The sequence below is a fragment of the Frigoribacterium sp. Leaf415 genome (assembly GCF_001424645.1).
In the GTDB taxonomy this organism is placed as follows: domain Bacteria; phylum Actinomycetota; class Actinomycetes; order Actinomycetales; family Microbacteriaceae; genus Frigoribacterium.
Map to the genome: position 1 here is coordinate 1 of NZ_LMQR01000002.1, position 113575 is coordinate 113575.

A 113575-nucleotide genomic window follows, 5' to 3' on the forward strand; every position below is an offset into this window, starting at 1 on the left:
GGTTCCGTCGGTGAAGGTCGCGGTGCCCACGACGCCGGGGGTCAGGCCGAGGCTGGTGAGGGCTTCGACGAAGGACGCGTCGACGGCGACCTGGGTGTCGACGCCGTTGCTGAGGTCGGCGATCGACGCGGCGGGCGTCGACGCGGCCGACGGCTCGGACGASGACGACGACGTCGASGAGGTGTCCGTCGCGGTGCCCGAGTTGGACGAGCAGGCGGCGAGGGAGAAGATCAGGGCGCCGGAGGCGGCGATGCCGAAGGCGGCTTTCGTGATGCGCTTGCGAGTGAAGGCGTTCATGGTGAAGCTCCTTGTCTGTTGGTCCCGGTGGGGATGTACAGGGTTCGCCACCGTCGCCGAAAAGGATTGGAACGCATCGACTTCGTTACCCCGCCGTGACCTCGACCGTCTCGCCGGGCCCGTCGGCGGGGCTCGTCATGCCTCGTGCCCGCGCCACCGCGAGCCCTCGTTGCGAGGTCCAGAAGCCGCGGATCGTCTCGCGGATTTCGGTCGCCCCGACGTCCGCACCGAAGGCCAGCGATCCCGGCTCGAGCGCGATGCCGTCGGCCAGGGTGGGCAGGGCGACGGGATCGAAACCGATGGCGTCCACGAGACCCGCGACGACGTCGAGCGCCTCGAGGTCGTCGGACGCCAGGGCGATCGCGCTGCGCCCGGGGTCTCCTGCCGGCAGCGCTCCCTCGTCGAGGTCGTGGTAGCCCATGTGGTTGAAGCCCTTCACGACGCGTGACTCCGGGAGGTGCTGCTGCACGAGCTCGCTCGTCGAGGTGCGGACGTCCGAGAGGTCGTCGCGCAGGCCGTCGGTCTCCCACCAGTAGTTCATGGCGTCGACGACGACCTTGCCGGCGAGGGCGTCCACCGGCACCGAGCCGAGCTTGCCGAGGGGCAGGGCCAGGACGACGATGTCGGCCTCCCTCGCCGCCTCGGCCGACCAGACCGCTCGGGCCCCGGGGGCGATCACGTCGACGATCAGGCGGATGCGTGCGGGGTCTCCGGAACCGGCGAGCAGGACGGGGTGGCCGGCGGCGTGGACGAGGCGGGCGAGGACGGTCCCGACCTTGCCTGCGCCGAGGATGCCGATGGTGGGTGCGGACGTCATGTGTCGTGCAACCCGCGAGGGCGCCCGTCGATTCCGGACGCGGCGATGCACCGCAGGCCCCTGAACCAGGTCTGCGGTGCACCGTCGGTGTGGAGTCGCTCAGAAGCGAGCGACGGGGGTGACCGTCAGGCGCGAGCCGTCCGGCGGCGGGCCGCGACGAGCAGGCCGAGCCCGGTCAGCAGGGCCAGCAGGCCACCCGCGAGCGGGGCCGTCGCGTCGCCGCCGGTGAAGGCGAGCGACGAGTCGGCGGCGAGGGCCGAGGAGGCGCTGGTCCCCGAGGCGAGGACGCTGCGGTCGGTCGAAGCGGCGGTCACGAGCACGGAGCCGGTGGTGCCGTCGATGCCGTCGATGCCCTCGGTGTCCGGCGTGGTGGTTCCGTCATCACCCGGGGTGGTGGGCGTCGTCGGGTCGACCGGATCGGTCGGGTCGAACGGCTCGGCCGGGTCGACGGGGATCGTCGGGTCGGTCGGGTCGGTCGGCGTGGTGGGGTCGGTCGGCGTGGTGGGGTCGGTCGGCGTGGTGCCGGTCGTCCCGTCCGTGACGTCGCTGTCGCCGATCACCGAGACGGCGTTGCCCGACAGGTCGATCGGCAGCGTGATCGAGGGGACGATCTGGGTGCCGCCGAGGATGCCGTCGTCACCGCTGGTGGTGCCACCGGTCGAGCCGGTTCCGGTGCCGGTGGTGCCGGTGCCGGTCGAGGTTCCCGTGCTGGCCGAGTCGCCGACCACCGAGATCGCGTTGCCACCCACGGTCACGGGCAGCCCCACCGACGGCACGACCTGGGTACCGCCGAGGATGCCGTCGTCACCGCTGGTGGTGCCACCGGTCGAGCCGGTTCCGGTGGTGCCGGTGCCGGTGCCGGTCGTGGTTCCCGTGCCGGCCGAGTCGCCGACCACCGAGATCGCGTTGCCGCCCACGGTCACGGGCAGCCCCACCGACGGCACGACCTGCGTACCGCCGAGGATGCCCTCGTCACCGCTGGTGGCGGCACCATCCGCGGTCGAACCGGTGCCGGAACCGACAGCCGGAGCCGTGGTCGAACCGGTGCTGCTGCTGTCGCCGATGACGGAGACGGCGTTACCGCCGACCGTGACGGGCAGCCCCACCGACGGCACGACCTGCGTGCCACCGAGGATGCCGTCGTCACCACTGGTGGCGGCACCATCCGTGGTCGAACCGGTGCCGGAACCGACGGCCGGAGCCGTGGTCGAACCGGTGGTGCTGCTGTCGCCGACCACCGAGATCGCGTTGCCACCGACCGTTACGGGCAGCCCCACCGACGGCACGACCTGCGTGCCGCCGAGGACGCCGTCGTCACCACTGGTGGTGCCGGTGGCCGAGCCGGCGGGAACGGCGTCAGTCGCGCCTCCTGCGGGGGCCTCGGTCGTGGTCCCCGTGCTGGCCGAGTCGCCCAGCACCGAGATCGCGTTGCCGCCGACCGTGACCGGCAGGGTCACGTCGACCAGGCCCTGGGTGCCCGAGCCGATCGAGTCGTCGCCCGACGTGGTGGCCGGTGCGGGCGCCGCGGGGGCGACCGGTGCTGCCGGGGCCGGGGCGGGAGCCGCCGCGGCCGAGTCGCCGAGCACCGAGATCGCGTTGCCACCGACGGTGACGGGCACGTCGACCGAGACGATGCCCTGGGTGCCCGAGAGCACTCCCGAGTCACCGCTCGTCGTCGTGACCGGCGCGGCAGGCGCGGCAGGTGCCGCAGGTGCCGCAGGTGCCGCAGGTGCCGCAGCCGGGGCGGCGGGAGCAGCAGCAGGGGCAGCAGGTGCCGCGGCCGTGCTGCTCGAGTCGCCGAGGACGCTGACGGCGGTGCCGAGGGCCGAGACCGGGGCCTCGACGACGGCGCCGACCTGGGTGCCCGAGAGCAGCCCGTCGTCACCGGTGGTGGTCGCCGCGTTCGCGGCGGTCGTTCCGAGGGCCCAGATGCCCCCGACGAAGAGCGCTCCCATGAGCCCTCTCGAGACGTACTTGTTCATGGTCTTCTCCAAGAGATGAGGTGTGTGGTGCCGCGTGGTCGCGGCGAGGTCGCTGATGTCGCCGGCAGCGGGAGCGCTGCAGGGGCGACGCGACCGGCCTCAGTCGGGGGAAGAGTCGGTGTCGTACGCAGGCGTCGACGGGAGGTCGTCGTCGCCGTCCGCGGACCCTGCCGAGACGGCGAGTCCGGGAAGCTGGGAGGCGCGGGTCGCGTCGAGCGCGACGGCACCGCCGGCCGCTCCACCGCCCGAGGCCTGACCGTTCGCGCTGCCGCCGGTGCTCGAGGGCAGGGCGGGCGTGCCGTGGTCGTCGCCGGCGGGACGCGGCGTGGGGCCCGGGGTGGGCGCCAGGGGCACGGTGGTCGCGTCCGAGGCCGAGGCCGGACCGGCGGCGATCTGCGCCCGCAGGGTGGTGACCGCGTCGGTCGCGTCCGTCGCCGCGGTCGCCGCGTCGGCGTCCGAGGCAGCCGTGACGACGTCGGCACCGAGGGCGTCGATCCCGACGGCGTCTGCGGCCGCACCGGTGAGGGCGTCGCTCGCGGGAGGCGTGACGCCGGGCCGGGGCGTGACGCCCTCGGGCACGACGGGCGGGACGATCGGCTCAGCGGGGGCCGCCGCCGAGTCGCCGACGGCGGCGAGGCCTCCGTCGACGACGCCGGTCAGCGGGTCGGTCACGGTCGAGACGGGTGCCGGGCCGGTGACGGCGGACACCACGGGAACGGCCGCGACGACCTGGTCCACGGTCTGCGCGACGGGAGCCACGACGGACGAGACGGGCGCGACGGCCGTGACGTGCTGGACGGCCTGCGGCACCACGGGGGCGGCGGCCTGGACGACGTGCTGCACCGGCGGGGCGACGGCCGTGGCCTGGACGGCGACGTCCGTGACCTGCGACACCGCGCCTCCTGCGGTCTGACCCACGGCGGCCACGGGGGCGTCGAGCGATCCGGCGACCTGGCCGACGGCCGAGGTGACACCGCCGAGGAGCGACGAGGGGGCCTCGTCGGCCGAGGCCGACGTCGACGAGAAGGCGAGTCCGAGACCGACCATGCCGATCGCGGCGAGACCGGAGAAGCCGAGGAGGCGCGCGAAACGGAGCGGGGCGGGTCGCCTCGTCGTCGTCTCGGCCGTCTGATCCACGGCGCACCTTCTTCGGTCGCAGTTCACGCCGGGCTGGTGGGTTCCGGCGTCGGGGTCGTGCCCCTCATCACGCTGGTGAGTCGCGATGTGCCGTCTTTTCTACGCCGCCGATCGCGGAATGTCCATGAGCCTGTCTCAGATGTACCCCGATCGCCCCGGTCCTCCCCGGTCGAGGGGCGGGTCAGACCAGTTCGAGGTCCCAGGCCGGTGGCACGTAGGCGGAGCCCCATCCGGCGCGCAGACGGGTGACGGCGCGGTCGAACGACTCGAGCACGTCCATCTCGCGGCGGACCATCGACTGGAGCTGCAGCCCCTCGTACAGGGCGACCAGTTGCTCGGCACCCCGGGCAGGCTGCATGGTCTCGGGCTCGCGCCCGAGCTCCACGTCCTGGGCGAGGGAGGTGCGGATCAGCCGGTAGAACTGCAACCACTGTTCGTACAGGGGCCTGGCGAGCGGATGGCCGGGGGTGGCCGCGACGTTGACCGTGGCACTCAGCAGGCGCATGAGCGCGGGCTCGGCGGCGTTGGCCTTGACGATGGCCCGCAACAGGGCGATCGTGCCGTGGGTCCGGGCGAGGGGCAGCAGGGGGCGGGTGCGGCGACCGACCCAGAGGTCGACCGTCGCGAGCACGAGCCCGTTCCAGTGGGTGAACTCGTCGGTCACGACCTTCACGGGCACGTCGGCCGCCTCGGCGACGAGCGCGAACGACGCCTCGTGGAAGGCGTGCTCGGTGAAGACGCGCATGGCCGCCTCGACGATCGCGATGCGTCGCTCGACGGCGGCGGAGGGGGCCCCGAACGGGATGGTCGGGGCGGTGGTGACTGCCGGGGCGTCCGCCGGCTCGGGATGGGTCTCGTGGATCACGGATCGACGTTACGGACCGTGACGGGCCCGGTCGACGCCCAGTCCGGGGCACAAGGCACCACTGCGCCGGCCGCGTCACCGAGGCGACGCGACCGACGGGGCCGGAGGGGGCGCGTACCCGAACGCCGCCGCCCTCCTCGCCGCACGACACCCGATGGGTCGTGGCCGGTCCTCACCCGAAGAGGACCGGTGTGGCGTGTCCAAGTAGTACGCCAGGCGTGCCCCGATCCCCACAACCCCGGGCAGATTGTCAGGAACTGCTTTAAACATTGTGTTATTAGGTTGTTCCGCGTATACCTCAAGTAACGGGGAACACCCGCACGTACCGACACGTGTGCACTGGTGGCTCCTCTTCTCAGTCAGGTGGCGCCATGCCCCGTTCGACGTCCACCTCCCTCCTCGCCCGTTCGGGGCTCGTCCTCGGCGTCGCCGCTGCCCTCACGGTGGCCTCGGCCCTGCCCGCGAGCGCCGCGACCGTGATCGACGGCCCCGTCGACCTCGGCTCGGCCTCGACCTACGCCGTGCTCGCCGGGTCGACGGTCACGAACACCGGGACCACCGTCGTGAACGGCGACGTGGGCCTCAGCCCGGGCACCTCGGTCGTCGGGTTCGACGCCGGCGGACCCGGCGTGATCGTCGGGGGCGTGCAGCACGTGAACGACGAACCGGCGCAGCTCGCCAAGCAGGATCTCACCACCGCCTACGGCGTCGCGGCGAGCCTCACCCCGCAGGAGAGCAACGTCATCGACCTGGCCGGCCGGTCACTGACCCCGGGCGTCTACTCAGGAGGCGCGGTGCAGGTCACCGACAACGGCTCCCTGGCCTTCGCCGGTAGCGCCGAGTCGGTCTGGGTCATCCAGGCCGCCAGCACCCTGACCATCGGCTCGAACACCACCATGACCTTCTCCGGCGGCGCCAGCGCCTGCAACGTCTTCTGGCAGGTCGGCAGCTCGGCCACCCTCGGCAGCGCGGCGCAGTTCCGCGGGACGGTCCTCGCCCAGGAGTCGATCACGGCGACCACGGGCGCCACCGTCATCGGTCGCCTCCTGGCCCGCACCGGCGCCGTGACCCTCGACACGAACACCATCACCGTCCCCGAAGCCTGCCCCACGGTCGGCACCCCGTCCGAGACCGTCGCACCGACCATCACGTCGGGCAGCCCGACGACCGCGACCGAGGGCACCCCCTACTCGTTCACCGTCACGGCGACCGGCACCCCGGCCCCGACCTTCACCGTCACCACCGGCACCCTGCCCGCCGGCCTCACGCTGAACGGCACCACGGGCGAGATCTCGGGCACACCGACCACGCCGGGTGACACCACCGTCACCATCACGGCCGACAACGGCACCACGCCGCCCGACACCGCGGACTACACGATCACGGTCACGCCGGCCGACGTCGTCACGCCGACCCCGGGCGAGGGCGGCACCCCTCCCGGCACCGTGACTCCCCCCGGCACGACCACGCCGCCCGGCGCGACCACCCCGCCGACCCCGGTGGTCCCCGTGTCCGACCGGAACGGCAACGGCCCCCGCGGCGACCTGGCCTACACGGGTTCGGACAGCACATTGCCCGCGATCGGTGCCGGCCTGGCCCTGCTGCTCGGCGCCGCACTCGTCGCCGTCACGGCGATCCGTCGCCGTCGACTCACCGCACGCTCCGGACGATGACCGTCCTCGGGCCCCGGCCGGCACCGGCCGTCGGCCCGAGGCGGGCACCGGCCGGTCCGGTGCCCCGGCCCGTCCGGACCCGGCCCGCCCGATCGCCCTTCACCTTGACCTACCTCGACGCACCGACCGTGGTGGAGACCCCGGGCGTCCCGGCCGGGACGTGCCTCGTCCTGCGGAACACGGGAGGCCGCGCCCTGCGCTGGGCGAGCGTCACCCCGGTCGACGGGACCGTCGGTGCTCGGGTCGGACGCCCCCTCCCCCGTCACGGCGACCTGGGTCTCTGCCGACGCGGGGACGTCGCCCGCTTCGCCGCCGTCTCGGACCTCTTCGTCGACTGGGTGGACCAGGCCGGGACCGACCGCTCCACCTGGATGCGCGTGCCTCCCGTGCCCGCCCGCTTCCGCTGACCTCGCGGGGCCTCGACCCGGGCGTTCGGATGTGCTTCGATGGGTTTCTGCGGATGTTCTCTGTCACCGGACGGATGCTCGCGGACCACATGAGAGGTCCTGATGAGCCAGCCCCCGCCGATCCCCGTCGACTACGTCCACGATCCCGACTCCAACTCGGGTCGCGTCGTCGATGCGATCTACGCCCTGCAAGACGCCGAGGCCCTGTTCCGGGCCCGCCTGCGGTCCAAGTTGGGCATCGGGGCCAGTGAGCTGACGACCGTGCAGTTCCTCGCCCGGCTCGAGACCCGCCACATGTCGGCCCGGCCGATGGATGTCGCGGCTCATCTCGGCATGACCAGCGGGGCCGCGTCGATCATCGTCGCGCGCCTCGTGACCCGCGGCTTCGTCGTCCGGCGGACGAACCCCCGCGACGGACGGGGGCAGCACCTGCAGCTGACCGAGGCCGTGCACAGCGCCGTCGCCCGAGCCGCGGGCGGGGGCCGACTCGGGGCCCTCGAGGGTGTCCTCGGCCTGTCCGACCGCGAGTCGCGACGCGTCGTCTCCCTGCTCTCGGGCGTGACCACCGGCTTCACGGACGGCGCCTCGGCCGACCGACCCGCGCCTCCTGCCTGAGACGGCCCGACCCGGCCGGGGGTCTCACCGACCGGCTGCGTACCTCGCGCTCACCTCGGCCGCCGTCGAGGCCACGTCCAGGACCGTCGTGTCGTCGAGGTCGCCGCGGTAGTACTTGCTCGTCGGGGACGACGGCCACGAGATGCTCACCGCGTCGTAGCCGATCCGCCAGTAGCCCCGGGCGTTCTCGGCGGCCGCCTGGGTCGACGAACCGACCCGCGTGCCGTCGACGTAGAGGGCCATGCCCGACGGACTCAGGGTCGCCGTCGCCAGGTGCCATGCACCGTCCGTGTAGGCCGCCGGGCTCTCCACGCTGAAGTAACCGCCGCTGTAGACGCCGAAGATCAGCGTGCCCCTGTCGGTCAGGTAGAGGTGGCGGTCGTACTGGCCCGACGATCCCGCCTGGCTGTTCCCGAAGCCGATCAGCTTGCCCCCCGTCGTCGTGGTCGTGCGGAACCAGGTCTCGACGGTGAAGACCTGTGGGCCGTCGATCATCTGCCCCGTCGTGACCTGGCCGCTCACGCCGTCGAGCCGCAGGTGGGGGCCGTCGCCGGCGCACGTGCCGCTGGCGATCGTGGCCCCGCGGGTGAGGGTCCCCGATCGTCCGTTGCCACTGCTGTCGCGCGCGGTCGTGCCGACGCCGTCGTTGAACTGGTAGGCGAACCGTGCCTGCGCCGCCACCGGACGATCGAGACAGGTGAACCGGGCCGTTGCGAGGGCGCTCGACGCCGACGTGGTGGCCGAGAACGCGGCGTGACTCGAGCCGACGACGAGGAACAGCACGGCCACCCCGGCGACCACGGCCAGCACGAGACCCGAGACCCGGACGGCGCGGGACCGCCCCGTCGGGTGCGTGGGTGCGCGGTGGCGGGAGAGGGCGAGCGGGTCGGCGACGTCCTCGCTCGCCGGCTCGAGCCGCGTCGCCGCGAGCAGGAGCAGCACCACGAGGGACACGACGAGCACGCCCAGGACGCGGTCGCCGCCGTGCCAGAGCATCGACGATCCGATCGACGGGACGAGCAGGACCCCGACGCCGTGCACGGTCTCGGCCGACACGAGGCTGGAGTCGACCTGGGCATTGGCGTCGCCCTTCAGTCGCAGCGAGCCGTCGTCGGTCGTGTCGACCAGTCGGTGCAACCGCAGTTCTCCGGCGCGGTCCGGGTCGTCGACCAGCAACACCTGCCCCGCAGCGAGGTCGGCGGTGTCCACGGGCATCGCCACCACGACGTCCCCGGCGGCGATCGCGGGCGCCATCGACCCCGAGACCACGGTCGTGGGCGACCAGCCCCAAAGGGCCGGGACGGCCGCCCAGAGCAGGAGGCACACGACCGTCGTCAGGACGACCCGCGCGACCGTCGCCAGGCACAGCGCAGCCCAGAACGACAGGTCGGAGCGGACCTGCGGGGTGGTGGCGACGGTGGAGGTCGCGACGGTCGTCATGAGGGCGTGTTCCGGCTCGGGCGTCGACTCCCGCGTCAGCGGGTCTGGGCCTCCCAGGTGAAGGCGATCGCCGCGCGCGAGTCCTGACCGGTGTTCGGGGTGGACTGGCTGAGCGTGTACGAGAACTTGAACGAGCGGGACTCGCTGGTCGTCCCGGTCGGCGACCAGGTCGGGGCGCCGTTCGCGTAGCCGGTCCGCTGACTCGCGAAGTCGGCCAGCGTGCCCGAGAAGACCTGGGCGCCCTGGCTCGCCGGGGTGAAGCCGTCACACGAGGCGCTCGAGGCTCCCGACCCCTGCTGGATCGTCAGGTCGAGGTACGACGACAGCGAGTTGGTCGTGGTCGCGGCCGTGCCGTAGAGGCGGACGGCCGCGGGCAGGCTGCCCGTCGAGGTGACCGTGATGCACTTCGTCCCGGCGTCACCGGGCATCAGGTTCGAGGCCGAGAACAGGGCGACGTCGGAATCGTCGTCCGTGAGCTGCACGGTGCCGGTCGACCAGTTGCTCGTCGGGTTGGAGGTGGTGGCCGAGAAGGCCGAGTACGACGCCGTCGAGATGATGGCGCCGGAGGCGATGACGGCGACGGGCACGGCGGCCCAGCGGGCACGGCGCGTCCAGCGGGCGCGACTGATCGATCGGGACATGTCGGGGAGTCCTTCGGGTGGGGGCGCCGAGGCCCCCGTGATGCCTGTCGGGAGGGGGCTCGGACGTCTCGGCACGGTGCCGATGGGGCGAAGGTACCGACGGATCGTCATCTCGGTGAGGGTCGTCGTGTCCCCAGTGAGGGGGATCACCTCGTACCCCGCCGGATCGACCCGACCCTGCCTCAGCGGCCGCGACCCGCGAAGAGCGCGTGCAGCAGCGGGACGGCCGAGGTGACCATCAACACCGTGCCGACCACGTCGTCCCCGCTGCGCAGGACCGCTCCGGCGATGAGCAGGGCCGCGAAGAGCACGGCCGAGACCACGCGCCGGGCGGTCCGTTCGATGCGCGTCAACTGGCGCTCGATCCGGGGGCTGCCCACCTCGAGAGTGCCGTCCTCGAGGCGCGTGACGAGGTGGTCGAGTCGGCCGGGCAGGCGCACGGCCACCGTGGCGGCGTCGAGGGTGCGGCGCGTGACGTCCTGCACCGCGTTGCCCCGTTCGTCGCGGATCAGCTGGGCCGCGTACGGCTCGACCGAGTCCCACAGGTTGAAGGCGGGGTCGAGCGCGCTGGCGACCCCCGAGGTCAGCGTCATCGCCCGCAGGACGAGCAGGAAGTCCTCGGGCAGCTGGAACGGCAACGACCGGATGAGGTCGCCGAACTGCCCGGCGAACTCGCGGTACTCGCGCGGGTCGACCTGACGGAGCTCGGCGAACCCCATGCCGCCGAACCGGGCGAAGGTGGCGGTCACGGCCCGCTCGAGCCCGAGCGTGTCGGCGCTCGGCAGCAGCACGCCGAGGTCGCGCATGGCGTTGACCATGCCCGAGCCGTCGCGGGAGGCCGCCGCGATCAGCAGCTTGCGCAGGCCCGTCCGGGTGCCGGCCGGCACCTCGCCCATCATGCCGAAGTCGATGAAGGTGAGCTTCCACGGTCGCTGTCCGTCGACCGCGTCGGGCACGGGCGTGACGAAGATGTTGCCGGGATGCGGGTCGGCGTGGAAGAACCCGTGGGTGAAGAGCTGGTCGAACATCACCTCGGCGAAGACGGGCGCGACCTCGGCGGGGTCGATGCCGGCCGCGGCGAGCGCGTCGACGTCGGTGATCTTGATCGCCGAGACGTCGTCCAGCACGAGGACGCGACGCGTGGTGCGCTCCCACACGACGTCGGGCACGCTGACGCGGTCGTCGTCGGCGAAGTCGGCGGCGAACCGGGCCGAGTTGGCGGCTTCGTTGAGGTAGTCGATCTCCTCGAGGCTGGTGCGCGCGAACTCCTCGACCAGGGCGGGGGCGTCGACCCGGTCCGACACCAGTCGGACGTGGCTGAGCCAGCCGCCGACGCGACGGAGTGCCGCCAGGTCGACGTCGACCACGGCGTCGATGCCGGGCCGCTGCACCTTGAGCACGACGTCGGTGAGGCCCGTGTCGGCGGCGTCGGCGGGCCCGAGCGTCGCGCGGTGCGCCTGGCCGAGCGACGCGGCGGCGATGGGAGTCTCGGCGACCGTCGCGAAGACCTGCCCCAGGGGTCGGCGCAGTTCGGCCTCGGCCAGGGCGCGGATGCCCGCGAAGGGGACGGGCGTGACCTCGTCCTGCAGCCCCTCGAGTTCTTTCGTGATCTCGGGCGGCAGCACGTCGAGGCGTGACGACAGGTACTGGCCGACCTTGATCATCAGGCCGCCGAGGTCGAGTGCGAGCGCGTGGAATCCCCGGGCGAATCGCCGCATGCGCCGGGCCCGGGTCCGCTCGGCCAGACCCCGCAGGCCGAAGCGGGGCAGGACGAGTTCGAACCACCAGGTGACGGCGAGGTGCCGAGAGGCGAACCGCAGGATGCGACGGTAGCGCGCGCGACCGGCCCGGTCACGCACCGGTGGACTGGACGCGGAGGGGTCGGTCGACGCCACCCTCGTCAGTCTCGGGCGAGGATCGAGTAGATGCGACGACGGGCCTCGTCGAGCACCGCCACCGCCTCGTCGACCTGCTCGGGCGAGCCCGTCCGGCCGACCTGCGCCGTGGCGCGGGCCAGCTCGACGCCGGCCTTCGGCAGGGCGCGGAACCGGTCGCCGGTGGCGGAGCGCTCGGGCTCCCACGGTGCCGACGGGTCGACCCCGGCGGCGGCGCGGCCGGCCTCGGTGAGCGAGTAGACCTTGCGACCGTCGGTCTCCTCCGCGGCGACGAGCCCCTCGTCGGAGAGCAGCTGCAGCGTCGGGTACACGGACCCGGCGCTGGGCTTCCAGTCGCCGCCGCTGCGCTCGTCGATCTCGCGGATGATCTGGTAGCCGTGCATCGGACGTTCGGCCAGCAGCGCGAGGATCGCGGCACGCACCTCGCCCCGGGGGGCGCGGGTGCCCTCGCGGCGGTCGAAGGTCGTGCGGAGCTGCTCCATGGCCTGCCACATGCCGTCGAGGCCGGTGCCGAATCCGAAGGTGCCGGGTGCTGACGTGCTGCTCATGGTGTTCTCCTTCTCGAGGGTGGAACGGGGTCGAACGATACCCGGACGATATACCCCGTCCCCCGGCCCGTCAGGGCTGACGCCCAGGCAGGAGGCGCGACGACGGAGATCCCGAACGGTCCTGTTCTGGGGGTGCCCGACCACTCGTACGGGGGGTCCGAGCCGACGGACGGGGGTGATTGAGTTCCATTCGTGGGTATGAACCCCCACCGACGGCTCGCTGCCGTCACCTCTCCGGCGTTCCCCGACGTCCGCCGGCGAACCCTGCCGCCTCGGCGTTCCCCGACGTCCGCCGAGGCGGCAGCACCTCCGTCGTTCCCCGACGTCCGACGGAGCAGCACATCCTCGGTGACGACTCGCGCCTCCGAGATCCCCGGAGTCCGTCATGCCCTCGTTCCCGATCCGCCGCCTCGCGGCGACCGCCGCCAGCGCCGCCCTGCTTCTCACCGTCCTGGCCACCGCGCCGGCGCAGGCGACGAGCCCCGCGCCCGACCCGGCGAGCGCCGCGCCGGTCACGACCGCCTCGGCCTCGACGGGTGCGACGGCCGACCTATCGGACGACATGATGCAGGTGCCCGCCGCTCCCCTCCTGAAGGCGCAGACGGACGACGAGGTGTCGCCCGCCGTCGGCGTGACGACGCATCCGGTCTACGTCAGCCTCGCCACGGTGACGGCCGCGACCGGGGACGACTCGGCCACGCCGCCCGACGACGCCTCGATCCGCGCCGCGATCGCCCAGCTGCACGACTACTGGTGGGAGGAGTCCGGGCACACGGTCGACGTGACGCTCGCGGGCATCGAGACGACCTCGCTCGACCAGACCTCGTGCGTCCCCGCGACGGTGCTCAACACGGTCCACACCTCGGCCTTCGGGGGCCGGTTCGCCAAGTACGCGTGGGCCGGGACCAACGAGCACCTGATCGTCATCAGCCGCGAGACCTGCGGCACGACGGCGACGGCGTTCGGCACGGTCGGCGGCGACGGCGGCGAGGTCTTCAGCTCGTACGGCGCGGGCACCGCCCTCGGCGTCCCGGTCCTGCTGCACGAGTTCGGCCACAACCTCGGCTTCGGCCACGCCGGCGCCGGCATGTGCCGCAGCACGACCTCGTTCGACGGGGCCGCGAGCGACTACCGCTACGCCACGTCGGCCGACTCCCCCGCCGCCTGCCCCGTGCTCGAGTACGGCGACTTCCTCGACATCATGGGTTACTCGGTCTCGTCCTCCCGCCCCCACCTGTCGTCCGTCCAGAAGGTCCGCGCCGGTTACCTGACCGACGTCACCACCCTCACCGGGGCAGGCACCACCCGCCAGGTCACCGTCTCCTCGCTCGACGGTGCCGCGAAGGGCCGCGCCCTCAAGGTCGTCGACCCGGTCAGCGGGCAGGACTACTACGTCGAGTACCGCACCGCCACCGGCACGGACGCGACCAGCCCGGAGTTCGGCGGACGTTCTCCGTCCTGCGCCCTCGTCGGATCGGGCTTCACGCGGTGCGCACTCACCAGCGACAAGACGACCGGCAGCGTCCGGGTGCTCCGACCGCTCACCCTCGCGGGCAGCACGGTGTCGACCGTCGCCCTGGCCGTCGGCCTCGACGCGAAGCGCGATCCCAGCCGTCGCGACACGCACCTCGACGCGGGCGAGTCGTTCACGAGTGCGAACGGCGGCTTCACCGTGACGGTCCGCTCCATGACCCCGTCGGGCGGGGCGGTCCTCGACGTCAGCCTCGCGGGCAGGGCCGCCAAGGCGCCCGTCTCCGCTCCGGCCCCGACCCTGTCGGCTCCCGCGGCCGCGACGACGACCACTCGACTGAGCGTCGACCGCACCCGTCAGACGTATGGTTCGAGCACGCCGATCACGACGACCACCCAGATCGTCGCGTCGGACGGTTCGGCCCCGAGCGGGACGGTGACGCTCCGGGACGGCACCGCCGTCGTCGGCAGCACGAAGGTCGGGTCCGACGGGCGCGCCACGGTGACCCTGCCGGGGACGACCGCGGCGGGCACCCACCAGCTGCGCGCCTCCTTCGTCCCTGCCACGTCCGCGCAGACGGCGTCGGACTCGTCGGTCGTCGGAGTGACCGTCGACAAGGCCTCCTCGTCCAGCGCGTTGACCCGCGGGACGACGGCGATCACCAAGAACAAGGCGGCGACGGTCACGGTCACGGTGTCGGCCCCCGGCGTCCCCCGCCCCACCGGCACGGTGACCGTGACCTCGGGCGGCAGGACCGTCGGCACCGCCACCGTCTCGGCCGACGGAGCAGGACGCGTCACCGTGCCGGTGGGGACCTTCACCCGCGGGGGCACGTACGTCCTGTCCGCGTCGTACGCCGGGTCGGGCAACGTGTCCGCCAGCGTCTCGAAGCGGATGATCGTCGTCCTGCGCTGACGAGCGCGGCGCCGAGTCCGCGACGCCGAGTCCGCGGTGCCGAGTCCGCGGCCCCGGGGGCCGGAACGGCAGGAGGCGCGGGTCGCGACCACAGAGGGGCGGTGCGTCACGGCACGGGACCGTGACGCACCGCCCGGCCCGACAGGAAGAGCTGTCGGGCGGCCGGGCCTTCTCAGGAGCCCGGCGGCCTACCGGCGGCTACCGCGGAGTCACCGTGATCGAGTCGAGCTCGGCGAATCCGGTGCCCCCGGCGAAGTTCGGAGAACCCTTCGCCAGACGGATCACGTTGACCCCGGCCTTGAGCGTGACGGGTGTGGCCGCCGAGGTGGCGAACCGCCCCCAGCCACCCGTCGGTGCGTACGACACCGTCGAGAACGCACCACCGTTGAAGGCGAGGCCCTGCGTCGACGTCGCTGCACCTCCGTTCGCGTAGCGGGTCGTCAACGAGTAGCTGCCGGCCGTCGGGACCTCGACCACGAAATCGACGAACGAGTTCGACCGGCCGTCACCCAGACCGTCGATGCGACCCACGTAGCCGGAGTTGGACGCCGAGGACGACGACAGGATCGACGCGTTGACCACCGTCGCGTTCTCGGCCTCGTAGGTCTGCTGGTAGCTCGTGGCCGGGCCCGACGCGGGCGTGACGACCACCTGGTAGGCGCCGAGGTAGTCCTGGTTCGGGATGGGGACGGTGACGGCCCCGTTCACGACGCCGACGGTGGTACTCGACAGCTGGGTCGGGGCAGCGACGTTCGCCATGCGTCCCGAGCGCGGCGTGTAGTTCACCGCCACCCTCACCTGCGACCCGAGACCGGCCAGTCCCTTGACCTGTACGGCGTTGTCACCGAACGTCCCGCCGAACGCGACGTTGACGATCCCGCGGGTCGAGTCGTACGAGGCGAACCCGTCGAGATCGCCCGAGGGCGTCACGTCGACCATGGAGCCCGCCATCTCGCCGTACCACTTGTAGAGCCAGTACGACCCGGTCGGAGCGTTGTTCCAGACGAGTCCCCCGACCGTCCCGGATTCGTACCAGTACGCGCGTTCGGCGTCCTTGATGCCGGTGCGCTCGAACTGCGCGATGAAGTGGGCCGCGACGCTGGGGGTGTCGACCTGGTTCGGCGAACCGTATTCGTTGATCGAGATCGGACGCGGGCTGATGCCGAGGTCACGCTCGATCGATCGGTAGTCGGCCACGTGCTCGTCGACGTCGGCCCACCCGCCGTCGTCCAGTTCGTGCCAGACGACGACGTCCGGCAGGGTGCCGTCGGCCTTCGCCCTGGCCATGAACTCGCGCATGCGGTCGGGGTAGTAGCGGCTGTAGCTCGGACCCACGATCGGCGTCACCGTGTCCTGCAGCTTCACCTGGCGGTAGGTCCGGGTCCACCCGTCGAGGAACGGGCCCGCCTTCGCGGTGTCCCAGGTGCCGTCGGGCTCGTTCCACAGCTCCCAGCCGTTGATGTTCGTCGTGCCCGCCGCGGCGACCCGGGCCCCGACCATCGTGTCGATCTTCTGCGTCCAGTCCTGCCAGCTGATCCAGCGGTACGGGAAGTCCGGGTAGACGTCGGGCATGCGGGCGTACGACTGTGCACCGTCGCGGGTGAACGCGTTCGCCGTCTTCAGCACGTCGCCGGTCGGCACGGTGGCACCGTTGCCGAGCTGCTGCACGCCGGGAGCGGGCTGCGTGTGCTGCTTCAGCCGCAACGGCGTCAGCAGACCAGGGGCCGGCGTCGTGTCGGACGCCACGGCGTACAGCCCCCCGGCTCCGACGTGGGTGACGGGCCTGATGCTCGTCGAGGCGTCGACGACGAGCGTGTTGCCCGCCGCTTCTGCGGGTGCCGCCGGTGCGACGAGCGCCGCGAGGACCGCCGTCGCCGCCAGCAGTCCCGTCGTGATCTTCGTTCGGTTCACAGAGAAGCTCCTTTGCTTTCTTCGAGGGATGGAACCGGGTCGCACCGCCCTCACGGGCGGGACGTCAGGAGGCGCGGGTCAGCCCTCGACCCGGGCAACGGGCAGCCAGACCCTCATGGTCGACGGCCCGCGGTTCGCCCAGGTGGCGTAGGGCACGAGGGCGACCGCGCCGAGCGGGCCGGTCGCGTCGCCGGGCTCGCCGTACGGCCAGTCGGCGGTGGCCGCGGCCAGACGTGACACCTCGACCGTGGCACCCCGCTCGGTGGTCACCGGTTCGACCGTGGTGTCGACGACCACGTCGTTGACGTCGCCGTCGGGCAGGTCGGTCGACTCGAGCGCCAGCACGAGCGGGCCGCGCTGAACGGCGACCTGGCCGCGCACCGCGTCGATCCGGGGGTCGGGCAGGCTCCACCGGGCCTGCATCGGCAGGTCGACCGTGACGACGTCGCCCGCCGCGAACCGGCCCCGGACGGTCGTCGAGCGTCCGTCCCGCACGGACGGTGCCTGGCCGGGCGCCTCGATGCGTGCCGAGCCCGCCCACGAGGGAATGCGCAGGTCGAGGTCGACCTCGCGTCGCGTGTCGTCGCGCCAGGTGATGCGGACCGCGCCGTCGTAGGGGTAGCCGCTGCGCACCGACAGGGCGATCGGCGTGCCGTCGGAAAGGGTGGTGTCGACGTCGAACTCGCCGTACTGGTGCACCTGCAGCCCGGCCGGCGTCTTGGTCGCGAAGGTCGACTCGACGCTCGCGAGCGTGCGGGCGACGTTCGTCGGGCAGCACGAGACCTCGAACCAGGGCGCCCGGAGGCTCGACAGGGCGCGGGCGTTCAGCTCGTCCTCGTCGGGGGCGACGCCGTCGGTGCGCTGGTGCAACGTGTTCGTGTAGAAGAAGGCACGCCCGTCCTCGCGGGGCGAGGCCATCACGTTGTTGAACAGCGTGCGTTCGATCAGGTCCGCGTAGCGCGGGTCGCCGTCCTGCAGCAGCAGGCGCCACGACAGCATGTTCGAGGCGATGCCGGCGCAGGTCTCCGAGTAGGCGCGATCCGGCGGAAGCTCGAAGTCGGCGCCGTACGCCTCGTCCTGGTGGTGCGAGCCCATCCCGCCGGTGACGTACGTGCGGCGCGCGACGGTCGCCTCCCACTGCCGCCGGACGGCGTCGGCGAGTTCGTCGTCGCCGGTCTCGACGGCCACGTCGAGGGCCCCGGCCGCCAGGTACAACGCCCGCACCGCGTGCCCGCGCAGCACCTCGGCCTCCCGCACCGGCACGTCGTCCTGGAAGTACTCCTGGCCGTACTCGATCGGCGCCAGCAGGCCGCGGCCGCGGCGCTCGACGAAGAGGCGCGCGAGCTCGACGTAGCGGGGCTCGTCGAGGGCGCGGCCGAACTCGACGAGCGCGACCTCGATCTCGGGGTGCCCGCAGACCGCCACCCGCCCGTCGGGCCCGAACTCGACCCAGAGGTGGTCGGCCAGGCGGCGGGCGACGTCGACCAGGGCGCTCTCGATGCCGGTCCTCTCGGCCGCGACGGCCGCCTGGACGAGGTGGCCGAAGCTGTAGAGCTCGTGGCCCCATTCGAGGTTCGAGTAGCGGGCGGGCTGCCAGGGACGACCGAAGCTGGTGTGCAGGTAGCCGTCGTCGTCCTGCGCCGAGGCGACCCGGTACACCAGCTGGTCGTAGCGCGACGAGAGGTCGGCGTCGTGCGATCGGCCGAGCTCCCACGCCATGCCCTCGAGCAGCTTGTAGACCTCGCTGTCGACGAACTCGATGCCGGCGTGCACCCAGCCGGCCTGATGGGACGCGGCCCGGTCGAAGTTGCCCGTCCAGCCGATGCGCTCCATCCAGTCCTCGCAGTGGCGCAGCACGACGTCGGCGTTCAGGCGTTGCTTCTCGGCCCAGTACCCGCCGGTCAGGCGGATCTCGGACGAGTCGAGCGGGGTCAGGGTCGACCGGCCGGGCCGGACCGGGCCCGAGAACGGTGCGGTCGAGGTGTGGATGGTGGTCACGGGCGTGCTCCTCGCGGGATGTGTGGTGGTCATGTCGGTTCGGTCCTGTCGGCCAGGCGCTGTCGGCTCGGGGAGGCCGGCTCAGTCCTTGACGGCACCGGCGGTGACGCCGGCGGCGACGTACCGCTGGGCGACGACGAGCAGGACGGTGGCGGGGATCGACGCGACCACGGCGGTCGCCATGATCGAGTTCCACTCCTGGTTGTTGTTGCCGATGTAGCGGTAGATGCCGAGGGTGATGGTCTGGGCCGAGCCGCCGCTGTTGAGCGTCGACGAGAAGACGAAGTCCGACCAGGCCCACAAGAACGCGAACAGCCCGACGGTGACGGCCGAGTTGCGGCTGACCGGAAGCACCACCGAGACGAACGTCCGCCACGAGCCGGCCCCGTCGAGCTTCGCGGCGCTCAGCAACTCGTCGGGGATGCCGCTCATGAACGCGGTGAAGATCAGCACGCCGAACGGCACCGCGAGCGTCGAGTCGGCGATCACGAGACCCCACCACTCGTTGAGGATGCCGAGGTTGAGGTAGATCGCGTAGAAGCCCATCGCCATGATGACCTGGGGGATCATCTGCGCGACCAGCAGGACGAAGCTGAGCGCGCCTCCCCCCTTGGGCCGCAGCTTGGCGAGCGAGTACGCGGCCGGTGCCGACAGGGCGACCGTCACGACGACGGTGCCGAGCCCGACCAGCAGGCTCGTGCCGAGGTAGGGCAGCTGCTCGGACACGACGGCCGCGTAGCCGTCGAGCGTCGGATTCGTCGGGAACCACGACGGCGGGCTCTGCCGCATCTGCGCCGTCGGCGTCAGCGAGACGTTGATCATCCAGTAGATGGGGAACAACATGATCGCCGTGAAGACGACGCCGAGGACGGTCGTGGCCAGGCTGCGCCGGCCGGCCCGCCGCGAGGAGGCGCGGCGCACGTCCGATCGCGGGGCGGGGTTCCGGGTGATGACGCTCATGACCGACTCTGCTTCCTCTGCACGCGCAGGTAGACGAATCCGCAGATCAGGGCCAGCACGATCAGCAGGTTGCCGACGGCGGCCGCGGGGCCGAAGGTCGGGAGGGTCGAGCCGAAGCCCAACTGGTACGACCAGATGGCGAAGGTGGTCGAGGCGTCGCCCGGGCCGCCCCGGGTCATGATCCAGATGATGTCGAAGACCTTCAGCGTGTAGACGAGGCCGAGCAGGATGGTGATGGCCGACACCGGGCGCAGCAGCGGGAACGTGATGCGCCAGAACTTCTGCCAGGCGTTCGCGCCGTCGAGCGCCGCCGCTTCGTAGAGGTCACCCGAGATGTTCTGCAGGCCGCTGTAGAGGATGACCAGGTTGAACGGGATGCCGATCCAGATGTTGGCGACGATCACGCTCGTCAACGCCCACTGCGGAGAGGTGAGCCAGTTGACCTGGCTGCCGCCGAAGGTCTCGATCACCGAGTTGACGACGCCGCTCTCGCTGTTGAGCATCCAGGACCAGGTCGACGCGCTGACGATCAACGGCAGCAGCCACGGCACGAGGAACAACGCGCGCAACGTCGACGACAGCGGGAACCTCTGGAAGAAGAAGACCGCGAGTGCCATGCCGATCGAGAACTGGAACGCGATCGAGACGCCCGTGAACAGCAGCGTGTTGACGAGGGCCGGGCCGAACGTCGGGCTGGCGAAGACGTCGGTGAAGTTCTCGAACCCGATGAACGGTGCCGTGCCGTCGATGAACGACCGCACGGTGTAGTCGCGGACCGACAGGTCGACGTTGCGGATCAACGGGTAGGCGTAGAAGACCGCGAGGTAGAGGACGACCGGGGCGATGAAGGCCCAGGCGGTCAGCTGGCCCGCGTCGGGGCGACGGCGACGCCTCGGGCGGCCGGGGCCGGCGGGCGGGACGTGCGTCCCGCCCGACCGTCCGTCGGGCACGGCCTCACGACGTTCGAGGATGTCGGTGCTCATGGTCGCTCGTCCCGGGCGGTCACTTCGTGGCCGACTCGGCGGCCTGCTGGGCCTCGTCGAGGGCGTCCTGGGCCGACGACGACCCGCTGAGGCTGTTCTGGACGGCCTTCCAGAGCTGCTCCGAGATCTTCGGGTACTCGGTGCCGAGATCGTCGCTCGTGCGCCCCTTGGCATCGCCGACGGCGGTGACCCACGGTTCGAGGTCGGGGTCGGCCTGCACCTGCTGCTCCTGCGCGTCCTTCGTCGGCGCGACGTAAGACAGGGTCGTGTCGGTGGCCACGAGGTTGTCGGTGCTCGTCAGGCACGCCCGGATCTTCTCGCTGACGTCGTACCGGGCGTCGTCGCTCTGGACGGGGACCGTCAGGAACTCACCGCCCGTGGGGGCCGGTGCCGCGCCTCCGTCCTTCGCGGGGATCGAGATGATGCCGTAGTCGATGCCCGAGTCCTTGACGCCGGCCAGTTGCCAGGTGCCGTTCTCGCCGAAGGCGTACTCCCCCGTGAGGAACTCCTGCCAGCTCGTGGTCTGCGTGTTGCCGATGACCGAGTTCGGGGCGTAGCCGTCCTCGACCCACCCGGTCCAGAGGTCGAGCGCCGACACGGCGTCGTCGGACGAGAGGTCGGTCAGCTCGGCACCGGACCCCCAGTACCAGGGCAAGAACTGGAAGCTTCCTTCTTCGGTGCCGATGGCCGAGAAGGTGATGCCCTTGCCGCCGGAGGCCGAGACCTTCTCGAGGGCCGAGGTCAGGGTGTCCCAGTCGGTGATCGACGCGGGGTCGACGCCCGCCGCGTCGAGGACGGTCTTGTTGTAGTACAGCGCCAGGGTGTTGGCGCCGATGGGCACCCCGTACGTCGCACCGTCGATCTGTCCGGCCGCGAGGATGTTCTGCTCGATGTCCGAGGTGTCGGCACCGGTCTCGTCGGTGTCGGTCAGCAGGCCCGCCTCGGCCAGCGTCGAGACGACGGGGTTGTCGACGAGCAGCAGGTCGGGCGAGTTGCCCTGCTGGCCGGCGAGGAGGGCCTTGCTCGTCAGGTCGGAGGTGTCGTAGCCGGTGCGTTCGACGGTGACGCCGGCCTCGGTGCCACAGGCCTGCACCAGCTTCGCCCAGTCGGACGAGTCGTCGAACTGCGGGTACGGGTCCCAGAAGGTGTACGTCCCCGACGCGGCCGAGCTGCTGCCGCCCGACGAGCCACCGGCACACCCGGTCAGGGCGAGCGACACGGCGGCCAGACCCACGACGGCGACGGCCGTCTTCTTGCTGCAGATGAACGAGATCACAGGAATTCCTCTCTGAATGCTGCGGGTTCCTCGTTCGGAGAGCGCCGCGCGGTGCAGGGGGATGCCGGTGCGCGACCGTCTCGTCGTCGAGAAGTTGTAACCGAAACCGGTTTCGGGTTGAAAGTTACATTTGGCACAGTTGCTTGTCAACACGTTCGTGAACTATTTTCGCTACATGGGTACGAGCAGCGGTGGTCGAGGGACGGGGGCGCCCGTCACGCTCGCGGACGTGGCCCGGGCCGCCGGCGTCTCGGTGGCGACCGCGTCGAAGGCCCTCAACGGGCGGGCCCAGGTGCGCGAGAGCACGCGCGTCAAGGTGCGAGAGGCCGCCGCCGCCCTCTCGTTCACCCCGAACTTCTTCGCCCAGGCCCTCAACTCCCAGCGCACCGGCACGATCGGCATGGTCACGAGCGACCTCGACAACCGTTTCGTCCTGCCCGTGCTGCTCGGCGCCGAGGACGCCTTCGGCTCGGGGTCGCTCTCGGTGCTGCTGGCCGACGCCCGCGACGACGCCCTGCGTGAGCAGTTGCACCTGCAGAACCTGCTCACCCGACGCGTCGACGGGCTCCTGATCGTGGGCCGCACCACCAACCCCCGCCCCCCGGCTCCCGTCCTCGCCGACGTGCCGGTGGTCTACGTCTACGCGCCGTCGACCGACCCGACCGACGCGTCCTTCACCCCCGACAACGTGCAGGCCGGCCGTCTCGCCGCCGAGCACCTCATCGCCAAGGGTCGGCGGCGCATCGCGCTCGTGAACGGCGAGTCGTCGTACGCCGCCTCACGCGACCGGGCGGCGGGGGTGCTGGCCGCCACGCAGGCCGCCGGGCTCGAGCTCGTCGGCGGTGCCTCGTTGTACGGGCAGTGGGGCGAGGCCTGGGGGCGGGACTGCGCGCGCCTCCTCGTCCGGGGCGACGAGACCGTCGACGCGATCGTCGCGGGCAGCGACCACATCGCCCGCGGCGTGCTCGACGCGCTGCGCGACGAGGGCCGGTCGGTGCCGGGCGACGTCGCCGTCATGGGCTTCGACAACTGGGACGTCCTCGTCCGCGAGTCACGCCCGACGCTGACCAGCGTGGACATGAACCTCGAACAGCTCGGCCGGGCGGCCGCCCAGCACCTGGTCGACGCGATCGGGGGCTCGACCTCGGCGGGCGTGACCTACGGAGCCGTGCGCGTGCACGAACGCGAGTCGACCGGCTGACGCGCGGCGCGCCTCCTGCTCTGGACCTCCGCGCCGGCCCGGTGGCCTTCTTGCCGGCCCGGTGCCGCCCCCTGCCGGCCTGCAGCGCGACGAAGAACCCGGTTCCGAACGATGCACCCAGAAGGAACGGGGTGCATGGTTCGGAACCGGGTGCGAGGCGGCAGGAGGCGCGGGTCGGCGACCGGCGGAGGTGCGGGCCGGCGACTCACGACGCCCCCGCGCGTACCTCAATACTTCGCGGACTGCCCGCCGTCGATGGGCACGACGGCCGCGTTGACGTAGGTGGCGTCGTCCGACAGAAGGAAGGCGACGACCGAGGCGATCTCGTCGGCCTTGCCGTAGCGCTTGGTCGGGTTGATCTGGATGAACTGCTCGGCGGCCTTCTCAGGGTTCTCGGCGTCGATCTGACGCATCGAGGCCTCGACCATGGGCGTCCAGATGGCGCCGGGGGCGATCGCGTTGACGCGGATGCCGAACTCGCCGTACTCGACGGCCGAGTTGCGGGTCAGACCGACGACGCCGTGCTTGGCCGCGGCGTAGCCCGACTGGTTGCCGACGCCGCGGATGCCGCCGACGCTCGCGGTGTTGACCACGGCACCGCCGTCGCCCTGCGAACGCATGACGCCGAGCACCTTCTCGAGACCGAGGAACACCCCGCGCAGGTTGATCGAGACGACCTTGTCGAACTCGTCGGCGCCGAACCGCTCGGTGAGGTTCTGCTTCCCCTCGATGCCGGCGTTGTTGAAGAACGCGTCGATGCGCCCGAAGCGCTCGACCGTCGCCGACACGTAGCGCGCGACGTCGTCCTCGCTCGACACGTCGGCGACGACGGTCAGCACCTCGGCCCCGGGAACGGCCTCGAGCACGGCGGCCTGCGAGTCGGCGAGGCCCTTCTCCGAGACGTCGACGAGGGCGAGCTTCGCGCCCTCGCTCGCGACGCGGACGGCGGCGGCCCGGCCGAGGCCCGACCCTCCGCCGGTGATGAGGACGACCTTGTCGGTGAAACGCTCCATGGGACGGGCTCCGGTTCTCTCGTTCGGTGAGGCCCGACGCGGCGCCGGGCCAGTGGTCGCGCGACCGTGCGCGACTCGCCGTAAGGCTACACATGTCGCCTTACTGCGCCCTGACCGTGGCGGCCGCGCCGCGCCTCCTGCCGTCCCGCGCCGCGCCTCCTGCGACGCGACGAACCCCGTTCACGAAGACGAACCACGAGAAAACGGGGTTCATCTTCGTGAACGGGGTTCGGGGCGCAAGAGGCGTGGGCCGGCGACCCGAGGAGGCGCGGGCCGGCCACCCGAGGAGGCGCGGGTCAGCGCCCGGCGCGCGTCCCGATCTCGACGCCCACGATCCGCTCGTCGGCGATCGTCACGGGGTACACGTCGCCCGTCAGGCGCACCGCCGCCTCGGTCTCGCGTTCGGCGCACGAGCCGCCGACCCAGAGCTCGACGTCACCGGGCTCGACGACCCGTCGGTGCTGCCGGTCGGTCAGCGCCAGACGGGTGGTGGGGACGCGGAAGACGACCCGCGCCTCCTGACCGGGGTCGAGCGCGACGCGCGCGTAGCCGAGCAGCTGCGCGACGGGCCGGGTGACCGAGCCCACGACGTCGTGCGCGTAGAGCTGCACGAGGTCGGTGCCGGGGCGGTCGCCCGTGTTGGCCACCGTCACCGACGCGACGAACGAGCCGCCCGCGGGCACCTCGGCCGAGTCGACGACCAGGTCGGAGCGACGCCACGAGGTGTACGACAGCCCGTGCCCGAACGGCAGCACGGGCGTGCTGTCGGCGCTCGTCACCTCCGACGGGCCACCGAGCACCGGGTGCAGGTACGAGAACGGCTGCGCCCCGGCCGAGCGCGGCAACGACACGGGCAGGTGCCCGGACGGCTCGACGCTGCCGGTCAGGACGCCGGCGACCGCGGCACCGCCCTCCTCCCCCGGGAAGAACGCCTGGACGACGGCGGCCGGCGCCCCCGCACCCGACACCGCCCAGCCGATGGCGTACGGCCGCCCAGAGAGCACGACCATGACGGTGGGAGTGCCCGTGGCGACGACGGCCTCGACGAGCTCGCGCTGCACCCCGGGCAGCTCGAGGCTCTCGACGTCGTTGCCCTCGCCGACGGTGCCCCGCCCGAACAGGCCGGCCCGGTCGCCGACGACCACGACGGCCACCTCGGCACCGCGGGCGGCGTCGACCGCGGCGGCGATCCGTGACCGGTCGTCGCCCTCGACGTCGCACCCGGCCTCGACCACGACGTCGGCCGCGGACAGCTCGGCGCGCAGGGACTCGGCGACGGTCGGCAGCCCGATGCCGAGCGGCACGCCGGGGTGGTGCGCCAGCACGTGGTTGACGAACGAGTAGCAACCCATCAGGGCTTCGGCGCTGTCGCCGTTCGGGCCGACCACCGCGACCGAGGCCGGGCCGGCGGCGCCCCGCACCAGCGGCAGCACCCCGTCGTTGGTCAGCACGACGACCGACTCGTCGGCGAGGCGACGGGCGACCGCCCGGTGCTCGGCGGAGTCGAGGTCGATCGAGGTCGGCGGCGGCGTCTCGAACGTCTCGTCGAGCAGCCCGAGCTCCTCTTTCTCGGCGAGCACGCGCAGCACCGCCCGGTCGACCAGCGCCTCGTCGACCTCTCCGGCACGCACGCGCTCGGCGAGGGGCTCGAGGTACGCGTCACCGGTGGGCAGCTCGACGTCGATGCCGGCCTCGAGGGCCAGCGCCGCTGCCTCGCCCCGGTCGGCCGCCACCGCGTGCATCACCTGCAGGAAGGCCACCGAGAAGTAGTCCGACACGACGACCCCGTCGAACCCCCACCGCCGGCGCAGCACGTCGGTCAGGTACGACGGCGTCCCGGCGACCGGCACCCCGTCGATCTCGGCGTACGAGTTCATCACCGACCGCACCCCGCCGTCGAGGACGGCCATCTCGAACGGCGGCAGCAGCACGTCCTCGACGAATCGCGGCCCGACCTGCGCCGGCGCGTGGTTGCGCCCCGCCGCCGAGGTCGAGTAGCCCACGAAGTGCTTGAGCGTCGCGTGCACGCCGGCCGCCTGCAGCCCCTTCACGTAGGCGGTGCCGATCGTGCCGACGACGTAGGGGTCCTCGGCGATGCACTCGTCGACCCGACCCCACCGGGTGTCGCGGATGACGTCGAGCACGGGCGCGAGGCCCTGGTGCACGCCGAGGTCGCGCATCGATCCGCCGATCAGTCGGGCCATGCGTTCGACCAGCTCGGGGTCGAACGAGGCACCCCAGGCGAGCGGCGTCGGGAACGTCGCGGCCTGCCAGGCGGCGAGTCCGGTCAGGCACTCCTCGTGCACCAGCGCGGGGATGCCCAGCCGGGTCTCGTCGCGCAGACGGCGCTGTTCGCGCCACAACCAGGAGGCGCGCTCGACCGGGTCCACCGGCCTGGTCCCGTAGACCCGCGTCAGGTGGCCGAGCCCGTGCCGGGTCGCCTCGACGTAGTCGCCCGACGTCGCCATCTCGCCCTGCATCGGGGCGACGTTCTCGGCTCCCTGGTCGACCCACCAGCCGACCAACTGGGCGAGCTTCTCGTCGAGGGTCATCTCGGCCAGCAGCGACGCCACCCGGTCGGAGGCGCGGGGTTCGCCGACCGTGAGGGCCTGCGGTCGGTGAGCGGTGTCGGTCATGTCGGCTCGCGCCTCCTGGTCTGTGACGGTGTCGGTGGCGGTCATCCCTTGACCGCCCCGGTGAGCCCCCCGACGATGCGGCGTTCGAAGAGGCTGAAGAAGATCAACGCGGGCAGCATCGACAGCGCCGTGAAGGCGAGCACCCGGGCCGTGTCGACCGAGTACTGCGACGAGAACGCCTGCACGCCGAGCGGCAGCGTGAACGTCGACGGGTCGTTGAGGATGAACAACGGCAGCAGGTACGAGTTCCAGGCGCCGATGAACGCGAGGATGCCCACGGTGATCACGCCGGGCAGCGACAGCCGCACCACCATGCGGAAGAAGAAGCCGAGGCGGCTGCAGCCGTCGATGAACGCGGCCTCCTCGATCTCGTCCGGGATCGCGCGGAGGAACGGCACGAGGATGATGATCGTCGTCGGCAGGGCGAAGGCGATCTGCGGCAAGATGACGCCGGCCAGCGAGTTCGTCAGCCCGAGGTCGCGGATGACGAGGTACAGGGGCGTGATCGCGACGGTCATCGGGAACATCAGCCCTGCCGCGAACAGCGCGTAGAGCACCCCGCGACCGGCGAAGCGGTACCGGGCCAGCACGTAGCTGGCGGCCAGGCCGAGCGCGACCGTGCCGATGGTGGTCGCCCCGGCCGAGATCAGCGAGTTGCCGACCTGTCGCCAGAACGTGCCGCCGGTCAGGACGTCCAGGTAGTTGCCGACCTGCCACGGGCTGGGGAACCCGGACGGGTCCGTCGTGATCTGCGCGTTGGTGCGGAAGCCGCCGATCACGATGAACGCGACGGGCGCGAGCATCGCCACGATGACGACCGCCGCGACCACGTACGCGACGCCGCGTCCGGGATCGGCGATGCCGCGCCTCCTGCGCTTGGGCGGTCGGTCGCCGGTGGCGGCGGGCCCGCGGCCCCGAGGAGGCGCGGTGAGGGTCGAGGCGGTCATCGTTCTTCTCCTGCGGTGGTTGCCGAGGTCGTGACGGCGCCGGCCGTGTCGCGTCGCAGCACGTAGCGCTGGTAGACGAGGGCGACGACGAGCGAGATGAGGAACAGCACGACCGCGACGGCGTTGCCGTAGCCGTAGCTGCCCGAGGTGCGGCCGTTCGCGACCATGTAGGTCGCCATGGTCGAGGTGCCGGCGGTCGCCGCGATGTACTGACCCCAGATGATGTAGACGAGGTCGAACAGCTGCAGCGAGCCGATGATCGACAGGAACGCCCAGATGCGCAGGGTCGGGCCGAGCAGCGGCAGCGTGATGCGGCGTTGGATCTGCCACCAGCTCGCGCCGTCGATGGCCGCGGCCTCGCTGAGCTCTTCGGGCACGCCCTGCAGACCGGCGAGGAAGAGGATGACGGCGAAGCCGACGTACTTCCAGGTGATGATCACCAGCAGCGTCCAGATGGCGATGCTGGGGTCTGCGAGCCAGTCGGTGGCGAGCGAGCCGAGGCCGACCTTGGTGAGCAGGTCGTTGACGGCGCCGCTGCCCTGGAGCATGAGGCTCCAGCCCGTGCCGACGACGACCTCGCTGATGACGTACGGCACGAAGATCAGCACGCGGATCAGCGATTGACCGCGCAGCTTGCGGTTGAGCAGCAACGCGAGTCCGATGGCGACCGGGCCCTGCAGCACGAGCGAGAGCACGACGATCGTCGCGTTGTGCCGCAACGCGTCGAGGAAGGTCGGGTCCTGGAAGATCGTGACGTAGTTGCGGAACCCGACGAAGTCGGTCGGCGGGCCGAAGCCGGACCAGCTGAAGAAGCCGTAGTAGGCGGCCATCACGATCGGGAAGACCACGAACGCCAGGAACACCACGAGGGCGGGGCCGACGAGCAGGGCGATCTCGAGGCCGCGGGCGCCACGCCCCTTCCGGGACACGGCCCGGGAGGCCGCCGGGGGCGAGGCGAGTGCCTCGCCCCCGGCGGTGGCGTGAGGCCGCGAGGGTGCGGCGGGCCGCACGGAGGGTTCGCGGAGACTCACGATCCGACCTCTACGCCTTCTTGGCGGCGGCGTCGACGGCGTCGACGAACTGCTGGGGCGTGCCGTCGCCCGAGAGCAGGTCGACCACGGCGACGTTCATCGCGTTGCCGACGTTCAGGCCGTAGACGGTGTCGAGCCACTGCGAGACGAACGGGGCGTCGTTGTAGGCGCTGAGCACGTCCTGCAGGTAGGGCTCGGTGACGGCCTCCTGGGCGACCGTGTTGACGGGAGGCGCGTTGAAGGCCTTGTAGTACGCCGTCTGCACGTCGGGGGTCGCCAGGTAGTTCAGGAAGTCGACGCACGAGTCGGGCGCACCGGCCGAGCAGGAGTACCCGTCGACCCCGCCCATGATGGCGCCGGCCTCGCCGTCACCGCCGTCGACGGCGGGGAAGGGGAACCAGCCGAGGTCGGCCAGCGGCTGCTGGTCGGGCGTGAGCGAGGCGATGACGCCGGGGTTCCAGGCACCCATGAGCTCCATGCCCGCCTGGTGGTTGGCGATCAGACCGGCCGAGCTGCCGGCACCCTGCTGGGCGGCCGTCGTGAGGAACCCGTCGTTGAAGGGCTCGGTGTCGCGGAAGTCGGCGAGGTCCTCGGCCGCCTTGACCCAGCAGTCGTCGCTGAAGTCGCGGTCGGTCGCGGCCTTCTCGAGCACGTCCGAGCTGCACGAGCGGAGCGCGAAGAAGAAGTACCAGTGCGCGGCGGGCCAGGCGTCCTTGCCGCCGAGCGCGACGGGCGAGACGCCCGAGCCCTTGAGGGCGGTGACGGCCTCGTCGAGCTCGTCCATCGTCTTCGGGGCCTCGGTGATGCCGGCCGCGTCGAAGAGGTCCTGGCTGTACCAGAAGCCCCCGGGGAGGACGGCGACGGGCATCGAGTAGACCTTGCCGTCGACCGAACCCGACCCGAAGGTGCCCTCGCTGATGTCCTGCTTCGCGTCGTCCGAGATGACGTCGGTGAGGTCCTTGACCTGTCCGGCCGAGACCATCGCCTGGAGCTTGCCGCCGCCCCGCTGGAGGAACACGTCGGGGGCGTCGCCCGAGTTGAGGGCGGTCTGGAGCTTGCTGTCGAAGTCCTCGTTCTGCACGGTCTGGACGTCGATCTTCACGTCCGGGTTGGCCTTCTCGAAGTCGGCCGCGGTCGCCGTCCAGAAGTCCTGGCCGGGGCCGGTCGTCGAGTTCTGCCAGAGCGTAAGCGTGCCGTCGTCCGACCCGCTTCCGCCCCCGGTGCTGCAGCCGGTCAGCAGTCCCGCTCCGATCAGCAGGGCCGCCGACCCGGCCAGGAGCCGTCGAGATGTGGTCATGGTTCCACCTTTTCCTCTTCGTTGAGCGGCCGTGGTCGGCCGAGCGTGCCGTGCTCCGATGCGCGGCATGGCCTCAGTGTCAAAAATGTCCGGGGCGGTGTCAAACGTTTTCGAAAACCATTTCCGTCAGGCTAGGCTGCCGACGTGATGACGGCACGGGTGACGATCCACGACGTGGCACGGGCGGCCGGGGTGTCGGTCGCGACGGTGTCGAAGGCGGTCAACGGGCGCTACGGCGTCTCGGCCCAGGCGATCGAGCGCGTCATGGCGGCGGTCGACGAGCTCGGCTACGAGTCGAGCCTGGTGGCCAGCAGCATGCGGGCCCGCCGCACCGGCGTGATCGGGGTGCTGGTCGCCGACTTCGAGCCGTTCAGCTCGGAGGTCCTCAAGGGGGTCGGGGCGGCCGTGCGGTCACGCGGTGCCGAGTACGACCTGCTGGCCTACAGCGGGGCGCACCGTGGCGAGAACACCGGATGGGAACGTCGATCGCTCAGCCGGTTGAGCGGCACGCTGATCGACGGCGCGATCCTCGTCACGCCGTCCGTGCTGACGACGGCCGCGAGCATCCCCGTGGTGGCCGTCGACCCGCACACCGGACGCACCGACCTGCCGTCGGTCGAGGCCGACAGCCGCGGCGGCGCGTTGCTCGCCGTCGAGCACCTGCTCGGCCTGGGCCACCGGCGCATCGGCTTCCTGGCCGGGCGCCCGGACCTGCGGTCGGCGTCGTTGCGCGAGGCGGGCTACGTGCAGGCGCTGCGGGCGGCCGGCATCACACGCGACCCGGGCCTGACCCGCAACGGCGACTTCGAACTGACGGCCTCGCGGCAGGCGGCCCGCTCCCTGCTCACCAGTGCCGACCGGCCGACCGCCGTCTTCGCCGCCAACGACCTCTCGGCCATCGCCCTGCTGCGCACCGCCCTCGACCTCGGCCTGCGCGTGCCCGACGACCTCAGCATCGTCGGGTTCGACGACATCCCCGAGGCGTCGCGCGAGTCGCCGCCGTTGACGACCGTGCAGCAGCCCATGCAGCGGCTCGGCAGCGCGGCGGCGGGCATGCTCTTCACGATGCTCGAGGGCGGCGAGCCGGCCGCGCCCGAGGTGCAGCTGCCGACCCGGCTCGTGGTGCGCGGGACGACGGGGCCGCCGCGCGGGTGAGGCCCGCGACTCCGCTTCCTGTTTACACTTCCCTACGTCCTGGCGTACCCTTGTGTGCATGCCCGAACAGAGTGTCGCTGACTACGCCGCCAAGAACGGCCTCTCGGTCCGCCGCGTCCAGGCGCAGGCGGCGTGCGGCGCACTACCCGCGCGACGGGTCGCGGGGCGTTGGCTGATCGACGATTCACTCGAACACCGGGCCGTCGCTCGGCGCCCTCTCGGTTTGCGCATGCAAAGGGCCCTGTCCGCACGTCTCGACGATCTCGACGACGGGTTGACGCCCACCGAGAGAGTGCGCCTCACGAGGCACCTCGACGAGTTGAGGTCTGCCGCCGACCCCGCCGATCTCATCTGGGCATGGTTCCGACCGCGGCGACCCCTACGACTCGACGGGCTCCCGAGCGACGTCGCCGACCTCCCCGGCGACGGCCGCGTCGTCCCCTCCGGGTTCAGCGACCCACGTGCCGGGATCGCAGCGGCCGGAATGCTCGAGGCCCACATCGGCGCCGACGACCTCGACGCCGTGCTCGACGACTTCATCCTCGAACCCTCCGACCGGCCCACCGTCCTGTTGCACGTCGACGACGTCCGCCCGAGTGATCCGGTGCCGCTGGCGGTCCTGCTCGTGGACCTCGCACAGGGTCCCGGGCCGCGCGAGAGGGCCCAGGTCGGCCGACTCGTGGCCGAACACCTGACATGACGATCGTCGCCCCCGTCATGACGCCGGCTCAGGCAGCCGCTTGGCATGCCCTCTTCGCCGTCCACCAGCGGCTGCCGACCGGTTGGTGCCTCGTGGGCGGCCAGATGGTCCATTCGTTGTGCTGGGAGCACGGGATCACCGCGTCCCGTCCCACCGAGGACGCAGACGCCGCGCTGGACGTCCGAGCACATCCCCGGATGCTCTTCGACTTCACCAGCAGCCTCGCGGGCCTCGGCTACGAGCCGAACGGCGAGTCGTGGACCGGTCACCACCATCGATGGGTGAACGGCCGAGCGCAGATCGACGTCTTGATCCCGCGCTTCCTCGGCGAACGAGCGGATTCCCGACGAGGTGCCTCGGGTGGGACGACGATCGCGTCCGCGGGCGCGCAAGGGGCGTTGAACCGGGCAGAGCCGGTGCAGGTCGAGGTCGCCGGTGTCGTCGGAACGGTTCTCAGACCGACGCTGCAAGGCGCCTTGTTCGCCAAGGCGGCAGCTCTCGTCAACGACGACCCGAATCCCGACCGCCATCTCCTCGACATCGCCCTGCTCGGCACGGCCGTGGGCCGGACCGTCCGCCTCGGCGACGGCGCGACGGCCGTCGAGAGGCGTCGCCTGCTCTCCGCGCTGGCACGCCTCGATCGCCGTCCGACCCTGACGGCCGGACTCGAGCGCGGTCCGGGTGTGACTCGTCGACTCCGGCTCGCTCTCGACCGCACCTGACCTCGACCCCCGCAGACCCCGGTGTCGCCCTTGACACCAGAGTCCGTGCCGGGAGTTCGGGCTCCCGACGGTGCCGGCGGTTCGGGCCGCCGACGGTGTCAGCGGTTCGGGCCGCCGACGTCGTGCCGCGACGGGGTCGGTCGGGCACGAGGCGCCCAGGGGCACCCGGGCATGTCTTCGGAGCAGCACGCCTCCCCCGTTTGGGTGACATCGCGAGAAAAACGGAAACGCAGGAGGCGCGGGTCACGCGACCCGCGCCTCCTGCGTCCTCGAGGCCGTCAGGCCCGACCGATCAGGCCCGACCGATCAGGCCCAGAGGAACGGCACCACGAACGCCAGCAGCGTGACGACCGGTCCGATGACCACCATCGAGAGGCCCCATCGGGTCAGGTGGCGGTAGAGGCGCGGTCGGTCCTCCTCGACGCCCGAGGCGACGATGGTCGCGCCGGTCGTGCCGAACGGGGCGCAGTCGACGAGTGAGGCGGAGATCGCCAGGGCGTAGATGAAGCCGGTCATCTCGAGTCCGCCGCCCGGGACGAGCAGGGGCACGGCGAGCGGGATGAGCGCGCCCAGGATGCCGATGGTCGAGGCGAAGGCCGACACGAGGCCGGCGATCACGCAGATGACGAACGCGGCGAGCAGCGGCGACGAGACCGAGCGGGCGACCTCGCCGAGCTGGTCGATGGCGCCGAGCCGCGTCAGGACGCCGACGTAGGTGATGATGCCGCCGAGCAGCAGGATGGTGTTCCAGTCGATGCGCGCCAGCGACGCCCGACCGACGTCGGGCTTGAGGAAGGCGAGGAAGACGGCGAGCGTCAGCGCGACCGCACCGAGGTTGAGGTCCACGTCGAGCAGCGTGATCGTGAAGAAGCCGACGATCAGCACCGGGATGCTCACGAGCACGACGAGCTGGTAGGCGCCGAGTCGGGTGGCGGTGGCCGGCTCGGTGAGGACTGCGGTGCCGCCCTGACCGTGCCCACCACCGGTGACGGAGGTGCCGCCGCTTCCGCCGGTGCCGCCGGCCGCCACCGTGGCCCGGGCGACGCCCGCGGCCCGGGTCCGGGCGATGAGCTCGCGACCACCGAACAGGAAGAACGCGACCAGCACGACGAGCGTGTTCACGCCGACCGAGAGGCCGAACATCAGACCCGGGTTGTAGGGGATGCCCGAGGCACGCGCCACGGTCATGACCGTGATGCCGTTGATGCTCGTCGGGGCCAGGGCACCGCCCACGATGGCCGAGCTCATGACGATGCCCATCATCGTCGAGTGGATCTTGTGCTTGTGGGCCAGGCTCATCGCGATCGGCACGATCGTGAAGGCGGCGTGCGACGTGCCGAGGCACGCGACGAGCGTGCCGATGACGAACATCGCCCAGGGGATGAGCGCCACGCGGTCGCCGATCAGACCGACCGAGCGGTCGACCAGCCAGTCCACGACGCCGGTCTCGCGGGCGATGCCGAACAGGTAGGTGATGCCGAGCAGGATCAGCAGGGCGTCGACCGGGAAGCCGCCGAGGACGTCGTCGAGGCTCTCGCCGACGACGAGCACGCCGACCAGGAGGGCGGCGACGAGCGCCAGGGCGCCCATGTGCACGTTGCGGATCGCCGAGAGGGCGAAGACGGCGACGAGGACGATCAGCGCGACGAGCTCGACGCTCATGAGGTCGCCACCGGGGTCGGGTCGGTCGGGTCGGGGGTGAAGGGCATCGTCGTCGATCTCCTGGTTCGGGGTGTCACGGGGTCGGGGGGAGGGAAAGCCGAGGAGGCGCGGGTCAGCGACCCAGCGCGAGCCCGGCCCGGTAGGCCGCCAGCGCCGCCTCGGGCACGTCGGCGAGGTCGTCCAGTCGCACGAGGGCACCGGGGGCCACGTCGGCCACGAGTCGTGCGCCGCCGAGCAGGTAGTAGGGGGCGATCCCGTCGTCCTCGGGATCGACGATCACGGGTGCGACACCGGCGATCTCGTGGTGGTGGCCTTCGACGCGGAACGCGGTGCCGGCCGACAGGGCCTCGCCGGCCCGGGCCGCGAGGACCGTGTGCTGCCGGGGCTCGGGCAGGCGCGACGTCCCGTCGACGGCGGCGACGATGCTGAGCGGGGTCTCGACGCCCATGAAGTGGTACGGCCAGTAGATGCAGGCGTGACGACCGTCGCGGCTGACGACGTGTCCCTTGCCCCGCAGCGTCTCCCAGGTGACGGGGTCACCGGTGCGGACGATCACGAAGACGCCGCCGGCGAAGCTGGCCTCGCCCGGCAGGCGGAGCATCGAGAAGACGTCGACGACGCCGGTGCGGCCGAGCAGACCGCCGTCCTCGCGTGCCGTGTACAGGTCGGCGAGCTCGTCCGGGCGGGCGACGGGGTAGTGCATGGCCTCGACGTCGGCGCGGGCGCCGGTGTAGAGCGAGACGACGTTCATCTCGCACGAGTCGGCGGCCGCCGCCCGCTTGAGACCGGCGACCGCGGCGGCACGCGCCTCGACGGTCGCCAGGGGGTCGTCGCCCAGCTCGAGCAACGACGCGAGGGCCGGAGCGTCCACGGTCGTGCCGGCCTGGTCGACGACGCCCGTGGCGGGGTCGAACGCGAGGTCGTACTCACCCGACTTGCCGAGGGCCACGACGTCGAAGCCGCACTCGAGCACCCACGCGACGAGACGCAGCAGGTTCGCGGGCTGGTCGCCGTCACCGGGCAGGTAGCGGAGGCCGGCTGCGCGGGCCTTGGCGCTCAACGCCACGCCGGCCACGGACTCGACCTCCTTGCTGACCATGACGACGTGCAGGCCGCGCTCGAGAGCGGTGTCGGCATAGCGGTGACCGGCCTCGATGCGACCGGTGGCCTCGACGAGGACGTCGACACCGTCCCAGTCGACGGCCGAGGCGTCGGCGATCACGGCGACCGAGCCGGCCGACACCGCCTCGGCGGTGGCCGCTGCCGTCGACGGAGTCGCGACGGACGAGGCGGGCACGCCGAGTTCGTGGAGCATGGCCGTCACCCCGGCGACGTCGGGGTCGACGAGCTGCGTGGCCGTCAGGTCGGGCAGACGGCGCAGCTGGTCGAGCAGCGTGCGGCCGTACCCACCGTTCGCACCGGTGAGGAGGACGCGGACCGGAGTCGCGCGAGACGTCGTCGAGTGGAGGATCACCGTTGTTCCCGTTCGTTCAAGAGGCCAGGAGCGGCCCGGGCGAGCATGGCAACTGTAGCGAGACTTATCAAATTGTCAAACATCGCACCAAATAGTCACATAGACTGTCCACGCTCGCGGCGCCGACACGGCAGCACCGCGAGCCCGCCCGCCCGCCACCGAGAGGTCCCGCATGTTGATAGGTGCCGTCGCCGACGACTTCACCGGAGCCACCGATCTCGCCTCGGGGTTCCGCCGCCGCGGCCTCGAGACGGTGGTCGTCGTCGACCCCGCAGCCGTCGAGCCGGCGACCTACGCGGGCGTCGACGCCGTCGTGGTCGCCCTGAAGACCCGCACGGCCCCGGTCGACGAGGCCGTCGAGCAGTCGACCGCCGCCCTGGCCTGGCTGGTCGAGGCCGGCGCCGAACGATTCGCCCTGAAGTACTGCTCGACCTTCGACTCGACCGACGAGGGCAACATCGGGCCCGTCCTCGACGCCTTCCGCGACCGGCTCGGGGTCGACCGGGCGATCGTCGTCCCCGCGTTCCCCGCCAACGGCCGCACCGTCCGCGACGGTCGCCTCTTCGTCGGCGACGACCTCCTCGAGGACTCGTCGATGCGTCACCACCCGTTGACGCCCATGACGCGCTCGAGGCTGCGCGACCTCCTCGCACCCCAGACACCGACCCCCGTGACCGAGGTCCCTCTCGACGACGTCCGCGCCGGGGTCGACGCGCTCCGATCGACCCTCGACGACGCGCCGTCGAGCTACCTCGTCGTCGACGCCGTGGACGACGCCGACCTCGAGACGATCGGCCGGGCGACGGCACACCACCGCCTCGTCAGCGGCGGAGCGGGCCTGGCCCTCGGGGTCGGTGCCGACGACGCCCCACCACCCGCCCCGCCCGCCGAGTTCTCGCACGTGACCGGGCGTCGCCTCGTCGTGTGCGGGTCGGCGTCCGCCGCCACCCGCGGCCAGATCGCCCACGCGGCGGCCACCCACCCCACACGCAAGGTCGACCTCTCGGCCGCCACGACCGACCCCGCGGCCGAGATCGCGGCACTCGCCGACTGGGTGCGAGGTCTCGACGCCGATTCCGTCCCCGTCGTCTACTCGGTGGGCGACCCGTCCGACGTCGTGGCAGCGGGCCCCCGCGGCCTGTCGACCTCGACCCCACAGGCCGCGTCCGTGGTCGAGGCGGTCCTGTCGGCCCTCGTGCACGACCTCGTCGCCGACGGCACGGTCGGGCTGGTCGTCGTCGCCGGTGGCGAGACCAGCGGTGCCGTCGTGACGGCACTCGGGGCACCCGCCCTGGTCATCGGGCCACCGCTGGGCCCGGGCGTCTGCTGGAGCGCCGCCACGACGAGTGACGGCCGACCGGTCGCCCTCGTCCTGAAGAGTGGCAACTTCGGTGCCGCCGACCTGTTCTCGACCGCCTGGGAGGCCCTCTCGTGACCGCAGTGACCGCAGTGACCGCAGTGACCACACGGACGGCAGCCGAACGACTCGTCGAGGCCGGGCGGGCCCTCGTCGCCGCCGGCCTCAGCCCCGGCAGCTCGGGCAACGTCAGCGTCCGCGACGGCGACCGTCTGCTGATGACCGGCACCGGCACCGTGCTGGGGTCGCTCACCGTCGACGACCTGTCGGTGCTCGCCCCCGACGGCACGCTGCTCGCCGGTCCGAAGCCGTCGAAGGAGGTCGCACTGCACCGCGCGATGTACCTCAAGAACCCGGAGCACCAGGCCGTCGTGCACGTGCACTCCCCGTCCGCCGTCGCCCTGTCGTGCCTCGAGCCCTGGTCGGAGCACTGCGCCGTACCGCCGCTCACGCCGTACTCGCTCATGCGGGTCGGCCAGGTGCCGCTGCTGCCCTTCGTCGCCCCCGGCGACCCGACCATGGGGTCGCTCGTGACCGACAGCCCCCTGCCGTTCCGGGCGGCACTGCTGTCCAACCACGGCAGCGTCGTCAGCGGCGAGGACCTCGACCGCGCGGTCCTCGGCGCCGTCGAGGTCGAGGAGGCCTGCCGGATCGCCCTGCTGACCCACGGCGCCGACCGCCGCCTCATCCCCGCCGACCAGGTGGCCGCCATCACCGCGGCCTCGGGCATGCCGTGGACGGGCGCCGCCGCACTAGGCTGACCGACGCGAGAAAGGCCGACGTGTCCCCCACAGCCCCCCTCATCCCCGAGCAGCGGCGCGAGAGCATCGTCGAGCACCTGCAGCGCGAGCGCGTCCTCAGCTACCGACAGCTGACCGACCTGCTCGGTGTCAGCCAGATGACGGTCCGACGCGACGTCGCGACCCTCGAGGACGAGGGCCGCGTCACGGCCACGCCCGGCGGCGCGAAGCTGACGCCGAGGCTGCTGGTCGAGGCCAGCCGTGACGTCAAGCAGGTCGTCGACGTCGCGCAGAAACGGGCCATCGCCCGCGAGGCGGCCGCCCTCGTGCGCGACCACATGACCGTCTACCTCGACGCCGGCACGACCGTGCAGGCCATGCGCGAGCACCTCGACGACGTCACCGGCCTGACGGTCGTCACCAACGACCTCGCGACCGTCCGGTCGTTCTTCGACCACCCGGACGTCGACCTCATCGTCGTCGGGGGCCGTGTCGACAGCGCGAACCAGTCGACGCTCGGGCGGCTGACCCGGTTGACCCTCACCGAGCTGTCGCTCGACCTGGCGTTCATCTCGTCGAGCTCGTGGGACCTGGTGCACGGCGTCACGACGCCCGTCGAGGCCAAGGTCGAGGTCAAGCGGGCCGCGCTCGAGGTCGCCGAACGTTCGGTGCTCGTCGCGGACAGCTCGAAGTACGGACGCTTCGGCAAGTACCGGGCCCTCCGCCTCGCCGAGCTCCAGACCATCGTGACCGACGACCGGCTCGACGACGACGCGACGAGTGCCCTCGTCGACGCCGGACTCGACCTGGTGGTCGCCGCCCCCTGATCAGCGCGGGACGACCGAGAACAGGAACTTCTTCTTCACCATCACCCAGAGCAGCAGCACCGAGACCAGGTGGACGATCGTGCCGACGATCACGCTCGAGCGGTCGAGACCGGGGATCGACGCGACGGCCAGCACGAAGAAGACCTGCCAGATGAAGACGTACAGGCTCGCCTGCCCGAGGGGGACGTAGAACCAGCCGAACGCCCTCGAGATCGGCTTCCAGAACACGGTGAGGATCGCGTAGACGCAGACGACCACGAGCGCCACGTCGACCAGGCGGCCCCACTGCATGTCGACCCGCTGGTAGCCGGTCGCGTACAGGGTGTCGTACAGTCCCGACGGGATCGGACCCGGGCTGAATCCGTAGGCGTGCCCGGCCCAGATCAGCGCGAGGAACCCGGCGTAGCCGACGACCCCCACGCCCACCAGGACCTTGCCGAGCCGGGTGGTCAGCGCCGCCACGATGCGACGCCGGTACCAGCCGATCACGAGCCCGTGGGTGAAGAGCACCTGCCAAGCGAAGAGCGGGAACACCGGCTCGAACTGCGACGGCAGGAGGTGGAAGTCGGGGAAGACCACACCGACGGCGTAGAGCGCCCAGCTCACCAGCAACACGGCCCACCAGGCACGCCGCTTGATCGCCCACATCAGCGCCGGGATCGTCAGGCTGAGCACGACGAACAGGCCCATGATGTTGAACGGCCACGGCCCCATCTCGAGCAGCAGCAGCTGGCGCACCGCGTACCAGGGCGGCGGATAGTCGAGCAGGCGGTCGACGTTGGGATAGAGGTCGTAGACGCGGCCCTCGGCCGACGTGCCCGTCATGCCCGTGCCGCGGTCGGTGAAGGTCGTGATCGCGGCGGTGTTCAGGAACGGCACGAAGCTCAGCGCGAAGACGATCAGGATGACCGCGAGCGTGACGACGTACTGCTTGCGCGCCCGGACGAACGCGCCGATCGCCGCGGCCTTCTCGCCGTACTTCTTGACCCCGAGCGGGTAGACCATGCCGAGCACGATGCCGCTGAGGAACACGAACATCTCGGCGCCCGTGATGGCCCCGACGGCCTTGAGCGTGACGAACGAGAACGGCCCGGCGACCTCGATGTGCGTGATGACGACGGCCAGGATGATGAAGCCGCGGAAGAGGTCGATGCGCAGGTCACGGCCGGGTGAGCCGTCGTCGGGGTAGCGCCACCGGGGCAGCAGACGACCCACGACGCCGCTCACCAGGAAGGCCAAGGCCAGCGCCCCGGCACAGGCCACGATCCAGCCCATCTCGTCGCCGCCGCCGTCGCGGACCTGCACGGTCGCGGCGTCGCCGTCGGTCGAGGTCACGCGGTCGGTGACCGGCCCGAAGTCGATGCGGTCGCTCGCCTCGAGGTCGGTGCGCAGGGCCTCCGCGATGCCCGGCTCGGCCGTGGCCCGCCAGTCGACGGGTCGGTCGCCGGCCTCGGCCTCGTCGCGTTCCACCTCGAGCCAGGTGACTCCGGCGATCCGGTCGTGGGCCGGCAGGGCGTCGAGCACCTGGCTCCACCAGCCCTGCTTGACGTCGAGCTCGGAGGCACCGTCGAACTCGTCGGCGTAGAGGGCGCCCGTGTCGAGCAGCATCGGCCGGTCGCGCCCCTCGGCGAACCGGTCGTAGAACGTCGACGGCTGCGTCTCGGTGTAGCCCCAGGTCTCGTCGAAGCGTCCCTCGACCTCGCCGGTGGCCGGGGCCTGGTTCTCGACCAACGGCACCGACGTACCGGCGGCCGTCGAGGCGCTGCCCTTGGCGAAGAAGAACATCGATTGGCCGACCCAGTCGACCGCGTCGTCGCCGGGGTAGTACGGCCCGTAGGGGTCGTCGGCCTCGGTGACCTGCCCGTCGTCGTTCGTGTCGAGCAGGTCGACGTCGCTCGACGGGGTCTCGGTGAGACGGCCGACGGCGTCCGAGAACGGATAGCCCGCACCGTACGACGGCGCCCAGACCATCCGTGCGCGGGAGTCCCCCGCGTGGACCACGTCGGCCAGCGTGCGGAACGCGCCGACGAACGCGGTGGGTTGCTGCCCCCACCGTTGCCAGTTGCCGTTCATCTCGGGCGCGAAGCGCACCAACTGCAGCGTGCCGTACTGCTGGTCGATCTCGGTCAGCAGGTCGTCGGCCCGACGCGCGTCCGCGGCGTCGAGGTCGGCGAGCCGGCCGGTGGGCTCGAGGCTGACCACGAGCACGGCGCCCTGGGCGGCCGCGGCACGGGCCGACCGCCGCCACTCGTCGGCGGCCCGACCGTCGAGCGGGTAGTCGATGTTGACGCCGTACAGCGACGGCGTCGCGCCGAGTCGAGCGGCATAGCCGTCCGGGCCGTCCGAGCCCCAGTCGAGGTCCGGACCGAACCACGTGCCCGAGGGTTCAGGAGGCGCGGTGGCGGCCGCCGCGGACGTCGCGTCCCCGAGCACCGCCGGTCCCAGCGCCACCGGCACGAGCGCCGCGACGGCGAGCAGGGCCGCGCCGATCCGGCGGGCGAGCCGCCGCCGCGGCGCCGTCGCCGACGGGTGCTTCAGCGTCGGCACACGAGCGTCCACACGTTCCGGCCGTCCTCGTGGCGGTAGTCGAGGCTCTCGAGGCTGAGCAGCGCCAGGGCCAGGCCGCGGCCGTCCTCGTCCTCGAGGTCGGCCATCGAGACGGCGCTGAGGTCGATGTCGCTGGGCATGCCGTTGTCGTGGAACACGGCCGTCAGGCGGTCGTCGGTGGCCGACAGCTCGAGGGTGAAGCGGCGACCGAGGTCCGCCTCGGAGCGACGGGAGTGCTCGATGACGTTCGCCGCGATCTCGACGATCGCGGTCTCGAACGAGAAGCGCGTCTCGAGCGAGTCGTCGCCGAGCGACGTCCACCACGCCTCGAAGGCGTTCTGCACCAGGTCGATGCTCTCGGGTTCGACGGCCACGTCGATCATGACGGGGCCGGGACGCTCAGTCATCGAGGGCGGCCGCGACCGAGGCGCGGGGCTTGAGGATGCGGTCGAGGTTCGTCAGGCGCAGCACCATCGAGACCTGCTCGGTGGGGGCGACGAGCCGCAGGTCTCCCCCGGCCTGGCGCGCCGACTTGAGGCACGACACGAGGGCTCCGAGGCCCGACGAGTCGACGAAGGTCGTGCCCGAGAGGTCGACGACGATCAGCCGGTCGCCGGCGGCGAGGCGCGCCGCCACCTCGTCGCGCAGTTGGGGTGTCGAGACGACGGTGAGACGCCCCTGCGGTGAGAGGACGCAGCCGCCTTCGACGGCTTCGACGGTGACGGTCATCATGATGGTTCCTTGTCGTGGGGTGCCGAGGGCCCCGGATAGAGGACGGCCCGGACGATGATGCTGAAGATCACCAGGTCGAAGAGCACCCAGGCGATGTTGACGAGCGGCGCGATGCCCTCGGCCTGCCCGGTGGCGTAGCGGACGCCGACGAGCACGAGTGCGGCGACGAGGCAGGCGACGGCCCAGATCTGCGGGCGGACGAGGTCCCACCGGGGCCCGGTGGCCGCCTGCTTGGTCTTGGGGGTGACCGAGAACCCGAGCGCCCGGCCGCGGTAGACGTTCTGGAACGCCGTGGTGACCGACGCGATCCAGACCGGGAAGAGCGCCAGCGAGTACTGCTGCCCCCGCCACGTCGGCCTGCCGGCCGCGACCACCCAGAACAGCACCTGGTTGAGCACCAGGAAGGGGATCAGGCGGGCGAAGAAGTCGACGCTGTAGGCCTGCACCGGGACGACGCCGAACGACAGGCACAGCACGGGCGCGGCGATGTAGACCACGGCCGCGAAGCCCGAGAGGTAGCTCCACATGGTGGAGAAGTACATGAGACGCTGGCCCCACGACAACCCCTTCTGCACGAGCGGGTTCTCGCGGAAGAACACCTGCATGGTGCCCTGGGCCCAGCGCAGACGCTGCGTCATCATGGTCGCCAGGTCCTCCGGGGCGAGCCCGATCGCGAGGGTCTCGTCGTGGTAGACCGACCTCCAGCCCAGCCCGTGCAGGCGCATCGCGGTGGCCATGTCCTCGGTGACCGAGATCGTGGCCAGGGGCATGATCGCCTGGGCCTCGGAGCCGCGGTCGACGTCGAGCGCGCCGACCAGCAGCGAGATCGACTCGATGGCGGCCAGCGGCGAGGACGATCGCTGAGCGAGCAGGTCGAGGGCTGCCTCGTCGAGTGCGTCGAACGTGTCGGGGCCGAGCGACATGGCGGCGAGGTCGGCGAGGTCGCCCTTCATGGCCGCGAGGTCGGCGTCGGCGAAGCGGAAGGCGATCGTGTCGATGCTGCGCTGGAACCGGTAGGTGACGTCACCGATGGACTCTCCCGCGGCGAACTCGGCCCGGGCCCGCTCGACGACGGTCTCGGCGTCGTCCAACGCCTCGAGCACGCGGGGCTGGTCGACGGCTTCCTCCCGTGCCCGGACGAGCAGTTTGCGCGAGGTGCGGACGGCCCGACGCACGGCGGCCTCGACCTCGGTGACGTACCGCGCGACGCCCAACTGCATCAGCGCCTCCCGACGGAGGACCGCGTTCGATCCGCAGAAGAACGCGCTGTTCCAGCCGTCCTTCGACTGCTGGATGGGCCCGTAGAACAACGGCGCCTGGCTGCCCAGGGGGTCGGACTCGGGCACGTTCTCGAACCACTGGGGTGTCTGCACGAGCGCGATGCGCTCGTCCTTGAAGTAGCCGAGCGTGCGGTCGAGGATCTCGGGCTTGGGCACCTGGTCGGCGTCGAGGATGAGCAGGAACTCGCCCTCGGTCGAGAGCAGCGCGTTGTTGAGGTTGCCGGCCTTCGCGTGGCGTGGCCGGTCGGCCCAGTCGTCCGACCGGGTGATCACGCCGATGCCGGCGGCCTCGGCGGCGGCCCGGATCTCGGGGCGACCGCCGTCGTCGAGGATCCACGTCGTGTGCGGGTAACGGATGCGCTGCGCCGCGAGGGCGGTGCGCATGACGAGGTCGACCTCCTCGTTGTAGGTGGTGACGAAGACGTCGACCGTGACCCGCGTCTCGAGGGTGTCGGGGTCGGGTGCGGCCGGCGGCTCGCCGCGCTCCCGCAGCCGCCAGGCACCGAGGCCGAACAGCAGCGAGTCGATCACGCTGTAGGTCTCGGCGAGGATCAGCGGCACCGCGATCCACCACGACGACCAGTTCACCGACGCGGCCCACCGCCAGACGATGTAGTTCAGGCCGGCGAGCGACGCCAGAAGCACCACGACGCGGATCGCGACGATGCGGCGACCGGGTGTGGTGCGGTCGAGCAGCCGCTGGTCGCGGCGACTGAGGGTGTCGGTCACGCGCGACGGTCCATCACGACGACGGTGACGTCGTCGCGCGAGAGTCGTCGGTGCGTGAGGGCCGCCATGGACTCGAGCAGGCCGGGCCCGTCGGAGCCGCCCGCGCGGGGCCGCGTCGCGAGCCGCCCGACCTCGAGGGCCCAGTCGATCTCGTCGTCGAGGACGTCGAGCACGCCGTCGCTCATGACGATCAGCTGGTCCCCGACGCCGAGGCGGGTCGTCTCGGTGACGTGCTGCTGCTCGTCGAGCCCCAGGGGCAGCCCCGTGCCCGCGAGGTGCTGGACGGTGCCGTCGGCTCGGACGATGACCGCCAGCCCCGACCCGGCGTCGACGAACGACAACTCGTCCGTGTCGAGGTCGAGGACGGCGTGGAAGTAGGTGACGAACGAGCCGGTGCGCTGCAGGTCGGTCTGCACGGCCCGTTCGATGCGGTCGACCGCGAGGCCGAGTTCGCGTCCGGCGGCGACGTGCGGCGAGGCCGCCCGGCAGGCCGCCCGGACGGACGAGCCGATGATGGCCGCCCCGACGCCCTTGCCCATCACGTCGCCGACCGCCATGTGCACGAACCGGCCGATGAGCCCGTAGTCGTAGTAGTCGCCCCCGACGCTCAGCGACGGCAGGCAGATCCCCTCGACGCGGACGCCCTCGACCTCGAGGGGCTCGGCCGGCAACAGCGCCTGCTGCGTCGACCGGGCGGCCGAGGCCTCGGCGTCGGCGAGCAGTTCGACCTGCGCCCAGGCGGCCAGGTCGCGGAACTCGGCCATCTCGTCGTCCGAGAGCTGCCGGGGCTCGGCGTCCATCAGGCAGAACGAGCCGACGACGTTGCCCGAACCGTCGCGCAGCGGGTGCCCGACGTAGAAGCCCAGCCCGTTGTCGTTGAACGCACCGAGGTCGGCGAACCGCGGGTCGACGCGGGCGTCGTCGGTCGTGATGATCTCGCCGGTGTCGGTCACGAGGCTGCACGGGGTGTCGGAGCGCCCGGACTCGGGGTCGTCGAAACCGGACCGCCCGACGTAGAGCGCGCGCTCGTGGTCCATGACCGTGACGGACGACAACGGCACGCCGAACACGGCCCGGGCCACGCGGGTCACGCGGTCCAGGCGGTCCTCGTGGCCGGACTCGACGATGCCGAGGCTCTCGACCGCCCGCTGCCGACGTTCTTCGCGGGCTTCGTCCCTGATCAAGCGGCTCCCCTCAGTGGGCGCGCCTGGTGGGAGCGTGCCGTTCTCCGAACGGCTCAACGATGCCACAGACCCCCCTCGTCGGTCATGACCACAAAAAGGGGGACACCGAGGAGGCGCGGTGCCGGTCGACCGGCACCGCGCCTCCTCGACGGCTCGCGTCAGTCGAGGAAGTCGAGGACCACGTCGAGCGCACGAGCCGGTTCGAGAGGCGCTTCGGTCCCGGCCGGAGCCGCGACGAAGATGCTCAGCAGGCCGTGCGGGGTCAGTACGACCGAACCGCCGCCGACGACCGGTGCGTCGGCATCGGCCGTGGCGACGAACGCCCGGCCGTCGAAAGCGTCCACACGCTCGTCGTCGACCTGCTCGAGGGAGAGCCCGTCGATGTTCTCGTCCGTCGGCACCTCGGCGTCCATCCCGGCCGCGTCGAGCTCCTTCACCGTCGCGATGAACCCGACGCGTGACCCGTCGGCCGCGCTGGTCCAGGTGCAGCTCGCCTCGTCGTCGCCGATGGTCGACGTCTCGGCGACGAGGGTCCGCCCCGTGACGAGGTCGCCCAGCACGACGCCCGCGGCGTCGCAGTCGGCGGGCAACGTGAACTCGCCGGACGCCTGCTCGGCGGCGTCGGCCGTGGCCGTCGCCTGACCGGTCGACGACCGACCGGCGTCACCGGAGTCGTCACCGCCGCCGGTGCAGCCGGCGAGCATCAGCGTGAGCGCGACGGCCCCGGTGACGGTGGCGAGTGCTGGTGTGGTGGTGAAGCGCATGATGATCCCCCGATGGTGCGCCGGACCCCTTCCGACGACCGCCTCAGCCTAGACGGGTCGGTCCACCTCGGGGCCGGTCAGTTGCCGGGCCAGAACCGGGCGATCAGGTCCTGGATGAACGGGATCAGGTCCTGCACCTGGTCGACTCCGGCGAGCGCGACGGCCACGAGGGGCCACAGCGACACGACGAGCGTCGAGATCACGGCCGCCACCCCGAGCACCCAGGCCAGGGCACCGTTGCGCACCTTCACGATGAGCAGCAGCAACACCAGGGCCAGGACGTAACCGATGGCGATCCCCGCGGCGATCGAGCCGACGGGCACGTCGAGGGCACCGGCCGTCCCGCCGTCCGCCGCACCGATCAGGGTGAGGACGGGCAGCAGCACGCCGACGACGATCAGCACGCAGAGGACGACCGAGGTCACCAGGGCGGCCCAGACGGCCCGCGGCCGAGGGCGTCGGGTCGTCATCGTGGTGCGCCGGCCGAACATCACTTCTCCGTCGTCGCGACGTCGTCGCCGTCGACGACGACCTGCGCGTCGCTGTCGGAGTCGACCTCGACGGTCACGGTGCCGCCGTCGACGGTCACGGTCACGTCGGCGCCGTCGGCTTCGGCGTGGCGGCCGTCACCCGAGGAGGCGCGGGTGGCGTCGTCGTCCGAGGCCCGGTTCTCGTCCACCGCGTCGGCCACGCCGTCCACGGCGTCGGCAGCCTTCTCGCGGGCACCGGCGACGACCTCGGACGTCTTGTCCAGTGCGGCGTCGGTGGCGTCGGCGGTCGTCGAGCGGGCGTCCTCGCTGCGGTCCGCCGCGGAGTCGCGGGCGTCGGCAGCAGCGTCCTTCGCCTGGTCGGCCACGTCGCGTGCCTTGTCGGCGACGTCGTCGGCCTTGTCGGCCGCCTTCTCGCCGACCTCGGCCGCGGTGGCCTTCGCCTGCTCGGCGACCTCGCCGGCCTTGTCGCCCAACTCGCGGGCCTTGTCGGACAGGTCGCTCGCCGCGGCCCCGGCCTTGTCGGACAGGTCGCTCGCCGCGACCGCGGCGCGGTCGCGTGCCTCGCCGGCGGCGGCCTTCGTCTTCTCGCCGGCCTCCTTCGCCCGGTCGCCCGCGTCCGAGACGACCTGCTTCGCCTTGTCCGCCGCGGCGTTCACCTTGTCGGCGGCGTCCTCGTCGGAGTCGAACGGACCGTGCACGTCCGTGACGGTCACGTTGACCGTGACCTCCTCGCCGTCGAGCTGCCCGACGGCGTGCTGGACCTGCGTGCGGACGGTGTCGGCGAGCGTGGTGACGTTGGTGGGGTACTCGGCGACGACGGCGATGTCGACCACGAGTCCCTCGTCGGTGGTGCCGGCGCGGACGCCCGGGACGGAGCCCGTGCCGATCGCCGTGCGCAGGGCACCGGCCAGCCGCTGGGGTGCGCTGCCGAGGGCGTGGACGCCCGAGACGCCGAGGACGGTGACGCCGATCGTGTGCTCGAGGACCTCCTCGGGCGAGCGGGCCTGGGTGGACGCCGCGGCGTCGATGTCGATGGGGGTGACGTGGTGGGTGGACTCGTTCATGAGACCGGCCTTTCATCGTGGAACGTGGGTGGTGCGACGGACGGCCCCCGTCCTCGGTCGAGGGCGAGGGCCGTCCGCGCGGTGGGGCGACGGGCGTCAGTCGAGGCGGGTGGCCGACGACATCTGGCTGCGGAGTCCGCCGTTGATCTGGATCACGACGGGAGTCTCGGTGCCGAGGACGCCGTCCCAGTGGGCGACGGCCTGGTCGATGCTCCGACGGATGTCGGTCGGCGAGACACCCCGGCGGGCGTTCGCGGTGACGCGCAGGACCGACTCACGCTTGACGCGGAAGGCGGTGACGTCCACCGAGACGATGCCCGGGGTGTCGGCCAGCGCCTCCTCGAGGACCTGTTCGGCGACCTTCGCGTCGATGACCAGGCGACCACCGGTGGTCTGGTCACGACGCGAACCCTCGTCGACGGTGAGCAGCGTGCCGGTCTGGCCGTGCCCCTGTCGCAGGGCGAACCAGGCGAGCAGGACGATCAGCACGAGGCTGGCCGCCGCGACGACCCAGAGGATCCACGGCTGCTCGGTGAGGGCGTCGGTGGTCGGGCCCTTCACGTCGGAGGCACCCTGCGAGACGGTCTGCTGGACGTCGGGCCACAGGGCTCCGACGGCCACCGCTCCACCGGCGAGCAGCAGCACGAGGCCGATGACGAAGACGACGATGCGGTTCAGGGCGCGATTGGTGCTGTTCATGAGCCGACCGTTCCTTTCTCGGACAGCTTGACCTTGTGACGCAGGGCCGGGCTGAAGTCGTAGGCGCCCAGTTCGTCACGGACGGCCTCGTCGATGCTGCGGACGTCGGTCTGACGTCCGGAGGTGCGGGTGACCTCGATCAGGGCGCTGCGCTTGCCGACGCTGACGTTGACCTGCGAGGGGTCGACGTCACCGGCGTAGCTCGCGGTGCGGGCCAGCGAGCGGGCGATGACCCGGTCGTCGACCACGGCCACGGTGCGCTCGGCCTTGCCGCCACGGCGGCCACGACGGCCCGGGGCGAGCGACACGACGATCAGGACGAGCCCGATCAGCGCCACGACGATCGCGACGGCGGTCAGGACGCCGACGGGCGCGCTCGCGGCGTCCAGGGTCGAACCGACGAGGTCGGTCGGCGCCAGGAGCAGCGGAGCCGTCCCGACGGCGGCGAGGACCGCCTCGGTGCCGATCCACGCCAGGGCGACGATCAACAGGACGGCGAGCGTGATGGCGATGCCGGCCCGGGACGAGTGCGTCTCGCGGCGCACGATGCGCTTGTAGAGCGATGCGGTGCTCATGCGACGCGCTTCCTCTCTCGGATGTCGGCGCCCGTGATCTGCAGGTCGACCTTGTCGATGCTCGACCCGGTCAGTTGCAGCACACGGTCTCGGATGGTGGACTGGGCCGTCGTGAGGCGGTCCAGCAGGGTGCCCGAACGGCGTTCGGAGACGCCCAGGGGCGAGACCCGGATGGGGGTCTTGGCGATCACGCTGAGAGCGCCGTCGTGGTCGGCCAGCTCGACCGACACCTTCGACGCGGAGACCTCGAGGGCCTCCGCGGTGACGGCCGAGACGACCCGACGCACGGCACGTGACGTGATCTTGTTCCGGCCGTGGAGGGCCTGGTCGGCCGTCACCGCCGCGGTCACGACGACCGCCGCCCGCGGAGTGCGTCGGCCAGGCCTCGGATGTCGAGCTTGCCCTCGACGACGCGGCCGACGCCGAACCCGATCGCCATCGCGATCGCGACGAACACGAAGGCCCAGAAGCCGAAGGCCACGGCGGTCAGTGCCAGGACGGCTCCGACCAGGATGCCGGTGGTCGTGGCGGTCACTTGACGCGGCTGTCGTTGTCGTCGTCGTTGTCGTCCTCGGAGGGGATGTAGACGTCCGAGATCGTGACGTTGACCTCGGTGACCTCCATGCCGACGACCTGCGAGATGGCGTCGGTGACGGCCTTGCGGACGTCGTCGGCGACCTTCTGCAGCTCGACGGGGTACTCGGCGACGATGACGATGTCGGCGGCGACCTGCTTCTCGCCGACCTCGACCGAGACGCCCTGGCCGCGGTCCTGCTGGTTGATCACGTTGCGGATCGCGCCGATGGCACGAGCGGCGCCGTTGCCGAGGTCGTGGACGCCACGCACCTCGCGGGCAGCGATGCCGGCGACCTTCGAGACGACGCCCTCGGCGATGGTGTTCTTGCCGGCGGCGTGCGACGACGTGTTCTTGGCAGCAGCGGTGCTGGTGCTGGTGGCGGGGGTCACGTTGCTCATGATTTCTCCTTGTGCTGAGGCCGGGTGTGGAGCGGCCGATGTGTGAGTGCCCGTGAAGCGGGTCACATCATTCAGACGCATCGGTCACGACCGGTGTCATGGTGGGTCAGCCAGCTCTCAGCGAGCGATCCGCGACCACTCACTTTTCGGCCATCACGTCCCCCGATCCGGGCACGGGGTGGTAGTCAAGGAGGCGCAGTGCGGGCCACCCGGCCCGTGCACCAAGTCCCGCCCCGTCCGATCGCAGGAGGTCGTCATCACCACCGACGACCCCCTCCTCGACGCCGCGGACGCGACGTTGGCCGTCCGGGCGCGCGACGGCGACGTGCAGGCCTACGAGGTCATCGCCCGGCGTCACGGACCGCTGATGCGGGTGTATGCCGCGCGCCTGCTGGGCTCCGACCTCGAGTCGGACGACGTGGTGCAGGACGCGTTCCTCACCGCGTGGCGACGCCTGGCCGACCTCGACGACCCGTCCCGGGTGCGCAACTGGCTGATGCGCATCGTCAGCAACAAGGCGGTCGACCGTCTGCGGGTCCGGCGCGACCACGACGACGTCGATCGGCTCGAGGTGTCGGCCCCGCGACACGAGACGCCCGAGCGTGTGGTCGAGGCCCGGCTGCAGCTCGACGCCATGTGGTCGGCGCTCGACAAGCTCCCCCTCGACCAGCGACGGTGTTGGCTGTTGCGAGAGACCGCCGACTACTCGTACGCGGACATCGCCGAGGCCCTCGACCTGCCCGTCTCGACGGTCCGGGGCAAGATCGCGCGGGCACGGGCGTTCCTGATCACCGAGATGGAGGCGTGGCGATGAGCATCGACGACCATTCCCCCCTCGACGTGCCCGAGACCGACGACACGGTCGACGGCATCCCGGTCGACCGTCTCGTCGACTACCTCGACGCCGGGCGCACGCCGCGCGACCCGGCCATCGAGGGGTCCGCCGCCTGCCGGCTGTACCTGCAGTCGCTGGCCCGGGTGCACGAGCTGTCCCGCGCCTCCCTCGAGGACCGGGCCACCCGGGAGCCCGACCGCGACGGCGCCTGGATCGACGGCCTCCTCGACTCGATCCGTCGCGAGGTCGTGGGCGGTCGCGAGATTCCGGTGACGCACCCCGACCCCTCGGTGCGGTTGAGCGTCACCGAGGCCGCGGCACGCGGGCTGGTGCGCCGGGCGGGCGACGCACAGCCCGGCGTCGTGCTCGGTTCGACGGCCTTCGAGGGCGACCTGACGACGGCGGGGGCCGACGTGGTCGTCCGGGTGACGGCCGCGGCCCGGTACGGACTCGACCTCGGCGCCGTCGCGGACGAGCTGCGCACGCGCATCACCGAGACGTTGACCCGGCACACCGGGCTGACCGTCACGAGGGTCGACGTGCTCGTCGACGACGTCTTCGTGGCGAGGGAGGACGACCGATGAGCGACGACGCGCTCTCCCGTGACCTGACCGAGGCGCTGCGCGGCGTCGGGGGCGTCGTGGACGTGTTCGACGCCCACCCGATCGTCGAGGGCGCCGTCCGCGTCGTCGCTGCGGGACTCGACCTCGCGGGTTCGACCGGCCTCGTCGAGATCTCGCGGGCGCCCGGGTCGGTGTCCGTCACCGCCCACGTGGCGACCGCGCTGGACTCCCCGACGCCCGAGACGCTGGCCCGAGCGGCCGAGGCACTGCGTGGACGTCTGGCCGCCTCCGGCCTCGCGGGCGACGAGGTCATGGTGTCGGTCTCGGCCCGCCTGGTCGACGCGCCCCGCTGACTCACCAGGAGACGAATTGCTATAATATAGCAATTCATCTCGTGGAGGCGTCATGGCCCTGAACCCCTATACCCCCGGCGCCGGAACACGACCGCAGACCCTCATCGGCCGAGAGCCGCAGCTCGCCGTCGTCGACAACCTCGCCGACCTGGTCGAAGCCGGCCGTTCGTCGAATCCCATCGTGTTCACCGGCCTGCGAGGCGTGGGCAAGACGTCACTTCTGCAAGAGATCGGTGCATCGCTGAGGAAGCGAGGCTGGCTCGCCGGCTATTACGAGGTGCGTCGCGACGTCGAGCCCGGCGCCGCCGTGAGGTCCATCGTGCGAGACAGTGCCGACCTCACGCGCGGCAGACTCCGCAAGGCTCTCTCCTCAGGAGTGCACGCCATCGGGGGCATGACCTTGACGCTGGGGCCGGCTGGCTTCACGTTCGCCGTGGACGCATCGGCTCCTCATCACGGGGATTCCGATCCTTTCCCGGAGTTGGTGCGGTTCCTCCGGCTGCTGGGCCGGGACGCGAGCCAGAACGGGGCCGGTGTCGCCCTGCTCGTCGACGAGCTCCAAGTCTTCCGAAAGCGTGACATCGCCGTCCTGATCCAGGCCTTGTCCGCACTCCAGGACGAACCGATCGTCCTCATCGGCGCAGGACTGCCGTATCTCGCGGCCGAGCTCTCCAAGGCCAACACCTACGCCGAACGCTTCCGGTACGAGCTGATCGACCGGCTGAACGAGGCCGACGCACGATCTGCCGTCGTCGACCCCGCGTTCGACCTCGGGACGACGTGGTCCGACGACGCCCTCGACCATCTGCTCGAGCTGGCAGGCGGCTACCCCTATTTTCTCCAGCTCTACGCGAGCGAATCGTGGGTCGCTGCTGCGGGTGCAGCTCGCATCGAGATGACGCACGTCCTCGCGGCTGCCCCCGCCGTACAGAGGCAGCTGGATGCAGGCCTCTACTCGGCCCGGTACGACCGATTGTCCGAACGAGAGCGTGAGTACGTCGACACCATGGTCACCGTCGCCGATGCCGACCACCGGCTTTTCCCCGGGTTCGGCCATTCCCCTCGCGTCGAGTCCGGTGCCGTGGCCGAAGAGTTGAACAAGTCGCTGTCTCAACTCGCGACCACTCGAGACCGGATCATCAGGAAGGGAATCATCCACTCCCCCGCCTACGGTCAACTCGCGTTCTCCGTCCCCGGCTTCGCCGATTACGTCCGACGCCGGACCGGCCGCGCCTGAAGGGGGGTCCCGCCTCTGCCACAGGAGGTCATCCAGGCACCGACCAGGAGGCGCGGTGCCGGTCCGACCGACACCGCGCCTCCTGCGCGTCACAGCTCTCTCGTGAGCTGCGGCGTGTGGTGCGTGTGCTGCTACTTGATGGCGGCGCGGATCTCGGCGGCGGCACCGGCGACGTCGTCGGCCGAGTAGATCGCGGCACCGGCGACGGCGACGTCGGCTCCGGCGTCCTGGACCGAGCCGACGGTGGCGGCCTTGACGCCACCGGCGACCGAGAACGGCACACCCGACGCCTTGCCGGCCTCGAGCAGCTTCTCGAACGTGAAGCCCTCTTCGGCCTGCTCGTCGAGCCCGGCGTGCATCTCGACGAACTCGGCACCGAGCGCGACGACCTCCTTGGCGCGGGCGGCCTTGTCGCCGACGCCGATGAGGTCGACGACGATTCCCTTGCCGTGGGCCTTGGCGGCCTTGACAGCACCGGCGATGGTGCTGTCACCGGCGACTCCGAGCACGGTCACCAGGTCGGCGCCGGCCTTGAACGCCTCGCCCGCCTCGAGCTCGCCGGCGTCCATCGTCTTGAGGTCGGCGAAGACGATCTTGTCGGGGTGCGCCTCCTTGATGGCGGTGATGGCGCGGAAGCCCTCGGCCTTGATCAGGGGCGTGCCGAGCTCGATGATGTCGACGCTGGGCGCGGCGGCGGCGGCCAGCTCGAGGGCGGCGTCGGTGGTCAGGGTGTCCATGGCGAACTGCAGCTTCATGTGGTGCTCCTCGTGGGGGCGACGGGGCCCGATCGGGCCTCTGGGTACGTCGTCGATCCCGTTGTCTTCGATCCTGGTCCGACGATGCTGTGAGGGCAGCCCCTCGACGGGGGCGTCCCACCCACCCGTTCGGGTAGGGACGGTGGCGACGGGTAGGTGGACGCCTAGGGTGGGCCCATGAGTCGCACCCTGCACGACGGCCCCACCCGAGCCGGTTCCGACGCCCTCGCCCGGACGCTGGCGTCCGAGCACGCGCGGGCGACCGCCGACCTGGTGGACCGGCACGCGATGACCCTCGAGTCCGTCCTGGCCGCCCTGCGCTCGCGACGCCTCGACGACCGGGCGGCGCGGGCCGAGGCCATCGACGTGGCCGCGAGTGCCCTGGTCGCCCTGCGGACCGGTTCCGACCGCGACCGGGGCACGACGCTCGAGCCGGTCGTCGGGGCCTTCGCGCGCCTCCGGTCGGACCTGCGCCCGCTCGTGCGCTTCGGCGACCTGGACGTCCAGTTCGTCGAGCCGCCGGCGACGGGCCGGGCCCTGCCGGGTGACGTGGCGCACGTGGCCCGGGCCGTCGTCCGGAACGCCGTGCTCACCTTCGTGGACGCGGGCGACGCCCGTCGGGTGCGCATCCAGTGGGACTGCGACGGCCTGAACCTGCTGATCGCGATCCGAGACGACGGCGCGGGCGAGTTGACGGCGCACGACGACGCCCTGCGACCGATCACCGAGCAGGTCTCGGGGGTCGGGGGCGAGCTGACGGTGGCATCGACGGTGGGGTGGGGCTCGGAGTTGACGGTGCGTCTGCCGCTCGACCCGCCGCCGTCGAACGAGCCGTGGGAGCTGGTCGCCGCCCTGAGCGAGCGCGAACGCGAGGTGCTGCACCGCGTGGCGGCCGGGGACCGGAACCGCGACATCGCGTCGGCTCTCGGCATCAGCGACAACACCGTGAAGTTCCACGTCTCGAACCTGTTGCGCAAGCTCGGGGCCCGCAGCCGCACCGAGCTCGCCGCCCTGACGTCGTCCCCCTGACCCGGAGTCCCAGCTCCGCCCTCTCGGCCCCCTGCGGCCGGTCGAGTGGGCAGAAGATGTCCTTCATCTCGCTGGGAAGGACATCTTCTGCCCACTCGACAGCCGGGCGGGGCCAGACGGGTGCGGCGCGAAGCGCCAAGCCGCGTCCCCGCGTGACGTCGAGTGGTCCAGAAACGTCCTTCATCCCGCCACGAGCGACGTTTCGCGACCACTCGACCGCGAAACGTGGGGAGGGTGACGGGTGCGGCGCGAAGCGCCAAACCGCGTCGTACGAGTTCGTGCCGAAGGCGCACGCCGCCGGAGGCGGCCGAACAAGAACTGAAGACGAGAAAAGCCCTGCCGTGTAGGGCAGGGCCTTTCGGGTTCGCGCCGAAGGCGCACGCCGCCGGAGGCGGCCAGACAAGCACCAAGACGAAGAATGGCCCCTGCCGTGTAGGGCAGGGGCCATGCTGAGTCGTGTGCGCCTGGAGGGACTCGAACCCCCAACCTTCTGATCCGTAGTCAGATGCTCTATCCGTTGAGCTACAGGCGCATTTCTCCGGCCGATTGGCCAGAGGAAACACTACACGAGGGAGGCGCGGGGCGCGAATCGAGCCGACCCGCGCCTCCTCGGGTCGGGTCAGTAGGTGTGTTTGCCTTCGCCGTCGCCCTTGTAGTCGCCGATCAGCTCGTCGACCTGGCTGGCGTCGGCCTGGCCGGGCTGGCGGGTGGGGACGGCGTCGTCGGCCGGCCCGTCGTCGAGGGTGCGGGAGCCGGTGCCGCCGTCGGGGTGGTTCTCGCTGGTGATCTCGACGGGGCGGTCGTCCCGCTCGCCGACGGTGTGGTCGCCGTGACCCTCGCCGCTGCTGTTGCCGCTGCGCTCGAGTTCGGTCTCGTCGGTGCCGTGCGGGTCGTCCGGGGTCTTCGTCATCGGGTTCCTCCTGCGAGCCGGGCCGTCCGGCGGTCGTGCTCCGAGCATGCGCCGCGGGCTCGACCTCCGCCCGCGACACCCACCACACTCACGGCTCGACCGGTCGAGCCGCTCGTCCCCGCACGATCCGACGTCACGAACGGACAGCACGAACGGACAGCACGAGCCGACAGCATCGATCGACAACCCAACAACGTCTCTTGCGCAACACCTCTTGCGCACCTAGGGTCGACCACATGACCCCGCGCGAGACATCCCGCAGCACCCTCACCGACGCCGCCTCGATGCGCGTGCTCGCCCACCCGACGCGGTTGCGCCTCCTCGGTCTGCTGCGCGAACGCGGCGCGCAGACGGCCGCCCAGCTCGGCGACGCCGTCGACGAGGCCCCGGGGACGATCAGCTACCACCTGTCGAAGCTCGCCTCGATCGACCTGATCGGCCCGGCCGAGCCGCAGACCACCGACCGTCGTGAACGCTGGTGGCAGGCCACCGCCCAGCTCACCAGTTGGGAGCCCGCCGATCTGCTCGACGACCCCGACCGCCTCGTCGCGTCGTCCGCCCTGGAGAAGTCGATCGGCCAGGCCTACGCCGCGCGCTTCGGCGAGTACGTCGACGCGATGCCCACCCTGCCCCGCGAGTGGGTCGCGGCCGGGGCGAGCGGCGACCGCAGCCTGCGCCTCACCGCGACCGAGCTCGCCGCCCTGCGCCGCGACCTCGAGGCCGTCGTCGACCGCTGGCTCGACGCCAGTGCCGCCCACGACCCGGCGGCCGACGACGGCGCCGAGTCGGTCGTCCTCGTCTACCAGGCCTACCGCCGCCCCTGAGGCCCGTCGTGAGCGAGAACGGACGAGCCGAGGAGGCGCGGGTCACCGACAGCGCCCCTCACCTCGGCCGCACCGACCGGCCCCGCAGCGGGCGCCCGGGTCGCCCCGCCCGCGTGGCCCTCTCGTCCCTGGTCGCGGCCCACGCGATCTCGCAGACCGGCAACGTCGTGACGGCGTTCGCCGTGCCCTTCTACGTCCTGGGGCTCGGCGGATCGGGGGCCGAGGTCGGGCTCGCGGCGGCCTTCGCGACGGCCCCGGTGATCATCGGCGGACCGCTCGGCGGCGTCGTCGTCGATCGGGTCGGGCCCCGGAGGGCCGCGATCGTCGCCGACCTGGTGAGCGGCGCCTCCGTCCTCGCGATGCCCGTGCTCGCCCTCACCGTCGGGCTGCCGTTCTGGGCCCTGCTCGCGCTCGTGTTCGTGGGCGGACTGCTCGACACCCCCGGGCAGGTGGCGCGCCGGGTGATGCTGCCCGGGCTGACCGAGGGGGCCGGGGTGCGCATCGAACGCAGCGTGGGGCTGATCGACGGGTCCGAGCGCTTCGCAAAGCTGATCGGGGCCTCGATCGCGGGACTGCTCGTCGCCGTCGTCGGGCCGGTCGCGTCCCTCTTCGTCAACGCCGCCACCTTCGCCGTCTCGGCCGCGCTGACCGGGGCGCTCGTCCCCGCGCCCGATCCGGTACGGACCGGATCAGCGAATGCGAGAGACGACCACCCGTCCGATCCGACCGACGCGTCCGAGCCGACCCGCGCCTCCTACCGGGCCGACCTCGCCGAGGGAGCCCGGTTCGTCGTCCGCGATCCCCTGATGCGGCTGATCGTCGCGCTCGTGCTGGTCACGAACCTGCTCGACGCCGCCCGCGGGTCGACCCTGCTGCCCCTCTACGCGAACGACCGACTGGGAGGCGCGGCCGCCCTGGGACTGCTCGTCGCCACCATGGGCGGGTGCGCCCTCGCCGGCAACGTCGCCTTCGGCTTCGTCGCCCACCGGGTGCCGCGCCGCGTCACCTTCGTCGTCTGCTTCACCCTCGCCGGCGGGCCGTCGAGCCTGGCGTTCGCCCTCGGGGCCCCGCTACCGGTGCTGGTCGCCGCGACGGCGCTCTCGGGGCTCGCCGCCGGAGCCCTCAACCCCATCCTCGGCACGGTGCAGCTCGAGCGCACCCCCGACCACCTGCGCGGACGGGTCTTCGGGCTGGTCACCGCCGGAGCCTGGGCCGGCATCCCGATCGGCGCCCTGCTCGGAGGGATCGCCGCCGACACGATCGGGCTGGCGGTCGCGTTCGGCATCGTCGCCGTCGTCTACACGACCGTCACGCTCGCCCCGCTCACCGGTGGCGCCTGGCGACTGATGGAGCGACGACGCCCGCCCGGCGGCCGATCCCCTGCACCCCCGCTGTGAGTCCCGTCGGCCCCGGCGCATCGGCAGGTCGGACCGAGCCGGTTTCCAGGCGACGTGTAGTTAGCTCATCCGGTGACTGCTCACCCCACCCTCTCGACGACCCCGGCCGTCCGCCGACGGGTCACGGGTCGCTGGGTGGTCGCCTCGTCGGCGTCGCTCGTCGTGCTGGCGGGCGTCTACACGATCGCCGTCCTCACCGAGGCGGGCCAGTCCATGGAAGACAGCATCCTCCGCTCGGTCGACGGCACCACCCTGCTGCAGTCCGGGGTCGCGCTCGACGCCATCTCCCCGCCGGCCGTCTTGTTGGTCGTCGCCCTGACGATGCTCGTCGCGTTCCTCCGCCGCCGGCCCGGCTCGGCCGTCCAGGCGGGTGTGCTGATCGTCGGCGCCACGGTCACCACGCAGGTGCTGAAGCAGCTCGCGCCTCGTCCCGAGCTGACCGGCGAGCTCTACGGCAACAGCTTCCCCAGCGGGCACGTGACGGTCGCCGTCGCCGCCGTGCTGGCGATCATGACCACCTTCGGCCGGCACGCCCGGCCGCTGTTCTACATGATCGGCGCGGCCTTCGCGGCCGTCGTCGCCGAGCAGACCGTCGCCTTCGGCTGGCACCGCTGCAGCGACGTCGTCGGCGCCTGTGCCGTGGCCCTGCTCTGGCTCGGTCTCGTGCGCATCGGCGCGGCCCGGCTGTCGCGTGACCCTCGCGGCCGCGACGACGTCGGCCCGCGGTCGCACGGGGCCACCTCGGTGGTGCTCGGCCTCGCATTGGTCGTCTGCCTCACCCTGTCGGGTGCGATCTGGAGCATCGGCATCGGCTCCGACATGAGCCTCACGACGTCGACCGGTCAGGGCGTGCTGATGGGTGCGCGCCTGGCTGCGGCCGGTGTCGTGCTCGTCACGTGCTGGATCGCGTGGAAGCTCGACCGCAAGGCCTGACGCCTCGACCCGGCCGGCTCAGCCCGCCGCGCCCGTCCCGAACAGCAGCCCGAGCAGGTACGTCACGGCGGCCGCCCCGAACCCGATGCCGAGCTGGCGCAGGGCCCGCTTGACCGGGCTGGCCCCCGACAGCAGCCCGACGACGGCACCGGTGCCGAGCAGGGCGACGCCGACCAGGGCGGATGCGACGACGACGGCCGCGAGCCCGGACAGCCCGAACAGGTAGGGCAGCACGGCGATGACGGCCCCGGACGCGAAGAAGCAGAAGCTCGAGGCGGCAGCGCCGAAGGCCGTGCCGAGGGTCTCGTGGGTGGCGGGTTCGTCACCCGACGGCGCCTCCTGGTCCGGGGCGTCCGCCCAGCCGGCAGTGGCGGCGCCCGGCGCGGCCCCCGCAGGAGGCGCGCTCGGCGACGAGGCACCTCGACCCGCGCCCGCGAGCACCTGCCGCGCGTGGGCCTCGGCCTCGTCCGGCGACATGCCCCGCGCCCGGTAGACGAGCGCCAGCTCGTTCGCGTCGACGTCGAGGTCGGGCAGCACCTGCCGCGCCGTCGGGTCGGGGGTGGAGGCGTCGAGCAGTTCGCGCTGCGACCGCACCGAGACGTACTCGCCCGCACCCATCGACAGGGCCCCGGCGAGCAGGCCCGAGAGCCCGGTGAGCAGCACGACGTGGTTCGCGACGCCGGACGCGCTGATGCCGAGCACGAGCGCCAGGTTGCTGACGAGCCCGTCGTTCGCCCCGAACACCGCCGCACGGAACGACCCCGACAGGCGGTTGCGACCCCGCTCGGCGAGGCCGCGCACGACCTCGCCGTGGATGCGCTCGTCGGCGGCCATCGCGTCGGTGGCGTCGGCGTCGGTCGCGTAGGGCGACCGCGCCTCGGCGCTCTGCACCAGCGCGAGGACGAAGATCGAGCCGAAGCGCCGGGCGAGCACCCCGAGCACGCGGGTGCGCAGGTCGGTGCGGGCCGGGCGTCCGACGTCGTCGCCGAGCAGGTCGACCCAGTGCTGCGCGTGGCGGCCCTCGGCGTCGGCCAGGGCGAGCAGGATCGCGCGCTCCTCGCCGTCGCGGCGGCGGGCGAGGTCGCGGTAGGTCGACTCCTCGGCGCGTTCGTCGGCGAGGTAGCGCCGCCAGCGGCGCAGGTCGGCCGGGGTGCGGGTGCTGGTGCTGCTCGTGGGCATGGGGACAGTATCGGCCGCGAGTACGGTCGAGCGGTGCCCACACCCCCGCCCCGCTACCTCGGCGTCGACCTCGCCTGGCGCGACTCGACGCCCGAGCGTCCCGCGAACGAGACCGGCCTGGCCGTGATCGACGCCGACGGCACGGTGCTCGACGCCGGTTGGGCCCGCGGGGTCGACGAGGTCGAGGCCTGGGTGCTGCACTGGTCGACGCCCGGTTCCGTCGTCGCGATCGACGCCCCCGTGCTCGTGCCGAACGCCACGGGAATGCGGGCGAGCGAACGGCTCGTGGCGCGCGCCTACGGTCGCTGGCACGTCTCGGCCAACGCGAGCAGCGCCTCCTTGCCCTGGCTCGGCGGACGCACCCTCGGCGAGCGCCTCGAGCGTGCCGGCGGCGTGTACGACGACGGTGTGCTGCCCGTGCCCGTCGAGGCGGTCGGGCACTTCGAGTGCTACCCGTACACGACCCTGGTCGGGATGACCGAGCTCGGCTACGACGACAAGCGCCCTCGCTACAAGCGGCCCGACCTCACCCTGCCGAAGGAGGCGCGGCGCGAGGCCCGCGCGGCGGCCTGCGACGAGCTGCTGCGTCGGTTGGACGGGCTGGCCGGGGCCGCAGTGCCGGTGCGCCTCGACTCGCACCCCGTGTCGGCGGCGCTGCTCGACGAGCCGTCACCTCTCGTCGACCGCGCCTACAAGCACCGCGAGGACCTGCTCGACGCCCTGGTCTGCGCCTGGACGGCGGCGCTCCGCGCCCGCACGCCCGAGCGCCTGCAGGTGCTCGGCGTCGACACCGAGCCGGACGACCGCGGGAGGCGCGCGACGCTGATCTCACCGGCCCGCCCCGAGCAGCGGCTCGGCCCCGCGCCCGTGGCGAGGGTCGATCGAGACGCACGCCGCGCCTCCTGACGTGACGCCCTCGGGGCGCGACCCGGCGGGGTGACGCGACCCGCGCCTCCTGCACCCGCCGCGTCCCGCCCGTGTGGCAGGGTGGCGGCATGCCCGCACGACCCGTGACCGTCCGCCGCACGACCGCCGACGACTGGCAGCACGTCCGCGATCTGCGCCTCGCGATGCTCGCCGACACCCCGATCGCCTACGGCGAGACGCTGGCCGTCGCCCGTCGTCACGCCGAGGCCGAATGGCGGATGCGCGCGGCCCGGGGCGAGGCCGAGCACGGCACCTCGCTGGTCGCGATCGACGACGAGACGGGCGACTGGGTCGGTGCCATGGGCGGCTTCCTCCAGGCACCGGGGCAGCCCCTGCTGGTCGGCGTGTACGTCGCCCCGACCCACCGGGGGCGCGCGGCCGGCGTCACCGATCTGCTGCTCGACGGCGTCGAGGCCTGGGCCGCGACCGAGGGCGATGCCCTGCGGCTGCACGTCCACGAGCAGAACGAGCGGGCCATCGCGTTCTACCGCCGACGCGGGTACGAACCGACCGGCCACACGAACGCCTACGCCCTCGACCCCACGGCGCAGGAGCTCGAGATGCTCGCGCCGCTGCGCTGACCGCCGCGCCGGACCGGTGGCGAGCACGCACGACGTCTTCCTCGAGGGCCCGCACGACGAGTCGCGGCACCTCGTCGAGCAGACCCTGATCGACCACGGCTTCACCCTCTCCCTCGCACCCGACGGCAGCACCCGGGCGACACGGGGCACGCTGGCCTCCACCCTCGCGCTGCGCGCCTTCGCCGGGCGGGCGCAGATGCTGACCCTCGGCGTGCAGTGGTTCGTCGACGACCGGGGGCGGCTCGTGGCGCGGGTCGTGCACGAGGCGGCCCTGTCGGTGCTGGGCGGGCCGGTCGGTGTCGTGCGGGGGCAGCGGGCCGTGGCGGAGGTGGTCCGGGCGCTCGAGGCGGTCGCCGCCGGACGCGGTGCGCCGTGACGGCGCGACCGGCCGTGCGCTCGGTCGCGGGCTCGGTCGTGGGCCAGGTCACGCGGCCTGCCGTGGGTAGGGTCGTGCGCCAGGTCACGCGGTCTGCCGTGGGCCGGGTCGCGCGCTCTGCCGTGGGCTAGGCCGTGCGCCTGTCGTGCGCTCGGCCGTGCGCCGGGTCACGCGCTCTGCTGTGGGCTAGGCCGTGCGCGTGTCGTGCGCTCAGCCGTGGGCCGGGTCGTGCGCTCGGCCGTGGATCACGCGTCCTGTCCCCCGAAACACGCGTCCCGTCGCCCGTCCCTGTGAGGAGCGTCCACGTCTGAACCGGACCAAATCGTGCGGCCTAGCGTTCGACGAGATGGAGGGTGCGAGCCCTGCATCGGTGTCGTCCGGACCGTGGGTCCCTGCCCGTGAAGCTCTCCCTGCGGCCCGGCGGCGTCACGGAGAGGATGCCGGGCCCGACGGACCCGCCGTCCTCTTCGTGACGCCCGATGCCGACGCCTGCACGTCGACTGCTCCGAGCCGGCACCGTGCGCTCGCGTCGGCCCGACTCGGCTCGGGTCTCGTTTGTGCGGCCCGGCTCAGCTCAGCTCAGCTCAGCTCAGGGCTGCCCGGCCCGACATGGATCTCGTGGGCCCGGCTCCGCCCACCCCGGCTCAGCCCGGGATTCCGTCGACGTAGAGCCACCGTCGGTCGACCCTCACGAACCGACTGACCTCGTGCTGGGACCCGGCCCCCTCGGCGTCACGGAAGTGCGCCTCGAACTCGACCGTCCCCTCGGCGTCGAACGGCCCGCCCGCCTCCGTCCGGACGACGTCGAGCCGGAACCAGCGCGTGGCCGGGTCGACCTCGAGCGTCGCCGGGCGCGTCGTCGGGTGCCAGGTCTCGACCAGGTAGGAGGCGCGAGCGAGCGCGAACGCCGAGTACCGCGAGCGCATCAACCGTTCCGCCGTCGGGGCGGGCGTCGTGCCCCGGTGCAGCGGTCCGCAGCACGACCCGTAGGTCTCGCCGCTGAGGCAGGGGCACCGGGCCGAGTCGTCGAGGTCGCGGCCGTAGAGGGGAGCAGCAGGAGGCATCGTGCAATTCTCCGGCACGTCCCCGCGCCCCGACACCCCCGCCTCCCTCGTCCTAGCCCTGCACCCGCCTCCGTCGTCCCACCCCCGTCGGCAACTCCTGCCCCCTGTCACGGCGCACCCGCACCACGCCCGCCCCCGCACCCCCGACGCTGCACCAACCCGGAATTGCCGACACCCGCCACCCCCGCCGCACCTCCCGTCGGCAACTCCTCCCCCGTGCCGCCGCCCACCCGCACCACGCCCACCCCCGCACCCCCGACGCTGCACCAACCCGGAATTGCCGACACCCGCCACCCCCGCCCAGCCACGCCGCACCCACACCCGCACCCGCCGCACCTCCCGGACGGCAACTCCTGCCCCGTGTCGCCGCCCACCCGCACCACGCCCGCCCCGGCACCCCCGACGCTGCACCAACCCGGAATTGCCGACACCGGCCGCGCACGGCGGTCCGAGGTACACCGTCAGCGGGCGCCGGGCGCGCCGGGACGGCTCCCCAGTCCGGGTCGCACCCCAAGGGGCCGCCCCCGCACTGGGCGTCGCCCCGGGTGCCTCGACCTGCCACGGTGATGAGGTGACGATCTCGCCGACCTCCGCCTCGCACCCCGTCCACGAGCAAGAGCTCGTGTTCGCCCACGTGCGTGCGGTCCTGGGCGCGGCGGAGGCCAGCCCCGTGCTGCCCCGGCTGTCCCGTCGCAAGACCGCCCGTGCCCTGGCGTCGGCCGGCTTCTGCAACCTGACCGGCGAACCCGTCCGGGCGTCCGCCCTGAAGCAGGACGGGACGCAGTTCTTCGACCGCTCCGAGACCGTCCTGGTCGAGTCCCTCAACAGCGGCCGGCGGTTCTACGGCCTGTTCGTCGAACCGACCTCGCCGACCCACGAGGACTGGGCGACGATCACCGACATGTTCGCCGAGCTCGGGCGCCGCGTGCACGGCCGCCTCGCCCCCGCCGACCAGTTCCGCGGCTGAGCCCGCCCGCCACATCCGGGGTCGCACCATCGATGTGGTGTCGAACCACCCATCTGCGTGGTTCGATGCCACATCCGTGGTTCGACTCGACCGCCCGAGCCGCCCGAGCACCGTGCCGCTGCCACCCCGCACCCGGTAGCGTCGCGGCATGCACGCCCTGCCGCCCGGAGCCCTCCGCATCGTCCACCTCAGTGACGCCCACCTGCTCGCCGACGGAGCCCTGCACCAGGGCGTCGTCGACACGGCCGAGGCCCTCGACCTCGTGCTGGCGGAGGCCGCGCGGGTCGAGGGGGTGCGACTGCTGGTGGGGTCGGGTGACCTGTCGGACGACGGGACCCGCGCCTCCTACCGGCACCTGCGAGAGCGCACCGACGCCTGGGCCCGCACGGCCGGCGCCGAGGTGGTGCTCGTGCCCGGCAACCACGACGTGCGCGAGGGCTTCGCCGAGGTGCTCGGCGGCGACCCGGCCCGACCGCTCGACCTCGTGCGCGACGTCGACGGGTGGCGGGTGATCGGGCTCGACACGTCCGTGCCCGGGGCCGGGTACGGCCTGCTGCGATCGGAGCAGCTCACCTGGCTGCGCGACGAGCTCGCGACGCCCGCCGGGCGCGGCAGCGTGCTCGTGCTGCACCACCCGCCGATCGCGGCGCCGACCACCCTGCACGAGTCCCTCGCCCTGCAGGACCCGGAGGCGCTGGCTGCGGTCCTCGAGGGATCGGACGTCCGCGTCGTCCTCGCCGGGCACTACCACCACCACATCGTCGGCCACCTGTCGGGCGTGCCCGTGGTGGTCGCGCCCGGGGTGGCGAACGACACGGACGTGCTGGCCGCCGTCGGCACCGAACGGGCCGTGCGCGGCTCGGGGTTCGCCGTGGTCGAGGTGTCGGCCGACGGGTCGGTGCGCTCGACCCCGGTACCCGTGCGCGACCGGCGCGACGGCGACGAGGTGTTCGCGCTCGACGAGGCCGCCGTCGCCCGCATCGCCGCCGAGGCCGGCCCTCCCCCCACCGCCTGACCCGGGCCCGCCCCGCCCTCGCCCCGCCCCCGCGCCGCCGAGATGTCACGACTTGCCGCTCGTGTTCGGATGTGAGCGGCAAGTCGTGACATCTCGGCGAGCCCGGGCCCGGCCGGGCCGGGCGGGGCCAGGCCCGGCCGGGCCGGGCCAGGCCGGGCCGGGCCAGGCCGGGCCGGGCCGGGCCAGGCCGGGCCGGGCCAGGCAGGGCCGGGCCGGACCCGCGCCCAGGGGCCGCGCGTAGGCTCGGAGCAGGCCTGCCGCCCACCCGGGGTCGGCGCGAGGCCGATCGTCGAGTCGTGAAAGTGAGACCCCCATGCGCGTGGTCGTCGTCGGAGCCACGGGCAACCTGGGCACCGCCCTGCTCACCCGCCTGCAGGCCGAACCCGAGGTGACGTCGCTCGTCGGCGTCGCCCGCCGCGGTCCCCGCATGGCGACGCCGCCGTACGGCGAGGTCACCTGGTTCTCGATCGACGTCGGGGCCGACGACTCGCCCGTGGCCCTCGAGCACGCGTTCGCGGGGGCCGACGCCGTCGTGCACCTCGGCTGGGCCCTGCAGCCGAGCCACCGCAAGGCCGTCATGTACCGCACGAACGTGCTCGGCACCTCGCACGTCCTCGACGCCGCCGCCCGGGCCGGTGTGCCGCACGTGCTCGTCGCGTCGTCGGTCGGCGCCTACTCCCGGGGCCCCAAGGGCCGCCGGGTCGACGAGACCTACAAGACCAAGGGCGTCCGCCGCTCGAGCTACTCGAAGCACAAGTCGATCAACGAGCGCGTCATGGACGCCTTCGCCGAACAGCACCCCGAGGTCACGCTGACCCGCATGCGTCCGGGCCTCGTGTTCCAGGCCGCCGCCGCGAGCGAGATCGTCGGCCTCTTCGCCGGCCGCTGGGTGCCCACCCGGTGGATGCAGCGCGTGCGCCCCCCGTTCATCCCGCTCGCCCCGCGCTTCGTGTCGCAGGTCGTGCACGCGAGCGACGTCGCGGACGCGTTCTGGCGGGCGATCGACCGCCGTGCCGGCGGGGCGTTCAACCTCGCCGCCGAACCCGTGGTCGACCCCGACCGCATCGCCCGGGCGTTCGGCTCCCGCCTGCTGCCCGTGCCCTACCGCCTGCTGCGCGCGGTCGTACAGCTCACCTGGCTGGCCCGCCTGCAGCCGACCGAACCGGGCTGGCTCGACATCGCGGCCAAGATCCCCGTCATGTCGACCGAGAAGGCCCGCACCGTGCTCGGCTGGACGCCCCGTCACACCTCGGACGAGACCCTGCGCGAGTTCGCCCACGCCCTCGCCCACCGCACGAACCACGAGGGCTCGCACCCGCTGAACGGCTGATCGCCCGCCGCCGGCAGGGCCCGCAGAGCCCGTGCAGCCGGCACGGCTGCCCGGCCGCCCCGCCCGTCCGGCCCGCCCGCCCGCCCCTACGGCAGCGTCAGCTCGAGCAGTCCGTCCTCCCGAACGGTCACCGACACGCCCTCGTACCCGGTGACGCGCGGCAACCCGTCGGCGGCCGGGCCGTCGTGGTCCCCGACGACGACGACCGAGGCTCCGGAGGCGCGGGCGGCCTCGAGCCCCGCCGCGGCGTCCTCGAAGACGACGACCTCACCGGGGTCGACCCCGAGCAGCTCGGCAGCCAGCAGATAACCGTCCGGGGCGGGTTTGCCCACGGCCACCTGCTCGGAGGCCAGCACGACCGCCGGCCAGGGCACGCCCGCCTCGGCCATCCGCGACCGCGCCAACTCGTGGTTCGCGCTCGTCACCAGGGCCACCCGGTCGTTCGGCAGGCCCGCCAGGAAGGCGGCCGCACCCGGGATCTCGACGGTCCCGTCCCGCGTTCCGGCCTCGACGGCCTGCAGCCCGTGGGTCAGCGCGCGTGCCTCGACCTCGGGCAACCCGGGCAGGAACCGCGTGACGGTGTCGTGGGTCTGCCGCCCGTGGGCGAACGCCAGCAGCTCGACGACGTCGAGCCCGTGCTCGGCGGCGAAGTCGCCCCAGATGCGTTCGACGACGGCCGTGGAGTCGACGAGCGTGCCGTCCATGTCGAACACGATGGCGCGGCAGGTGAGGGTCGTCATGTCGCCAGTCTGCCCCGGCGCACATGCGGCACGCACCCCCACGGCGTACCGTGCCGGCATGCACGAAGACGAGCACGACACCCAGACCGGCACCACCCCGCGCGACGAGTCGACGACCACGGCCGGCGTCGGCTACGCCGGAACCGCCGACTCCGCGCCGGACCGTCGCGACGCCGACGACCCGACGGCCGACTTCCCGCGGAGCGAGGCGACCACCGCCGAGATGCAGCGGTCGGCCGTCGAGGACTCCCCCGCCGTCGACGAGGACACCGACCTGGACGCCGTCCAGGCCCTGCCCGGTGAGGGCGGACCGGACGACGGCGGCGACATCGAGGTCGACCCCGACGACCTCAACCTCTCGGGCGACTCGATCCCCGGGCACCCCAAGCCCGGCGAACCCGATCCCGCCGACGGCTCCACGGCTGACGGCGCGGCCCCGTCGCACCCGAAGCCCGGACCGCCGAGGCCCCGAGGCTGACGCCTCCGCACCGACACGAAGGGCCGCACCGTCTCGACGGTGCGGCCCTTCGGTGCGTGTGGTGTGGTGCCGGGCGGGCCGCCCCGTGAAGAAGCTCTCGGCCCGCCGGGCACCACGCGCCCACCAGGGGCGGGCTCGCTCACGGTACCTCCGCAATCTGGGCACGCCAAGAACGCATCGCTCGGGAAACCCCTGATCAGACGCCCAAAATAGCTAGATAGGCTAGCCAACCCGCCGAAGGAGACCTCGGCGCCCACCTCCGGGCAGCAGCTCGGCCGATCCAGGTCGCGAGACCGTCTAACCTCTCGACCACGAGCGATTGTCCACAGCCTGTCCACAAAGCGAAAACTCGCGCCCGAGGTACGGTCGAGGGCGTGACCGACACCGCTGCCGCCGCCTCCCCCACGACCGACACCGCGCCTCCTGCCCCCGTGCTCGTGGTGATCGACCGGGCCCGGGCCGGCGCCCGGGGCGAGGGCCCCGGGTGGCACGTCGCCGACGCGACCGAGCCGACCGTGAACGTCGTCGACCTGGGCGTGACGCGCGGCGACGGCATCTTCGAGGCGTTCGGCGTCGTCGACGGAGCCGTCCAGGCGCTCGAGCCGCACCTGCGCCGCCTGGCCCGCTCGGCGGCGCTGCTCGACCTGCCCGACCTCGACCTCGACCTGATCCGCGAGGCGGTGCTCGCCTCCGCCGCCGCCCACGCGCCGGTGCCGTTCGCGCTGACCAAGTTGATCGTGACGCGCGGCCTCGAGGGCGTGCCCGACAGCGAACCGACCGCCTGGGCGCGCACCGAGGTCTACGAGGACCACGCCGCCGAGCGCCGCGACGGCATCCGCGTCGTGGCGCTCGACCGCGGCTACCGGCACGACGTCGCGCAGACCTCGCCGTGGCTGCTCCAGGGCGCGAAGACCCTCTCGTACGCCGTGAACAAGAGCGTCCTGCGCGAGGCCGCCCGCCGGGGTGCCGACGACGTGCTCTTCGTCAGCAGCGACGGGTACGCGCTCGAGGGGCCGTCGGCCTCGCTCGTCGCGCGTTTCGGCGACCGCTTCGTCACGCCGCGCACCGACCAGGGCATCCTCGAGGGCACGACGCAGGCCGCCGTGTTCGACGCCCTGGCCGACCTCGGCCACGAGACCGCGTACGAGCTGCTGCCCCTCGCCCGCGTGCACGAGGCCGACGCCCTGTGGCTGCTGTCGAGCGGGCGTCAGATCGCCCCGGTGTCGGACCTCGACGGGCGGCCGTTCGCGATCGACCACGAGCTGACGACGACGCTCGTCGAGGCGCTCTGGGCCCGTCGCGACTGAGCCCGGCTCACTGCTCGGGGCGGGACACACCGCGCGGCCACGACCGTCGTTCGAACGAATGTCCACCTTGCGAACGATGCGTCGGCCGATGGTGGCGATCGAACGGCGACCTGCGAGAGTCGGGAACGCGTCGATTCACGGCGACGCGACCCGCTCCACCCCGTTCCTCACGCGGTCGCAGGGCCGCAGAGATGAGCTGAACAATGAACATCGTCCACGCCTCCGGGCACCACCCCCTCGCGCACGACCTGGCTCCCACCGAGCCGATCGACATCAGCGCACTCCTCCTGGCAGAGGCCTCGGCGTGAACGCCGCCGACCTCGCCCGTCTCGGCCACGACCAGCTCGTGGCGCACGTCCGTCGCTCCGTCGACGTGACCGGTCACTACGTGGCCGACCGCCGGGTGCCCGCCGCCCGCATCGAGGTCTACCCCAAGCGTCGGCCCTCCGTCCGGGCCGACCGGTCGCAGGCCGACCGTGAGCCCGTCGTCTGCGGGACCGTCGTCGACATCACTCCGGGCCCCAGCTACGCCGACTTCTTCGCCCCCGCGGAGCAGCAGCTCGCCAGCGCCTGATCCCGGTCCGGCCCCGGCCGGCCCACGCGACGACCGCCGTCCCCTCGGGGCGGCGGTCTTTCGTGTGCCCGGTGGACGAAGGAGGCGCGGTGCCGGTCCCGAGGACCCGCACCGCGCCTCCTGCGCTCGCGTCGTCGAGCCTAGGAGGCGCGGCTCCGCAGCAGCGTGAAGCTCGCGTCGCGCACGAGCAGCGTCGTGACGGCGCCCTCGACCTGCTGGCCGGGGTCGCTCGACGAGGCGAGCTCCCACTCGCCGTGAGGCGCGTCGGGCACGTTGAACTCGACGACCGCGGTCGAACCGTTGACGAGGTAGGCGAACGCGTCGGCGTCCTTGTGGGTCAGCACGAACGTGATCGCCTTGTTCTCGCCCTGCTGCCAGTCACCGCTCGAGAACGAGTGGTCGTCGGCACGGCGCACCTGCACGTGGTCGTCGCTCTCGACCTCGGGGGCGTAGCGGAACCAGTCGGGGCGCAGGGCCGGGTTCTCGCGACGCAGCGTGATCAGCTCGGTCGTGAAGGCGAGCAGGTCGCGGTCGGCGCGCTCCCAGTCGAACCACGAGATCTCGCTGTCCTGGCAGTAGGCGTTGTTGTTGCCGCCCTGGCTGCGCGCGATCTCGTCGCCACCGAGGATCATCGGGACGCCGGCGCTGAGCAGCAACGTGCCGAGGAAGTTGCGGCGCTGACGGTCGCGGTACTCGTTGACCGCGGGGTCGTCGGTGGGCCCTTCGGCGCCGCCGTTGAACGACTTGTTGTCGCTCTCGCCGTCCTGGCTGTCCTCGCCGTTCTCCTCGTTGTGCTTCTCGGCGTAGCTCGTCAGGTCGGCGAGCGTGAAGCCGTCGTGCGCGGTGACGAAGTTGACGCTCGACAGCGGCGATCGGCGGTCGCCCTCGTAGACGTCGGGGCTGCCGAGGACGCGGTCCGAGAACGTCGACAGGACGCCGGGTTCGCCGTTCCAGAACTCGCGGACGTCGTCACGGAACTTGCCGTTCCACTCGGACCAGTCGGCCGGGAAGCCACCCACCTGGTAGCCGGCGGTGTCCCACGGCTCGGCGATCATCTTGACGCTCTGCAGCACCGGGTCCTGGTGGATCAAGGTGAGGAACGCACTGTGCTCGCTGGCTTCGCCGCCCTGACGGGTGAGGGTCGTGGCGAGGTCGAAGCGGAAGCCGTCGACGTGCATCTCGGTGACCCAGTAGCGCAGGCTGTCCATGATCAGGCCGAGCGCCGCCGGGTGGCTGACGTTGAGGCTGTTGCCCGTGCCGGTCGTGTCGAAGTAGTTGCCCTCGTCGCCCTCGACCAGGCGGTAGTAGGCGGCGTTGTCGATGCCCTTGAACGAGATGGTCGGGCCCATGTGGTTGCCCTCGGCCGTGTGGTTGTAGACGACGTCCATCCACACCTCGAGGCCGGCGGCGTGGAGGTCCTTCACCATCTGCTTGAACTCGGCGACCTGGCCGCCTGCCGTGCCCGCGGCCTTCGACGCGTACTCGTCGTGGGGGGCGAAGAAGCCGATCGAGTTGTAGCCCCAGTAGTTGCGGAGGCCCTTCTCCTCGAGGTGGCTGTCCTGCACGAACTGGTGCGTCGGCAGCAGCTCGACCGCCGTGACGCCCAGGTCGGTGAAGTGCTTGATCGCGGCGGGGTGACCCATGCCGGCGTAGGTGCCGCGGATGTCCTCGGGCACGTCGGGGTGCGTCTGCGTGAAGCCCTTGACGTGCACCTCGTAGACGACGGTGTCCTCCATGGTCGTCAGCGGGCGCTCGTCGTCGCCCCAGTCGAAGTCGCGGTCGGCGATGACGTTGCGCGGCATGGCGGAGGCGGAGTCCGTGTCGTCACGGTTCTCGGGCTCGTTCATGTCGTGGCCGAAGACGGCCTGGCCCCAGTCGAACGTGCCGTCGAGCGCGGTCGCGTAGGGGTCGAGCAGCAGCTTGTGCTCGTTGTGGCGGAGGCCGTTCGCCGGGTCCCAGGGGCCTGCGACACGGAGGCCGTAGCGCGAGCCGACCCGCGCCTCCTCGACCACGGCGTGGAAGACGTGACCGGTGCGGTTCGTCAGCTCGAAGCGGCGCTCGGTGCCGCCGTCGGCCTCGTCGTCGAACAGGCAGAACCAGACGTGGTCGGCGGTCTCGGAGTACACCGCGACGTGGGCGCCGCCGTCGGGCAGGGGCGTCACGCCGAGGGGGTAGGGCAAGGAGCGGGAGTCGGTCATGCTCCCAGCAGTACAGGAGGAGCGCTGCCGGCGGCCAAGCTGAGCGCCGTACCCCGCCGAAGTGTCCTGCCCGTCCCGCCCCGCCCCGCGCCTCCCCCGCTCCCCCGCTTCCCGCCCCGCCCCTCCTGCCTGCCCGCCCCCGCCTCCTCCCCGCCCATAAACCCGGTTTCGATCGATGCACCCGGAAGCTTCTGGGTGCATCGATCGAAACCGGGTTCATCGCGACCGCGTCGCCTCCCGCACCGTCCGGCTCCAGGACGAGTTCTCCGCAGGTCAGGAGGCGCGGCTCCGGCGCCGGGACGGCGTTCGAGACCATGGCCCCGTGGAGAACCCCGACCCGATGAGATGCGAACTGCGATTCGCGGCGACGCACGGCGACGGCGCCCCCGAGACGGTCGCCCTGCGTTCCGGCGTCGCCGACGGCTCGCTCGTTCGCATCCACCGTGGCGTCTACGCGGCGGCATCGGACTGGGGGCAGCTGGACTCCCGGGGGCGGCACGTCCTCCTGACGCGAGCTCTGGCAGCCGGCCCCGCGCGGAACTGCGCGATCTCCCACGTCTCTGCCGTCGCCGCGCTCGACCTTCCCCGCGTCCATGACGAGTTCGACGACACCGTCACCGTCACGGACCGACGCCGCACCTCGACCAAGGCGTCCTCCCACCTCCTTCGACGCCCGGGGGACGTGCCGGCCGACGAACTCGTGCGTCTCGGCGAGTTGTCGGTCACCGGGCTGAGGCGGACGGCGGTCGACGTCGCCCGGACGGCCTCCTTCGCCGAGGCCGTCCTGTGCTCGGACGCGGTCCTTCGCCGACTGGTCCTGCCGAACGGACATCGGACCGGGCCCGTGGTGGCCGCCGCCCTCCGAAGCGAACGCGAGGCCTTGCTCGGCAGGCTCGGTCCCACCACACACCCGGGAAATCGCGCAGCACGCCGTGCCTTCCAATTCGCCTCACCGTTCGCCGAGAACGGCGGCGAATCGCTCCTCCGCGTGGCCCTGTTCGAACTCGGCCTCTCGAACGTCGAGCTGCAACGGGAGTTCCGCCTCGCGGACGGGCGGATCGCACGGTGCGACGTCTTCCTTGCCGCCCACGGTGTGGCCGTCGAGTTCAACGGCCTCGTGAAGTTGACCGATCCACGCATGCTCGCCGGCCGGACGCCCGCCGAGGTGATCCGCGACCGGACACGACGTGATCGGGCCCTGTGCGAACTGCCCGAGGTGCGCGCCGTCGTGAACTGCGAGTACCTCGATCTCGTGGCGCCCGCGCGACTCGCCGGCCTGCTCGGTGACGCCCACGTGCGACTCGACCCCCGCCGTGTCACGGCCGCCGCCCGCGAAGCCGCTCGTCGCTTCCGCGGTGACGCCTCATGAACCCGGTTTCGAACGATGCACCCAGAAGCTTCTGGGTGCATCGTTCGAAACCGGGTGCGACATGGGGCGGGGGCGGCAGAGCGGGCAGGTGGGAGGGGAGGCGCGGGGCGCGGGGCGCGGAACGGGACCCGGACGGGCGCGGCGGGGCGGCTAGCTGACGTGCACGTCGGGGCGGCGGCTGCGCGAGGGCTCGGCCCGGCGCAGCACCTCGCGGGTCACCGGGGCGACCTCGCCCACCCCGGTCAGGAAGAACCGCCCCATGTTCGACAGCGGATTGCCCTCGGTCCACTCGAAGTAGATGTCGGGCACGACGCCGGTCTCGTCGCGGATCGCCAGCAGCACGCTGGCCACGGCGTTCGGCACCGCACCGCTCGTCGTGCGCAGCACCCGGTAGCCGTGCAGGGCGTGCCCGGTGACGACGAGGTCCTCCTCGAAGTTCGACGAGTCGCCCTTGTGGACCTCGAGGAAGATGACCGGCGAGCGCTGCGGGATGCCGCTGTACTTGCGCTCGGCCGACAGCTTCTTCTTGTAGATCTCGGCGACCTCGCGCCCCGGCTCGTGGGCGATGACGCGGATCGTGCCGTACTCGTCGGCGTCCTCACGCACGTACGAGAGGGCGGTGTCGTCGAGGGTGACCGACGTCGCCCGCAGTTGGAACGAGCGCTGCACCCGCGAGACGAGCGACACCGCGATGATCCCGATGATGAAGATCGCGGCGATGCGCACGCCGTCGGGGCGCTCGACGACGTTGGTGACGGTCGTGTAGACGAACACGAGGGCGACGATTCCGAAGCCGATCGTCCGCTTGCGCTGGCGCGCCCGTCGCGCCGACAGCGTCACGGCCACGGAGGCGCTGGTGATCAACACGAGCACTCCCGTCGCGTAGGCCCCGCCCTGGGCGTCCACGTCCGCCTCGAACACGATGGTGATGACGAACGCGATCACCGTGAAGACGAGCACGAGGGGACGGACGGCCCGCGCCCACTGCGGCGCCATGCCGTAGCGCGGCAGGTAGCGCGGCACGAGGTTGAGCAGCCCGGCCATGGCCGACGCTCCGGCGAACCACAGGATGCAGATGGTGCTGACGTCGTAGAGCGTGCCGAAGCCGTCGCCGAGGTACTGGTGCGCCAGGAACGCCAGGGCGCGACCGTTGGCCGACCCGCCGGCCTGGAACTCGGCCTGAGGGATCAGGAGGGTCGTGACGAAGCTCGACAGGATGAGGAACGAGCTCATGATGATCGCGGCCGTGGCGAGCAGGCGCCGGGCCCCGCGGATGCGCCCCACCGGCTTGGCCGGGGTGTCGGTCGGGTCGCCGGTGATCTGCGGCATGACCGCCACCCCGGTCTCGAAGCCCGACAGGCCGAGGGCCAGCTTCGGGAAGACGATCAGGGCGATGCCGACCATGACGAAGGGGTTGCCGTGCTGCACCGTCAGGGCGTCCCACCAGTTGCCGATGACGACCGGGTTCTCGCCGATGTGGAAGAGCGAGACGGCGATGACGACGAGGTTGAGGGTCAGGAAGATCGCGACGAGCACGACCGCGATGCCGATCGCCTCGCGGAACCCACGCAGGAAGACGGCGGCGAGCAAGGCGACGAGTACGAGCGTCAGCGGCACCTCGGCCCCGTGGAACCAGGACGGCGCGAAGGGGTTCTCGACCGCGTGTGCCGTGGCGTCGGCCGCCGACAGGGTGATGGTGATCATGAAGTCGGTGGCGGCGAAGCCGAGCAACACGAGGACGAAGAGCTTGCCGCCCCACCAGGGCAGCAGGCGCTCGAGCATCGCGATCGACCCCTCGCCGCGGGGGCTCTCGCGGGCGACCCGGCGGTAGACCGGCAGGGCGCCGAAGAGGGTCAGCAGCACGAGCACGATGGTCGCGAGCGGCGAGAGCAGACCGGCCGCGACGGCCGCGATGGCCGGCTGGTACCCGAGGGTCGAGAAGTAGTCGACGCCGGTCAGGCACATCACGCGCCACCACGAGTGGGTCTTCTCCGGGGTCTCGGCGTGCGGGCCCTGGTGGGTGCCCGCGGTCTCGGTGAGGCCGTGCAGCAGCCAGCTGCGCATCCGTCGCTTGGTCGCGTGCGGGGTCGGCGGTTCGACCCTGGCGGGTGACTCGGGCTGCGCGGACACGGGTTCCTCTCGGACGTGCGGGGCGCACCGGCCGGGAGGCAGGCACGCGCTCTGCCACGTTAGGCCTCCCGCGCCTCCCGGTGGTGTCGTCCGGTGTTAGGAAACCGTGAGGATCCCGGCGGCGACCGCGGTCACGACCCCTGGACGGCCTGCGCGTCGGCATCGGCGCCGGCGTCGGGCACGAAGCGGTAGCCCATGCCGAGCACCGTGACGAGGTGCCGGGGGGCGGCCGGCACGGGCTCGAGCTTCTTGCGGAGTTGGGCGAAGTAGAGCCTCAGGTAGCCGGTGTCCTTCGCGTGGAAGGGGCCCCAGACCTCGGTCAGGATGGTCTCGCGCGTGATCAGCTTGTCGGGGCTGTGCAGCAGCAGCTCGAGGATCTTCCACTCGGTCGGCGTCAGTCGCACCGACTCGCCGCCGGTGCCCCCGCCCCCGGCCGCCCCCGCAGCGCCGGCCGCGGCCGCCCGACGCACCACGGTCTTGGCCGCGAGGTCGACCTGCACGTCGCCGAACGCCACGACGGGCTGCTCGTCGTCGGTGCCGGACGGCAGTCGGCGGGTCTGCGCCCGGATGCGGGCGAGCAGTTCGTCCATCGAGAAGGGCTTCGTGACGTAGTCGTCGGCGCCGGCGTCCAGCGCCTCGACCTTGTCGGCGGCGTCGGTCCGGCCCGACACGACGAGGATCGGGACGGTCGACCAGCCGCGCAGGCCGGCGATCACCTCGACCCCGTCGAGGTGCGGCATGCCGAGGTCGAGCATGACGAGGTCGGGGTGCTGGGTCGCCGCCAGGTCGAGTGCCTCGCGCCCGTCGCCGGCCGTGACGACGTCGTAGCCGCGCGCGCCGAGGGTCACCTTGAGCGCCCGCAGGATCTGCGGGTCGTCGTCGGCGATCAAGATCTTCACGGCACTCACGTGGCCGACCGTACCCGATCGTCCCCGGTCGCCCCGGTCGGCCCGGCGTGCCCCGCCACCTGAGGCCCGGCCTCCTGAGGCTCGGCCACCTGAGGCCCGGCCACCGGCAGCCCGACCACCATGGTCAGCCCGCCGCCCGGGGTGTCGTCGAGCGCGAGCGTGCCGCCCATCGCCTCGACGAATCCCTTGCTCAGCGCGAGGCCGAGCCCGAGCCCCGTGCCGTTGTCGGTGTCGCCCAGCCGCTGGAACGCGACCATGATCTCGTCCCGCCGTTCGACCGGGACGCCGGGGCCGCGGTCCACCACCCGCAGCTCGACCCGGTCGCCGAAGGCGCTCGTCGAGATGCGGACGCCCGCGTCCGGCGGCGAGTGGCGCAGGGCGTTGTCGAGCAGGTTGACGACCACGCGCTGCAGCAGCACGGCGTCGGCCCGCACCGGCGGCACCGTCGCCCGCAGCGCCAACTCGACGTCGGCCGGCCCCAGGCCCAGCTCGTCGAGCGCGCCGAGCACGACCTCGTCGAGGTCGACGTCCGCGGGCGTCACGGCGAGCGCCCCCGCCTGCACGCGGCTGACGTCGAGCAGGTCGGTGACGAGGGTCGAGAGCGAGTCGAGGCTCTCGTGGGCGGTGGAGAGCAGCTCGTCGCGGTCGGCGTCGCTCCAGGCGACGTCGGTCTGCCGCAGTCCGCTGACGGCGGCCGTGGCGGCGGCCAGGGGGCGGCGCAGGTCGTGGCCGACGGCGGCGAGCAGGGCGCTGCGCATGCGGTCGACCTCGGCCAACGGGGCGACCTGGCCGGCGGCCCGGCTCAGCTCGGAGTGCTCGAGGGCCGCCTCGACCTGCGCGGCGACGACGTCCAGGAGGCGCCGGTCGGCTGCCTGGAGCGCCGGTCCGGTCAGCTCGAGGGTCGCGTCGGCGCCCGCGGCGATCGACGTGGTGGTCTCGGCCGGGGACCCGGGTGCGGGACGTCCGTCGTCGGCGAGCCGCGCCTCCCCGATCTGGACCCCGCCCTGGACGACGCGCACCCGGGTCATGCCCAGGGCCTCGCGGGTGCGCCCGATCAGGGCCTGCAGGGCGTCCTGGCCGCGCAGCACGCTGCCCGCGACCGTGGCGAGCAACTCGGTCTCGGCGAGTGCCCGGGCGGCGGCGCGACTGCGGCGGGCGGCCTGGTCGACCACGTAGCTGACGATGGCGGCGTTCAGCACGTACAGCACGAGTGCTGCCAGGTGCAGCGGTTCGGCGATGGTCAGCTGGTAGATCGGCGCGATGAAGAAGAGGTCGAGCGTCACCCCCGAGAGCAGCGCCGCGAGCAGGGCCGGCCAGATGCCTCCCGTGACGGCGACCACCACGACCAGCAGCTGGAAGACCAGCACCGTGCCCGCGATGCCGTCCTCGGAGCGGTGCCCGGCCAGCAGCCCGGTGAGCAGCGGCCCCGCCACCAGGGCGAGCACGAAGCCTGCGATCACGCGACGCCGCGACAGGGCCCCGCCGAGTCGCGGCAGCACCCGCTCGCGACCGGCCGAGGCGTGGGTGACGATGTGCACGTCGATGCGACCGGACTCGCGGATCACGGTCGAGCCGATGCCGGGCCCGGTCAACGCCGCAGCCAGGCGCCCCCGCCGGCTGACGCCGATCACCAGCTGCGAGGCGTTCACGCCACGGGCGAAGTCGACGAGCGCGCGGGGCACGTCCGAGCCGACGACCTGGTGGTACGTGCCGCCGAGTTTCTCGACCAGGGCCCGCTGCGCCGCCAGGGCTCCGGGCGCTCCCTGCCGCAGGCCGTCCTGGGCACTGACGTGCACGGCGACGAGCTCCCCTCCGGACGACCGGGCGGCGATGCGGGCGCCCCGGCGGATCAACGTCTCGCCCTCGGGTCCGCCGGTCAGGGCGACGACGACGCGCTCCCGGGCCTCCCACGTGCTGTCGATGCCGTGCTCGTCCCGGTAGGCCTTGAGCGCGCTGTCGACCTCGTCGGCTAGCCAGAGCAGCGCCAGCTCGCGGAGCGCCGTGAGGTTGCCGAGGCGGAAGTAGTTCGAGAGCGCCGCGTCGACCCGGTCGGCCGGGTAGACGACGCCCTCGGCCAGCCGGTCGCGCAGGGCCTGTGGGGCGAGGTCGACGAGTTCGACCTGGTCCGCGGCCCTGAGCACGGCGTCGGGCACGGTCTCGCGCTGGGTCGCCCCGGTGATGCGTTCGACCACGTCGGTGAGCGAGTCGACGTGCTGCACGTTGACGGTCGAGACGACGTCGATGCCGGCGACGAGGAGGGCCTCGACGTCCTGCCAGCGCTTCTCGTGGGTGGAGCCGGGGGCGTTCGTGTGGGCGAGCTCGTCGACGAGCGCGAGCTGCGGGGCCCGCGCGAGCACCGCCTCCAGGTCGAGTTCGTCCAACGCGACGCCGCGGTGCACGACCGCCCGGCGGGGCACGACCTCGAGGTCGCCGACCAGTGCCGCGGTCGCCCGACGCCCGTGCGTCTCGACGACGGCCACGACGACGTCGACCCCCTCCGCCCGCAGCCGTGCGCCCTCTTCGAGCATCGTGTACGTCTTGCCCACGCCGGGTGCCGCCCCCAGCAGCACCCGCAACCGCCCTCGCTTCATGGGCCCAGCCTGTCACTCCCGCGGACCCGAGCGTGCCGGACGGGGAGCACTCGCCGGGCACACGGGAACGCCCCGTGACCACGGGGGCCACGAGGCGTGTGTCTCGAGAGGACCGGGCCCCCTCCGTGGTTCAGCTGGAGGGTCGCACCCGACGCGACCCTGCGCGATCTCACAGGGGGTTGTGTGCCTGGTGTCTCTCGAGGCCGTCCGACCCGAATCGGACTCTTGCAGGATACGCGATCTCGAGGCCCCGTTGCCCAATGGGCATGGAAATTCCCAGGAAGTTTCGGCACCATGGTCCGATGCAGCAGACCCCAGCGCGTGGCGACCTGACCCGGTTCGCGACGGAAGCGGTCGGCGGGCGCGACGAGAAGCGTCGGGCGACGAGCCGCGGGCTCGCCGACGCGGCCTTCCGATTGGCGACCGAGAAGGGCTTCGACGGGTTCGTCGTCGAGGACGTCACCGCCTTGGCCGGTTACTCAAGGCGGACCTTCGCCAACCACTATTCGTGCAAGGAAGACGCCGTGGCCTCGGTGCTGCTCAACAAGGCGGGTGCCGCGGTCGACGCCTCGGACCTGTCCATGCTGGCCTCCTTCGAGGGCACCGACATCGATCTGCTCGAACTCCTGCTGCTGTCGGCCGTCGACACCCAGCTCGTCGACTACATGATCAGCCTCCGCCACCTTCTGCGGACCCACGAGCCCCTGCTGCCCTACGTGCTCGCCGTCGGTGTACCCATGACCGAGCGCATCGGCGACGTCATCGCCCTGGCCGTCGGCCCCTCGCGAGACACCCTGACCACGTCCCTGCTGATCCACTCGACCTGGGGTGCCGTCATCGCCGTGCTGCGCGGCGTCTACGATCCGTGGGCCGACGCGACGACCGACGACGAACGCGTCGACGCCCTGCGCGCCTACTGGGTGACGACCTTCGACCGCTTCCGCACCGGCTTCGGCCCCCTCGCCTGAGTCGTGGACGACGCGATGCCGGCCGGCGAGGTCCTGGCCGGCGGGAACATGAACGCGGTCGTCCGACAGGGCGACACCATCCTCCGGGTGGCCGGGCCCTGGACCCCCACCGTCCACCGCCACCTGAGGTACCTGTCCCGCGCGGGCGTGGACGGCATCCCCCGGCCACTGGGCATCGAGGGCGGACGCGAACGACTCAGCTTCGTCGACGCCGACGTGCCCGTGTATCCGCTGCCCGACCACGTCTTCACCGACGAGGCCCTGGTCGAGGGAGCCCGACTGCTGCGCCGCCTCCACGACGCCAGCATCGGTTTCGGCCTCGACGGCGCCGTCTGGCAGGCCCCGGCGAAGGTGCCGTCCGAGGTGATCTGCCACAACGACTTCTCGCCGCACAACCTCGCCTACGACGCCGCCGGCCACGTCGTCGGCGCGATCGACTTCGACTTCGCCTCGCCCGGACCGCGCCTGTGGGACCTCGCCTACTACGCGACCCGTGCGGTCCCCCTCACGGACCGCACGCCGCCCAACGCCCCCGGCATGGCCGACGCCGAGCGGCGGGTGCGGCTGCTCCTCGACGCCTACGGCAGCGAGGCGACCTGGGCCGACGTGCTGCGAGTCGCGATCGTCCGGTTGCACGACCTCGCCGAGATGAGCCGCGACAAGGCGGTCGAGCTGGGCAACCCCCAGCTCGCCGACGACGCGGACGGGTACGAGCGCGAGGCCGTGTACCTGGCGACCCTGCGCGACTGACCCGCGCGCGCCTCCTGCGGTCGTCCGTGACGGCGTCGACCGCACCGCCCCGGGACGAGGAGGCGCGGTGCCGGTCCCGTCAGGCGAGCAGGTCCACGGCGAGGTACCCCGCGTAGCCGCCCGACGTGCGTCCGTCGCGACGCCCCGAGGTCAGCACCTCGCCGACGTCCGACGCGACGAGGGTCGCGCCGGCGTCGCGCAGCCGGTCGACGAGGACGTTGTCCTCGTGCAGGTCGATCGGGGCGAACCCGCCGACGGCCCGGTACGACGAGGCCCGTACGCCGAGGTTGGCGCCGTGCACGTGGCCGTTCGGCCGCCCGGGCGTGTGCCGGGCGGTCCAGGCCGCGATCTGGCGCGGCGAGAGGTCGGCGAAGTCCGGGCGGACGGTGCCGATCACGACGTCGGCACCCGACGCCGCGCGGTCGAGCTGGTCGTCGATCCAGCCCGGCGGCACGACCGAGTCGGCGTCGGTGCAGGCGAGCCACACCGCGTCGAGCGGCAGGGTGCCCGAGGGGACGCCGAGCTCGTCCAGGGCGACGTCGACTCCGACGGCCCGGGCGACGCCGACCCCACGGGCCTCGATCTCGACGACGGTCACGCGAGGGTGCGCACGGGAGGCCGCGACCGTGCCGTCGGTGCAGGCGTCGGCCACGAGGACGACGACGACCCGCACCTCCGGACGGGTCCGGGCCGTGTGCCGTCGGGCGACGTCGATGCCGTCGAGGGCGCGCGAGACGAGTTCCTCCTCGTCGTGCGCGGGGACGACCACCGCGACGGCCCGCACGGGACGCGTCGGGGCCGGGCGCACGTGGGCGTCGCTCATCGCAGTCCCGTCCGCTCGGCGACCGACCGGGGGTCCCGAGAGAAGACGTCGAGCACGAAGTCGCCCTCGACGTGGTGCGAGACCCGGTGGAGGCGCGGGTCGGCCCCCAGCCGGGCATGGACGTCGTCCGCGCTCTGCCGGAAATCGCCCTCGGGCTGGGTCCAGTGGCAGGCGACGACGTCGCCGTCGTCGGCCAGGCCGTCGACGATCGAGTCCACGAGCCGTCCGAACGCCTCGGGGGCGAGGTAGTAGCCGACCTCGCTGAGCACGACGAGGTCGAAGGTGCCCGACGGGTAGTCCGCGGCGGCGTCGGCCTGCTCGACCGTGACGTGCGGCAGGTTCGCCAGCCGTTCGCGCGCGGCCTGCACGGCGACCGACGACACGTCGAGGGCCAGCAGGCGGTCCGCCGCGGGGGCCAGGTCGCCGGTCAGGACGCCGATCGAGCAGCCCACCTCGAGCACGCGGCCGTAGCGCTCACGCGGCAGCGACGCCACCGTGAGGGCGCGCTTGCGGCGCTCGTACCAGCGCGTCGTGACCCGCCACGGGTCGGCGCGTCGGGCGTGCGTCCGGTCGAACGTGGCCTCGGTCGCCGGGCCCGACGCCGGCTCGGCCACCACGAACACCTCGCGCCCGCGGGCGAAGTGCCGCTCGAACACCGGGTGCAGCACGGGGGCGTCCTCGGGCGCGTCCGAGAGTGGTCGTCGTTGCGAGACGTACGCCGCGAGGGCCGAGCGCTTCGCGGCGTCGGCGACGGCGTCCAGGGACGACAGCCGCAGCGACGGCCAGGGCACGTCGGGGTGGTCGGGCGAACCCCAGTGCCACAGCCAGATCGGGTACTCGAGCAGCGTCGTGCCGGCCTGGTCCCCCTCGGCCACCAGCTCGGCGGCGATCTCGCCGAGCACGCGGTGGTCCCGGTGGCCGTCCCCGCGCCAAGGCGCCACGAGCAGGCCACCCGGTCCGGGCAGCAGGGGCCGCAGCCGCTCCGTGATCTCGGCGCGGGCCTCGCGGACCGCCCCGTCCGCGATGCTCCACTGCACCAGCTCGACGTCGTGACCCAGCAGGTGGACCGCGACCCGCGCCTCCTCGGCCCTCGTCGCGACGAGGTCCTCGGCGCTCGTGCTCGAGCCGGGGTGCGAGGCGGCGCCGTCGGTGACCACGACGACCGTGACCGGGACGCCGCGGGCGGCCGCGTCGGCGATCAGCCCGCCGGCGCCGAGGGTCTCGTCGTCGGGGTGGGCGGCCAGCACGACGAGGCGCGACGCCGCGGACGGGTCGACGGCGCCGTCGAGCGGCGGCAGGCCGAGGAGGCGCGGGTCGGCCTCCCAGGTCTCGACCGGGGTCCCCGGCGCGCGACCGTCGAAGCTCACCACGTGGGGAGCCCGTCGCGGACGGCGTCGCGGAGCACCGTCTGACCCAGCGACGCGTCGTCGCGTTCGCCGTGGTGCTGGCGGAGGTAGAGCTCGAGGTCGGCGACGCGCTTGGCGTGGGCGGCGTCGGTGGCCAGCGGCGCGGGGCCGAGCGCACGGGACGCCCGGGCCAGCACCTCGTCGCAGGCGTGCGCGACCGTCCCGCGGACGCGCTTGGCGAGCAACCGGCCCGCCTCACCGGTCGCCTCACCGGCGTCGACGAGGTCGGCGGCCTCGACCAGCGCCCGGCGTGCGTCGGCCAGCCGCGTGTCGACGAGGCCGAGTGCCTGCAGGAGGTGCGGGTCGGCCGGGCGCTCCGGCGCGCGCGACGAGGCGGTCACCGCCGCGGCGAGCAGCGTGCGCGCCACCCCGACCGCGCCGCCGTACCAGCACGCCGCGACGCCGATGCCGCCCCACGAGAAGCCGGGACGCTCGAGGTACCAGCCGGGAGCACCGACCTCGTGCGCCTCGACGTCGGCGAAGTCGACCGGGCCGGACGGGATCTCGACCAGGCCTCGGGCGTGCCAGGCGTCGGCGGTGACGGTGACGCCCGGCTGGCGGAGGTCGACCGAGAACAACCGACGCTCGTCGCCGACCCAGGCGGTGACCAGGGCGCCGTCGACCGTGCCCGCGAGCGAGCACCAGGGCTTCGTGCCCGTCAGCGACCAGGCGCCGGAGGCTCCGGAGGCTCCGGAGCGACGCGTGCCCTCGAGGCGGACGCCGGGGCCTTCGGCGGCGAACACGCCCCAGGTGAAGGAGTCGTCGGTGCGGGCGCGGGCGGGCAGCGCGGACCCTTCGCCATCGTCCTCGTCCTCGTCGGGCAGGGTCTCGGGGGACGTCGCGGCGACGTCCTCGGCGTGCTGGTCGAGGATGGCGAGCGCGTCGAGGTGCGGCTCGACGGCTCGCGCCGCACCGAGGTCGTGCGCGGCGAGCGTGGCCAGGGCCTGCCAGAGGTCGGCCGTCGATCCGAGTCCGGGCAGGGCGCCGTGTCGACCGAGCTCGACCGCGAGGTCGAGGGCCTCGTCGACCGTCGGCGCAGCACCGGATCGCAGCCGCTCGACGACGAGAGCGGTGGCGGTCCCGACGACCGGGCCCGCGCCTCCCAGGGTGACCGGGACGACGGTCGCAGCGGGGCGCGCGGGCGCAGGAGTACTCATCTTCCCGACGCTAGTCGGTCGACCGGCCTCACGCGGGGCCTCGACACCGACCCGGCGACAGGTGTCGTCGACGCGGCAGGACTCAGAACTCGTCGGCGTCCAGGGGGATGCCGTCGGTGGGATCGCTCGTCTGGGGTTCGACGCGCCGCAGCCGGCCGATGCGGCCCCCGATGTCGTCGACCAGGTGGTCGTCGTCGATCTCTGCCTCGTCGGTCTGCTCTTCGGAGACGAGCATCTGGCTCGCCGGGCCGAGCAGGATCTGGAACCGCTGGTGGACGCCACCACGGTCCATGCCCGGCAGGTCGACCATGTCGGACTCGTTCTGCATGGCCAGTGCCCGCGCGTACTCGACGACGGCCGCCGCGATCGCGTCGCCGGTGACCAGGTACTCGTCGGCGTAGTGGATGCGTTTCACCGGTGGATCTCCCTGTAGTCGAGACGACACGTCGTCACCGGTCACGCTACGCCGCAGGCGTCTGGGAGGGCACCGCACCGGGGGACGCCGGGCCATCCGAGAGCGGGCAGAAGAAAAGCCACCCCGGAACATCTCTGGCGAGAGAGAGAACCGACGTGGCTTTCCGCGGAGCCGGTGGGATTTGAACCCACGGTTCCCACAAAGGGAACTCCACCTTAGCAGGGTGGTGCACTAGGCCGAACTATGCGACGGCTCCATGCGGCTCGCGAGCGAACGCGCAGGGACCAGCATAGCGGCCCGAGGGCCAGATGCCGAAACGGGGCCCGGAGCCGGTCGGACGTCGGACGCAGAGGGGCGTGGACAGAACCACCCGTGCCCCACCCGCTCTGGGGGGCGTGATCGGCTTGTCGGCATTTGTGCCGACACATAGAGTACCCCTGACGCCGACGACGGCCGAGGGGCAGTGGCTCGACAGCACGAGCCCGTTCACCCTTGCCGAACACGCCCCCCCGACAGTCGTCGCGTCACGTGCCCCATCATCGAGCGCCGCACCCGAACGGCTGCGCCCGAGGGGCTCGCCGCCGGCATCGACGCCGGCCTCCACACCCCCCACGGTGCCGCACCCCTGATCCCGGCATCGCGGGGTTCTCATGCGTGCCGGTTCGGGCCGCCGCTTGAGGTCACCGGTCGTCCCGGCGAGCTGGTTACTCGCCGGGACGACTTCTCAGCCGCGCGCCTAGTTCGAACCGAAGGCCACCGAGCAGGTCTGGTCGGCCGCCGTCTGACCGGTGAGGCCCTCGATGACCTCGGTCGTCGGCGGCGTGGTCGCCGCTCCCGCGCCCGGGTCGGTGGGGGCAGCCGTGTCGGCCGGCGCAGCCGTGTCGGCCGGAGCAGCCGTCTCGGCCGGTGCGGCCGGAGCTTGGCTCGCCGCCGTTCCGTCACCCGTGGCGGTGGTCTCGGAGCCGATGCCGGTGCTGCCCTCGGGGATCGAGAACGGGACATCGTTCTTGATCGCGTCGAAGAGCTGGGTCGCCACGGCCTTGTCGGGCTGCACCTTGCCCTCGTAGACGCCCGAGCCACCGGTCGTGCCGGGGTACTGGACGAAGTTGACGGAGTCGAGGGGCAGGTCTCGCAGCGCGAGGCCGATCTGCACCATGGTGTCGATCTTCGTCAGCTGGTCGGACAGGGTCATGTTGCTGGCCGCGGCACGGGCAAGCGAGTAGAGCTTCGTGGGGTTGCTGAGGGTGTCGGCGCTCTTCACCGTCCGCAGCAGCGACGAGAGGTAGACCTGCTGGCTGCTGATGCGGCCGAGGTCGGACCCGTCTCCCACGCCGTGGCGGGTGCGCAGGAAGGCCAGGGCGTCGGCCCCGGACAGCACGGACTCGCCGGCCGGGATGTCGAGACCCGTGTAGCGGTCTTTGATGGGGGTGGCGGCGCAGACCGGCACCCCGCCGATGGCGTTCGACATCTCGATGACGCCGTTGAACGAGATCATGCCCGCGAAGGGGATGTCGAGACCGGTCAGGCTCGACACGGTCGAGGCGACGCAGCTCAGCCCGCCGTACGAGTAGGCCTCGTTGATCGGCCGCGCCGACATCGCCGAGTAGTACCCCGAGCCGTCCTCTTTCGCACACGACGGGATGGGCACGACCATGTCGCGCGGGATGCTGACGGCCGTCGCGTTGCTGTGGTCGGCCGAGACGTGCAGCAGGATGTTGACGTCGTTCAGGGTGGCGTCACGTTCGCCGAAAGCACCTTGATCTTGGCTGGCGTCGTTGTCCGTCCCGACGACGAGGATGTTGAATCCGCCCTCGTACTCGCTGATCGACGGAGGCGCGGGCTTGGTGGTCTCGCCCTGGGCGGCCTGCAGCTGGACCCCCGTGCCGAGGTCGCTGCGCACCTGGTACGCCGCGATCGCGCCGACCGAGGCTCCGCTGACGAGCAGCACGGCCACGGAGGCGGCGACCACCTTCGTGACGGCCCGCACCGGGCCTCCGCTCTTCAGCCGTCCGTGACGGGCGACTCCCGTCGTCGACGGGGTGGCACGGCGGCCGGAGGAGGTTCCCTCGGGTCGGGCGGCTCGGCGGCCACGGCCGGATCGGTCGCGAAGGTCGCTCACGCGGTGTCCTCTCGGTCATCGAAGGCACTGGCCGCTCGCTCGGACTCGAGAGAACTCGTGGATCGAGCGGGCGGACGTGCACCGTTCGGTGTACGGGCAGAAGGAGAGTCTACGCAGACGGCCCTGGGCCGGCGCCTGGACTCAACCGGCCGCACGGTTCGCGACGAGTTGGACGGCGTACGACGCGAACCACTGACCGGCCGCGGGTCCACCGTTGCACTGCCCGTCGCTCGCTCCGGCCGTCTTGATCCAGAGCAGGGCGTCGAGCTTCGTCGAACCGTTCTGCACCGAGGGCGCGGCTCCCAGGCCGGCGCCGGGGGCGTTGCACCAGGTGCCCTTCCAGCCGCGACCGTTGCGTGACGTGTCGATCACGTAGCGCGCGCCTCCTGTCGCCTGCGACACCTTCTCGGCGTACGCCTTCTCGGACTCGACCGGGTAGTAGTTCGAGACGTTGGTCGCGAAGCCCCGGGCCCGGTCCACGCCCGCGGCCTCGAGGCGTGCGGCCATGGTCTGCGGCGGCACCCAGTTCGAGTTGCCGGCGTCGATGTACGCCGGGACGCCCGCGTCCGCGAGGGTCGCGACGGCCGAGGCGATGGTGGCCTCGCGCCCACCGGTCTGCTCGGGGCAGTTGCTGATGAGCGAGAGGGCGTCGGGCTCGACGATCACGGCGACCCGGTGGCCGGCCAGACGGGACGCGACGAGGGCGTTCCACCGCAGGTAGGCCGCGTTGTCGGCGGAGCCGCCGGCCGAGTGGCTGCCGCAGTCGCGGTTGGGGATGTTGTAGGTGACGAAGACGGGCGTCGTGCCGACCTTCTCGGCGGCGGCGACCGTGCCGTCGATCTTCTTCACGAGCTGAGCGTCGGTCAGCCAGCTGCCGAGCCAGGTCGCGATCGGCTGCTGCGCGATCGTGCGGGCCGCCGCGGCCTCGGCCGTCCGGCCCTGTGAGGACAGCGTGGTCGCGGCGCGCGCCGCCTCACCGTTGGGGTCGACGTACAGGCCGCCACGGAACAAGGTCGTGCTCGGTGAGGTGCGGATGGTCTGCGGCGCGACGGTCGGCGTCACCGTCGGGACCGTCGGAACCGACGACGCGGCGGGGTCCGGCGACCCGGATGTCCCGCGCCCCCCGCGCGAGGTGAACGCGGCGATGGCACGCTCGGCCGACTTCGACGAGCGCACGGCCGCGCCGGAGGCATTCGTGGGCGGTGCCGCGACCGAGGTCGACCGGGGCTCGACGGGGGCGGCGTCCGCTCGCGCAGGAGCGACCGCGAGGCCGGCCGTCAGGGCGACGGCGACGCCGATGACGACGGCGGCGCGCGTCGTCGGGGTCAGGTGGGTCATGGGTGCGGTCCTGGTGTCGAGGGGCCGGAGGGCGTTCGGCCCCTCCGGGGTGCCTGTCGGTGCGTGGCCGCAGCGGGAGGCTCGAACAGTGCAACACGGGGTCGTGGCGGCGTTCAGTCCCTGTTCGGGGGGACGGGGCGTTCCACTTCGGGGGGCACGGGAGCGGAAAGGGCCCCCGGCGGTTTCCGACACCACACCCGGGGCGGTCCCCGCGGCGGCCCTCGCGGCGACCGACCTGGGACACTGGACCGGCGGTCGCGGACGCTCCCGCACGCACCAGGCCCCGGAGGACCACATGAACGGCGAGACCAACCGAGACGCGTGGCGGGACTCGGTCGAGACCTGGCTCAAGGGCGACGAGCGCAACGACGTCTTCGACGGCTACCTCGACTGGTACCGCGCCCCCGTCATCGAAGACACCGACGACTGGACCCGCGACTTCTACGTGCTCCCCGCGGTCGGGTCGGACGTGCTCCACAAGCACGCGGGCTTCGTCGACGGCGACTCCGCCGTCTCGGTCGACGACACGACGTGGCGCGAGCTCAGCACCCTGATCGGTGAGGCCTTCGCCACCTACGCCGCCGCCAAGGCCTAGCCCCGTCCACCCCAGGAGGCGCGGGTCGCGTCACCTGCGGAACGCGCGACCCGTCTGGCGGAGGGCGTGGGATTCGAACCCACGAGACATCTCTGCCCACTTGTTTTCAAGACAAGCTCCATCGGCCGCTCGGACAGCCCTCCCGGTGGCCTGGTGAGCTACGCCACCACGATGTGGTCACCACGCCAGCTCTAAGCGTGGCGTCGTGTCCATTTCGTGGCGGGATGCGAGCACCCGGCAACCGGGCCCGAGTCTACCGGCTCAGAGCGTCGCGAGCACCTCGGCGAGCCCGTCGTCCAGGTCGCTCGACGTCTGCTCGTTGGCCACGGCGGCGACGTCGTCGGGCGCCTGGCCCATGGCGACCCCGCGCCCCTCGCCGGCGGCCCAGCGCAGCATGTCGATGTCGTTGCGCCCGTCACCCGCGGCCAGCACCTGCGACCGCGGCACGTCGAGCCACTGCCGCACGCGCTCGAGGGCGGTCGCCTTCGTGACGCCGTCGGGGGCGATGTCGAGCCAGGCCGTCCAGCCGACGTTGTAGTTCACGTGCTGCAGGCCCATGCGCTCGACGGCGGTGAGGAAGTCCTCGGTGTCGTGGTCGGGCGAGACGACGACGACACGGGTCGCGGGCCGGCCGACGAGGTCGTCGAACCCGACCTTCTCGGCGTTCAGCGCGGCCGCCGCGGCGGGGAACGACCCGCAGTACCGCAGCAGACCCTCTTGGTCTTCGACGGCGTAGCCGGCCCCGGCGTCGGCCAGGGCCTCGCGGATCGTCGAGAGCACCTGGGTCGGGTCGAACTCTTCCACGTGCACGCGGCGGTACCCGGTCGGGGCCGACTCGTCACGACCCAGGGTGATCGCGCCGTTCGCGCAGACGACGTAGTCCGAGACGAGGCCGAGGCGCTCCATCACCGGCAGCGTCATCGACACCGACCGCCCGGTCGCGATCATGACCTGGTGACCCTGGTCGTGGAGGCGCGTGATCTCGCCCAGGACGGCCTCGGAGATCGTGCCGTCCTCGGGCATGATCGTGCCGTCGACGTCGAGGGCGACGAGCCACCGGTCGGCGGCGGCCACGGGCTCGTCGTCGGGCCGGGGTGCGGCGGCTGCCTGGCTCATGCGACCGGCTCGATGACCTCGAGGCCGCCGAGGTAGCCGCGCAGCGCCTCGGGCACGACCACCGAACCGTCGGCCTGCTGGTGCGTCTCGAGGATCGCGACGAGCCAGCGCGTGGTCGCCAGGGTGCCGTTCAGCGTGGCGACCGGCGCCGTCTTGCCGCTCTCGGTGCGGTAGCGGGTGTCGAGCCGGCGGGCCTGGAACGTGGTGCAGTTCGACGTGCTGCTGAGCTCGCGGTAGGTGCCCTGCGTCGGCACCCAGGCCTCGATGTCGAACTTGCGCGCGGCGCTCGAGCCGAGGTCGCCGGCCGCGACGTCGATGACCCGGTAGGTCAGGTCGAGCGCCTGCAGCATGGCCTCTTGGAAGCCCACGAGCGCGTCGTGCTCGGCCTCGGCCTGGTCGGGGTGCACGTAGCTGAACATCTCGAGCTTGTTGAACTGGTGCACGCGCAGGATGCCCCGGTTGTCCTTGCCGGCGGCCCCGGCCTCGCGGCGGTAGCAGGTCGACCAGCCGGCGTAGCGGATCGGGCCCGCCTCGACGTCGAGGATCTCGTCGGAGTGGTACCCGGCGAGCGCGACCTCGCTCGTGCCGGTCAGGTACAGGTCGTCGGCGGGCAGGTGGTAGACCTCGTCGGCGTGCGACCCCAGGAACCCGGTGCCCGCCATGACCTCGGGCCGCACGAGCGTGGGGGTGATCAGCGGCGTGAAGTCGTTCTTCAGCGCGAGGTCGAGGGCCATGTTCATCAGGCCGAGCTCGAGGCGCGCCCCGATGCCCCGCAGGAAGTAGAAGCGCGAGCCCGACACCTTCGTGCCGCGCTTGATGTCGATCGCGCCGAGCTTCTCGCCGAGGTCGGCGTGGTCGAGCGGCTCGAAATCGAAGGAGGGGCGGGTGCCGTGCTCACGGAGCGTCACGAAGTTCTCTTCGCCGCCCGACGGCACACCGTCGACGATCAGGTTGCCGATGCCGCGCGCGGCCGTGTCGAAGACCGCATCGGCCTCGTTCGAGGCGACCTGCGCCTCCTTCACGCGGGCGGCGAGCTGCTGCGCCTGCGCGACGAGCGCCTTCTTCTCGTCCTTCGGCGCCTTGGCGACGGTCTTGCCGAAGGCGTTCTGCTCGGCGCGGAGGTCTTCGAAGGCGGCGATCGCGGCGCGGCGGGCCTGGTCGGCCGCCACGGCGTCGTCGACCAGCGACTCGGAGTCGCCCCGGGCCCGCTGGCTCAGCTTGACGAGGTCGGGGGATTCACGGAGCAACTGGGGATCGATCACCCGCCCATCCTAGGCAACGGCACCTGCCCGGCAGACGTTCTCCACCGAGCCTTCGTCTTCTCGTTACCTCACGGAGGCGCGTCCAATACGCTCGCCCCATGACCGCCACCTCCCCCTCCCCCGCCGAGCACGCCTCGGCGCCCGAGCCCGAGACGGCTCGCCAGACCGCCGCGGTCGTCTACAACCCGATCAAGGTCGACCTCGACGCGATCAAGACGGCCGTCCAGCGCCACGAGTTCTCGAACGGCTGGGGCCCCACGACGTTCTACGAGACCAGCAAGGAGGACCCGGGCGGCGAGGTGACCAAGCAGGCCCTCGCCGAGGGCGTCGACATGGTGATCGCCGCCGGTGGCGACGGCACCGTGCGTGCGGTCGCCGAGGCCCTCCAGGGCACCGACGCCTCCCTCGCCCTGCTGCCCTCGGGCACGGGCAACCTGCTGGCCCGCAACCTCGAGCTCTCGCTCGACAACCTCGACGACTCGATCGCGACGGCGTTCAGCGGTCGCGACCGCGACATCGACCTCGGCGTCGTCGACATCGAGCGTGAGGACGGATCTCGCGAGACCAAGGCGTTCGTCGTCATGGCGGGCGTCGGCCTCGACGCCAAGATGCTCGCGAACACCAACGACGAGCTGAAGAAGCGAGTCGGCTGGCTCGCCTACGTCGACGCCATCGCCCGGGCCCTGCGCGACGACAACCGGATCGACGTCCGCTACGAGCTCGACGACCAGGGCCGCAAGTCGATGCGCGCCCACACGATCATCGTCGGCAACTGCGGGCTGCTGCCGGCGAACATCATGCTGCTGCCCGACGCCGCGATCGACGACGGCATCTTCGACATCGTCGCCCTGCGCCCCGAGGGATTCTTCGGCTGGGTGCAGATCTGGGTCAAGATCGTGTGGGAGAACGGCATCCTGCGCCGCACGCACGTCGGTCGCCGCATCCTCGCCGCGAACAGCCGCGAGGTGCGCACCCTGCGTTACAACAAGGGCAAGAAGCTCGTCGTGCGCCTCGACTCCCCCCAGGACTTCGAGATCGACGGCGACTCGGTCGGCAAGGCCGTCGCCCTGCGCGCGGTCGTCGACCCGGGCGGCCTGACGGTCCGCGTGCCGGCCGACTCCTGATCAGCGCAGGCCGCCGATCGACGCCGGCCGTCGATCAGCGCAGGCCGCTGATCAACCCGCGCAACCAGTCGCGGGCCTCGACGAAGGCCTCGTCGTCGTACCGCGGCGAGACCTCGGCCGGGGCACCGTCGGCGCGTGGGTACGACCCGAGGAACATCACGCTCGGGCTGAATCGCTTCAGCCCGAGCAGGGCGTCGGCGACGCGTTCGTCGAGCACGTGCCCCTCGAGGTCGATCACGAACCGGTAGCGCCCGAGGGCGTCGCCGATCGGCCGTGACTGGATCAGGCTGAGGTTGATGCCGCGGGTCGCGAACTGCTCGAGCATGTCGACCAGGGCACCCGAACCGTCGGTCGGCAGCTCGACGATCAGGCTCGTCTTGTCGGCACCGGTCGCGGGCGGCACGGGCACCGTGCGGCTGACCAGCACGAAGCGCGTGACGGCCTGGTCGTTGTCGCCGATGTCGCGGGCGAGCACCTCGAGGTCGTGGTGGTCGGTGATGCCGGGAGGCGCGACCGCGGCGTCCGCGGAGCCTCCGACCCCGCCCTCCTCGAGCAGTGACGCGGCGGCGGCGACGTTCGACGACGCCGGCAGGTGCCCGTGGCCGGGAAGGGCGCGCTCGAGCCAGCGGTGGGTCTGCGCGTAGGCGACCGGGTGCGCGTTGACGACCCGCACCTCCTCGATGCGGGTGCCCGGCCGGGCGACGAGCACGAAGTTGACGCGCACCAGGTACTCGCCGACGATCCGCAGGCCCGGCACGGTGGCGAGGGCGTCCTGGGTCGCGCTGACGCCGCCCTCGACGCTGTTCTCGATGGCGATCATCGCGGCCGTGCTGACGCCCGAGACGACGTCGGCCAGGGCCTCGCCGACGTTGTTGACGCTCTTCCAGGTGGCTCCGACGGCCTCGGGCACCTGCTTGAGCGCCGCCTCGGTGAAGGTGCCCGCGGGCCCGAGATAGCTGTAGGTCGTCGAGGAGGCGCGGGTCGGCATGACGAGGAGCCTACTGAGAGCCGCCCGGGCACCGCGACGAAGGTCGGCGCCGGGTGCCAGGATGTCCCCATGACCGACCGTGCCGGAACCCCCGCAGAAGCCAGCGACCTGATCGACCCCGAAGAGGTCTCGGCCGCGTACTACGAGCTCGTCCCCGACGTCAGCAAGGTCGAGCAGAAGGTCGTCTTCGGCACCTCGGGCCACCGCGGCTCCTCGCTCGACGCGGCGTTCAACGAGACCCACATCGCCGCCATCACGCAGGCGATCGTCGAGTACCGGGCAGGCCAGGGCATCACCGGCCCGCTGTTCATCGGGCGCGACACGCACATCCTCAGCGGCCCGGCCGAGCGCACCGCGGTCGAGGTGCTCACCGGCAACGACGTGAAGGTGCTGGCCGACGCCGAGGGCGGCTACGTGCCGACGCCCGCGCTCAGCCACGCGATCCTGGTCTACAACAACGACCCGGCGAACACCGACAAGGCCGACGGCATCGTCGTCACCCCCAGCCACAACCCGCCCCGCGACGGCGGCTTCAAGTACAACCCGCCGCACGGCGGGCCGGCCGACAGCGATGCCACGAACTGGATCGCGAACCGCGCCAACGAGATCATCGCCGCCGGCAACGTCGACGTGAAGCGCGGCGTCGGCACGCCCGGCCGCCACGACTTCCTGCGTGGCTACGTGGGCGACCTCGTCAACATCATCGACATCGACGCCATCAAGAAGGCCGGCGTGAAGATCGGCGCCGACCCGCTCGGTGGCGCGAGCGTCGAGTACTGGGGCGCGATCCGCGACGTCTACGGCCTCGACCTCACGGTCACGAACCCCGGCGTCGACCCGACCTGGCGCTTCATGACGCTCGACTGGGACGGCAAGATCCGCATGGACCCGTCGAGCCCCTCGGCCATGGCCAGCGTCGTGCACCGCAAGGACGAGTTCGACGTGCTGACCGGCAACGACGCCGACGCCGACCGTCACGGCATCGTCACGCCCGACGGCGGCCTGATGAACCCGAACCACTACCTCGCGGTCGCCATCGACTACCTCTACACGCACCGTCCCGAGTGGCGTGACGACGCCGCGATCGGCAAGACCCTCGTCTCGTCGAGCATCATCGACAAGGTCGCCGAGTCGCACGGGCGTCGCCTGTGGGAGGTCCCGGTCGGGTTCAAGTGGTTCGTGCCCGGCCTGGTCGACGGCTCGGTCGCGTTCGGCGGCGAAGAGAGCGCCGGCGCCTCCTTCCTCCGCAAGGACGGCACCGTCTGGACGACCGACAAGGACGGCATCCTGCTGGCCCTGCTCGCGAGCGAGATCATCGCCGTCACCGGCAAGACCCCGTCGCAGCTCTACGCCGAGCTCGTCGAGGAGTACGGCGACCCGGTCTACCAGCGCGTCGACGCGGCGGCGACGAAAGAGCAGAAGACCCGCCTGGGCAAGCTCGACGGCGACGCCATCGAGGCGACCGAGCTCGCCGGTGACCGCATCACGGCGAAGCTCAGCAAGGCTCCGGGCAACGACGCGGCCGTCGGCGGCGTCAAGGTGGTCACCGACAAGGCCTGGTTCGCGGCCCGCCCGAGCGGCACCGAGGACGTCTACAAGATCTACGCCGAGTCGTTCGAGGGTCCCGAGCACCTCGCCCGCGTCCAGGCCGAGGCCAAGACGATCGTCGACGCCGCGCTGGGCGCCTGACCCGCGCCTCCCGCACCGCCCGACGGGCGTGTTCGTGACGGACGGGCGACTTCGGTCGCCCCTGTCCGACGAACACGCCCGTTCTGCGGTTCGTGAGGCCGGCCAGCAGGCAAGCGGGCGGGGTCAGCCGGCGTAGTCGGGGGCGGCGGGCAGGCCGAAGAACTCCTCGAGCGTGGTGACGCCCGTGTCGTGCATCTCGGTGGCGAGCGGCACGCCCACGTACCGGAAGTGCCACGGCTCGAAGGTGAAGCCGGTCACGGCCACCTTGTCGGCCGGGTAGCGCAGCAAGAACCCGAAGCGCCACGCGTTGGTCGCCAGCCACCTCCCCTGAGGCGTGTCGCCGAAGCAGGCCTGCAGCGCACAGCTGAGCGGCACGGGGCTGATGTCGAGGGCGAGCCCGGTCTGGTGTTCGCTGAAGCCGGGGCGGGCACTCTGGGCGTCGGCCTGCGCCTGCCCGAGGCGCTGGACCCAGCCGGCGTAGACACTCACCTGGGTGTCGTACGAGCGGTACGCGCTCTGCACCTGGAACGCCCCGGCCCCCTCGGCCTCGCCCGCCTGGAACATGGCGACGACCGCGGCGGCGGCCTCGGCTCGCAGGGTCGGCGGGTTCTGGTGTGTCACGTCGGGCGTCACGAGGTCGGCGGGCACGTAGTCGACCGGGTCGAGGGGGCGCAGCTTGTCGCTGACCACCCAGAGGCTGGCAGGGTCGTCGACCGACCGGGCCGCCTTGTCGAACGCGGGTGTCGTGGGGGACGTAGGAGGCGCCTCCTCGGTCGGAGTCGGGGTGGGGGTGAGCGTCGGCGAGACGGTCGCGGCCGACGTGCTCGGGCTCGGCTCGGGCGCGCCCCCCGAGCACGCGGCCAGCAGGCCCGTCGAGAGGACGACGGCCAGGACGGTGGCCGCGGGGTGCGGCAGGGAGGGGCGGCGTGACATCGCGTCGAGCCTAGTCACGAGCACCGGATCGACACGGACGGACACCACGAGGGACGATTCCTCTTGTTGTCGGATGCTTGCCCGTGAAGTAACTTTGCGTACTGCGCAATTCCTCGTCGCGCCTTCCCCTTCCAGACAGAAGAGACACCATGTCGAGCGCCGCCCCAGCCCCCACGACCACGGCCCCCGCCGAGCGCCAGGGCCTGATGACCCACCGCCAGATCCTGTACGTCATCTTCGGCCTGATGGCGGGCATGTTCCTCTCGGCCCTCGACCAGACGATCGTGGGCACCTCGATGCGGACGATCGCCGACGACCTCGACGGGCTCAGCCTCCAGGCCTGGGTGACGACCGCCTACCTGATCGTGTCGACCATCTCGACGCCGATCTACGGCAAGCTCAGCGACATCTTCGGGCGGAGACCGCTCTTCCTGATCGCCATCACGATCTTCCTGCTGGGGTCGATCGCGGCCGGCTTCTCCGAGAGCATGTACCAGCTCGCGATCTTCCGGGCCATCCAGGGCATGGGCGCCGGTGGCCTGATGGCCCTGCCGCTGACGATCATGGGCGACATCCTCGCCCCGCGTGAGCGTGCCAAGTACCAGGGCTACTTCCTGGCCGTGTTCGGCATCTCGAGCGTCATCGGCCCACTCGTCGGCGGACTGTTCGCCGGAGCCGACCAGATCCTCTTCGTCACCGGCTGGCGCTGGGTGTTCCTGATCAACGTGCCGATCGGCATCGTGGCGCTGTTCATCGTCGTGCGGTTCCTGCACATCCCGGGCCAGAAGCGACGCGAGAACGTGCGCATCGACTGGTTCGGCGCCGCGGCGGTCATCGTCGCCGCCGTGCCGCTGCTGCTGGTAGCCGAGCAGGGCCGCACCTGGGGCTGGAGCTCGCCCGGCGCCTTCGCCTGCTACGTGATCGGAGCCGTCGGCATCGTCGCGTTCGTCGTGATCGAGCGGTCGATGGGCGACGACGCCCTGATCCCGCTCAAGCTGTTCCGCAACCCGACCTTCTCGATGGCGACCGTGCTCGGCGTGCTCGTCGGCTTCGGCATGTTCGGCGCCTTGCTGACGGTGCCGCTGTACCTGCAGCTCGTGAACGGCGCGACGCCGACCGAGAGCGGCTTCCAGATGCTGCCGATGATCGCCGGCCTGATGATCTCGTCGATCGTCGCCGGCCAGCTCATCTCCCGCACGGGCCGGTACAAGATCTTCCCGATCACGGGCACGGCGTTCATGGCCGCCGGGTTCTTCTGGTTCACGAACCTCTCGTTCGACAAGCCGTACTGGTTCATGATGATCGGCATGCTGCTCGTCGGCCTGGGCCTCGGGCAGCTGATGCAGACCCTGACCATCGCCTCCCAGAACTCGGTCGGCGCCCGCGACATCGGCGTGGCCACGTCGGCGTCGACGTTCTTCCGGCAGATCGGCGGCACGCTCGGCACGGCCGTGCTGTTCTCCGTGCTGTTCAGCCGCATCCCCCAGACCATCGCCGCCGCGTTCGCCGACTCGAGCCTGCAGGGCCGAGCCCAGGCCGCCCTCGCCGACCAGTCGGTGCTGACCGACCCGGCGAACGCCTCGATCCTGAAGCTCTACCAGGCGGCCGGCAACGGTGACACGTCGCAGGTCAGCGGGGCGCTCGACGGCAACACGTCGTTCCTCAACACGGCCGACCGACGCCTCGCCGCGCCGTTCCTCGACGGCTTCGCGAACGCGGCGGTGACCGTGTTCTGGGTCGCCCTGGCGGTCGTGCTGGTGGCCTTCGTGCTGAGCTTCTTCCTCAAGGCCACGCCACTGCGTCAGAAGTCGGCCATCGACGAGGCGGCCGACGACGCGCGAGCCGCCGTGGCCGCCGACGCCGCGCTCTCGGCCCAGGCCGCCGCCGCTCAGACCGGCTCGCTCGTCGCACCCGACACCGGCTCGATCGACGTCGTGCCCGCGCGCGAGCGGCGTGACGACACCCCGCCACGGCCCTGATCCGGCGCCCGACGAGGTGATCGGACTCCTCCCGATGCGCGCGAGCTGGTGTCGCGACACGGCAGGTGTCGGGTAGCGTTCCCTCGACGGCACTTCGGTGCCGAACGGTTCGTCACGTGTCCGGCGTTCCCTGCCCGTGAAGCTCACGCGGGAGGCGAGACGACCGAAGGCCGCACACCCTCAGGGTGTGCGGCCTTTCTCCGTCACGGGACGCCCCACCGGATCGATTCCCTGCGTGAAGCTCTGATCGACACGGCGGGACGTCTCTGCCCACTCGGGGCGGACGTCATCAGCCTAAAACGGGCTCGGGCGGAGGCACAGGGGTTGACAATCGCGAAAACGCCTGATCAGACTCGATTTTTTAGCTAGACGACCTAGCGACGTGGGCTAGACTCGCCGCATGCCCGATCAGCACGCCACCGCCGCACCCTTCGACGCGTCCGGCTATTGGTACAGCAGCAGCACCGAAGAGCGTGGCGTCACGGTGCTGAACACCCTCCGCGCCTACCGCGCCGCCGAGGTCGCGATGCGGGCCCGCACCCGCAAATCGATGAAGATGAACGACACCGACCTCGCGGCCCTCCGGTTCCTCCTCCGGGCCCAGCGAATCGGCGATCCCGTCAGCGCGAAAGAGTTGGCCGCCCAGCTGAAGATCACCTCGGCCTCGACGTCGGTGCTGATCAACCGCCTGGTCGCGAGCGGGCACATGCTGCGCCACCCGCACCCGTCCGACAAGCGTGGCGTGCTGCTGACCGCCACGGGCGAGTCGAACTCCGAGGTACGCGACACCATGGCGGCGATGCACGCCCGCATGATCTCGACGGCCGAGTCACTCGACGCCGACGAGGCCGCCGTGGTCGTGGGCTTCCTGCAGCGCATGACGGCCGCGATCGAGATCGACGACCACCACGTCGACGGCGACCCGGCGGACGCGGCGGACGCGGCGGACACGGCGGATGCAGCGGACGCGACAAGCGCAGGTCACCCCGCTTCCTGACCGCTGTGCGAACGGCAGGTGAACTCACTAGATCGACCAGTCACGACCGTGCCAGGCTGACCCCACGACACCGGTTCACGGCGGTGTCCTGACAGCCCGAGCACCACCGTTCCGCCAGGCATCGCAGGGGTGCCGGAGACGAGCAGGACATGACCACGATCGACGTCGCTCGCAGCGATCGCCCCACCCCCGCCCGCAGCGCCTTCTCGGAGGTGCGCGACACCGCCCGCCAGCGCACGCTGGCGGTCATCGCCACGGCCGTCACCGGCGCGAGCGTCAGCCTCGTCGCCGCCCTGCTGCTCGCCCTCGGAGTCGTCCGATGACCGGCTCGACGGGCCTCTCCACCCAGCAGATGCAGAGCCTCACCCACGAACAACTGGTGTCGTTCGTCCGCGGTTCGGTGACGACGGCCGTCTCGGCCCTCGACCTGCACGCGGTCAGACCGACTCGACCCGCGCCGACGGGAGCCGTCTGCGCATGACGGCCACCGCCTCCTCGTTGCTGTCGACGAGCAGGTAACGGCGGCCGAGGGCGTCCGCCACGGCGCCGGTGGTGCCGCTGCCGGCGAAGAAGTCGAGCACCCAGTCACCCTCTCGGCTCGAGGCCTGCACGATGCGGCGCAGCACGCCCTCGGGCTTCTGCGTCGGGTAACCGGTCTTCTCGCGACCCGTCGGCGACACGATCGTGTGCCACCACACGTCGGTCGGCAGCTTGCCCCGGGCGACCTTCTCGGGCGTGACGAGCCCCGGCGCCATGTACGGCTCGCGGTCGACGCTCGTCGAGTCGAAGTGGTACCGCTTGGGGTCCTTCACGTAGACGAGGATCGTGTCGTGCTTGGTCGGCCACCGGTTGCGGCTCTTGGCGCCGTAGTCGTAGGCCCAGATGATCTCGTTCAAGAAGCAGTCCCGACCGAACAGGGCGTCGAGCAGCACCTTCGCGTAGTGCGCCTCGCGGTAGTCGAGGTGCAGGTAGAGCGTGCCGTCGGGGGCGAGCAGCCGCCAGGCCTCGGCCAGGCGCGGCTCGAGGAACGACCAGTAGTCCTCGAAGCGGTCGTCGTAGCCCATCAGGTCGCCGCGGATGCGTTCGTACTGCACGCCCTTGAAGCCCGTCACCGAGGTGATCGAGTCCTCGGCGCTGCGCACCGACGTCGTCGATCGGCGCCGCTGCTGGCGCCCCGTGTTGAACGGCGGGTCGAGGTAGACGATCGTGAATCCGCCGTCGGGCAGTCGGGCCGTGACGTCGAGGTTGTCGCCCTGGACCACGAGGCTCGGGGAGGCGGTGGTCCAGTCGAGGGGCATCCGACCATTCTGCTGCCTGCCGGGCACCGACACGTCCCCGACTCCCGGCCGGGGGCGCGTAGCGTGTCGGGATGACCACCGAGGTAGAGAACCGCCCCACGCAGAACCAGTACGCCCTCGTCGAGGACGGCGAGACGATCGGCTTCGCGGCCTACGACGTCGTCGGCCACGAGATCCGGTTCACCCACACCGAGATCGAGCCCAGCCGACGTTCGGCCGGCCTCGGGGCCCAACTCGTCCAGGGCGCCCTCGACGACGTGCGCGCGAACACCGACCTCCGCGTCGTGCCGCTCTGCCCGTTCGTGGTCGACTTCGTCGAGGACCACGTCGACTACCGCGAGCTGCTCGACCGCTGACCGCGGCCCGGTCGCCGAGGCGGATGCCGGGCAGGAGGCGCGGGTCGCCTCGTCGGCGCCCGTCGCGTGCTCAGGGCACGCGCGCCAGCCACTCGGGCGTCGCGAACTTCGAGGTGACGAGGTGCTCGGCCTTCTCGAGTTCGGCCTCGGTGACGTGGCCCTCGGTCGCCCCGTAGAGACCGGTGAAGGTCTGCTTGAGGCGCTCGATGATCTCGGCGCGGGGCAGGCCCGTCTGGCTGCGCAGCGGGTCGACGCGCTTGGCGGCGCTGGTCGTGCCCTTGTCGCTCATCTTCTCGCGGCCGATGCGCAGGACCTGCACCATCTTGTCGCCGTCCATGTCGTACGACATCGTGGCGTGGTGCAGCAGGGCCCCGTTGCCCAGGCGCTTCTGCGCGGCCCCGCCGATCTTGCCCTTGGCGCTCGTGATGTCGTTGAGCGGTTGGTAGAAGGCGTCGATGCCGAGCGACTTGAGCGCCGTGATCACCCATTCGTCGAGGTACGCGTACGAGTCGGCGAAGCTCATGCCCTGCACGAGCTCGCCCGGGGCGTAGAGCGAGTAGGTGACGATCGACTGCGCGTCCATGAACATGGCCCCACCGCCGCTGATGCGGCGCACGACCTCGAACCCGTGGGTCGAGGCGGCGTCGAGGTCGACCTCGTTCTTCAGCGACTGGAAGCTGCCGATCACGACGGCCGGCTGGTCCCACTCCCAGAAGCGCAGCGTCGGCCCGCGGCGACCCGCGCCCACCTCTTCGGTGAGCACCTGGTCGAGGGCGAGGTGGACGTTGGGCGACACCGGGGCGTCGTGGATGATCTGCCAGTCGTAGTCGCGCCAGTCCGTCGCCTTCGAGAGGCTGCGACGGATCGCCACGGCGATCGCCTCGGGCGAGAAGCCCAGCAGCACCGCGTCGTCCGGCAGCCCCTGCTTGATCGTCGCCGCGATCGTCGCCGCGTCGGACTCGACCGGCAGGCCGTTCACCGCCCGGTCGACGGCGTCGAGCGCCGTGTCGGGCTCGAGGAAGAAGTCACCGGCGAGACGGAACCCGGCGATGCGCCCTTCTCTGACGTCGAGGTCGACGACCACGAGCTTTCCGCCTGGGACCTTGTACTCACCGTGCATGGACGCAGCCTATGCCTGGTGCCCCACGCGGTCGTCGAGCCAGCGCACCAGGTCGGCCACGACCTCGTCGCGGTTGGTCTCGCGGAACACCTCGTGCCGGGCGCCCTGGTAGACCACGAGCTCGACGTCGCTGAGCCGGCTGCGGTTGACGTACGCGTCGGCGAGCTTGCGAGCGCTGGCCTCGCCGCCGAGCGGATCGTCGTCGCCGACGAGGACGAGCACGGGCAGGTCGCTCGCGAGCCGGGTCGACGGGCGTCCCATCAGGCGCAGCGTGTCGGCCGTGCCGAAGAGCTGCCGGGCCGTCGCCTGCACCGAGAGGGGGTCGGCGGCCATGGCGTCGACCACGGCCTGATCACGGCTGAGCCATTCGTAGCCGGTGTCGCCGAGGTGGGCATGCCGGGCGTTCAGGTCGCCCGCGTTCATGCTCCCGGGCATGCGGTACGCCGTGCCGCTCAGCACGACGGCGTCGAACCGGTCGGACCCCTCGTCGACGAGCTTCTGCGCCATCAACGAGCCCCAGGAGTGCCCGAGCAGCACGAGCGGCGAGCCGGGGTTCTCGGAGCGCGCGATGCCCGTCAACCGGACCACCGCCTCCATCGCTCCGCGGAGCCCCGACGGGCCGAGGCGGCCGAGCTTCGTGCGGTCGCCGCCCCATTGCCCGAGGCCGGTCTCGCCGTGGCCGAGGTGGTCGTTCGCGTAAACCGTGTAGCCGGCTCGCACGAGGTCCTGCGCGAGGTCGTCGTAGCGCAGGGCGTACTCGCCGAGGCCGTGCGCGATCTGCACCACGGCCTTGGGCGCCGCGGCCTTCCAGACGTAGTAGTGCACGGTCACGCCGTGGGCGTCGGTGAACTCGTAGTCGCCTCGGGCGGCGGAGAAGGTGGGCACGGCCTCAGTCTCCCATCACCGGCCCGCCCCCGGGCCCCGGCCCCCGGGCCCGGCGTCGAGATGTCACGACTTGCCGCTCACGTTCGAAGGTGAGCGGCAAGTCGTGACATCTCGGCACCCCGGGGCAGGGCGGTCCCGTCAGCGGCGGGCGTCGACGTCCGTGCGCACGACGCCGAACGCCTGGTCGAGGTCGACGTCGACCTCGGTGCCGTCGTCGAGGCGCACGTCGACCTCGTAGGCCACGCCGGCGTCGTCGCTGCGGTCGGCGTCGGTCACCGTGCCCCCACCGGCGGCGGCGAGGGCGGCGGCCGCGGCCCGGTCGTAGTCGGCGCCGGTCAGGTCGTCGTCGCCGCGGGTCGAGTCGTCGACCGAGTCGTCGCGCCCCGAACCCGCGACGGGCGTCGGGGTGGCGTCCGACCCGAGCGAGTCGTCGTCGTCACGGTCGTCGCCCGCGACGGGCGTCGGGGTGGCCCCGGACCCGCGCGAGTCGTCGTCGACGCGGCTCGAGGTGACGGCGTAGTCGCCGTCGAGCAGCACCTTCGCCTCGCGGCCGTCGGGCAGGACGACCTCGACCTCGTAACCGACGAGTCCGTCGTCGAGGGTGTCCACCTCGGTCACGGTCCCGCCACCGGTCTCGGCGAGCGCCGCCGCCTGGGCCCGGTCGCGGGTCTGCGCGGACACGCCGTCGTCGAGCCCCGAGGCGAGGGCGACGCCGCCGCCGCCCAGCACGAGGACGCCGGCGATGCCGCCGGCGATCAGCAGGGACTTCTTCTTGGTGAGGGTGTTCTTCAGCATGATTCGCTCCGTTCGTGGGGCCGCCGGGCGGCCGGGTCTGTCGCTCTCTCGAGCCGATGGACCCCACTCTCGCGAGCGGGCACTGAAGCCGTGCTGAAGTCCGCTGAAGAACCGTTCAGGAGGCGCGGGTCACGTCGCCCGGGCAGGGCGGGTTCCCGTCCCCCTCGGCGGGTGGGCGCTCACCGGCCGCGGGGGGACGGGACCCGCCGAACACCCGGTGAGGCGCTCGGGTCAGGCCGGCCCGGCGGGGAGGTCGACCACGAACCGGGCACCACCGAGCGGCGACGTGGTGATCGACACCGAGCCCCCGTGCACCCGGACGATCTCGCGGACGATCGCCAGCCCCAACCCGCTGCCGCCCGAGTCGCGGGCGCGGGCCTCGTCCAGGCGCACGAACCGCTCGAAGACCCGCTCTCGGTCGGCCTCGGCGACTCCGGCCCCGTCGTCGTCGACGGTGAGGACGGCTCGGCCGTCGCGCTCGTCGAGGGCGACGGCGACGCGGGTGTCGGCGTGCCGGGCCGCGTTCGCCACGAGGTTGTGCACGACCTGGCCGAGCAGCCCCTCGTCGCCGTCCACGCGGGCCGGGCCGACGGCCGTGGCGTCGACGGCGAGCGGCCCGCGACCGTCGGCGCGGGCGACGCCGCGCAGACGGGCGGTCTCGGCGACCACGAGATCGTCGAGGTCGACCGGGCGACGCGTCACCCCGAGGGCGCCCTCGTCCGCCCTGGCGAGGACCAACAGGCCCTGCACGAGCGCCGTCAGCCGCGCCTCCTCGCCGAGGACGGTGCCGGCCAGGGCCGCACCGTCGATGCTGCCGGGGTGCAGCAGCGCGACCTCGGCGTGCTGTCTGATCGTGGCGAGCGGCGTCTTGAGCTCGTGCGAGGCGTCGCCGACGAAGCGCCGCTGGGCCGTCGCCGACGAGTCGAGCCGGTCGAGCATGCCGTTCAGCGTGCGGGCGAGGCGGGCGATCTCGTCGCTGCCGCCCGGGTCGGGCAGTCGGTGCGACAGGCTCTGCGCCGTGACCGTGTCGACCTCGCGTCGCATCGACTCGACCGGACGCAGTGCGCGGCCGACCACGAGCCAGGTCGTGACGCCGAGCACGAGCAGCGCCACGGGGATCGCGACGCCGAGCGTCACGAGGCTGGCCGAGGAGGCGGCGCTCGCCTCGTCGAGGGAGCGCGCCGCGACGACGCCGTACTCGGTCGTCACGGTCGGGGCGGGTTCGGGGGTGGCCTCGGGCGTCGGGGTGGAGTCGTCGGCGTCGTCGTCGGCGTCGTCCGCGGCGTCGTCATCGTCGTCGCCGCCGGACCGCGAGGACGCGGTCGGAGTCGGTGTGGGCGTGGGCGTGGGCGTCGGTTCCGCGCTCGGCGTCGGCGTCGGCGTGGTCTCGACCCCGACGTCGTCCCGTTCGACGACGAACTCGTCGCCGTCGAGCGTCACGCGGTCACCCGACCCGGCCGCCGCGAGCGACGAGGCGGACTCGACGAGGTCGTCCTCTCCCCCGGCGGCGAGCACGCGGCCCGAGGAGTCGGTCACGACGACGAGGGCCCCCTCCGCCTCGCCCGCGACCGCGACGTCGGGCGTCGTACCGATCGCCAGGGCCGACACGGCGCGGTCCACGTCGGCCGAGGCGGACCGGCGTGGGCCGTCGGCGAGCACGGCCTGTTGCACGAGGGCGAAGACGAGCGCGAACAACCCGAGGGTCAGCGCCACGGCGAGCACGGCGGCCGCGGTGATGCGGGACCGCAGCGACGCCCGCCGGGGGCGACCCGACCCGGTGCCGGCGGACGGCCCGGTGCCGGCGGACGGCCCGGGCCCGGGCACCGGGACGCGAGGGGCGCGCTCAGCCACCCCGCGCCTCCAGACGGTAGCCCGCCCCGCGCAGCGTGACGATGGCCTCGCGGCCGAACGGCCGGTCGACCTTGTTGCGCAGGTGGCGCACGTAGACCTCGACGATGTTGGGGTCGCCCTCGAAGTCGTCGTTCCAGACGCCGTCGAGCACCTCGCGCTTGGTCACGACGCTGCCGGCGTGACGCATGAGGAACTCGAGCACCGCGAACTCGCGGCTGGTGAGCTCGACCTCGACGTCGCCGCGGTGGACGCTGCGGGAGGCGGGGTCGAGGCGCAGGTCGCCGGCCTCGAGCACGACCGGTCGTTCGCGGGCACCCCGGCGGACCAGGGCGCGCAATCGGGCGAGCAGCACGGCGAAGGAGAACGGCTTGGTGAGGTAGTCGTCCGCACCGGTGTCGAGGGCCTCGACCTGGTCCCACTCGCCGTCCTTGGCGGTGAGCATGATGACGGGGGTCCAGTCGCCGCCCTCGCGCATGGCCCGGCAGACGGCGTAGCCGCTCATGCCCGGCAGCATGATGTCGAGGACCACCACGTCGTACGTGCCCTCGCGGGTGCGCCAGAGGCCGTCGGTGCCGGTCGGGGCGACGTCGACCGCGATGCCCTCGGCCTCGAGCCCGAGCCGAAGCCCCTCGGCCAGGGTCGCCTGGTCCTCGACGACGAGCACGCGCACGGGGCCTCCCTCGGTCGCGCCGGGTGCGCGTCGTGCCCATCATGGCGGGAACGCGCTGAAGCGCGGCTGAAGCGGGCCGACCGAGGAGGCGCGGCGCGGGACTCCCCGCACCGCGCCTCCTGAGACACCGTCGTCAGTGCGCCGAGTAGCCGCCGTCGACGAGGTGGTAGCTGCCCGTGACGAACGACGCCTCGTCACTCAGCAGGAACAGGACGAGCGCCGAGACCTCGGCGTCGGTGCCCAGGCGGCCGGTGGCGTGCTGCGACTCGAGGTACGAGAGCGCGTCGCCGTCGAGGGACGCGCGCACGAGGGGCGTGTCGATGAAGCCGGGGCCGACCGCGTTCGTGCGGACGCCGCGCTTCGAGTACTCGAGCGCCGCGACCTTGGTCAGGCCGACGAGGGCGTGCTTGCTGGCGACGTAGGCCGCGTTCTGGGCGATGCCGACCGAGCCGAGCACCGAGCTCATGTTGACGATCGAGCCGCCGCCGGCCTCGACCATGGCGGGCAGCTGGTAGCGCAGGCCGTAGAAGACGCCGTCGAGGTCGACCGAGCGGACGCGGTCCCAGGCGGCGATGTCGTACTCGCCGATGTCGGCGGCCGGGGCTCCGATGCCGGCGTTGTTCACCGCGAGGTGCAGGGCGCCGTAGGTGGTCTTCGCGAACTCGACGGCCGCCTCGGACTGCTCGGGCTTCGCGGTGTTCTGCTCGAAGGCCACGGCCGTGCCGCCGGCGGCGACGATCTGGTCGACGACGCCCTGCGCCGCCTCGAGCTTGATGTCGGTGACGACCACCGACGCGCCCTCGGCCGCCAGGGAGCGCGAGATCGCGGCGCCGATGCCGCTGCCTCCGCCGGTGACGAGTGCCGTCTTGTCGCTGAACCGTGCCATGGTGTGTGCCTCTCTCCGTTCGTGGGCCGGCCGTCGGGCCGGTCGGGCTCGTCTACGAGCCCGCCTGCGACCGTACGCCCGCAGGGACCCTCGGGCAACAGGTGTCGCTTTGCCCTCGGCGAAATTCGTGCAGTCCGTGCAGCTGGGCTCGTTCGGGGGCAGGGTGGCGGGATGACCTCCCCCACGTCCTCCTCTCCGTCCACCGCTGTCCTCTTCGACATCGACGGCACCCTGGTGGACTCGAACTTCGCGCACGTCGACGCCTGGTCGCGGGCCTTCACCGACGTCGGCCACTCCGTCGACAGCTGGCGGATCCACCGGTCGATCGGCAAGGACTCGGCCCTGCTGGTCGAAGGGCTGGTCGGGAAGGACGCCGCCGCGCGCCTCCTCGACGACGCGAAGGACGCCCACTCGCGCCACTACGCCGAGCACCTCGGCGACGAGGGCGACCTGCACGTCTTCGAGCGGGCGACCGACCTGCTCGCCGAGCTCGCCCGCCGGGGCCACGGCGTCGTGCTCGCCACCAGTGCGCCCGAGGACGAGCTGAAGGCGCTGCGCGGCCTGCTCGACGTCGAGGACGCCCTCTGGGCCGTCACGTCGAGCGAGGACGTCGAGACCGCCAAACCCGACCCCGGCATCGTCGAGGTCGCCCTCGAGAAGGCGGACGTGCCGGCCGAGCGCGCCGTGATGGTCGGCGACGCCGTGTGGGACGTCGAGGCCGCGCACCGGGCGGGCGTGACCTGCGTCGGCGTGTTGAGCGGCGGCTTCTCCCGGGCCGAGCTGGTCGAGGTCGGGGCCGAGGAGGTCTACGACGACGTGGCCGACCTGCTCGCCCGGCTCGACGAGAGCGTGATCGGTCGGCTCGGGCGCGACTGAAGCGGGGCGGGCGGGCTGGGCCGGGGCGTCCTCGGCGACCGCCACCGCGCCTCCTCGTCCGTGGTCGGCGCGGCCCGGCCTCAGGCCGCGGCGCCGCCGACGTTGACCATCCAGTGCTGGCCGAAGCGGTCGTCCAGCATGCCGAACGAGTCACCCCACGGCGCCTGCGACAGGGCCTCGTGCACGGTTCCTCGCTCGGCGAGCGCAGCGAACCACGCCGTCAACTCGTCCGCGTCGTCGGGTCCGCCGAAGAGCGAGAGCGACACGCTGCTCGCCTCCTCGAGTGGGTACGAGTCGGGACGGTCCGCCCCCATCAGCAGCAGGCCCGACGGCGTCTTCAGCTGGGCGTGCATGACCTTCCCGGCCTCGTCGGACGAGCCCACGCCGAACTCGCCGAACGTGCTGAAGGTCGGGCTGCCGCCGAACACGGAGGCGTAGAACTCGAACGCCTCGCGCGTCTCGGAGCGGAACGCCAGGTACGGGGTGAGCTGCACGGTCACGGGGGCCTCCTCGGGTCACGGCGCCGGACGGCGTCGAGCCCAGGGTGGCACCGCCCGGTCCGGCGCACCAGCCCCCGGTCTCCGCCAGGAGGCGCGGGTCGCGCCGCCGGGGTCGGGTCGCGTGGGTGCCACCCGACGCCCCGTGGGTCAGGTCGCCGGGGTCCCGGGTCGCGACGAGGCCCACACCTGCACGGCCAGACCGACCGCGATGAACCCGAGCATCAGCGCGCCCATCACGACGGCCGTGCCGCCGAGTGCCCCGGCGAGCGGGGTCGCGGCGCCGCCGAGCCCGAACTGCAGGCCGCCCGCGAGCGCGGCGGCCGTGCCGGGCGTGCGGTGCCCGAGCGCCTGCGTCAGCGTGATCGACCCGGGGATGACCCAGCCCCAGCCCGCCGTCACGAGGGCGAGCGCGGGCCAGATCAGTGCCGGGCCGACACCGGTCAGCGCACCCGCGAGCACGAGGGCCGACCCCACGGTGCAGGTGACGAGCCCCGCGGTGAAGAGGTGGTCCTCGGCGAAGCGTCCGACGAGGCGGCGGAACACCAGGGTCGACGCGATCATGCACGACGCGTTCGAGGCGAAGACGAGCGTGTAGAGGCCCTCTCCGAAGCCGTACTGCTCCTGGAAGACGAACGACGACGTGGCGATGTACGAGAAGAAGCCGATCGTCGCGGCGCAGCCCGTCACGAGGTACCAGCGGAAGCGGGGCAGGGCGAGCAGCGTGCCCATCCGTCGCAGGGACGCGAGCAGCGACCCCGCGCCCGGCTCGGGGTCGACGAGGGTCTCGGGCAGGCGCCGGGCGGCCGCCCAGGTCAACGCCGCCCCGAGCACCGCCAGCACGACGAACGTCGACCGCCAGCTCGACACCGAGAGCACCACGCCGCCCACGAGCGGCGCGACGACCGGGCCGACGGCGTTGATCGCGGCGAGCGTCGCGAAGAGCCTGCTGCGCACGAGGCCCGTCGTCGAGTCCCCCACCATGGCCCGGGCGGCCACCGAGCCCGCCGCGCCGCCGAGACCCTGCGCGACGCGTGCGACGACGAGGGTGGCCGCGTCGGGAGCCACGGCGCAGGCGATCGAGGCGAGGGCGAACAGGACGGTCCCGCCCAGCAGGATGCGCCTCCTGCCCCGACCGTCGCTGATCGGCCCGATCACGATCTGGCCGACCGCGAACGCGACGAGGAACGCCGTCAGGCTGAGCTGCACCTCGGCCGTCGTCGCCCCGAGGTCGCGCGCGATGGCCGGCAGCGCGGGGATGTACATGTCGGTCGCGAACGGCGAGATGCCCACGATCAGTGCCACCGTCAACACGGCCCCCCGCCCGGACAGCCAGGAGGGGCGGCTCGGCTCGGCCGGGACGTCGTCGTCGCTCATCGGCTCGAGCCTAGGCGCACGCCGTCCGGGTCAGACGTTTACTTAGCCGAACTAAACGAGTATCGTGGCCCGGCGATGACCGACTCCGCGCCTCCTGCCCCCTCCGCCACCCGGGCCGTGCCGCACGCGCACCTCGCGACCGACGTCCGCGGGGCCGTGCTGCGGCTCGCCCGTCGACTGCGCCAGCAGAAGGCCGACGCCGACGTCACGGACGCCCAGATGGCCGCTCTCGGCTACGTCGTGCAGAACCAACCGTTGACGATCGGGGCGTTGACCGCCCACGAGGGCGTCACTCCCCCGTCGATGAACCGCACCGTCGGCAAGCTCGTCGACGCCGGGCTGCTGCGTCGCACGGTCGACGACGACGACAAGCGCCGCGTGCTGCTCGAGACGACCGAGGCCGGTGCCGCCTTCGTGTTCGAGACGCGTCGACGCCGTGACGAATGGCTCGTGCCCCGCCTCTCGGCCCTGACCGCCGACGAGCGTCGCACCCTGGCCGACGCGACCGAGATCCTGCGGAAGCTGACCCGCTCGTGACGGCCATGTTCCGCAGCCTGTCGCTGTTCAACTACCGCCTCTGGTTCGCCGGGGCGCTCGTGTCCAACATCGGCACCTGGATGCAGCGGACGGCGCAGGACTGGCTCGTCCTCACCGACCTGACCGACAACGACGCCACGGCGCTCGGCATCACCATGGCGCTGCAGTTCGCGCCGCCGATCCTGATGGTGCCGATCACGGGGCTGATCGCCGACCGGTTCGACCGGCGGCGACTGCTGATGGTGACGCAGCTGAGCATGGGCCTGCTCGGGCTCGGCCTGGGCGTGCTCGTGCTGACCGACAGCGTGCAGCTCTGGATGGTCTATTTCTTCGCCCTCCTGCTCGGCGTCGCGGCCGCGATCGACGCCCCGGTGCGGCAGAGCTTCGTGTCCGAGCTCGTGCCCCCCGGGCACCTGACGAACGCCGTCAGCCTGAACTCGGCCTCGTTCAACGGCGCACGCCTGATCGGCCCCGCGGTCGCCGGCGTGCTCATCGCGACGATCGGCACGGGCTGGGTGTTCCTGATCAACGCCGGCTCGTTCGCCGCCGTGCTGCTGTCGCTGCGGTTCATCCGCGTCGCGCAGCTCGAGCTGAAACCGGCGGTGTCTCGGGCCAAGGGTCAGATCCGCGAGGGGTTCCGGTACGTGCGCGAGCGACCCGACCTGGTGGTCGTGTTCGTCATGGTGTTCGTCATCGGCACCTTCGGCCTGAACTTCGCCATCTTCACCTCGACCATGGCCAGCGTCGAGTTCGGCGTCGACGCCAGCGGGTTCGGCCTGCTGTCGTCCGCGATCGCGGTGGGGTCGCTGGTCGGCGCCCTGCTGTCGGCCCGTCGCGAGAAGCCCCGCTGGCGCGTGCTCGTCACGGCGGCCCTGGCCTTCGGGGTCACCTGCCTGGTCGCCGCCGTCATGCCGACCTACTGGAGCTTCGCCGCCGTCCTCGTCACCGTGGGGCTCGCGTCCATCACCCTGATGACGACGGCGAACGCCACCGTGCAGCTGACCACGGCACCCCGCATGCGCGGTCGCGTCATGGCGCTGTACATGGCCGTCTTCACCGGGGGCACGCCGCTCGGCGCACCCATTGTCGGCTGGGTCGCGAACGTGGCCGGGCCTCGCTGGGCCATCGGCGTCGCGGCCGCGTCGGGCTTCGTGGCGGCCGGGGTCGCGATCGTCTGGCTCGTCCGGGGGCAGCACCTGCGGGTGCACCGCGTCCGCGGGGGCGAGCCCGACCCCGTGACCGGGGCGCTGCCCGTGGTCGGCGCCGGGAGGTTCCACTACCGGCTGCAGCACGACGGCGACGCGGCCGCCGGCCGGGCTCGTGACGAGGCCTCGGCCGAGCTCGCCGTCGACGAGGGCACGGCGACGCGGCCGTCCTGACCCGCCCGGGGCGTCGTCGTGCACCACCGTGCGCCATCGGGCCCTCCGCAACACGGGCGAGTGCGGCGGAGGCGGGCCGGCACGATCGACCGTCCACCACGAACACGCCCGCCTCCGGCACGTCAGGAGGCGCGGTGCCGGTCCGCCACGCCCGTCACCGGCACCGTCCCCGGCGCCGGCTGCAGGGTCAGAGGCGCGAGTAGACGATCAGCGACGCGAGCAGCACGACGAACGGGGCGATCAGCAGCACGTTGAGCCACTTGTGTTCGACCATCACGGCCACCCACTCGCGGAGGAACGCACTGGGGACGTAGTACGCGGCGGTGGGCGACCCGACGACGTCGGCGCTGCTCCCGGTGTCGCGCGCCAGCAGGGCGGCGCGCAGCACGTGGTAGTTGTTCGTCACGACGAGGGTCGGCCCGGTCCGACCGGCGTCGGCGAGCACCCGCCCCGACAGCACGAGGTTCTCGCGGGTCGAGCGCGACTCGGTCTCGGGCAGCACGTCGCCGGGGTCGGCCCCCTGGGCGATCAGGTACTCCGCCATCGCCTCGCCTTCGGGCCGGGGCTCGTCCGACCCCTGCCCGCCGGACGGGACGAGCACCGGCCGCCGCACGCCCTCGGGAGTCGCGCGGTAGATCGCCAATGCCCGGTCGAGTCGGCTGCGCAGCAGCGGCGGCACCTCGCCGCGGATCAGACCGGAGCCGAGCACGATCAGGGCGTCGGGCTGCTCGCGCACCCGGGGTCGGGCGTAGACGAGTGACCACAGGGTGAACGCGGCGAACGTGAGCGCGGCGTAGCCGGTGACGAAGACCACGACGATGCCCAGTCCCACGGAGACGTCCTGGAGGGCCGCGACGTCCGACCGGCGACCGGCCTCGACGATCACGACGACGAGCAGCGGCACGCCGATCAGGGCGATGCCGACGAGCAACGACAGCAGGTTGCCCAGGCTGCGCCCTTCGGACCGCAGCATGGTGACGCCGTTCGCGATCGCGAAGACGGCGAGCGCGAGGACGAGCAGGGGCACGAGCGCCACGGCGACGAGGAACACGAAGACGAGCGGCGGGAACGCGGCGACGAGGACGTTCGCGGCGGCGACGACCCCGAACCCCCCGGCCATCAACAGGAAGACCCCGTTGCGGAACCTCCGGGCGTCTCGTCGACGCGACACGGCGAAGAGCAGGAGGAAGACGGCGGCGATGCCGACCGAGATCGCGGTCATCTCCCGAGGCTACCGGCGTGAGGCCCCAGGAAGTCGCTCGGACCCCCGCGCGCGCGGGAGGGTCTCGGCGAGATCCTGTGGTCTCAGGACGCGAGTCGCGCGGTCAGCGGTCGAAGAGGTTGCCCAGGCCGGGGATCTGGAACCCCTCGCCGAGGTTGCCGAGCTGGTCGCCCAGCCCGCCCACCTGGTCGCCGAGGCCGCCAACCTGCTCGCCCAGGCCGCCGAGGTACTCCTCGCCGCCTGCGGTCAGGCCGTCGAGCCCCTCGAAGCCGAACCCGTTCGTCAGCTGGTCGAAGTCGATGCCCGACGTCACGGCGTCGGACAGCAGGGGCAGGGCGACGCTGCTGACGGCGGCCGCACCGGCGACGGCGACCGCGAGGCCCGCGACCCCGGCCACTCCGGCGCCGACCGCGGCACCCGCCGCGACCTTGCCGCCCGTGCCGCCGAGCACGCGCTTCATGAGCCCGGGGTGCGCGGTCTCGCCGCGCGTCGCCGCCCGGGCGAGGTCGGCGGGTGCGCTCGAGGCGGGACGTTCGCCCTCGGGCACCTCGGCGCTCAGGCGGGCGAGCACCTGCTGGCGCTGCTCGGGGGTGAGCCGCTCGAAGGCGTCGCGGTGCGCTTGCTCGAGCTGCTGCGGCGGGGCGGTCTGCAGCAGGTAGTCGTACTTGGCGAGGGCCGCACGGTCGGCGGCGGAGCCCTGCGGGGCGTGCCCACCGGTCGCCGGACGCCCGACGCCCTGCTGCGGTGCGCCGTACCCGCCACGCTGCGGCTGCTGCCCGCCCTGCTGCTGCCCGTTCTGGCGGTCGTCGCCGGTGACCTTGTCGGAGACCTTGCGCACCATGTCGCGCCAGTCGGTGGAACCGCCGGACGCACCACCGCGCCCGGTCGAAGAAGAGGAGGAGGAGTTGCCGAGCGCACGTGCGGCGGCACCCAGGAGACGGTCGAAGTTGGCCATGACGCCGATCCTCTCGACCCCACATCCGAGAAGCCCCCTCAGAAGCCGAGCATCGCCCGGGAACGGCGCGTCCACCGCTCCGGGTTTCGGTCGAGCCCTCGTCGGGGTTACATTCGCTGGGGACGTCCGCGCGGGCCCGACTCGCGGCGTGCGCCCCACGGACGAGGAGGTGTCGCATGGGCAAGGCAGCAGTCACGGGCTGGGTCGCTCTCGCGATGCTGGTCTCGGGTGCCGCGCTCGTCATGGCCGCCACCTTCCGCCTCGCCGGCGTGGGCCTCTTCGCCGGCGGCTTCCTGCCGATCGGCGACCTCGACTTCGTCACCATCGCGATCTGGCTGCTGGGTGCCGCCCTCGCCGTCGGCGGCGTCGCCCTCGCCCTCGTCGGGCTGACCGACCGGGTGCTCGGCGCCCTGCCCCGCGACGAGCCCGACCGCGGTCTCGAGCACGAGGCCGTCCGCGAGACGGCACCGGTCACCGCCCGTCCGGCGGCCCAGGAGGCGCGGGTCCTGCCCGCAGGACGACCGACGGCCGCCGCCGTGCTCGCGTCCGCCCCCGTGGTCGCCGCCGCACCGACCCCGGCGTTCGCCTCCGCCACGAGCACGCCCGTCGGGACCGAGTCCGCTCCCCTGGCCGCACCGGCTCCCCTGACCGCACCCGAGCCGACTCCCGCCGGGCCGACTCTCGCCGAACGCCTGCGTCCCGTCCTCGCGTCCGCCGCCGCCCACGTCGCGGCCGCCGCGCGCGCCACGGGCGACGCCCTGGCCCGTGCCGGTCGGGCGACGGCCCGGGGCACCAGTCACGCCTCCGAGGCCCTGGTCGCCTGGGTCCGACGCACCACCCCCGTCGTCGTCGCCTGGTTCCGCACGACCGGCAGCACCGTCGCGACGCGCACCCGACCGGCCGCTCGTTCGACCTGGGACGGAGTCCGTCACGGCAGTCGCGCCACCGCCGCCGGAGCCGCCGTCGCCGCCCGGGCCACGGGAGCGACCGCACGTCGTGCCTCCTCGGC

The 113575-nt window shown here is 72.3% G+C and carries 105 protein-coding genes, 3 tRNA genes and 1 pseudogene (1 of these 109 cut by a window edge); 42 read left to right on the forward strand and 67 right to left on the reverse strand.

What is annotated here, in order from left to right:
• The 5 genes and pseudogenes from ASG28_RS14660 to ASG28_RS14680 form a co-directional block, all read right to left on the reverse strand.
• Positions 1–297 (reverse strand): annotated as a pseudogene (locus ASG28_RS14660) (hypothetical protein); the annotation flags it as partial.
• An 85-nt stretch (positions 298–382) separates the two neighbouring features.
• Positions 383–1114, reverse strand: coding sequence for an NADPH-dependent F420 reductase (locus ASG28_RS14665; protein WP_055977778.1), 732 nt, complete (start codon positions 1112–1114; stop codon positions 383–385).
• Between the two features lie 125 nt (positions 1115–1239).
• Positions 1240–3096 carry a hypothetical protein gene (locus ASG28_RS14670; RefSeq protein WP_055977781.1) on the reverse strand — a complete coding sequence of 619 codons (1857 nt, stop codon included), beginning with the start codon at positions 3094–3096 and terminating at the stop codon, positions 1240–1242.
• A 99-nt stretch (positions 3097–3195) separates the two neighbouring features.
• Positions 3196–4233 carry a hypothetical protein gene (locus ASG28_RS14675; protein WP_055977784.1) on the reverse strand — a complete coding sequence of 346 codons (1038 nt, stop codon included), beginning with the start codon at positions 4231–4233 and terminating at the stop codon, positions 3196–3198.
• Positions 4234–4414: 181 nt separating this feature from the next.
• The gene (locus ASG28_RS14680) at positions 4415–5098 is read right to left on the reverse strand and encodes a TetR/AcrR family transcriptional regulator (protein ID WP_055977787.1); all 684 of its coding nucleotides are present in this window, start codon (positions 5096–5098) and stop codon (positions 4415–4417) included.
• Positions 5099–5469: 371 nt separating this feature from the next.
• Here ASG28_RS14680 and ASG28_RS14685 point away from each other — a divergent pair, with 371 nt between their 5' ends.
• The 3 genes from ASG28_RS14685 to ASG28_RS14695 all read left to right on the forward strand — a co-directional run bounded on the left by ASG28_RS14685 (position 5470) and on the right by ASG28_RS14695 (position 7793).
• Positions 5470–6771 (forward strand): ice-binding family protein, encoded by a 1302-nt coding sequence (locus tag ASG28_RS14685; protein WP_055977790.1) that lies wholly within the window; start codon positions 5470–5472, stop codon positions 6769–6771.
• A gap of 128 nt (positions 6772–6899) precedes the next feature.
• Positions 6900–7178 carry a hypothetical protein gene (locus ASG28_RS16595; RefSeq protein ID WP_157485804.1) on the forward strand — a complete coding sequence of 93 codons (279 nt, stop codon included), beginning with the start codon at positions 6900–6902 and terminating at the stop codon, positions 7176–7178.
• A 102-nt stretch (positions 7179–7280) separates the two neighbouring features.
• A complete protein-coding gene (locus ASG28_RS14695) occupies positions 7281–7793 on the forward strand; it encodes a MarR family winged helix-turn-helix transcriptional regulator (RefSeq protein ID WP_055977796.1) in 513 nt (170 codons plus the stop codon).
• Between the two features lie 24 nt (positions 7794–7817).
• Here ASG28_RS14695 and ASG28_RS14700 read toward each other — a convergent pair whose 3' ends face one another.
• The 4 genes from ASG28_RS14700 to ASG28_RS14715 form a co-directional block, all read right to left on the reverse strand.
• On the reverse strand, positions 7818–9233 hold the full coding sequence (locus ASG28_RS14700) for a LamG-like jellyroll fold domain-containing protein (RefSeq protein WP_055977800.1): 1416 nt from the start codon (positions 9231–9233) through the stop codon (positions 7818–7820).
• A 35-nt stretch (positions 9234–9268) separates the two neighbouring features.
• Complete coding sequence (locus ASG28_RS14705) at positions 9269–9874, reverse strand: hypothetical protein (protein WP_055978135.1); 606 nt, start codon at positions 9872–9874, stop codon at positions 9269–9271.
• Positions 9875–10056: 182 nt separating this feature from the next.
• On the reverse strand, positions 10057–11769 hold the full coding sequence (locus ASG28_RS14710) for an ABC1 kinase family protein (protein ID WP_055977803.1): 1713 nt from the start codon (positions 11767–11769) through the stop codon (positions 10057–10059).
• A gap of 5 nt (positions 11770–11774) precedes the next feature.
• Complete coding sequence (locus ASG28_RS14715; RefSeq protein WP_055977807.1) at positions 11775–12317, reverse strand: PadR family transcriptional regulator; 543 nt, start codon at positions 12315–12317, stop codon at positions 11775–11777.
• A gap of 385 nt (positions 12318–12702) precedes the next feature.
• Between ASG28_RS14715 and ASG28_RS14720 the strand changes: the two genes are divergently transcribed.
• The gene (locus ASG28_RS14720; RefSeq protein WP_055977809.1) at positions 12703–14703 is read left to right on the forward strand and encodes an Ig-like domain repeat protein; all 2001 of its coding nucleotides are present in this window, start codon (positions 12703–12705) and stop codon (positions 14701–14703) included.
• A 198-nt stretch (positions 14704–14901) separates the two neighbouring features.
• Here ASG28_RS14720 and ASG28_RS14725 read toward each other — a convergent pair whose 3' ends face one another.
• The 5 genes from ASG28_RS14725 to ASG28_RS14745 form a co-directional block, all read right to left on the reverse strand.
• Complete coding sequence (locus ASG28_RS14725; protein ID WP_235477936.1) at positions 14902–16614, reverse strand: CBM35 domain-containing protein; 1713 nt, start codon at positions 16612–16614, stop codon at positions 14902–14904.
• 78 nt (positions 16615–16692) lie between these two features.
• Positions 16693–18645: a glycoside hydrolase family 127 protein gene (locus ASG28_RS14730; protein ID WP_055977811.1), complete on the reverse strand. Its 1953-nt coding sequence runs from the start codon at positions 18643–18645 to the stop codon at positions 16693–16695.
• A gap of 48 nt (positions 18646–18693) precedes the next feature.
• A complete protein-coding gene (locus ASG28_RS14735; RefSeq protein WP_082454790.1) occupies positions 18694–19572 on the reverse strand; it encodes a carbohydrate ABC transporter permease in 879 nt (292 codons plus the stop codon).
• On the reverse strand, positions 19569–20555 hold the full coding sequence (locus tag ASG28_RS14740) for a carbohydrate ABC transporter permease (RefSeq protein ID WP_082454791.1): 987 nt from the start codon (positions 20553–20555) through the stop codon (positions 19569–19571). The genes ASG28_RS14735 and ASG28_RS14740 overlap by 4 nt, the downstream gene beginning before the upstream one ends.
• Positions 20556–20574: 19 nt before the next feature.
• Positions 20575–21831 carry a sugar ABC transporter substrate-binding protein gene (locus tag ASG28_RS14745; protein WP_235477939.1) on the reverse strand — a complete coding sequence of 419 codons (1257 nt, stop codon included), beginning with the start codon at positions 21829–21831 and terminating at the stop codon, positions 20575–20577.
• Between the two features lie 175 nt (positions 21832–22006).
• Here ASG28_RS14745 and ASG28_RS14750 point away from each other — a divergent pair, with 175 nt between their 5' ends.
• Positions 22007–23032, forward strand: coding sequence for a LacI family DNA-binding transcriptional regulator (locus ASG28_RS14750; RefSeq protein WP_055977814.1), 1026 nt, complete (start codon positions 22007–22009; stop codon positions 23030–23032).
• 227 nt (positions 23033–23259) lie between these two features.
• Here the strand turns inward: ASG28_RS14750 and ASG28_RS14755 are convergent, their stop codons facing one another.
• The 5 genes from ASG28_RS14755 to ASG28_RS14775 all read right to left on the reverse strand — a co-directional run bounded on the left by ASG28_RS14755 (position 23260) and on the right by ASG28_RS14775 (position 29956).
• The gene (locus ASG28_RS14755) at positions 23260–24045 is read right to left on the reverse strand and encodes an SDR family oxidoreductase (RefSeq protein ID WP_043597604.1); all 786 of its coding nucleotides are present in this window, start codon (positions 24043–24045) and stop codon (positions 23260–23262) included.
• A gap of 296 nt (positions 24046–24341) precedes the next feature.
• Complete coding sequence (locus ASG28_RS14760; RefSeq protein WP_055978145.1) at positions 24342–26681, reverse strand: glycoside hydrolase family 3 N-terminal domain-containing protein; 2340 nt, start codon at positions 26679–26681, stop codon at positions 24342–24344.
• A gap of 41 nt (positions 26682–26722) precedes the next feature.
• On the reverse strand, positions 26723–27628 hold the full coding sequence (locus ASG28_RS14765) for a carbohydrate ABC transporter permease (RefSeq protein ID WP_054147387.1): 906 nt from the start codon (positions 27626–27628) through the stop codon (positions 26723–26725).
• Positions 27625–28659 carry a carbohydrate ABC transporter permease gene (locus tag ASG28_RS14770; RefSeq protein ID WP_055977817.1) on the reverse strand — a complete coding sequence of 345 codons (1035 nt, stop codon included), beginning with the start codon at positions 28657–28659 and terminating at the stop codon, positions 27625–27627. Before ASG28_RS14770 ends, ASG28_RS14765 begins: the two co-directional genes overlap by 4 nt.
• A gap of 10 nt (positions 28660–28669) precedes the next feature.
• Positions 28670–29956, reverse strand: a complete 1287-nt coding sequence (locus tag ASG28_RS14775) for an ABC transporter substrate-binding protein (RefSeq protein WP_055977820.1) — start codon at positions 29954–29956, stop codon at positions 28670–28672.
• A 147-nt stretch (positions 29957–30103) separates the two neighbouring features.
• Between ASG28_RS14775 and ASG28_RS14780 the strand changes: the two genes are divergently transcribed.
• The 3 genes from ASG28_RS14780 to ASG28_RS14790 are packed head-to-tail and all read left to right on the forward strand — an operon-like array spanning position 30104 to position 32533.
• Positions 30104–31111, forward strand: a complete 1008-nt coding sequence (locus ASG28_RS14780) for a LacI family DNA-binding transcriptional regulator (protein ID WP_055977823.1) — start codon at positions 30104–30106, stop codon at positions 31109–31111.
• Positions 31112–31169: 58 nt separating this feature from the next.
• Entirely contained in the window at positions 31170–31811 is a 642-nt protein-coding gene (locus ASG28_RS16600) for a hypothetical protein (RefSeq protein WP_157485805.1), read from the forward strand.
• Complete coding sequence (locus tag ASG28_RS14790; protein ID WP_055977830.1) at positions 31808–32533, forward strand: hypothetical protein; 726 nt, start codon at positions 31808–31810, stop codon at positions 32531–32533. Before ASG28_RS16600 ends, ASG28_RS14790 begins: the two co-directional genes overlap by 4 nt.
• Positions 32534–32839: 306 nt before the next feature.
• Here the strand turns inward: ASG28_RS14790 and ASG28_RS14795 are convergent, their stop codons facing one another.
• Both ASG28_RS14795 and ASG28_RS14800 read right to left on the reverse strand, forming a co-directional pair.
• Positions 32840–34195, reverse strand: coding sequence for an SLC13 family permease (locus ASG28_RS14795; RefSeq protein WP_055977835.1), 1356 nt, complete (start codon positions 34193–34195; stop codon positions 32840–32842).
• A gap of 112 nt (positions 34196–34307) precedes the next feature.
• The gene (locus ASG28_RS14800) at positions 34308–35669 is read right to left on the reverse strand and encodes a homoserine dehydrogenase (protein ID WP_055977837.1); all 1362 of its coding nucleotides are present in this window, start codon (positions 35667–35669) and stop codon (positions 34308–34310) included.
• Between the two features lie 172 nt (positions 35670–35841).
• Between ASG28_RS14800 and otnK the strand changes: the two genes are divergently transcribed.
• From otnK to ASG28_RS14815, 3 genes are read left to right on the forward strand one after another with little or no spacing between them, the layout of a single operon-like run.
• A complete protein-coding gene (gene otnK, locus ASG28_RS14805; RefSeq protein WP_055977839.1) occupies positions 35842–37104 on the forward strand; it encodes a 3-oxo-tetronate kinase in 1263 nt (420 codons plus the stop codon).
• Entirely contained in the window at positions 37101–37787 is a 687-nt protein-coding gene (locus ASG28_RS14810) for a class II aldolase/adducin family protein (protein ID WP_235477940.1), read from the forward strand. The genes otnK and ASG28_RS14810 overlap by 4 nt, the downstream gene beginning before the upstream one ends.
• Before the next feature lie 20 nt (positions 37788–37807).
• Complete coding sequence (locus tag ASG28_RS14815; protein ID WP_055977848.1) at positions 37808–38593, forward strand: DeoR/GlpR family DNA-binding transcription regulator; 786 nt, start codon at positions 37808–37810, stop codon at positions 38591–38593.
• On the opposite strand, the gene opgC is transcribed toward ASG28_RS14815, so the two are convergent.
• The 13 genes from opgC to ASG28_RS14880 all read right to left on the reverse strand — a co-directional run bounded on the left by opgC (position 38594) and on the right by ASG28_RS14880 (position 49633).
• Positions 38594–41140 carry an OpgC domain-containing protein gene (gene opgC, locus ASG28_RS14820; RefSeq protein WP_055978147.1) on the reverse strand — a complete coding sequence of 849 codons (2547 nt, stop codon included), beginning with the start codon at positions 41138–41140 and terminating at the stop codon, positions 38594–38596. It abuts the gene before it with no gap.
• Entirely contained in the window at positions 41128–41547 is a 420-nt protein-coding gene (locus tag ASG28_RS14825; protein ID WP_082454792.1) for an ATP-binding protein, read from the reverse strand. The genes opgC and ASG28_RS14825 overlap by 13 nt, the downstream gene beginning before the upstream one ends.
• Complete coding sequence (locus ASG28_RS14830; RefSeq protein WP_055977855.1) at positions 41540–41872, reverse strand: STAS domain-containing protein; 333 nt, start codon at positions 41870–41872, stop codon at positions 41540–41542. The genes ASG28_RS14825 and ASG28_RS14830 overlap by 8 nt, the downstream gene beginning before the upstream one ends.
• A complete protein-coding gene (locus ASG28_RS14835; RefSeq protein WP_055978149.1) occupies positions 41869–43848 on the reverse strand; it encodes a glycosyltransferase in 1980 nt (659 codons plus the stop codon). Before ASG28_RS14835 ends, ASG28_RS14830 begins: the two co-directional genes overlap by 4 nt.
• A gap of 29 nt (positions 43849–43877) precedes the next feature.
• Positions 43878–45065 (reverse strand): PP2C family protein-serine/threonine phosphatase, encoded by a 1188-nt coding sequence (locus ASG28_RS14840; protein WP_055977858.1) that lies wholly within the window; start codon positions 45063–45065, stop codon positions 43878–43880.
• Positions 45066–45223: 158 nt separating this feature from the next.
• Complete coding sequence (locus ASG28_RS14845; RefSeq protein WP_055977861.1) at positions 45224–45829, reverse strand: hypothetical protein; 606 nt, start codon at positions 45827–45829, stop codon at positions 45224–45226.
• A 77-nt stretch (positions 45830–45906) separates the two neighbouring features.
• On the reverse strand, positions 45907–46299 hold the full coding sequence (locus ASG28_RS14850; RefSeq protein WP_082454826.1) for a hypothetical protein: 393 nt from the start codon (positions 46297–46299) through the stop codon (positions 45907–45909).
• Positions 46300–46319: 20 nt separating this feature from the next.
• Positions 46320–47384 carry an Asp23/Gls24 family envelope stress response protein gene (locus ASG28_RS14855; protein WP_055977867.1) on the reverse strand — a complete coding sequence of 355 codons (1065 nt, stop codon included), beginning with the start codon at positions 47382–47384 and terminating at the stop codon, positions 46320–46322.
• Positions 47385–47480: 96 nt separating this feature from the next.
• Positions 47481–48083, reverse strand: coding sequence for a hypothetical protein (locus ASG28_RS14860; protein ID WP_054144853.1), 603 nt, complete (start codon positions 48081–48083; stop codon positions 47481–47483).
• Positions 48080–48658: a DUF6286 domain-containing protein gene (locus ASG28_RS14865; RefSeq protein WP_055977870.1), complete on the reverse strand. Its 579-nt coding sequence runs from the start codon at positions 48656–48658 to the stop codon at positions 48080–48082. Before ASG28_RS14865 ends, ASG28_RS14860 begins: the two co-directional genes overlap by 4 nt.
• Positions 48655–49008, reverse strand: coding sequence for a hypothetical protein (locus ASG28_RS14870; RefSeq protein ID WP_054144851.1), 354 nt, complete (start codon positions 49006–49008; stop codon positions 48655–48657). The genes ASG28_RS14865 and ASG28_RS14870 overlap by 4 nt, the downstream gene beginning before the upstream one ends.
• Positions 49005–49193, reverse strand: coding sequence for a DUF2273 domain-containing protein (locus tag ASG28_RS14875; protein WP_055977873.1), 189 nt, complete (start codon positions 49191–49193; stop codon positions 49005–49007). The genes ASG28_RS14870 and ASG28_RS14875 overlap by 4 nt, the downstream gene beginning before the upstream one ends.
• Positions 49190–49633, reverse strand: coding sequence for an Asp23/Gls24 family envelope stress response protein (locus tag ASG28_RS14880; protein WP_055977875.1), 444 nt, complete (start codon positions 49631–49633; stop codon positions 49190–49192). Before ASG28_RS14880 ends, ASG28_RS14875 begins: the two co-directional genes overlap by 4 nt.
• Before the next feature lie 178 nt (positions 49634–49811).
• Between ASG28_RS14880 and ASG28_RS14885 the strand changes: the two genes are divergently transcribed.
• Genes ASG28_RS14885 through ASG28_RS14900 form a run of 4 tightly spaced genes read left to right on the forward strand, consistent with a single transcriptional unit; the run spans position 49812 to position 52621 of the window.
• The gene (locus ASG28_RS14885; protein ID WP_326937865.1) at positions 49812–50447 is read left to right on the forward strand and encodes an RNA polymerase sigma factor; all 636 of its coding nucleotides are present in this window, start codon (positions 49812–49814) and stop codon (positions 50445–50447) included.
• Positions 50444–51052 carry an Asp23/Gls24 family envelope stress response protein gene (locus ASG28_RS14890; protein ID WP_157485806.1) on the forward strand — a complete coding sequence of 203 codons (609 nt, stop codon included), beginning with the start codon at positions 50444–50446 and terminating at the stop codon, positions 51050–51052. Before ASG28_RS14885 ends, ASG28_RS14890 begins: the two co-directional genes overlap by 4 nt.
• A complete protein-coding gene (locus ASG28_RS14895) occupies positions 51049–51384 on the forward strand; it encodes a hypothetical protein (RefSeq protein WP_055977882.1) in 336 nt (111 codons plus the stop codon). The genes ASG28_RS14890 and ASG28_RS14895 overlap by 4 nt, the downstream gene beginning before the upstream one ends.
• Before the next feature lie 52 nt (positions 51385–51436).
• Entirely contained in the window at positions 51437–52621 is a 1185-nt protein-coding gene (locus ASG28_RS14900) for an ATP-binding protein (protein WP_055977886.1), read from the forward strand.
• A gap of 131 nt (positions 52622–52752) precedes the next feature.
• On the opposite strand, the gene hxlA is transcribed toward ASG28_RS14900, so the two are convergent.
• A complete protein-coding gene (gene hxlA, locus ASG28_RS14905) occupies positions 52753–53376 on the reverse strand; it encodes a 3-hexulose-6-phosphate synthase (RefSeq protein WP_043597635.1) in 624 nt (207 codons plus the stop codon).
• Positions 53377–53553: 177 nt separating this feature from the next.
• Between hxlA and ASG28_RS14910 the strand changes: the two genes are divergently transcribed.
• On the forward strand, positions 53554–54405 hold the full coding sequence (locus ASG28_RS14910) for a helix-turn-helix transcriptional regulator (RefSeq protein WP_055977888.1): 852 nt from the start codon (positions 53554–53556) through the stop codon (positions 54403–54405).
• 459 nt (positions 54406–54864) lie between these two features.
• Here the strand turns inward: ASG28_RS14910 and ASG28_RS14915 are convergent.
• Positions 54865–54937: transfer RNA gene (locus tag ASG28_RS14915), tRNA-Arg, on the reverse strand.
• Positions 54938–55024: 87 nt separating this feature from the next.
• Entirely contained in the window at positions 55025–55315 is a 291-nt protein-coding gene (locus tag ASG28_RS14920; protein WP_055977891.1) for a hypothetical protein, read from the reverse strand.
• A gap of 236 nt (positions 55316–55551) precedes the next feature.
• Between ASG28_RS14920 and ASG28_RS14925 the strand changes: the two genes are divergently transcribed.
• The 3 genes from ASG28_RS14925 to ASG28_RS14935 all read left to right on the forward strand — a co-directional run bounded on the left by ASG28_RS14925 (position 55552) and on the right by ASG28_RS14935 (position 58469).
• A complete protein-coding gene (locus ASG28_RS14925; protein ID WP_055977898.1) occupies positions 55552–56139 on the forward strand; it encodes a helix-turn-helix domain-containing protein in 588 nt (195 codons plus the stop codon).
• Positions 56140–56147: 8 nt separating this feature from the next.
• On the forward strand, positions 56148–57536 hold the full coding sequence (locus tag ASG28_RS14930) for an MFS transporter (protein WP_082454795.1): 1389 nt from the start codon (positions 56148–56150) through the stop codon (positions 57534–57536).
• Positions 57537–57608: 72 nt separating this feature from the next.
• Entirely contained in the window at positions 57609–58469 is an 861-nt protein-coding gene (locus tag ASG28_RS14935) for a phosphatase PAP2 family protein (protein WP_055977901.1), read from the forward strand.
• Positions 58470–58487: 18 nt separating this feature from the next.
• Here ASG28_RS14935 and ASG28_RS14940 read toward each other — a convergent pair whose 3' ends face one another.
• Positions 58488–59648, reverse strand: a complete 1161-nt coding sequence (locus tag ASG28_RS14940; RefSeq protein ID WP_055977904.1) for a VIT1/CCC1 transporter family protein — start codon at positions 59646–59648, stop codon at positions 58488–58490.
• A 33-nt stretch (positions 59649–59681) separates the two neighbouring features.
• Between ASG28_RS14940 and ASG28_RS14945 the strand changes: the two genes are divergently transcribed.
• From ASG28_RS14945 to ASG28_RS14955, 3 genes are all read left to right on the forward strand, one after another.
• The gene (locus ASG28_RS14945) at positions 59682–60554 is read left to right on the forward strand and encodes a DUF429 domain-containing protein (protein WP_055977907.1); all 873 of its coding nucleotides are present in this window, start codon (positions 59682–59684) and stop codon (positions 60552–60554) included.
• 89 nt (positions 60555–60643) lie between these two features.
• Positions 60644–61156 (forward strand): GNAT family N-acetyltransferase, encoded by a 513-nt coding sequence (locus ASG28_RS14950; protein ID WP_055978156.1) that lies wholly within the window; start codon positions 60644–60646, stop codon positions 61154–61156.
• Positions 61157–61172: 16 nt separating this feature from the next.
• Positions 61173–61532, forward strand: a complete 360-nt coding sequence (locus ASG28_RS14955) for a hypothetical protein (RefSeq protein WP_055977910.1) — start codon at positions 61173–61175, stop codon at positions 61530–61532.
• Between the two features lie 644 nt (positions 61533–62176).
• On the opposite strand, the gene ASG28_RS14960 is transcribed toward ASG28_RS14955, so the two are convergent.
• Positions 62177–62596: a YchJ family protein gene (locus ASG28_RS14960; protein WP_055977913.1), complete on the reverse strand. Its 420-nt coding sequence runs from the start codon at positions 62594–62596 to the stop codon at positions 62177–62179.
• A gap of 571 nt (positions 62597–63167) precedes the next feature.
• On the opposite strand from ASG28_RS14960, the gene ASG28_RS14965 reads away from it, so the two are divergent.
• The 3 genes from ASG28_RS14965 (at position 63168) to ASG28_RS14975 (ending at position 65908) form a co-directional block, all read left to right on the forward strand.
• Positions 63168–63563 (forward strand): hypothetical protein, encoded by a 396-nt coding sequence (locus ASG28_RS14965; RefSeq protein WP_055977916.1) that lies wholly within the window; start codon positions 63168–63170, stop codon positions 63561–63563.
• 148 nt (positions 63564–63711) lie between these two features.
• Positions 63712–64578, forward strand: a complete 867-nt coding sequence (locus tag ASG28_RS14970) for a metallophosphoesterase family protein (RefSeq protein ID WP_055977919.1) — start codon at positions 63712–63714, stop codon at positions 64576–64578.
• A 313-nt stretch (positions 64579–64891) separates the two neighbouring features.
• Positions 64892–65908 (forward strand): NAD-dependent epimerase/dehydratase family protein, encoded by a 1017-nt coding sequence (locus ASG28_RS14975; protein ID WP_055977921.1) that lies wholly within the window; start codon positions 64892–64894, stop codon positions 65906–65908.
• Positions 65909–65994: 86 nt separating this feature from the next.
• On the opposite strand, the gene ASG28_RS14980 is transcribed toward ASG28_RS14975, so the two are convergent.
• Entirely contained in the window at positions 65995–66648 is a 654-nt protein-coding gene (locus ASG28_RS14980) for an HAD-IA family hydrolase (RefSeq protein WP_055977925.1), read from the reverse strand.
• A 58-nt stretch (positions 66649–66706) separates the two neighbouring features.
• Between ASG28_RS14980 and ASG28_RS14985 the strand changes: the two genes are divergently transcribed.
• The 3 genes from ASG28_RS14985 (at position 66707) to ASG28_RS14995 (ending at position 69007) form a co-directional block, all read left to right on the forward strand.
• Positions 66707–67126, forward strand: a complete 420-nt coding sequence (locus ASG28_RS14985) for a hypothetical protein (protein WP_055977928.1) — start codon at positions 66707–66709, stop codon at positions 67124–67126.
• A 374-nt stretch (positions 67127–67500) separates the two neighbouring features.
• Entirely contained in the window at positions 67501–68433 is a 933-nt protein-coding gene (locus ASG28_RS14990; protein ID WP_235477944.1) for an aminodeoxychorismate lyase, read from the forward strand.
• A gap of 304 nt (positions 68434–68737) precedes the next feature.
• Entirely contained in the window at positions 68738–69007 is a 270-nt protein-coding gene (locus ASG28_RS14995) for a hypothetical protein (protein ID WP_055977931.1), read from the forward strand.
• Positions 69008–69147: 140 nt separating this feature from the next.
• On the opposite strand, the gene glgX is transcribed toward ASG28_RS14995, so the two are convergent.
• Positions 69148–71205, reverse strand: a complete 2058-nt coding sequence (gene glgX / locus ASG28_RS15000; RefSeq protein WP_055977934.1) for a glycogen debranching protein GlgX — start codon at positions 71203–71205, stop codon at positions 69148–69150.
• 322 nt (positions 71206–71527) lie between these two features.
• Between glgX and ASG28_RS15005 the strand changes: the two genes are divergently transcribed.
• Complete coding sequence (locus ASG28_RS15005) at positions 71528–72574, forward strand: hypothetical protein (RefSeq protein WP_055977937.1); 1047 nt, start codon at positions 71528–71530, stop codon at positions 72572–72574.
• 150 nt (positions 72575–72724) lie between these two features.
• Here ASG28_RS15005 and ASG28_RS15010 read toward each other — a convergent pair whose 3' ends face one another.
• From ASG28_RS15010 to ASG28_RS15020, 3 genes are all read right to left on the reverse strand, one after another.
• The gene (locus tag ASG28_RS15010; protein ID WP_369814177.1) at positions 72725–74704 is read right to left on the reverse strand and encodes an amino acid transporter; all 1980 of its coding nucleotides are present in this window, start codon (positions 74702–74704) and stop codon (positions 72725–72727) included.
• A 131-nt stretch (positions 74705–74835) separates the two neighbouring features.
• The gene (locus ASG28_RS15015; protein ID WP_055978159.1) at positions 74836–75603 is read right to left on the reverse strand and encodes a response regulator; all 768 of its coding nucleotides are present in this window, start codon (positions 75601–75603) and stop codon (positions 74836–74838) included.
• 5 nt (positions 75604–75608) lie between these two features.
• Complete coding sequence (locus ASG28_RS15020) at positions 75609–78203, reverse strand: ATP-binding protein (RefSeq protein ID WP_082454796.1); 2595 nt, start codon at positions 78201–78203, stop codon at positions 75609–75611.
• Between the two features lie 302 nt (positions 78204–78505).
• Between ASG28_RS15020 and ASG28_RS15025 the strand changes: the two genes are divergently transcribed.
• Complete coding sequence (locus tag ASG28_RS15025; RefSeq protein WP_055977946.1) at positions 78506–79171, forward strand: TetR family transcriptional regulator; 666 nt, start codon at positions 78506–78508, stop codon at positions 79169–79171.
• 3 nt (positions 79172–79174) lie between these two features.
• A complete protein-coding gene (locus ASG28_RS15030; protein WP_235477947.1) occupies positions 79175–79921 on the forward strand; it encodes a phosphotransferase in 747 nt (248 codons plus the stop codon).
• 79 nt (positions 79922–80000) lie between these two features.
• On the opposite strand, the gene ASG28_RS15035 is transcribed toward ASG28_RS15030, so the two are convergent.
• The 7 genes from ASG28_RS15035 to ASG28_RS15065 all read right to left on the reverse strand — a co-directional run bounded on the left by ASG28_RS15035 (position 80001) and on the right by ASG28_RS15065 (position 87179).
• On the reverse strand, positions 80001–80744 hold the full coding sequence (locus ASG28_RS15035; protein ID WP_055977952.1) for a glycosyltransferase: 744 nt from the start codon (positions 80742–80744) through the stop codon (positions 80001–80003).
• Entirely contained in the window at positions 80741–82114 is a 1374-nt protein-coding gene (locus ASG28_RS15040; protein WP_055977955.1) for a PIG-L family deacetylase, read from the reverse strand. The genes ASG28_RS15035 and ASG28_RS15040 overlap by 4 nt, the downstream gene beginning before the upstream one ends.
• Positions 82108–83307: an acyl-CoA dehydrogenase family protein gene (locus ASG28_RS15045; RefSeq protein WP_055977957.1), complete on the reverse strand. Its 1200-nt coding sequence runs from the start codon at positions 83305–83307 to the stop codon at positions 82108–82110. Before ASG28_RS15045 ends, ASG28_RS15040 begins: the two co-directional genes overlap by 7 nt.
• Positions 83308–83389: 82 nt before the next feature.
• Positions 83390–83722 (reverse strand): hypothetical protein, encoded by a 333-nt coding sequence (locus ASG28_RS15050; protein ID WP_055977959.1) that lies wholly within the window; start codon positions 83720–83722, stop codon positions 83390–83392.
• Between the two features lie 166 nt (positions 83723–83888).
• Positions 83889–83978 (reverse strand) — tRNA-Ser (locus ASG28_RS15055).
• Between the two features lie 480 nt (positions 83979–84458).
• Positions 84459–85841 carry an LCP family protein gene (locus ASG28_RS15060; RefSeq protein ID WP_082454798.1) on the reverse strand — a complete coding sequence of 461 codons (1383 nt, stop codon included), beginning with the start codon at positions 85839–85841 and terminating at the stop codon, positions 84459–84461.
• A 141-nt stretch (positions 85842–85982) separates the two neighbouring features.
• Positions 85983–87179 carry a glycoside hydrolase family 6 protein gene (locus ASG28_RS15065; RefSeq protein WP_055977962.1) on the reverse strand — a complete coding sequence of 399 codons (1197 nt, stop codon included), beginning with the start codon at positions 87177–87179 and terminating at the stop codon, positions 85983–85985.
• Between the two features lie 295 nt (positions 87180–87474).
• On the opposite strand from ASG28_RS15065, the gene ASG28_RS15070 reads away from it, so the two are divergent.
• On the forward strand, positions 87475–87774 hold the full coding sequence (locus ASG28_RS15070) for a hypothetical protein (protein WP_055977965.1): 300 nt from the start codon (positions 87475–87477) through the stop codon (positions 87772–87774).
• Positions 87775–87829: 55 nt separating this feature from the next.
• Here the strand turns inward: ASG28_RS15070 and ASG28_RS15075 are convergent.
• From ASG28_RS15075 to serS, 3 genes are all read right to left on the reverse strand, one after another.
• Positions 87830–87917: transfer RNA gene (locus tag ASG28_RS15075), tRNA-Ser, on the reverse strand.
• 118 nt (positions 87918–88035) lie between these two features.
• Entirely contained in the window at positions 88036–88890 is an 855-nt protein-coding gene (locus tag ASG28_RS15080) for an HAD family hydrolase (RefSeq protein WP_200925337.1), read from the reverse strand.
• The gene (gene serS, locus ASG28_RS15085) at positions 88887–90152 is read right to left on the reverse strand and encodes a serine--tRNA ligase (RefSeq protein WP_055977968.1); all 1266 of its coding nucleotides are present in this window, start codon (positions 90150–90152) and stop codon (positions 88887–88889) included. Before serS ends, ASG28_RS15080 begins: the two co-directional genes overlap by 4 nt.
• Positions 90153–90250: 98 nt before the next feature.
• Here serS and ASG28_RS15090 point away from each other — a divergent pair, with 98 nt between their 5' ends.
• On the forward strand, positions 90251–91276 hold the full coding sequence (locus tag ASG28_RS15090) for a diacylglycerol/lipid kinase family protein (RefSeq protein ID WP_054145089.1): 1026 nt from the start codon (positions 90251–90253) through the stop codon (positions 91274–91276).
• 34 nt (positions 91277–91310) lie between these two features.
• Here ASG28_RS15090 and pheA read toward each other — a convergent pair whose 3' ends face one another.
• Positions 91311–92264, reverse strand: a complete 954-nt coding sequence (gene pheA, locus ASG28_RS15095) for a prephenate dehydratase (protein ID WP_043593582.1) — start codon at positions 92262–92264, stop codon at positions 91311–91313.
• A gap of 69 nt (positions 92265–92333) precedes the next feature.
• Here pheA and pgm point away from each other — a divergent pair, with 69 nt between their 5' ends.
• Positions 92334–93953: a phosphoglucomutase (alpha-D-glucose-1,6-bisphosphate-dependent) gene (pgm, locus tag ASG28_RS15100; RefSeq protein ID WP_055977973.1), complete on the forward strand. Its 1620-nt coding sequence runs from the start codon at positions 92334–92336 to the stop codon at positions 93951–93953.
• A 123-nt stretch (positions 93954–94076) separates the two neighbouring features.
• Here pgm and ASG28_RS15105 read toward each other — a convergent pair whose 3' ends face one another.
• Positions 94077–94886 carry a M15 family metallopeptidase gene (locus ASG28_RS15105; RefSeq protein WP_055977976.1) on the reverse strand — a complete coding sequence of 270 codons (810 nt, stop codon included), beginning with the start codon at positions 94884–94886 and terminating at the stop codon, positions 94077–94079.
• A 149-nt stretch (positions 94887–95035) separates the two neighbouring features.
• Here ASG28_RS15105 and ASG28_RS15110 point away from each other — a divergent pair, with 149 nt between their 5' ends.
• From ASG28_RS15110 to ASG28_RS16605, 3 genes are all read left to right on the forward strand, one after another.
• The gene (locus tag ASG28_RS15110) at positions 95036–96865 is read left to right on the forward strand and encodes an MDR family MFS transporter (RefSeq protein WP_235477948.1); all 1830 of its coding nucleotides are present in this window, start codon (positions 95036–95038) and stop codon (positions 96863–96865) included.
• 400 nt (positions 96866–97265) lie between these two features.
• Positions 97266–97862: a MarR family winged helix-turn-helix transcriptional regulator gene (locus ASG28_RS15115; RefSeq protein ID WP_082454799.1), complete on the forward strand. Its 597-nt coding sequence runs from the start codon at positions 97266–97268 to the stop codon at positions 97860–97862.
• A gap of 149 nt (positions 97863–98011) precedes the next feature.
• The gene (locus ASG28_RS16605; protein WP_157485807.1) at positions 98012–98185 is read left to right on the forward strand and encodes a hypothetical protein; all 174 of its coding nucleotides are present in this window, start codon (positions 98012–98014) and stop codon (positions 98183–98185) included.
• Between the two features lie 114 nt (positions 98186–98299).
• On the opposite strand, the gene ASG28_RS15120 is transcribed toward ASG28_RS16605, so the two are convergent.
• A complete protein-coding gene (locus tag ASG28_RS15120) occupies positions 98300–99160 on the reverse strand; it encodes a DNA-methyltransferase (protein ID WP_055977980.1) in 861 nt (286 codons plus the stop codon).
• Positions 99161–99231: 71 nt separating this feature from the next.
• Here ASG28_RS15120 and ASG28_RS15125 point away from each other — a divergent pair, with 71 nt between their 5' ends.
• Complete coding sequence (locus ASG28_RS15125; protein WP_055977982.1) at positions 99232–99516, forward strand: GNAT family N-acetyltransferase; 285 nt, start codon at positions 99232–99234, stop codon at positions 99514–99516.
• 70 nt (positions 99517–99586) lie between these two features.
• Here the strand turns inward: ASG28_RS15125 and ASG28_RS15130 are convergent, their stop codons facing one another.
• From ASG28_RS15130 to ASG28_RS15155, 6 genes are all read right to left on the reverse strand, one after another.
• Positions 99587–100636, reverse strand: a complete 1050-nt coding sequence (locus ASG28_RS15130) for a lipoate--protein ligase family protein (RefSeq protein WP_055977985.1) — start codon at positions 100634–100636, stop codon at positions 99587–99589.
• Between the two features lie 9 nt (positions 100637–100645).
• Positions 100646–101521: an alpha/beta fold hydrolase gene (locus tag ASG28_RS15135; RefSeq protein ID WP_055977988.1), complete on the reverse strand. Its 876-nt coding sequence runs from the start codon at positions 101519–101521 to the stop codon at positions 100646–100648.
• Between the two features lie 138 nt (positions 101522–101659).
• The gene (locus tag ASG28_RS15140; protein ID WP_055977991.1) at positions 101660–102316 is read right to left on the reverse strand and encodes a PepSY domain-containing protein; all 657 of its coding nucleotides are present in this window, start codon (positions 102314–102316) and stop codon (positions 101660–101662) included.
• Positions 102317–102547: 231 nt separating this feature from the next.
• Positions 102548–104167, reverse strand: a complete 1620-nt coding sequence (locus ASG28_RS15145; RefSeq protein ID WP_055977994.1) for a sensor histidine kinase — start codon at positions 104165–104167, stop codon at positions 102548–102550.
• Entirely contained in the window at positions 104160–104837 is a 678-nt protein-coding gene (locus ASG28_RS15150; RefSeq protein ID WP_055977997.1) for a response regulator transcription factor, read from the reverse strand. The genes ASG28_RS15145 and ASG28_RS15150 overlap by 8 nt, the downstream gene beginning before the upstream one ends.
• Positions 104838–104970: 133 nt before the next feature.
• Complete coding sequence (locus tag ASG28_RS15155) at positions 104971–105723, reverse strand: SDR family NAD(P)-dependent oxidoreductase (RefSeq protein ID WP_055978000.1); 753 nt, start codon at positions 105721–105723, stop codon at positions 104971–104973.
• A gap of 171 nt (positions 105724–105894) precedes the next feature.
• Between ASG28_RS15155 and ASG28_RS15160 the strand changes: the two genes are divergently transcribed.
• Complete coding sequence (locus tag ASG28_RS15160) at positions 105895–106599, forward strand: HAD family hydrolase (RefSeq protein ID WP_055978003.1); 705 nt, start codon at positions 105895–105897, stop codon at positions 106597–106599.
• Between the two features lie 80 nt (positions 106600–106679).
• Here the strand turns inward: ASG28_RS15160 and ASG28_RS15165 are convergent, their stop codons facing one another.
• The gene (locus ASG28_RS15165; protein WP_055978005.1) at positions 106680–107099 is read right to left on the reverse strand and encodes a VOC family protein; all 420 of its coding nucleotides are present in this window, start codon (positions 107097–107099) and stop codon (positions 106680–106682) included.
• Between the two features lie 147 nt (positions 107100–107246).
• The gene (locus ASG28_RS15170; RefSeq protein WP_055978007.1) at positions 107247–108473 is read right to left on the reverse strand and encodes a multidrug effflux MFS transporter; all 1227 of its coding nucleotides are present in this window, start codon (positions 108471–108473) and stop codon (positions 107247–107249) included.
• 75 nt (positions 108474–108548) lie between these two features.
• Between ASG28_RS15170 and ASG28_RS15175 the strand changes: the two genes are divergently transcribed.
• Both ASG28_RS15175 and ASG28_RS15180 read left to right on the forward strand, forming a co-directional pair.
• The gene (locus tag ASG28_RS15175) at positions 108549–109010 is read left to right on the forward strand and encodes a MarR family winged helix-turn-helix transcriptional regulator (RefSeq protein WP_055978010.1); all 462 of its coding nucleotides are present in this window, start codon (positions 108549–108551) and stop codon (positions 109008–109010) included.
• Complete coding sequence (locus ASG28_RS15180) at positions 109007–110389, forward strand: MFS transporter (RefSeq protein ID WP_055978012.1); 1383 nt, start codon at positions 109007–109009, stop codon at positions 110387–110389. Before ASG28_RS15175 ends, ASG28_RS15180 begins: the two co-directional genes overlap by 4 nt.
• A gap of 187 nt (positions 110390–110576) precedes the next feature.
• Here ASG28_RS15180 and ASG28_RS15185 read toward each other — a convergent pair whose 3' ends face one another.
• Positions 110577–111611, reverse strand: a complete 1035-nt coding sequence (locus ASG28_RS15185) for a YdcF family protein (RefSeq protein ID WP_055978014.1) — start codon at positions 111609–111611, stop codon at positions 110577–110579.
• A gap of 103 nt (positions 111612–111714) precedes the next feature.
• Positions 111715–112566, reverse strand: coding sequence for a hypothetical protein (locus tag ASG28_RS15190; protein WP_055978016.1), 852 nt, complete (start codon positions 112564–112566; stop codon positions 111715–111717).
• Between the two features lie 176 nt (positions 112567–112742).
• On the opposite strand from ASG28_RS15190, the gene ASG28_RS15195 reads away from it, so the two are divergent.
• On the forward strand, positions 112743–113575 hold the 5' portion of the coding sequence (locus ASG28_RS15195; protein WP_055978018.1) for a hypothetical protein. 226 nt of this gene lie beyond the right edge of the window; the window shows 833 of its 1059 coding nt (coding positions 1–833); its start codon is at positions 112743–112745; its stop codon lies off the right edge, out of view.

Coding starts and splice junctions, on each gene's coding strand:
- ASG28_RS14940 (WP_055977904.1), bottom strand. CDS start 59,648: ATGCCCACGAGCAGCACCAGCACCCGCACCCCGGCCGACCTGCGCCGC.
- hxlA (WP_043597635.1), bottom strand. CDS start 53,376: ATGAAGCTGCAGTTCGCCATGGACACCCTGACCACCGACGCCGCCCTC.
- ASG28_RS14960 (WP_055977913.1), bottom strand. CDS start 62,596: ATGCCTCCTGCTGCTCCCCTCTACGGCCGCGACCTCGACGACTCGGCC.
- ASG28_RS14665 (WP_055977778.1), bottom strand. CDS start 1,114: ATGACGTCCGCACCCACCATCGGCATCCTCGGCGCAGGCAAGGTCGGG.
- ASG28_RS14730 (WP_055977811.1), bottom strand. CDS start 18,645: ATGACCACCACACATCCCGCGAGGAGCACGCCCGTGACCACCATCCAC.
- ASG28_RS15065 (WP_055977962.1), bottom strand. CDS start 87,179: ATGACCCACCTGACCCCGACGACGCGCGCCGCCGTCGTCATCGGCGTC.
- otnK (WP_055977839.1), top strand. CDS start 35,842: ATGTTGATAGGTGCCGTCGCCGACGACTTCACCGGAGCCACCGATCTC.
- ASG28_RS15140 (WP_055977991.1), bottom strand. CDS start 102,316: ATGCTGAAGAACACCCTCACCAAGAAGAAGTCCCTGCTGATCGCCGGC.
- ASG28_RS14825 (WP_082454792.1), bottom strand. CDS start 41,547: ATGACTGAGCGTCCCGGCCCCGTCATGATCGACGTGGCCGTCGAACCC.
- ASG28_RS16605 (WP_157485807.1), top strand. CDS start 98,012: ATGACCACGATCGACGTCGCTCGCAGCGATCGCCCCACCCCCGCCCGC.
- ASG28_RS14900 (WP_055977886.1), top strand. CDS start 51,437: ATGGCCCTGAACCCCTATACCCCCGGCGCCGGAACACGACCGCAGACC.
- ASG28_RS14685 (WP_055977790.1), top strand. CDS start 5,470: ATGCCCCGTTCGACGTCCACCTCCCTCCTCGCCCGTTCGGGGCTCGTC.
- ASG28_RS14920 (WP_055977891.1), bottom strand. CDS start 55,315: ATGACGAAGACCCCGGACGACCCGCACGGCACCGACGAGACCGAACTC.
- ASG28_RS15125 (WP_055977982.1), top strand. CDS start 99,232: ATGACCACCGAGGTAGAGAACCGCCCCACGCAGAACCAGTACGCCCTC.
- ASG28_RS15155 (WP_055978000.1), bottom strand. CDS start 105,723: ATGGCACGGTTCAGCGACAAGACGGCACTCGTCACCGGCGGAGGCAGC.
- ASG28_RS14765 (WP_054147387.1), bottom strand. CDS start 27,628: ATGACCGCCTCGACCCTCACCGCGCCTCCTCGGGGCCGCGGGCCCGCC.
- ASG28_RS14795 (WP_055977835.1), bottom strand. CDS start 34,195: ATGAGCGTCGAGCTCGTCGCGCTGATCGTCCTCGTCGCCGTCTTCGCC.
- ASG28_RS14695 (WP_055977796.1), top strand. CDS start 7,281: ATGAGCCAGCCCCCGCCGATCCCCGTCGACTACGTCCACGATCCCGAC.
- ASG28_RS14715 (WP_055977807.1), bottom strand. CDS start 12,317: ATGAGCAGCACGTCAGCACCCGGCACCTTCGGATTCGGCACCGGCCTC.
- ASG28_RS14925 (WP_055977898.1), top strand. CDS start 55,552: ATGACCCCGCGCGAGACATCCCGCAGCACCCTCACCGACGCCGCCTCG.
- ASG28_RS14735 (WP_082454790.1), bottom strand. CDS start 19,572: ATGAGCGTCATCACCCGGAACCCCGCCCCGCGATCGGACGTGCGCCGC.
- ASG28_RS14760 (WP_055978145.1), bottom strand. CDS start 26,681: ATGACCGACACCGCTCACCGACCGCAGGCCCTCACGGTCGGCGAACCC.
- ASG28_RS14830 (WP_055977855.1), bottom strand. CDS start 41,872: ATGATGACCGTCACCGTCGAAGCCGTCGAAGGCGGCTGCGTCCTCTCA.
- ASG28_RS15120 (WP_055977980.1), bottom strand. CDS start 99,160: ATGCCCCTCGACTGGACCACCGCCTCCCCGAGCCTCGTGGTCCAGGGC.
- ASG28_RS15105 (WP_055977976.1), bottom strand. CDS start 94,886: ATGTCACGCCGCCCCTCCCTGCCGCACCCCGCGGCCACCGTCCTGGCC.
- ASG28_RS14895 (WP_055977882.1), top strand. CDS start 51,049: ATGAGCGACGACGCGCTCTCCCGTGACCTGACCGAGGCGCTGCGCGGC.
- ASG28_RS14950 (WP_055978156.1), top strand. CDS start 60,644: ATGCCCGCACGACCCGTGACCGTCCGCCGCACGACCGCCGACGACTGG.
- ASG28_RS15185 (WP_055978014.1), bottom strand. CDS start 111,611: ATGACCGCGATCTCGGTCGGCATCGCCGCCGTCTTCCTCCTGCTCTTC.
- pheA (WP_043593582.1), bottom strand. CDS start 92,264: ATGCCGACCCGCGCCTCCTCGACGACCTACAGCTATCTCGGGCCCGCG.
- ASG28_RS15035 (WP_055977952.1), bottom strand. CDS start 80,744: ATGAGCGACGCCCACGTGCGCCCGGCCCCGACGCGTCCCGTGCGGGCC.
- ASG28_RS14890 (WP_157485806.1), top strand. CDS start 50,444: ATGAGCATCGACGACCATTCCCCCCTCGACGTGCCCGAGACCGACGAC.
- ASG28_RS14775 (WP_055977820.1), bottom strand. CDS start 29,956: ATGACCACATCTCGACGGCTCCTGGCCGGGTCGGCGGCCCTGCTGATC.
- ASG28_RS14850 (WP_082454826.1), bottom strand. CDS start 46,299: ATGACGACCCGACGCCCTCGGCCGCGGGCCGTCTGGGCCGCCCTGGTG.
- ASG28_RS14855 (WP_055977867.1), bottom strand. CDS start 47,384: ATGAACGAGTCCACCCACCACGTCACCCCCATCGACATCGACGCCGCG.
- pgm (WP_055977973.1), top strand. CDS start 92,334: ATGACCGACCGTGCCGGAACCCCCGCAGAAGCCAGCGACCTGATCGAC.
- ASG28_RS15080 (WP_200925337.1), bottom strand. CDS start 88,890: ATGAGCCAGGCAGCCGCCGCACCCCGGCCCGACGACGAGCCCGTGGCC.
- ASG28_RS15130 (WP_055977985.1), bottom strand. CDS start 100,636: ATGCACGGTGAGTACAAGGTCCCAGGCGGAAAGCTCGTGGTCGTCGAC.
- ASG28_RS15020 (WP_082454796.1), bottom strand. CDS start 78,203: ATGAAGCGAGGGCGGTTGCGGGTGCTGCTGGGGGCGGCACCCGGCGTG.
- ASG28_RS15110 (WP_235477948.1), top strand. CDS start 95,036: ATGTCGAGCGCCGCCCCAGCCCCCACGACCACGGCCCCCGCCGAGCGC.
- ASG28_RS14720 (WP_055977809.1), top strand. CDS start 12,703: ATGCCCTCGTTCCCGATCCGCCGCCTCGCGGCGACCGCCGCCAGCGCC.
- ASG28_RS15025 (WP_055977946.1), top strand. CDS start 78,506: ATGCAGCAGACCCCAGCGCGTGGCGACCTGACCCGGTTCGCGACGGAA.
- ASG28_RS15160 (WP_055978003.1), top strand. CDS start 105,895: ATGACCTCCCCCACGTCCTCCTCTCCGTCCACCGCTGTCCTCTTCGAC.
- ASG28_RS15090 (WP_054145089.1), top strand. CDS start 90,251: ATGACCGCCACCTCCCCCTCCCCCGCCGAGCACGCCTCGGCGCCCGAG.
- ASG28_RS14750 (WP_055977814.1), top strand. CDS start 22,007: ATGGGTACGAGCAGCGGTGGTCGAGGGACGGGGGCGCCCGTCACGCTC.
- ASG28_RS14845 (WP_055977861.1), bottom strand. CDS start 45,829: ATGCGCTTCACCACCACACCAGCACTCGCCACCGTCACCGGGGCCGTC.
- ASG28_RS14985 (WP_055977928.1), top strand. CDS start 66,707: ATGCACGAAGACGAGCACGACACCCAGACCGGCACCACCCCGCGCGAC.
- glgX (WP_055977934.1), bottom strand. CDS start 71,205: ATGACCGACTCCCGCTCCTTGCCCTACCCCCTCGGCGTGACGCCCCTG.
- ASG28_RS15175 (WP_055978010.1), top strand. CDS start 108,549: ATGACCGACTCCGCGCCTCCTGCCCCCTCCGCCACCCGGGCCGTGCCG.
- ASG28_RS14705 (WP_055978135.1), bottom strand. CDS start 9,874: ATGTCCCGATCGATCAGTCGCGCCCGCTGGACGCGCCGTGCCCGCTGG.
- ASG28_RS14860 (WP_054144853.1), bottom strand. CDS start 48,083: ATGAACAGCACCAATCGCGCCCTGAACCGCATCGTCGTCTTCGTCATC.
- ASG28_RS14780 (WP_055977823.1), top strand. CDS start 30,104: ATGACGGCACGGGTGACGATCCACGACGTGGCACGGGCGGCCGGGGTG.
- ASG28_RS14740 (WP_082454791.1), bottom strand. CDS start 20,555: ATGAGCACCGACATCCTCGAACGTCGTGAGGCCGTGCCCGACGGACGG.
- ASG28_RS15070 (WP_055977965.1), top strand. CDS start 87,475: ATGAACGGCGAGACCAACCGAGACGCGTGGCGGGACTCGGTCGAGACC.
- ASG28_RS14670 (WP_055977781.1), bottom strand. CDS start 3,096: ATGAACAAGTACGTCTCGAGAGGGCTCATGGGAGCGCTCTTCGTCGGG.
- ASG28_RS15045 (WP_055977957.1), bottom strand. CDS start 83,307: ATGAGTACTCCTGCGCCCGCGCGCCCCGCTGCGACCGTCGTCCCGGTC.
- ASG28_RS15190 (WP_055978016.1), bottom strand. CDS start 112,566: ATGGCCAACTTCGACCGTCTCCTGGGTGCCGCCGCACGTGCGCTCGGC.
- ASG28_RS15170 (WP_055978007.1), bottom strand. CDS start 108,473: ATGAGCGACGACGACGTCCCGGCCGAGCCGAGCCGCCCCTCCTGGCTG.
- ASG28_RS14790 (WP_055977830.1), top strand. CDS start 31,808: ATGACGATCGTCGCCCCCGTCATGACGCCGGCTCAGGCAGCCGCTTGG.
- ASG28_RS15115 (WP_082454799.1), top strand. CDS start 97,266: ATGCCCGATCAGCACGCCACCGCCGCACCCTTCGACGCGTCCGGCTAT.
- ASG28_RS14975 (WP_055977921.1), top strand. CDS start 64,892: ATGCGCGTGGTCGTCGTCGGAGCCACGGGCAACCTGGGCACCGCCCTG.
- ASG28_RS14910 (WP_055977888.1), top strand. CDS start 53,554: ATGAGTCGCACCCTGCACGACGGCCCCACCCGAGCCGGTTCCGACGCC.
- ASG28_RS16600 (WP_157485805.1), top strand. CDS start 31,170: ATGCCCGAACAGAGTGTCGCTGACTACGCCGCCAAGAACGGCCTCTCG.
- ASG28_RS14865 (WP_055977870.1), bottom strand. CDS start 48,658: ATGAGCACCGCATCGCTCTACAAGCGCATCGTGCGCCGCGAGACGCAC.
- ASG28_RS14880 (WP_055977875.1), bottom strand. CDS start 49,633: ATGAGCAACGTGACCCCCGCCACCAGCACCAGCACCGCTGCTGCCAAG.
- ASG28_RS14755 (WP_043597604.1), bottom strand. CDS start 24,045: ATGGAGCGTTTCACCGACAAGGTCGTCCTCATCACCGGCGGAGGGTCG.
- ASG28_RS14700 (WP_055977800.1), bottom strand. CDS start 9,233: ATGACGACCGTCGCGACCTCCACCGTCGCCACCACCCCGCAGGTCCGC.
- ASG28_RS14980 (WP_055977925.1), bottom strand. CDS start 66,648: ATGACGACCCTCACCTGCCGCGCCATCGTGTTCGACATGGACGGCACG.
- ASG28_RS14970 (WP_055977919.1), top strand. CDS start 63,712: ATGCACGCCCTGCCGCCCGGAGCCCTCCGCATCGTCCACCTCAGTGAC.